The sequence below is a fragment of the Achromobacter pestifer genome, assembly GCF_013267355.1.
Classification (GTDB): domain Bacteria; phylum Pseudomonadota; class Gammaproteobacteria; order Burkholderiales; family Burkholderiaceae_B; genus Achromobacter; species Achromobacter pestifer_A.
In genome coordinates this window covers 4,282,050-4,392,379 of sequence record NZ_CP053985.1, presented here as the reverse complement: position 1 = coordinate 4,392,379, position 110,330 = coordinate 4,282,050, and the positions used below count along the sequence as shown (strand labels likewise).

The following is a 110,330-nucleotide window of genomic DNA, read 5'->3' as shown; positions in this document are numbered from 1 at the left end:
ATCGCCGGCTTCAACCGGCACAGCGCCGGGCAGCTGCTGGTGGACGGCAAGGACATCAGCGGCACGCCGCCCTGGAACCGCAACATCGGCATGGTGTTCCAGAACTACGCCCTGTGGCCGCACATGACGGTGTGGGACAACGTGGCCTTCGGCCTGGTCGAGCGCAAGCTGCCGCGCGCCGAGATCCACGCCAAGGTGGAAGCCGCGCTGGAATTGGTTGGCCTGTCCCAGTACGGCAAGCGCCGCCCCAACCAGCTTTCCGGCGGCCAGCAGCAGCGCGTGGCGCTGGCCCGCACCATCGTGATCGAACCGCAGGTGCTGCTGCTGGACGAACCCCTGTCCAACCTGGACAAGAAGCTGCGCGTGCAGATGCGCCAGGACCTGCTCAGCCTGCAGCGCCGGCTCGGCATCACCACCATCTTCGTCACCCATGACCAGGAAGAGGCCATGACCACCGCCGACCGCATGGCGGTGCTGGACCACGGCGTGGTCCAGCAGATCGGCGCGCCCAGCACCTTGTTCGACTATCCGGTGAACCGTTTCGTCGCCAACTTCGTGGGCACGATGAACGTACTGGAAGGCAATGTGCGCGAACGCACCAGCGGCAGCGTGGTCCTGGCGGTGGAAGGCGTGGGCGACCTGCGGCTGCCTCTGACGGGCGAAGCGCCAGCCGCGTCGCGGCTGGCGGCCAGCTTCCGTCCGCATACGGTGCAGATCGAAATGGCGGACGGGCTGGGCGATGCGCGCTATGTCTGGCTGCCGGGCATCGTCGAAAGCAGCGAGTTCCTGGGCGAATTCACCCGTTATCAGGTGCAGATCGGCGAACAGCGGCTGACGGCGGACCAATCGCATCTGGCCGGGCTGTCCCCCTTCCCCGTCGGCGCTCCCGTTTCCATCGGCCTCGAACCTACCCAAGTGCGGCTCTTGGCAGCCTAAACTCGGGGCCATGGAAATCTATCAGATCCGCGCCTTCGTCACGGTCGCCCGGCTGGGCAACCTGACGAAGGCGGCCGAGGCGCTGTCGTTGACCCAGCCCGCCGTGACCGCGCAGATCAAGGCGCTGGAACAAAGCCTGGGCGTGGCGCTGTTCGACCGCAGCGGCGGCCGCCTGGCCCTGACCAAGGCGGGCGAGGTGCTGCTGCCCACCGCCGAGTCGCTGCTGGTGCTGGGCGCGCAATTCAAATCCGAAGCCCAGCAATTGCAGGGCAGCCTGCACGGCGCGGTCGAACTGGGCGTGCCCAGCGAAAAACCCGATTTCCTGCGCCTGGGCGAACTGGCTTCGGCCGTCACCCAGCGCCTGCCGCTGGTCGAACTGAAGACCCAGACGCTGCCCGCCGCCACCCTGGCTGAGCAGGTCAGCACGGGCCGCCTGCCGGCGGCGCTGATCATCGCCGCCAATCCGCCGCGCGGCGTGCTCTGGCAGCCGTTGCGCAGCGTGCGCTACCGCATCGCCATGCCCAAGGAGCACGCCGCCGTGCTCAAGCGCGGCGGCTGGCGCGAGGTGGCGCAATTGCCCTGGCTGGACGGCCCTTCCGGCAGCCACACCCACCTGCTGCTGCGCGACATGTTCGAACGCCACGGCCTGTCGCCGCGCATCGTGATGCAGAACGACGACCAGGCCAACCTGGATGCGCTGGTGCGCGCCGGCGCCGGCTGCGCCCTGCTGCGCGAGGAAGCCGCGCTGGCGGGCGCGGCCTCGAACGACTTCATCGTCTGGGGCCAGGCGCGCGTGGATGCCATGCTGGGATTCATCCTGCCCTACGAGCGCGCTAGCGAGCCCGCGCTGGTCGCGTTAAGCTCGATCATTCAAACCATCTGGAAACCGCGCGCACCCATCGCGCCCGCCCAGCTCTAAACCCGCATCAAGACCGCAATGACTGAAATCTGGTTCATCCGCCACGGCGAAACCGACTGGAACCGCCAACGGCGCCTGCAAGGCTGGCAAGACATCCCCCTGAACGAATTCGGCGTCAACCAGGCCAGCCTGCTGGCCGCGCGCATGCGCGAGGAAGCTCGCCACACGCCCATCCACGCCATCTACAGCAGCGATCTGCAGCGTGCCCATGCCACGGCCGTGCCGGTGTCCGAACAGCTCGGCCTGCGCGTGCGCGTGGAGCCCGGCATCCGCGAGCGCGGCTTTGGCATCTTGGAAGGCCTGGACCACGAACGCATCGACGTGCTGGCCCCCGAGGCCGCGGCCGCCTGGAAAAGTCGCGACCCACTGCGTCCGCTGGACGGCGGCGAAACGCTGGGGCAGTTCCAATCCCGCGTCATTTCCACCGTGGACGACATCGCCAGCCGCCACGACGACGAACGCATCCTGATGTTCACGCACGGCGGCGTGCTGGACATCATCTGGCGCCATGCCTCGGGCGTGCCGCTGAACGGACCGCGCGATGCCTCGCTGCTGAACGTCAGCATCAACCGCGTCGGCGTGCAGGGCCGCAAATGGCAGGTGCTGGACTGGGGCGACGTGGGCCACGTGAGCGACGAAGTCGGCAACGACGTCGTGCCCTGAGCGTTCAGCGCGCGCGGCGCGGCTTGCGCGGCGCGTTGCGCGCCAGCCTGTCGTAGACGGCGTTGGGCAACAGTCGCATCAGCTTGGCGACGATGCCCATCTGCCACGGAATCACCACATAGGACGTGCCCCGCCCGATCGCGCTGCGCGCGCGGCGGGCGAAGGCGTCCGCCTCCATCAGGAAAGGCATGGAATACGGGTTGTGGGCCGTCATTGCCGTCTTGATGTAGCCGGGCGCGATCGTCACCACATCCACGCCTTCGGCGGCCAGCTCCAGCCGCAGGCTTTCGCAGTAGGTGACCACCGCCGACTTGGACGCGCTGTAGGCGCCCGCGCCGGGCAGCCCCCGCACCCCAGCCACGCTGGCGATGCCCACCAGCCTGCCCGATCCTGCCGCCCGCATGGACGCGATGAAGGGTTCGAAGGTCGCCACGGTGGCCAGCAGATTGGTGTCGACAATAGCTTTGAAGACGTCGTAGTCCTCGCCATGCTCGGTCAAGGTGCCTGCGCTGATGCCGGCGCTGGCGATGACCACGTCCACCCGCCCCTGGCAGAACGCGATGAAATCCTGGGCGGCGGCATGCAGGGCCTGGCGGTCGCGCACGTCCACCGCGTAGCAGCGGTGCTCGCCGGGCAGGCTGTCTGCCAATTCCCGCAAGGCGTCCTCGCGTCGGCCCAGCAGGCCCAGGGTGGCGCCGGCGGCGGCGTACTGCTGCGCCAGGGCGCGTCCCAGGCCGCTGCTGGCGCCGGTGATGAAGACTCTTTCCATGTGTGCCTGATGCCTGTGGTGGCGTTGCGGAATCGCGTTGCAAAAAAATAGGGCACGCTCTCGCGTGCCCTATTGTGTCGCTTGCCGGCTTAGCCTTGCAAGGAAGCGTGCAGCTCCTGCAGCGGATAAACCTGCAGGCCCAGGCCTTGGCGCAGGTATTGCATGCCTTCGACCGCGGCGCGGGCGCCGGCAATGGTCGTGAAGAAGGTCACGCGGGCGGCCAGCGCCTGGGTGCGGATGGTGCGCGAGTCAGCAATGGCGTTGCGGCGCTCTTCGACGGTGTTGATGACCAGCGCGATCTCGCCGTTCTTCACCATGTCGACGATGTGCGGACGGCCTTCGTTGACCTTGTTCACCAACTGCACAGGGATGCCGGCGGCTTCGATCTCGGCCGCCGTGCCGCGCGTGGCGACCAGCTTGAAGCCGAGCGCGTGCAGGCCGCGCGCCACTTCCACCGCCAGGGGCTTGTCTTGGTTCTTGACGCTGATGAACACCGTGCCGGATTCCGGCAGGCGCACGCCCGCGGCCAATTGCGACTTCACGAAGGCTTCGCCGAAGCTGGTGCCCACGCCCATCACTTCGCCGGTCGACTTCATTTCCGGACCCAGGATGGTGTCCACGCCCGGGAACTTCACGAACGGGAACACGGCTTCCTTGACCGAGAAGTAAGGCGGCACGACTTCCTTGGTGATGCCTTGCGCGGCCAGGGTCTGGCCGGCCATGGCGCGCGCGGCGATCTTGGCCAGTTGCAGGCCCGTAGCCTTGGAGACGTAGGGCACCGTGCGCGAGGCGCGCGGGTTCACTTCCAGCACGTAGACGTCGCCGCCCTGGATCGCGAACTGCACGTTCATCAGGCCGCTGACATTCAATGCCTTGGCCATCATCGTGGTCTGGCGCTTGATTTCGGCGATGACTTCCGCCGACAGCGAGTACGGGGGCAGGCTGCAAGCCGAGTCGCCCGAGTGCACGCCGGCCTGCTCGATGTGTTCCATGACGCCGCCGATGAAGACGGTTTCGCCGTCGGCCAGGCAGTCCACGTCCACTTCGGTGGCGTTGTTCAGGAAGCGGTCCAGCAGCACGGGCGAGTCATTGCTGACCTTCACGGCCTCGCGCATGTAGCGCTCGAGGTCCTGCTGCTCGTGCACGATTTCCATGGCGCGGCCGCCCAGCACGTAGCTGGGGCGCACGACCAGGGGATAGCCGATTTCGGCCGCGTGGGCCAGGGCCTCGCCTTCGGTGCGCGCGGTGCGGTTGGGCGGTTGGCGCAGGCCGAGCTTGTTGAGCAGCTTCTGGAAGCGCTCGCGGTCTTCGGCCACGTCGATGGATTCCGGGCTGGTGCCGATGATGGGCACGCCGTTGGCTTCCAGGGCGCGCGCCAGCTTCAGCGGGGTCTGGCCGCCGTACTGGACGATCATGCCGACCGGATTTTCCTTGTGGACGATTTCCAGCACGTCTTCGAGCGTCAGCGGCTCGAAGTACAGGCGGTCCGAGGTGTCGTAGTCGGTGGACACGGTTTCCGGGTTGCAGTTGACCATGATGGTCTCGTACCCGTCGTCGCGCAGCGCCAGCGCAGCGTGCACGCAGCAATAATCGAATTCGATGCCCTGGCCGATGCGGTTCGGACCGCCGCCCAGCACCACGATCTTCTTGCGGTCGGTGGGCGCGGCCTCGCACTCTTCCTCGTAGGTCGAGTACATGTAGGCCGTGCGGGTGGCGAATTCGGCGGCGCAGGTGTCGACGCGCTTGTAGACCGGACGCACGTTCAGCTGGTGGCGCAGCTTGCGCACTTCGGATTCCGAGGAATCCAGCAGGAAGGCCAGGCGGCGGTCAGAGAAGCCGCGGCGCTTGAGTTCCCACAGCGTGGCGTAATCCAGGTCGGCCAGCGTCTTCTGTTCCAGCGCCAGTTCGATGTCGACGATTTCCTTGATCTGCGACAGGAACCACGGGTCGATGTGCGTGATGTTGTGCACTTCGTCCAGCGTGAAGCCCTGCGCGAAGGCGTCGCCCACGTACCAGATGCGTTCCGGACCGGGTTCGCCGAGTTCAACCTGCAGCTTTTCGCGGTCGGTGGTCTTCTGGTTCAGGCCGTCGACGCCGACTTCCAGGCCGCGCAGCGCCTTCTGGAACGATTCCTGGAAGGTGCGGCCAATGGCCATGACTTCACCCACGGACTTCATCTGGGTGGTCAGGCGCGCGTCGGCGGTGGGGAATTTCTCGAAGGCGAAACGCGGCACCTTGGTGACGACGTAGTCGATCGAGGGTTCGAACGAGGCGGGCGTGGCGCCGCCGGTGATTTCGTTCTTCAGTTCGTCCAGCGTGTAGCCCACGGCCAGGCGCGCAGCGACCTTGGCGATGGGGAAGCCGGTGGCCTTGGAGGCCAGCGCCGACGAACGCGACACGCGCGGGTTCATCTCGATGACGATCATGCGGCCGTCGCGCGGGTTGACCGCGAACTGCACGTTCGAGCCGCCCGTATCCACGCCGATCTCGCGCAATACCGCGATCGATGCGTTACGCATGATCTGGTATTCCTTGTCGGTCAGCGTCTGGGCCGGCGCCACGGTGATGGAGTCACCGGTGTGCACGCCCATCGGGTCCAGGTTTTCAATGGAGCAGACGATGATGCAGTTGTCCGCCTTGTCGCGGACCACTTCCATCTCGAATTCCTTCCAGCCCAGCAGCGACTCTTCGATCAGCAGTTCGCTGGTGGGCGAAGCTTCCAGGCCGCGGCGGCAGATGGTTTCGAATTCTTCGGCGTTGTAGGCAATGCCGCCGCCCGAACCGCCCATGGTGAAGCTGGGGCGGATCACGGCCGGGAAGCCGGAGGTGCCGACTTCGGCCGCGATGCGGCGCTGCACTTCCCAGGCTTCGTCCATGCTGTGGGCCACGCCCGACTTGGCCGATTCCAGGCCGATGTCGGTCATGGCCTGCTTGAACTTCTGGCGGTCCTCGGCCTTTTCGATGGCGTGCTCGTTGGCGCCGATCAGTTCCACGCTGTGCTTCTTCAGCACGCCGTGGTGGGCCAGGTCCAGCGCGCAGTTCAGCGCGGTCTGGCCGCCCATCGTGGGCAGCAGCGCATCGGGCTTTTCACGCTCGATGATCTTTTCGACGGCTTGCCAGGTGATGGGCTCGATGTAGGTGACGTCGGCCGTTTCCGGGTCCGTCATGATCGTGGCCGGGTTGCTGTTCACCAGGATGGTGCGGTAGCCCTCGGCCTTGAGCGCCTTGCACGCCTGTGCGCCGGAATAGTCGAATTCGCAGGCCTGCCCGATGATGATGGGGCCGGCGCCGATGATGAGTATGCTTTTTAGGTCTGTACGCTTGGGCATGATGCAATCTTTACTTTTGGCCGGACATCAGGGCGATGAACTTGTCGAACAGTTCAAGGATGTCGTGCGGACCCGGGCTGGCTTCGGGGTGACCCTGGAAGCAGAAGGCCGGGCGGTCGGTGAGCTCGAAGCCCTGCAGCGTGCCGTCGAACAGCGAGACATGCGTCACGCGCGCGGTGGCCGGCAGGCTGGCCGCGTCGACCGCGAAGCCATGGTTCTGGCTGGTAATGAACACGCGCTTGGACTGGAGGTCCTGCACGGGGTGGTTGGCGCCGTGGTGGCCGGTCTTCATCTTGAGCGTCTTGCCGCCCACCGCCAGGCCCATGATCTGGTGGCCCAGGCAGATGCCGAACACCGGCAGCTTCTTGTCCAGGAAGGCGCGGGTAGCCTCGATGGCGTAGTCGCAGGGCTCGGGGTCGCCGGGGCCGTTGGACAGGAACACGCCGTCGGGGTTGAGCTTGAAGACTTCCTCGGCGCTGGTCTGGGCCGGCACCACCGTCAGGCGGCAGCCGCGGTCAGCCAGCAGGCGCAGGATGTTGGTCTTGATGCCGAAGTCGTAGGCCACGACGTGGAACTTGGACTGGTCGGGCTTGGAGAAGCCCTCGCCCAATTGCCAGGTGCCTTCGGTCCATTCGGCGCGATCCTTGATCGACACCACCTTGGCCAGGTCCTGGCCGGCCATGCCGGCAAAGCCGCGGGCCAGCTCGACGGCGCGCTCGGCGTCGGTGCCGACGAAGATGCAGGCGCCCTGGGCGCCCTTTTCACGCAGGATGCGGGTGAGCTTGCGGGTGTCGATGCCGGAAATGGCGACGACGCCTTGCTCGGAGAGGTACTCAGGCAACGATTGCGTGGAACGGAAGTTCGACACGCGGGCGGGACAGTCGCGGACCACCAGGCCGGCGGCAAAGACGCGCTTGGCTTCCACGTCCTCGGCGTTGACGCCGGTATTGCCGATGTGCGGATAGGTCAGCGTGACGATCTGGCCGCTATAGCTGGGATCGGTGAGAATTTCCTGGTACCCGGTCATCGCGGTGTTGAACACCACTTCGGCAACGGTATGCCCAGACGCACCGATCGACACGCCTCGAAAAATGGTACCGTCCGCCAGAGCCAGAATTGCAGGAGGGAAGCGGTTGATCCCCTCGGGAAAGAGTTGCGGCAGCACAGTAAACCCCGGTTTTAGAATCGATAATCAAACCTTCGGATTATACCTTGAGCGGCCGCTTTTCCCGGCGAACCGCGCCAAATAAGGCCGGAAACGGGGTTTTGGCCTGTTTTTCCGCGTCCCGCCGCCCCCCTCCCTCGTCCGGCCGACGGCGGCCTGGCGGCCTCGGTGATACGCTAGGGCACCTTCAACCCTAGCCAGCTGCGAGCCGTACCGTCCATGTCCAGCCAACTTGACGCCCTGCGCAATCACACCACCGTCGTCGCCGACACGGGGGATTTCGAAGCCATGAAGGCGCTGCGTCCCACCGACGCCACCACCAATCCGTCCCTTATTCTCAAGGCCGTCCAGCAGGACGCCTACCGCCCCCTGCTGGAAAAGACCGCGCGCGAACACCGCGGCGCGCCCACCGCCGAGCTCATGGACCGCCTGCTGGTCGCCTTCGGCCGCGCCATCCTGGACATCGTTCCGGGCCGCGTATCGACCGAAGTCGACGCCCGCCTGTCGTTCGACACCCGCGCCACCATCGAGCGCGCCCGCAGCCTGATCGCCCTGTACGAAGCTGCCGGCGTGCCGCGCGAGCGCGTGCTGATCAAGATCGCCTCGACCTGGGAAGGCATCCAGGCCGCCCGCGCGCTGCAATCGGAAGGCGTGCGCTGCAACCTGACCCTGCTGTTCTCGCTGCCGCAGGCCGTGGCCTGCGCCGACGCGCACGTGCAGCTGATTTCCCCCTTCGTCGGCCGCATCTACGACTGGCACAAGAAGTCCGCCGGCGCCAACTGGGTCGAAGCCGACAACGCCGGCGCGCGCGACCCGGGCGTGCTGTCCGTCACGCGGATCTACCAGTACTACAAGCACTTCGGCCTGCCCACCGAGATCATGGGCGCGAGCTTCCGCAACGTGGGCCAGATCCTGGCGCTGTCGGGCTGCGACCTGCTGACCATCAGCCCGGAACTGCTGACCAAGCTGGCCAGCACCGAGGGCGACGCGCCCGCGCAATTGCGCGCCGACGACATTCCCGCCGGCATCGCGCGCATCGGCGCGGACGAAGTCACGTTCCGCACGCTGCTCAACGAAGATGCGATGGCCAGTGAAAAGCTGTCGGAAGGCATCCGCCTGTTCGTGGCGGACGCGGTCAAGCTGGATGCGTTGATCGAGGCGCAACGCGCCTGAGCGGGATTTTCCGCCACGATATCGGCAAACATGCGCGCGGCCCCGACGGGCCGCGCGTACGCATCAGCGGTGATCGTGCGAGTGCACCTGCAGCGCTTCCAGGAAGCGCGACACCATGTTGTAGGCCGCCACCGTCGCGGTCAGTTCCACGATGAGTTTTTCCGAACCCATGGCCGCGCGGGCCGCCCGGAACACGGGTTCCGGCACCTGCACATTGCGCGTCATGGCGTCGGTATACGCCAGCACCGCCCTTTCGCGTTCGTCAAACAGGTCCGAACTTTCCCAAGCGTTCAGCGCATCCAGCTGCGCCTGCGACACGCCTTCCTTCAGCGCGATGGGCGCATGCTGGTCGGCCTCGTAGGGCGCGCCGTTGATGGCCGCCACGCGCATGATCACCAGTTCGCGCAGATCGCCGGGCAAGGTGCTGAGCTGGCGGATCGAGGTCAGGTAATTGAGCCAGCCGCCCGCCACGGCGGGGCTGTGCAGCAGCATCTGGTACAGGTGCAGGACGCTGCCGCGCTCGGCGACGATGCGGTCCACCAAGGGCTTGGCTTCGGGGTGGGTCAGGTCGGCGTAGGGTAGGCGGGCCATGGAAAACTCCGGTCAGATCTTTTCGGTTTCGCCGGACCTGGGCTGCCATTTCATCAGCCGCTTTTCGCCCATGCCGACGACGGCGTCCAGCACCAGCGCAAAAGCCGTGAGCACGATGATGCCCGCGAACACGGTGTTCACATCGAAGGTGCCTTCGGCCTGCAGGATCAGGTAGCCGACGCCGCTGGCCGAGCCCAGGTACTCGCCGACCACCGCGCCCACGAAGGCCAGGCCCACCGAGGTATGCAGGCTGGAGAACACCCAGCTGGTGGCGGAAGGCAGGTACACGTGCCGCAGCAGCTGGCGCCGGCGCGCGCCCAGCATCCTGGCGTTGTCCAGCAAGGTGGGGCTGACTTCGCGCACGCCCTGGTAGACGTTGAAGAACACGATGAAGAACACCAGCGTCACCGCCAGCGCCACCTTGGACCAGATGCCCAGGCCGAACCACATGCCGAAGATGGGCGCGAGAATGACGCGCGGCATCGAGTTGGCGGCCTTGATGTAGGGATCGAGGATCGCGCTGGCGCCGGGCGACAGGCCCAGCCACAGGCCGAAGGCCAGGCCGGCGATGGTGCCGATGAAAAAGGCCAGCACGGTCTCGGTCAACGTCACGCCTAGATGGGTGTAGATATCCGCGTTGGTGACGAACCAGGCCCAGATGCGGCCCCACACTTTCAGCGGTTCGCCGAAGAAGAACGCCACCTTGGGATCGCGCGATGCGAAATGCCACGCCAGAAGAATGATGACGAGCAGCAGCAATTGCCAGAAGCGCAGGCTGGCCGAACCGGGTTTGATCAGCTTGGACATGGCTCAGGCTCGCTTCTGTTGGGCATAGCCCTTCAAGACTTCTTCGCGCAGCACGCCCCAGATGGCGGCGTGCAACTCCACAAAGCGCGGATCCGAGCGCACTTCGGCCACGTCGCGCGGACGCGGCAGGTCGATGACGAATTCGCCGATGGGATGCGTGCCGGGCCCTGCCGACAGCACCACCACGCGGTCGCTCATGGCGATGGCCTCGTCCAGGTCGTGCGTGATGAAGAGCACGGCGCGGCGCTTGGCCATCCAGAGGTCCAGGACCTCGTTCTCCATGAGCTGGCGGGTCTGGATGTCCAGCGCCGAGAACGGCTCGTCCATCAAGATGATGTCGGGATCGCGGATCAGCGTCTGCGCCAGCATCGCGCGCTTGCGCATGCCGCCCGACATCTGGTGCGGATAACGGCTCTCGAAGCCGCCCAGGCCGACGCGGCGCATCCATTCGCGGCCGCGCTCCAGCGCCTGCTGGCGCGGCACGCCGGCGAAGTCCAGCCCCGCCACCACGTTGTCCAGCGCGTTGCGCCAGGGCAGCAGGGCCTCACCCTGGAACATGTAGCCGGCCCGCTCATTGATGCCGGACAGCGGCTTCCCGAAGACCTTTACCTGGCCCGACGACGGCGCCAACAAGCCGGCGCCGACGTTGAGCAAGGTGGACTTGCCGCAGCCGGTCGGGCCCACCACCGACACGAACTCGCCCGGCTCGATGGCCAGGGTGGTGTCGCTGACAGCGGTGTAGCGCTGCGACCGGTCGTCGCGGGAGACAAAGGTGCAACTGATGTTTTCCAGCGACAGCGCGGCTTCAGCCATTGGGGTACTTCTCGTTGGCGCGGCGCGCGTAGTCGTTGGTCCAGACCTTGGACGGGTCGATCTTGGCGCCGTCGAAATCCGCCTGGTAGGCGGCCAGCGCCTTGAGCGCGGTGGCCGCGCCATCCTCGGGAATCATGCCGTCCGGCGACAAGCCTTCCAGGCTCTTGGCGATGGCGGCCTTGTACACGGCCGGATCGCCCAGCAGATAGGTTTCCGGCACGACCTTGGCGATTTCGTCGGCGCCGGCCTTCTGGATCCACTTGTCGGCGCGCACCAGGGCGTTGGCCAGGGCCTGGGTGGTGTTGGGGTTGGCGTCGATGAAGGCTTGCGGCGCATACAGGCAGCCCGCCGGCATGTTGCCGCCGAAGATGTCCTTGGTGTCCTTGAGCGTGCGCGTGTCGACGATGATCTGGATGTCGCCCGGCATTTCCAGCATCGACACCACGGGGTCGGTATTGGAGATGGCGTCGATCTGGCCGCTGCGCAGCGCGGTCACCGCGCCGGCGCCCGCGCCCACGCCGATGATGGAGACATCCGAGGCCTTCAGGCCGTGCTTGGCCAGGAAGAAGCTGACCACCATGTTGGTGGACGAGCCCGGCGCGGTCACGCCGATCTTCTTGCCCTTCAGGTCGGCGGGACCCTTGTAGTTGGGCAGGTTCTTCTTGGACACGCCCACGCCTATCATCGGCGCGCGGCCCTGCAGCACGAAGGCGCGATAGGCCTGGCCCTTGGACTGCATGGACAAGGTGTGTTCGAAGGCGCCCGACACGATGTCGGCGCTGCCGCCCACCACGGCCTGCAAGGCCTTGGAGCCACCCGCGAAGTCGGCGATGCTGACGTCCAGCCCTTCGTCCTTGAAGTAGCCGCGGGCTTCCGCGATGGACAAGGGGAGATAGTAGATCAGCGGCTTGCCGCCGACTGCGATCTGGACCTTGGTCTTCTCCAGCTTCTGCGCGCGCACGATGGCGGGCGCCATGCCCATGACGCCGGCGGCGCCGGCCATCTTGAGCAGATCACGGCGAGTGACTGACATGTGGTTGTCTCCTAGTTGTCGGGCAGACCGATAGCGCCGGTCTTTGCCAGCTCTTCTATAGCCGCTGAATCATACCCCAGCGATTTCAGGACTTCCTCGGTATGTTCCCCTAATACCGGGCCCACCCAGCGCGTCTCGCCGGGCGTCTCCGACAGTTTGGGCACCACGGCCGGCAGCTTGACCGGCGTGCCGTCGGGGAAACGATGCTGCTCTATCATGCGGCGCGCCAGGAACTGCGGATCGCTGAACATGTCGGCCACGCTGTAGATCTTGCCCACGGGCACGTCGGCGCACTTGAGGACGCCCAGCGCCTCTTCGATGCCGCGCGCGCCGCACCACTGCTGGATGGCGCCGTCGATCTCTTCCACGCGCTTGGCGCGGCCATCGTTGCGCACCAGCCCTGGATCCGTGGCCAGGTCGTCGCGGCCGATGGCGCGCATCAGCCGGTGGAAGATCGCGTCGCCGTTGCCGGCGATGACGATGTTCTGGCCATCGCGGGTGGTGTAGGTATTCGAAGGCACGATGCCGGGCAACGCGCCGCCCGTGCGCTCGCGCACCACGCCGGCCACGTCGTATTCGGGCACCAGGCTTTCCATCATGTTGAACACGGCCTCGTACAGCGCCACGTCCACCATCTGGCCCTGCCCCGCCTGGCAATCCGCGCCCTGCTTGCCGTTCCAGCGCCCGCCCGTGGCGTCGCGGTGGCGCAGCGCCATCATGGCGCCGATGACACCATGCAGGGCGGCGATGGAATCGCCGATCGAGATACCGACGCGCAGGGGCGGCCGGTCGGGATGGCCCGACACGTAGCGCAGCCCGCCCATGGATTCGCCGATGGCGCCGAAACCGGGCTGGTCCTTCATGGGACCGGTCTGCCCATAGCCGGACAGGCGCACCATGATGAGCGCGGGGTTGATCGCGCGTAGCTGTTCGTAGCCCAGCCCCCACTTCTCGAGCACGCCCGGCCGGTAGTTCTCGACCACCACGTCGGCGTCCAGCGCCAACTTGCAGGCGATTTCGCGCGCGCGCGGGTCTTTCAGGTTAAGGGCAATGGATTGCTTGTTGCGGGCCTGCACCGTCCACCAGAGGGAATTGCCCTCGTGCAGATGGCGCCAGCTGCGGATGGGATCGCCGCCGCCCGTGCCGTCAGGCCCGTGGGGCGTTTCCACCTTGATGACGTCGGCGCCGAATTCGCCGAAGATGCGCGCGGCAAAAGGACCGGCGATGAGCGTGCCGAGTTCCAGGACCTTCAGTCCGGTCAGCGCTGACATGGTTTGTCTACCTCACTGTTTTTGCCTTTGCCGATACATTGCCGGCAAGGCGTTCTGGTACTGCGGAGTCAGGTGGTCTTGCGCTCCATCAGGGCCCAGGCGATGGTCCCGGCGTCCACGTATTCCAGTTCGCTGCCGGCAGGCACGCCGCGCGCCAGCCGCGTGACCCGCAGGCCGCGCTCGCCCAGCGCTTCGCCCAGGAAGTGGGCGGTGGTTTCGCCTTCGGCGGTGAAGTTGGTGGCCAGGATGACTTCCTGCACCGCGCCGTCGGTCGCGCGCTTGATCACCCGCTCGAAATCCAGCTCGCGCGGACCGATCCCTTCGAGCGGCGCGACGCGGCCCATCAGCACGTAGTACAGGCCGCGGTAGCCGTGGCTGGACTCGATCATGTTCTGGTCGGCCGGCGTCTCGACGATGCACAGCAGCGAGGGATCGCGCTTGGGATTGACGCAGGTGCCGCAGACCTCGTCTTCCGAGAAGCTGTTGCAGCGGGCGCAATGCTTCAAGTCATGCACCGCGCCCGCCAGCGCCCGCCCCAGCATGTCCGCGCCTTGCGGATCATGCTGCAGCAGGTGATAGGCCATGCGCCGAGCGGAGCGCACGCCCACGCCGGGCAGGCGCCGCAGCGCCTCGATCAGCGAGACGAGCGGCTCGGGTTCAGGCAGTAGCGGGTCCATTGCGGCCTTGGGGCTGCGTTCAGAACGGCAGCTTCATGCCCGGGGGCAGCGGCATGCCGGCGGTGACCGAAGCCATCTTTTCCTGGGAGGTGGCTTCGGCCTTGCGCAGCGCGTCGTTGAACGCGGCGGCGACCAGGTCTTCCAGCATGTCCTTGTCGTCGCCCAGCAGCGACGGGTCGATGGCGACGCGTTTGACGTCGTGGCGGCAGGTCATGGTGACCTTGACCAGGCCGCCGCCGGAGGCGCCTTCGACCTGGATATCGGCCAGCGCGTCCTGCGCCTTCTTCATGTTTTCCTGCATTTGCTGCGCCTGGCGCATCAGGCCGGCCAGTTGTCCTTTCATCATGATCGATGCTTCCTTGAACGAGGGGAATAAGAGATAGCCGCCGCTTCAGGCAGCGGCGGCGGGGGAATCGACGTGGCGGATCGAGCCGGGCACGACCTGGCCGCCGAAATCGGCGACGAGCGCCTGTACAAAGGGGTCGACGGCGACCGCGTCTTCGGCGGCCTGCTGGCGGGCGGCACGTTCGGCCTGGGCCACGGCATGCGCCGTCGCCTCGCCCGTCACGCCAACCTCGACGTCCAGCCGGATGCCCTGGCCGAAATGTTCGCACAGCACCGTCTGCAGACGGACGCGGCTTTCGCTCTCGGCCAGTGTCTTGACGGCGACGCGCAGGATGACGGCATCGCCCTGCACGCCGGCCCACGCGCTCTGGCGCGCCAGCTCCGCCGCCAGGCCGGTGACCGGCAGGCGGGCGGCCAGCTCGGGCCAGGTTTCCGAAGTCATGTCCGTCAGGCGGGCGCGCGAAGACTGCCGCTTGCGCGCGGGCGCGGGGCCTTCGCGCCGGGCAGGCGCGGCGGCGGGCGGCGCAGCCGAGGGCGCGCTGGCCAGGGTTTCAAAATCATCGTCGTCGGGGTCCGACGTAAAACCGTTATCCGGCGCGAAACCGCCTTCGGCTTCGAACGGGATTTCTTCGTCGACCCAGGAGGGCGGGCCACCGCCATCGTCGGCCTGCGGCGCGGGCACGGGCGCAATGGCCGCGGCGGTAGCCGGCGTGACCGCCAGCGCCGCCGAACCGGCGGTCTTGCCGGCCTCGGACTCGGACGCCGCCGGCGCATCGGGCGGCAGGTCTTCCCAAGGCGGCACGCCGCCGGCCTGGGCGGCTTGCGGGGCTTGCGCCGCAGCGACAGGTTCGGGCTCTGCTGCAACGGGCGCGGGCTCGGAGACCTGCGCGGCGGTCGCGGGAGCGACAGACTCGGCGGCCACAGGCGTTTGCGGAGCAACAGGCGATGCCTGGACTGCGGGCGCGGACTCGGGAGCGGGCGCGGATGCCGGCGCAGCAACTGCCGCTGCGGCAGTCGTCGGAGCGGGGGCGGCGGCCGCGGCAGGAGCAGGCTGGGCTTGCGCCACGACGGGCGCAGGCGCGGCAACCGGCGCGGCGGCTACAGCCGCGTCGGCCGTCTGGCGGGCCGGCGCGGCGGGCGCTTCAAGCGCAGTCTGAGGACCGGCGTCGCCGTTGAGCGCCAGCATGCGCAAGCAGGCCATGATGAAGCCCGCGTACTCGTCAGGCGCCAGGGTCAGTTCGCTGCGGCTATGCACCGCCACCGAATAGAAAAGCTGCACGGCGTCGGGATGCAGGACCTGCGCCAGCCGGGCGATGTCGCCGGCCAGCGGGTCCTCCGCCGGCGTCACGCCGCGCACGCGCTGCTCGATGGCCACGCGCGACAGCAGCACGGCCAGGTCGGCCAGCGCGCCGGCATACGACAGGCCGCGGATGGCCAGTTCGTCCGCTACCGCCAGCACGCCCTTGGCGTCGCCGGAGGACAAGGCATCCAGCAGGCGCACCAGATGCCGCTGATCGATGGTGCCGAGCATGCCGCGCACGGCGTCCTCGGTCAGATTGCCGGCGCTATAGGCGATGGCCTGGTCGGTCAGCGACAGGGCGTCGCGCATGGAGCCCGAAGCCGCTTGCCCGATCAGCCGCAGGGCCGGCACCTCGAAGCCCACGTCTTCCTGTCCGAGCACGGCCTGCAGATGGCCGACGATGGAGTCGGCCGGCATCTGCTTCAGGTTGAACTGCAGGCAGCGCGACAGCACCGTCACCGGAATCTTCTGCGGGTCGGTGGTCGCGAGGATGAATTTGACGTGCGGTGGCGGCTCTTCCAGCGTCTTGAGCATGGCATTGAACGCATGCCCGGTCAGCATGTGGACTTCGTCGATCATGTAGACCTTGAAGCGCCCCGCTCCCGGCGCGTACACCGCCTGTTCCAGCAGCTGCGTCATTTCCTCGACGCCGCGGTTCGAAGCCGCGTCCAGTTCGAGGTAGTCGACGAAACGTCCGGCATCGATCTCCGTGCAGGCGCGACAGACGCCGCAAGGCTTGGAAGTGATGCCTGTTTCGCAGTTGAGCGACTTGGCCAGGATGCGCGAGAGCGTGGTCTTGCCCACGCCGCGGGTTCCTGTGAACAGCCAGGCGTGATGCAGGCGTTGGGTATCGAGCGCATGCGTCAGCGCGCGCACCACGTGATCCTGTCCCACGAGGGTATCGAACGATCTCGGCCGCCACTTGCGGGCCAGTACCAGATAAGTCATGGGTGGATTGTAGAGCCTGTTTCGCAAGCTGGCCCGAAATGGCCGGTCCAGCTCGTGGGGTTCGGCGCAGGAGCATGACATCCATGCTCCGCGCGGCCTGAAACGCAAAGGGGACGGGTTTATTCCCGTGGAACGTATCCTTGGAAAATAACCCCGTCCCCCTTGAAAGCGACGACATCATGGATAGTCATGACGCGTTGCTTTGAAGAATCCGGTTGGCGAGCCTTACTCCGGCACTGACCCTAAACGACTATGGCTGCTTCGTTCCCGACCTGACCAGGTTCACCGCCGAACCATGCGGAGGGGCCCGCCAGCCGAGATTCTAGCAGAGCTGCGCTTCGCTTGCTTGCTAGCCTCTCGGCCGGCGGGCCCCAGGGGGCAGTATGTGAGCCCCCTCCCCAGCCCTCCCCCCGGGGGGGAGGGGGTTAGGACGTCGCTTCGCTGGTCCTGTCGGCTCGCTACGCTTTGCCTTGCTAGGCTGGCTCGCTGTGCCTTGCTTGCTGGATTTTCGTACTGAGTTGAAGGCCTTGGGGTTTGCGTTACCTCGGTGCTATTCCTTCAGGTCGATCCAGGCGCGAGCTCTTGGGAAGTAGAGGGCGGCGCGGGCGCTGCGGCCGTCTAGGGCGGTGACTTGGGCGCAGTAGCGCAGCAGTTGGTCGCCGTGGCGCTGGCGCATGCGGGTGGCGAAGGCGGTGGGGGTTTCGCCGGGGTGCGGGCGGCCGGTTTTGTAGTCGACGATGAGCCAGCCGTCTTCGGTGCTGAGGGCCAGGTCAATCACGGAGACTTTGCCGGCGGCGTCGATCAGGGGCCATTCGCGGCGGGCGCCGGATTGCGATAGCAGCCACAGGCCGCGTTCGTCGGCCAGGGTGGCTTGCAGGGTTTGCAGCACGGCTTCGGAGGCCTCGTCCGCCTGGCTGGCGGGGATGCCCGCGCGCGTCAGCTGGCGGCGCATGGCGGGCTGGCGTTGGGCCAGCGCGTCGGCGGACCAGGCGTGCACGCCGTCCTGGCCGATGCGTGCCAGCCAGGCGTGCGACAAGGTGCCGATGGCGGCGTCGTAGCCGGCTTCCAGCTGCCAGGCGGGATGCTCGCCGCCATCGCCCCAGGCGCCGCGCGCCGTGGCGCCAAAGCCGGGGCTGACCGCCACGTCGGCCATGCGCGCCAATTGCGCGAGGCCGGCGCGATCGACGCGCCGCAAGGGCTCGCCCTGCCACTCGGGGCCGTCGGCTTCCTGCCCCATGGTTTCGCCGTCGAGCGAGGGCGGGACCGGCACGGCAAGGCATGGCCACAAGCGTCCCAGCAGGCTGGCGGACGACGGCGTCTTGACCTGGCCGCTGGCCTCGTCCACCGACACGTGGCCCACGAGATGCAGGCGCTTGCGCGCCCGCGTCGCCGCCACGTACAACAGGCGGTCGATTTCGTAGGAGGCGCGGCGCGCCTCGCGCGCGCCCAGGTAGCGCGACAAGGGGTCGGCCTCGGTTTCTGCGCGCGGCTTGACCGGGCCGAACAGCACGCGGCCGCCGCTCTGCTCGAAGCGCACCAGCGGCGCCTGATCGCCGCGCGGCGCGCGGTGCAGGCCGTAGAGGATGACGGTCTCGAATTGCAGGCCCTTGGACTTGTGCATGGTCATGATCTCGACCGCGCCCGCGTCTTCGTCCGCGGCATCCGGCGCGGCGAACAACCGCGCGATTCCCGAATCCAGCGCCGCGGCGTCGATGGCGCCATGCGGCGCCAGGCGCTCGACCAGCTGGAACAGGCTTTCCGCGTCGTTGGCCACGGACAGGCCGGCGTACAGCGCCGGGCCGCCCAGGCGGCGCCACAGCGACTCCACCCAGGCCGCGAACGGCATGGCGCCGGAGGCGTTTCGCTTGTCGAGCAAGACACCCGCGACCTGCCGCAAGCGTTCGAACTCGTCTGGGCCGAGCACGCTCTGCGCCGATGGCGTTTCCGGCGCAGCGGGCGCCGCGTCGAACAATGAACCTTGAGGCGCGCTGGCAGCGGCCGCAGGCGCGGTCTGCGGCGTGATGCGCAGCGCGCGCTCCAGCAGCACCGGCACTGGCGTGATCTGATCGTCGCCGAACAAGCGCTGCAGGGACGTCAGCGTCAGGCCGCAATACGGTGCGCGCAGCACCGACAGCCAGGCCAGGCGGTCGCCTGGATGCGACAAGGCCCGCACCAGTTGCACCAGGTCCGCCACCACCGGCCGCAGGGCCAGCGGCACCAGGTCCACCGCGCGGCAGCGTATGCCTTCCTGCGCCAGGCGGCGGGTCAGGTTGCCCAGATGGCTGCGCGCCCGCACCAGCACGGCGACGGGATGCTTGGCGCCCTTATGGTCGATCAGCGCCTGGCGCACCAAGGCCACCGCAATGTCCTCGGCCTGCGTTTCGGCCGGGGCCGCGCCTTCGCGCGACCACGCCGGATGGAAGCGCACCGCGGGTTCCGCCAACGCCTCGTGGAAAGCGGTGGACGGGCTGTAGGCGATGGCTCCCGCCGCCGCATCGCTGCGCCGGGGCAGCAATTGTGCAAACGACTGGTTGACCCATTCGACGATGCCGGCCTGCGAGCGGAAGTTGTCGGTGAGGTTGAGAAAATCCGGCTGCAGCTCGCCCACGCCTTTGTCGGCGACTTCCAGGAAAAGGCCCACTTCCGCCTTGCGGAAACGGTAGATGGACTGCATCGGGTCGCCCACCAGGAACAGGCTGCGGCCGTCGCCCTGCTGCCAGCCCGAGGTGAGCGTACGCAGCAGGTCGAGCTGGGTCTGGCTGGTGTCCTGAAACTCATCGATGAGCAAATGGCGGATCGAGGCGTCCAGCTTCAGCAGCAGTTCGCCGGGATCGTCGGCGCTGCCCAGCGCGGCCGCGGCGCGCTGCGAGATCTCGATGAAATCGACCTCGCCCGTATCGGCGAAGCGCAGCCGCAGCTGCGCCACCGCCAACGCCAGGGTCATCAGCTGCGCGCCCAGCACTTCCCATTGTGCGTCGGTGAAATGCGGCGCGGGCACGTCGCGCACCGCATGCAGGCGGCGCACCCAGGCGGCGTCCGCGTCGGCGGCTTCCAGCCACGCCACGAACGGTTCCTTGTGCGCGCACTTGGCCGGAAAGCCCAGGTTCTTGTTGACGGTCTTGCGCAAGGTCCCGGTGCCGGTCAGCAGCAGGTGCGCGACGGCTTGCCACTGGTCCAGCGCTTCGGCGTCAGGCGGCAGTTCTTCCGTCCAGTCCAGCAGGGCCAGCAGCTTGTTTTCCCCTTCACCGTCCTGCAGGCTGGCGGCGGCCAGCCGCGCCGCGCCGCACAGCGCCTCGGCCCAGCCATAGGGCATGGCTTCGCACAGCGCGTCCAGATCTTCGCCTATGGCCTCGGCCAGCATGGCTTCCATGCCCTCGCGGTCGGAACCGTGGCGCAGCAGCGGCAGCCATTGGTCGCGCTGCCCCAGCATATCGGCGATGGCTTCCTTGGCCGCCTGCACGTCCACGTCCAGGTGCTTGAGCAGGATGCGTACGGCCTCGTAATCGTCGGCAAGGTCCAGGGTGGCGCGCGCGGCGGCCTCGTAGTGGGCGCGCGCGTCGTCGGTGATCTCGGGCATGCCGCCCAGCTCCGACAGCCACGGCATGCTGCGCACCAGGCCCGCGCAGAATGAGTCGATGGTGCGGATGGCCAGCCGCGCCGGATGGTCCAGCAGATGCCAGCCTTGCTCGTCATTGCGCGCCAGCGCGGCGCGGGCCAGCTCCCAGCTGCGGCGCTCGTGCATGGCATCGGGCGGCGCGTCCAATCCGCGGCGCAGCTTGCTGAGCACGCGCGCGTGCATTTCGGACGCGGCCTTGCGCGTGAAGGTGATGGCGACGATTTCTTCCGGACGGTTCACGGTCGCCAGCAGCGCCAGAATCCGGTCCGTCAGCAGTTCGGTCTTGCCGGAGCCGGCCGGCGCCTGCACCAGGAATGAGCGTGTCGGGTCCAGCGCGTCGGCGCGCGCAACGTGGTCGTGCGGCAAGCGTTCTTGTTCAGCCATGGCTCATGCGTCCTCATCGTCCAGATGCAAACGCAGGAACGGCAATGCATCGCAGTATTTCAAATCGTCGCGGCGATAGGCCACGTTGGCCGCGTAGCCCGCGACATACTCGTCGGCCAGCGCTTCGATGGCCGTGCGCCAGCGTTGCCGGATCTCCAGCCAGGACAGCCCCTCGAAGTATTTGCTGTCGCTGGCGAGGGTCACGCCGGGCACGCCCAGATCCTCGTCGGCCAGCCCTTGCGCGGCGACCTGCCGCGCATGGATCTGCGCCAGCACCAGGCCTGCCACTTCGCCGCCGGCGGCGTCCGCCAGCACCGATGCGTAAAACGGTAGTTGCACGTTCACGGGGCGGTTGCGCGACCAGTCCGGCTCGGGCTTGGCCGCCGCCACGCCGGTCTTGTAGTCCACGATGACGTTGCGACCGTCGCCCAGCGTGTCGATGCGGTCCAGGCGCAATTTCAGGTTGAGCGCGCCGCGCTGCCATTGATGGTTCTTTTCCACCTGCGCCACCGCGAAGGGCAGGCGCTGCGCCTCCATGTCCAGCCAGGACGCCAACACGGTTTGGGCGCGCTGACATTCCAGCGTGCGCAAGGCAGGCGCGTAGTCCTTCAGTTCCTCGTCCGCGGCCTGCGCCACTGCCTGCTCCAGCAAGGCTGGCAGGCGCCCCGAGGCCATGACCTCGTGCAGCGCATCCTGGTCGGGCATCATGCCCCACACCAGTTCCAGCGCCTTGTGCAGGAACTGGCCGCGCACGTTGACAGTCGCCGCGTCGGCATAAGGCGCCATTTCGCGTCCGCCCAGACGATGCCGCACAAAGGCCCAGAGCGGATTGCGCGCCTGCGTATCGAGCACGTCCAGGCCGCCGCCGCCCCGGTTGCCGGCCGCCAGCGCCGGCCCCTGCGCATCGTCCAGTGATTCCTGCGGCAAGGCCGGCAGTGCTTCAGCCGCGGCGGGCGTCCAATCCGTCAGCATTGCCGCCGCGATCAGCGGCGACGGCCGCAGTTCGCGCTCGCCATCCATGTGCGCGTGGCTGACGATGATCTCGGGCGCGCAGCGGCACAGCGCGGCATACATGCCCTCGGCCCATTCGCGTTCGCGCTCGGGCGTGGCGCGTGGCGCCTTGGCCTGGCGCAGCACGGCCAGCGGCAACAGCGGGTTGGGTTTGGGCGATGCGGGCAACACGTCGTCCGTCAGGCCCAGCATCCAAACGCCGTCCCAGTAGCCGCCCTCGGCCTCCAGCAAGCCCAGCACGTCCAGGCGCGCCAACGGGTCGCGCTGCGGTTGGAACGAAGCGGAACGCGCCACGCTTTGCAGCAGATTGACGGCAGCCACGCCGCCCAGGCGACCGGCAGCCGGCGCCAGCGCCGAAAAGCTGCCCAGCGCATCGCCCAATGCACCCATCACCTGATAGCCGACGCTGTCCAGCACGCCTTCGCCGGGAAAACCCAGCGCCATGAGGGCGGCCTTCATGCGCAGCATCCACACATCGCATGTGGCCTGGCGGCCGCCTTGCGTCCAGATCTCCATGGCCTGGTTCCAGGCCTGCGCCAGCGACGGCAGATCCGCCAGCAGCTTGCGCCAATCCTGCGGGCCGACATGCAATTGCGCCTGGCGCCGCCAGCGCGCATCGATCGAGGCCAGCCGCGCGCGGTCGCGCACGTCGCCCGCGCAATGCCCGCCCAACAGGGCCGCGCCCAGCACGTCGACGCCGCAGCCCTTGCCCGGCGCGCATTCGGCCAGAGCGCGCAGCCATGCCAGCGCGGCGCGCGCCATGGGCCATTCGTTCAAGGGGCGGCCCACCGCCACGTTGAAGGCGAGCGCGGCTTCGCCGCCGCGTCCAGCCAGGGCCTGGCTCAGCACCCGCCGCGCGAACGGCGACTCCGCTTCCAGCTGGGGCGAGACGATGGCGTAGCGGCCCTGCGGATGCGCCTTCAGGTGCTCGGCCGCCCAAGCCGCAGCGGCACGCCATTCCGCGCCTTGATCCGCGGCCTCGAACCTGCGCGCCCCTGTTTCGACGCGCTGCGCATCGCGCCACTGCGCGACGGCCGCGCCCTGATCTTCGAAGGCGCGCAGCAACCGGCGAAAGCGCGGCGATATGTCCGTGAACCCCGCCAGCACCAGTTGGCGCGGGATGGCCAGGCGCCCATTCTCCAGCGCCCGCAGCACGCGCGCGTAGCCCTGATTGGCGTCCTCGGCATCGATGCCGGCCAGCGCCTGGCGATAGCGCGTGCGCCATCTCGCAAAGCCGTTGTACTCGTCGGTGTCGGCGCCCGAAGGCACTTGCAGTTCCCACTCGTCCATCAGCAGGTCCGCGTCCATGGACAAGCGCGCCGCCTGGCTGGCGTCCAGCAGCACGCGCTCGGCCTCTTCGGCGCGGATCGCCTCGGTCCACACCAGCTGCGTGGCGAAGCTGTCCAGCCGGTAGGCGGGCACCTCGTCATCGGTCTCGAACGCAAGTTCGTTGGCGGCATCGGCCAGCCAGGCGGACAGCGGCAGGATGCGCGGCAATTCGCTGACCTGGCGCTCCTGGCGCAGCAGGCCTGCGAGTTCCAGCGTGAGGCGCCGCGACAAGCGGTTGTTCACCGTCAGCACCAGCGTATCGGCGGCGGGCATGCCGCCGATGTCCGGCAGCGATAGATCGGGATAGGAGGGCGATGAGTCCTGCATGGGCATCCGGAGCGCCCGCCCGGAAGCGGCGCGCGATGAGGGAAGAATGACCGCCGTAGGATACCGCGAGGCCGAGCGGAAAACGCGCCTAGAAGCCGCAGAGCGCGGCCAGGTTTTCCCAGTGGATCTGCATTTCCGGCGTGGTGTAGCCCCAGAACGCCAGGCCCATGACGGCGGCCAGGGCCAGCGCGCCCACGGCGCGCCAGCCGCGATGGCGGCGGGCGGCGGGTGCGGGAAGAGTCGAGGGCTTCATGGGCGGTCCGGTCTCAGGCCGGCGCCGGCTGGGCCACGGGCTGTTCGCGCACGGGCAGGCACAGCAGCGCGGCGACGATGGCCAGCGCCACGCCCAGCCACCAGACCGCGTCGTAGCTGCCGGTCTTGGCATAGGCATATCCGCCCAGCCACACGCCTATGAAACTGCCCAGCTGGTGACCCAGGAAGACAATGCCGGACAGCGTGGCCGCGTAGCGCAGGCCGTATATCTGGCCGATCAAACCCTGCGTGAGCGGCACGGTTCCCAGCCAGAACAGTCCCATCCACGCGGCGAAGGCATACAGCACCCACGGCGACAAGGGCATCCACAGCAACAGCAGGATGCCGAAAGCGCGCATGCCGTACACCACGGCCAGGAGGCGCTTCTTGCTGTACTTGCCGCCCAGCTTGCCTGCATAGAACGATCCCAGCACGTTGAACAGGCCGATCAGCGCGATGGCGGTCGCGCCCTGCCCCGCGGTCAAGCCGCCGTCGGTGACATAGGCCGGCAGGTGCAGCGTGATGAAGGCGGTATGGAAGCCGCAGACGAAGTAGCTCCAGAACAGGAAGTGGAACGAGGGGTGGCGCACCGCCTGCTTGACTGCCGAGGCCAACGATTGCTGCGGCCCGGTGTGGGCTTGCGGACGTCCGCGCAGGAAATAGGCCAGCGGCGCGGCGCAAGCGACGAACAGCGACAGCACCCACAATGCGCCTGGCCAGTCCAGGCCGCTGATCAACACCTGGCCCGTGGGCACCACGGCAAACTGGCCCAGCGAGCCGCCAGCGCTGGCGATGCCCATGGCCGTGCTGCGATAGGCCGGCGGCACCGCGCGGGCCACCACCGGCAGGATCACCGGGAAGGTGGTCCCCGCCTGGCCCAGCCCGACCAGCACACCGGCGGTCAGGTAGAGCGTGGCTTCGTCGGTGGCGAAGCGCGTGCCTATCATGCCCAGCATATACAGCACCGCGCCCAACGCGATGGTGCGGCCCGAGCCGTAGCGGTCGGCCATGATACCCATGAAGATACAGGCCACGCCCCACACCAGGTTCTGCAGCGCGAAGGCCATGGAGAACACCTCGCGGCCCCAGCCCTGCGCCAGCCCCATCGGCTGCATGAAGAGGCCGAAGGTGGCGCGCACCCCCATGGCGAGCAGCACAACCAGCGTGCCCACGATCAGGGTGCGGGTGAAATTCGTATCGGTTTGGCTAGACATGAAACCCGTTTTTCGTTGTTTTGGTTCGCCGCCCCCTCCTCGGGACGGTCCGGCGCTCGGCGCAGGACCCGGACATCATATACAAATAGCCTCCAGGCTCCGGGAATAGCCACGTCGGGGACTGGGTCCGCGGCATCGGGCTGCCGGCACCGGATTTGGGGCTTGCGCCGCCTGCTGATAGACTTGCGTCCTGCGCCGAAGCCCGTGCCCCCAGTGATAAACTCAGGACCGGAAGATTCGTAGCGATATCAAGACCTTAGTGAGCGGGCGCGGTCTCTTCGACCAGTCCTGCCGCCTGATCAGAAATAGTCTCGCCGTAGTTAAATGGATATAACCGGCCCCTCCTAAGGGTCAATTGGTGGTTCGATTCCACCCGGCGAGGCCACCTTTGGCGTCGGCTCCGACGCTTTCCTTTCCCTGCCCGTTGCCCTGTCCGCCCGAAGCCACTGCGCTTTTCCGAGCGCGTTTTGCCCTGCGCGGCCCAGGGGCAAAAACCTCGCGTTCAGCCGGATGAGGGTTAATCCGGGCTACGCTCACGCGCGGCATGCCGTTAGTTTCTCGGACTTGTCTTGTGACGAATTGAATCCACGTCAATACGTCACTAATATTTTTTTGAACGATGATAGCGAATCGCCTTGCGCGCAACTTGAAATTGCTGTTTAAATTCGACGCGTAAGCCTCTAATTCATCTGGATTTTTCCTGACCCGACGAAACGCCGGCTTAAGAAACATTTACTGACAGACTGACAAGCCAGCTCAAACCATGGCATTTTCCTGGAAACGTGCGATTGCGAACGCGATAGCGCCTGTGGCGCTGGCGGTGTGCGCGCTCCTGCCCCCCGCCGCGCAAGCCGCGAAGAATACGGACCCTTGCAAGACCAACGCCAAGTCGTCGGCCTGCAAGGCGCAACAAGCGAAGAAGGCTCCGGCCCCGAAGGCCAGCTCCGGCAAGAGCGCCTCGGGCAAACAAGCCGCCTCCTCCGCCAAGAAGGCCCCCCCCAAATCCTCCTCCGGCAAGAAAGCCGCCGCCCCCAAGGGTGGCAAGCCGCAGGTCGCCGCCAAGGGCACGCCGCCCAAGAAGGGCGCGGCCGCCGGCAAGAACGGCAAGCCGAACCAGCCCTCGCGCGCGCAACGCGCCGCCGCTGCCGCCGCGCTGGGTTCGGCCGCCATGCCGCCGCCCGCCTCGTCGGTGCGCGCCGAAGCCGCCGCCCTGCGTTCCACCACCGCCTACGTGCAGGACCTGGAAACTTCCACCGTCATCTTCGCCAAGAACGAAAACGTGGTGCGCCCCATCGCTTCGATCTCGAAGCTGATGACCGCCGTGGTCGTGGTCGACGCCAACCTACCCATGGACGAAATGCTGGAGATCACCGACGACGACGTCGACGGCCTCAAGCACACCACTTCGCGCTTGCGCGTGGGCACCAAGCTGTCGCGCGGCGACATGCTGCACCTGGCGCTGATGTCGTCCGAGAACCGCGCGGCCAACGCGCTGGGCCGCCACTATCCGGGCGGCCTGCCCGCTTTCGTGGCCGCCATGAATGCCAAGGCGCAGTCGCTGGGCATGACCAGCACGCGCTTCATCGAACCCACCGGCCTGTCCAGCGACAACGTCTCGTCGCCGCATGACCTGGCCCGCCTGCTGCGCGCGGCCTCCCAACGACCCCTGATCCATCGCTACTCGACCGACACCGAGTACGACGTCGAGGTCAACAACCGCACGCAGACGTTCCGCAACACCAACCTGCTAGTGCGCAAGCCCGACTGGGACATCAAGGTGTCCAAGACCGGCTACATCAACGAAGCCGGCGAATGCCTGGTCATGCTGGCCCGCATCAACGGCCGCGATCTGGCCATCGTGCTGCTGGATTCTCAGGGCAAGCTGTCGCGCATCGGCGACGCCGTGCGCATCCGCCGCATCGTGCAGAACGAAGTGGCATTGGCATCGATTCAGCCCGGCGGTTGAGCCGCTGCCGCGTTCTGATTGCGCATGAAATTGGGCCCGAAAATTCGGGCCCAATTTTTTTGACACTGACGGATTACGCGGCCTTGCGTTTGGGGCGCAGGGGCTGGGCGTCGTACAGCGCGGGCGGCAGGCCTTCCAGGACGGCCTGGGGATTGAGCGAGCGGATCGGCACGGCGGCGTCCCGCGGGATACGGCCCTCGGCTTGCAGCAGTTGATAGCGCAGGCAGCACACGCGCAGGAAAGAGGTGAAATTGGCGGCCTCGCCGCGGTACTCGATCAGTTCGTCGTACAGACGTTCGATCAGCTGTGTCACGCGCATGCCGTCGCGGCCCGCGATTTCTTCCAGCACCTGCCAGAATAGCTGCTCCAGCCGCAGGCTGGTGGCCACGCCGTGCAGCCGCAGGGAACGGGTTTCAGGCGCGTAGGACTGCTCACTGGCGCGGATGAAGATTTCACACATGGGAGCTCCTGGAACTCGGGACTGGGCGGTTTCGCCTGGGCCGGGACGCCTACGGCTCACTGTACGCCGTTTGGCGCGGCCCCGGCAAGGCGCTGCCGGGGGTAGCCCATCGGCGCTTGCCGCTCCAGTTCTGAAACCACACGTTTCCGGCATCGATGCGCGGGCCAGCCGGTTGATATAAATCATGGCTGGGAAAGCACGCAAGTTCGAGCATAAGGAATCTTGATCAGACTTCGGAGGCAGTGATGGATAAAACCATGAAAGCAGCGGTTGCACGAGCATTCGGCAAGCCCCTGGCAATCGAAGAAGTCGCGGTACCGCGCCCGGGTCCGGGCGAATTGCTGGTAAAGATCGAAGCCTGCGGCGTATGCCATACCGATCTGCACGCGGTCGAAGGCGACTGGCCCGTCAAACCCAACCCGCCCTTCATTCCCGGCCACGAAGGCGTCGGCCACGTGGTGGCGGTGGGCGCCGGCGTCACCCACGTGAAGGAAGGCGACCGCGTCGGCATTCCCTGGCTGTATTCCGCCTGCGGACACTGCGAGCACTGCCTGGGCGGTTGGGAAACGCTATGCGAACAGCAGCAGAATGCCGGCTACTCGGTGAACGGCGGCTTCGCCGAATATGCGCTGGCCGCGGCCGACTACGTGGGCCTGCTGCCCAAGAATGTCAGTTTCGTCGATATCGCGCCCGTGCTGTGCGCCGGCGTCACCGTCTACAAGGGCCTGAAGATGACGGACACCCGTCCGGGCAACTGGGTGGTCATTTCCGGCATCGGCGGGCTGGGCCACATGGCGGTGCAGTACGCCCGGGCCATGGGGCTTAACGTAGCCGCGGTGGACATCGACGATGCCAAGCTGGACTTCGCCCGCCGCCTGGGCGCCGAGGTCACGGTCAACGCCAAGACCACCGATCCGGCCGCCTACCTGAAGCGCGAGATCGGCGGGGCGCATGGCGCGCTGATCACGGCGGTATCGCCCAAGGCCTTCGAGCAGGCGCTGGGCATGGTGCGGCGCGGCGGCACCGTGGCGCTCAACGGGCTGCCCCCGGGCGACTTCCCGCTATCGATCTTCGACATGGTGCTCAACGGCGTCACCGTGCGCGGCTCCATCGTGGGCTCGCGCCTGGACCTGCAGGAATCGTTGCAGTTCGCCGAAGAGGGCAAGGTGCACGCCACCGTCGCCACCGAAAGCCTGGAGAACATCAACGACGTGTTCGACCGCATGCGCCGCGGCCAGATCGAAGGCCGCATCGTGCTCGATTTCGCCTGATCGCCTAGCCGTAAAGGAAAAGCGCCAGGGCTGCACGCTTGCAGCCCTGGCGCTTTGTGGCTTTGGAGATCAGGGCGTGATCTTCGTGCCCAGCACCGCCAGGAATTGCGACATCCAGGCCGGATGCGCGGGCCAGGCCGGCGCCGTCACCAGGTTGCCGTCGGTGTAGGCCTGGTCGATGCCGATCTCGGCATAGGTGCCGCCCGCCAGACGCACTTCCGGCGCGCACGCGGGATAGGCGGAACAAGTGCGGCCCTTCAGGATGCCCGCCGCGGCCAGCAGTTGCGCGCCGTGGCACACCGCCGCGATGGGTTTGCCGGCCTGGTCGAAGGCGCGCACGATGTCCAACACCTTTTCGTTCAGGCGCAGGTATTCCGGTGCGCGGCCGCCCGGAATCACCAGGCCGTCGTAGGAAGATGGTTCGACGCGGTCGAAGTCGTAGTTCAGCGCGAAATTGTGGCCGCGCTTTTCGGTGTAGGTCTGTGCGCCCTCGAAATCATGGATGGCGGTGGCGATGGTATCGCCGGCCTTCTTGTCCGGGCACACCGCGTGCACCGTATGCCCCACCGTCAGCAGGGTCTGGTACGGCACCATGGTCTCGTAGTCCTCGGCATAGTCGCCGACCAGCATCAACAGTCGCTTGCTCATGTTTGTCTCCTAGGGATGGCGGAAAGCCGGTTCAGCGCCCGTGGCCGGGCTCCGGTTCTTGATCTACGCCCCTATTGTGGCGCGGCCATCGGCCTGGGAGGTGGTATGGGGATACCACGCGCGGGAACGCGCGGGCGCTACTCCAGCGCGACGGACACGCCCTTGGCTCCCAGCAGGCTGACCAGCACCTTGGGATCGATGCCGATCAGGTAGCCGCGCCGCCCGCCATTGATGTAGACCACGGGATAGTCCAGCACTTCGGCCTCGACCCACACCGGCATCTTCTTGCGCGTGCCAAAGGGCGAGGTACCTCCCACCTGGTAGCCCGAATGGCGCTGCGCGACCTCGGGCTTGCAGGGCTCGACGCGCTTGCAGCCCGCCTGGCGCGCCAGGTTCTTGGTGGAGACTTCGCGGTCGCCGTGCATGACCACGATCAGGGGTTTGGCGGATTCATCCTCCATCACCAGGGTCTTCACCACCGCATGCGGATCCAGGCCCAGCTGGCGCGCGGCTTCGCCCGCGCCGCCATGGTCGACGTATTCATAGGTGTGTTCCGTGTACGCCACCTTGTTCTGCTTGAGGAACTGGGTGGCGGGCGTTTCGGAAACGTGGCGGGCTTTGCTCATGGTTATGCGTGAAAAAGAATTTTGAAACGGCGCGTGGCGGCTAGCCGCGGGGATGGTGGGCCGCATGCAACGCCTTCAGGCGTTCGCGCGCAACGTGGGTGTAGATCTGCGTGGTGGAGATATCGGCGTGCCCCAGCAGCATCTGCACCACGCGCAGGTCAGCGCCATGGTTCAGCAGGTGCGTGGCGAAGGCGTGCCGCAGCACGTGCGGCGATAGCGGCGCGCGCACGTCCGCCAGCAAGGCGTACTTCTTCACCAGTTGCCAGAAGGCCTGGCGCGACATGGCTTCGGCCCGGCCGGTAATGAAGAGCGCATCGCTTACGCGCCCCGCCGCCAATTCCGGCCGCCCGGACTTCAGATAAAGGTCGATCCAATGCGCGGCTTCCGCGCCCAGCGGCACCAGCCGGTCCTTGCCGCCCTTGCCCAGCACCACCCGCACCACGCCTTCGTTCAGGCTCACGTCCAGCGTGCGCACACCCACCAGCTCGGAGACGCGCAGGCCAGTGGCATACAGCGTTTCCAGCATGGCGCGATCACGCAGGCCGCGCGCCTGTTCCTGGTCGGGCGCGCGCAGCAAGGCGTCCACCTGTTGCTCGGACAGGGTCTTGGGCATGCGCGGTGGCTGCTTGGCGGCGATCAGCGTCAGGCAGGGATCCCGCTCGGCGCGGTGTTCGCGCAAGGCCCAGGCGTAGAAGCGGCGCAGCGCGGCCAGCCTGCGGTTGGCGGTGGTGGCGCGGGTTTCCTCATGGCGGAAGGCGAACCAGGCTTCGATGTCGGCCTTGGCGGCGTCGCGCAGGGGTTTGGCCGGCCCGGCGGGCAGCGCGTGGGCCTGCGCCGCATCGCCATGGCGGTCGGCCATCTCGCGCGCGTAGGCCTCGGGGTCTTCGAGCCAGCGGGCAAAGCCGGTCAGGTCGCGCCGGTAGGCGGCCAGGGTGTTGGCCGACAGGCCATCCTCCAGCCAGACGGCGTCGATGAAGGCGTCGATATCGGCCTGGGATTCAAGCGGGGGGCGGGTCGCGGGCATGCCTGGATTCTACGGCTCAGCGTCCGCCCACGCCCGCGGCGGCGGACTTCAGCCAGCTCTCGAAGAGCTTCAGGGCCTCGGAGCGCTCGCTGCCCTGTGGATATCCGAAGTAATAGCCCTGGCTGACTGCCAGCGCCTGCGGCACCGGCATCACAAGCGCCCCTTGGTCCAGCGCGGGCTGGGCGAGAAAGCGCGGCATCAGTCCTACCCCCAGGCCGGCCTGCACCGCCGCCATCACCATGGTGAAGAGTTCATAGCGCGGCCCGCCGGCGGCGTGGGGACCGTAAAGATGGCTATTGGCTCCGTACCACTGCCGCCAGGCGTCCGGCCGCGAGGCCAGGTGCAGATGAGTCATGCCGGACAAGACGCTTGTGCCGGGGTCCGGCGGGCGCGCCGCCAGTTCCGGCGCGCACACCGGCACCAGTTCGCGTTCGGGGAACAAGAGCACGCCCTGGGTGCCCGGCCACAATCCGTCCCCGTGGTACAGCGCGCCGTCGAAGGGCTGGTCCTTGAATTGGAACGGCAGCGTGCGCACGGACAGGCTGACCGTGATGTCGCCATGCTCGCGCTGGAAGTCGGCCAGGCGCGGGATCAGCCAGGTCGTCGCCAGCGTGGGCACCACGGCGATATGGATGCTGCGGCCCATGCCGGTACGGCTGACCAGGCCGAAGGTGTCTTTTTCGATCTGGTCCAGGTGGTGACGAATGCGGCCGGCGTACTCGGCCCCGTGATCGGTCAGCACGATGCGCCGCCGCACCCGGGTGAACAGCTGCACGCCCAGGCGCGCCTCCAGGCTGGCCACCTGCCGGTAGACCGCGCTATGCGTCAGGGACAGTTCCTCGGCCGCGCGGGAAAAGCTGCCCAGGCGGGCCGACGCTTCGAACGCCTGCAGGGCGCTCAGATTGGGAATGCCGTTTCTCATGGAGCGGGAACCGTCAGATGCCAGCGGGAGCCGCCGCGCTCCGCGGCATGGATCTTGCCGCGACGCAGCATGGCAGCTCGTGCCGGTGGGTCAATAGATTGTGCAATTTTATCAATTGCGTTGTGCGATCAAGGAACATTATGCTCGGATGTCCTAACCTCGGCTCATCATGACTACCACCCCCATGTCCCAGCACGAATCCCGCCTTGGCGGTCACATCCTGGTCGACCAGCTGGTTGCGCAGGGCGTCAAACATGTCTTCTGTGTTCCCGGCGAAAGCTATCTGGCGGTGCTGGACGGCCTGCACGATGCGGACATCAAGGTCACGGTGTGCCGCCAGGAAGGCGGCGCGGCCATGATGGCCGACGCCCACGGCAAGCTGACCGGCGAACCCGGCATCTGCATGGTGACCCGCGGCCCGGGCGCGTCCAACGCGCTGGCCGGCGTGCACATCGCCAAGCAGGACTCCACTCCCCTGATCCTTTTCGTCGGCCAGATCGAGCGCGGCATGCGCGAACGCGAGGCCTTCCAGGAAATGGATTACCGCGCCGTGTTCGGCACGCAGGCCAAGTGGGTCACCGAGATCGACCAGGTCGAACGCATCCCCGAGCTGATCTCGCGCGCCTTCCACATTGCCACCTCGGGCCGCCCTGGCCCGGTCGTGATCGCGCTGCCGGAAGACATGCTGGTCGAAGCGGCCAAGGTGGCTGACGCGCCGCGCTACGAAGTCATCGATTCGGCGCCCTCGGCCGGCCAACTGGCCGACCTGGAAAAGCTGCTGGCCGAGGCCAAGAATCCGGTCGCCATCCTGGGCGGCACGCGCTGGGACGCCCGCGCGGTGCAGCAGTTCGCCGATTTCGCGCAGCGCCACGCGCTGCCCACGGCCGTGTCCTTCCGCCGCCAGATGCTGTTCCCGGCCGACCATCCCTGCTTCATCGGCGACGTGGGCCTGGGCATCAATCCGGCGCTGCTCAAGCGCGTCGCCGACGCGGACCTGATCCTGCTGGTGGGCGGCCGCATGTCGGAAAACCCCAGCCAGGCCTACACCCTGCTGGACATCCCGGTGCCCAAGCAGAAGCTGGTGCACGTGCATCCCGATACCGCCGAACTGGGCCGCGTCTACCGCCCCACCCTGGCCATCAATACCTCGCCCGCCGCCTTCGCGCAGGCGCTGGCCGGCCTAAAGGCGCCGGCCCAGCCCGCCTGGGCTGCCGGCACGCAGGCCATGCGCGAGTCGTACCTGAAATGGAGCGACCCCAGCGCCATCACCACCCCGGGCGCGCTGCAGATGGGCCAGGTCATGGCCTATCTGGAAAAGACCCTGCCGGCCGACGCCATCATGACCAACGGCGCCGGCAACTACGCCACCTGGCTGCACCGCTTCCACCGCTTCACGCGCTACGGCACGCAGCTGGCGCCCACCTCGGGCTCCATGGGCTACGGCCTGCCGGCGGCCGTCGGCGCCAAGCGCGTCGCGCCCGACAAGACCGTGGTCTGCTTCGCGGGCGACGGCTGCTTCCTGATGCACGGCCAGGAATTCGCGACCGCGGTGCAATACGACCTGCCCATCGTCGTGGTGCTGGTGGACAACGGCATGTACGGCACGATCCGCATGCACCAGGAAAAGCACTACCCCGGCCGCATTTCCGCGACCGAGCTGAAGAATCCGGACTTCGCCGACTACGCGCGCGCCTTCGGCGGGCACGGCGAACGCGTCGAGACCACCGAACAGTTCGGTCCGGCCTTCGAACGCGCCCTGGCCAGCGGCAAGCCGGCCATCCTGCACTGCTTCATCGATCCGGAAACCATCACCCCGGGCACGACCCTGGAAAAAATCCGCGACGCAGCGCTCAAGGCGCAGCACTAAAGGCGGGACGGAACGGCGGCGCCGCGCGCCGGCCGTTCCATTCGCCGCTTGCCGCCCGAATTATTTTAGGTTTAAACTTTCTAGCATTCCGAAATCCATAGCGGAGACCCAGCATGTCCTCGAATCCTTCCTTTCACTGGCAAGACCCCCTGTTGCTGGACCAGCAACTGACCGACGAAGAACGCATGGTGCGCGACGCCGCCCTGGCCTATTCGCAGGACAAGCTCGCCCCGCGCGTGCTGAACGCCTTCCGCAATGAACAGACCGACCCGGCCATCTTCTCCGAGATGGGCGAACTGGGCCTGCTGGGCGCGACCATCCCCGTCGAATACGGCGGCGCCGGTCTGAACTACGTCAGCTACGGCCTGATCGCCCGCGAAGTCGAACGCATCGACTCCGGCTACCGTTCCATGATGAGCGTGCAATCGTCGCTGGTGATGGTGCCCATCAATGAATTCGGCAGCGAAGCCCAAAAGCAAAAGTACCTGCCCAAGCTGGCCCGCGGCGAATGGATCGGCTGCTTCGGCCTGACCGAACCCAACCACGGCTCCGACCCCGGCGGCATGGAAACCCGCGCCGTCAAGACGTCCGACGGCTACAAGGTTTCCGGCAACAAGATGTGGATCACCAACTCCCCCATCGCCGATGTCTTCGTGGTGTGGGCCAAGTGCGTCGGCGGCGACTTCGACGGCAAGATCCGCGGCTTCATCCTGGAAAAGGGCATGAAGGGTCTGTCGGCCCCGGCCATCCACGGCAAGGTCGGCCTGCGCGCCTCGATCACCGGCGAAATCGTCATGGACGAAGTGGAAATTTCCGCTGACCAGATGATGCCCGGCGTGTCCGGCCTGAAGGGTCCGTTCACCTGCTTGAACTCGGCCCGCTACGGTATCGCCTGGGGCGCCCTCGGCGCCGCCGAAGCCTGCTGGCATACCGCCCGCCAGTACACGCTGGACCGCAAGCAATTCGGCCGCCCGCTGGCTGCCAACCAGCTGATCCAGAAGAAGCTGGCCGACATGCAGACCGAGATCACCCTCGCGCTGGCCGGCTGCTTGCGCCTGGGCCGCATGAAGGACGAAGGCACCGCCGCCGTCGAAATCACCTCGATCATGAAGCGCAACTCTTGCGGCAAGGCGCTGGACATCGCCCGCCTGGCGCGCGACATGCTCGGCGGCAACGGCATTTCCGACGAGTTCGGCGTGGCCCGCCACCTGGTGAACCTGGAAGTGGTCAACACCTACGAAGGCACCCATGACGTGCACGCCCTGATCCTGGGCCGCGCACAGACCGGCATCCAGGCGTTCTATTGATCGCTTGACCGCCGCATGGCGCGCAACGGCCCGGCCCGGCCCATGCCGGGCCGTTTTGCATTCAGCCGCCGCAAGCCGGGCGCTAGCGCTCAAGCCGGATCCTGGCCCGCGCCGGCAACTGCCGCAAGCGTCCCCGGCGCTTGCGCCACCAGATCATCACACCGGTCACCGACAGGGCCGCCACGACCAGCCCAAGCGCCAGGGCCAGCAGGCGATACGGCAGGCCGAACACGTGCGCCATGTGCAGCGCGCCGATCCAGTTGCTGAAGGTGTCGCCCGCTGCGCCGCGCGTGGGCAGATAGATGCCGCGGCGTTCGCCGCTGGCCGCGTCGATGAGTATCCCCGTATTGCCCACGCGGCTGCGCAGGTCGGCGTCGCTGTGCGCAAGATAGCCGTACAAGCCGCGACGGCGGTCCAGCATCAGCAACTCCTCGCCATCGACGCTGAAGCCGCGCTCGCGCGCCAACTCCGCCATCGCGGCGCGCGCGGCCTCATGCGCCTGGCGCCAGTCCAGGGCCGGCTCCAGCACGGGGCTCGGCAACGCCGGCGCCTGGCGCCATGAAGTATCGAAGGGCAGCATCTGCGACATCAGCGGCTGGTACACCTGCGCGCGCAGATTGAACATGACGCTGGACCAGGCATAGACCAGCAGCAGCGCCCATAGCCACAGGCTGAAGGCCCGGTGCACGTCCAGCGTCACCCGGGTGGCGCTGGCGCCGCGCTTGATCAGCCAGGCCGGCCGCCAGCCGCGCCAGAATCCGCCGCGGCGCGCCCCGCGGCTGGGCAGGGTCAAGTAGAAGCCCACGAAGCAGTCCAGCGTCCAGATCAGCGCAATGACGCCGAACAGCAGGCGCCCCCAGATGCCCGGCAGCGCCAGTTCGCAATGGATGCGGTAGATCAGCGGAATCAGGTCCTGGCGCGCCAGCGACAGTCTGCCCTCTTCACGCACGCCCAGAACCCTGCCGGTATAGGGATCGGCATAGGCGTGCGTGGCGTCCAGCGGCAGCGGCCGTCCGCTGCCGGCCTCCAACTTGGGCGCAAGCCGCAACGCGACGGAATGCCCCGGCTCGCGCCGCAGCGGCAACTGGTCGACGGCCGCCCACGGCAACTGGCGCTGCACGGCTGCGCGCAAGGCGTAGGGATCCATCATCGGGGCGCCCGCGGACGGCGGCGCCACCCGCATCAGTCCGGGATTGAGCCAGGCGTCCAGCTCCTCCTCGAACACCAGGATGGAGCCGGTCAGCCCCGCGATGAAAAGGAACAGCGCCGTGGCCAGGCCCGCCCAGCGGTGCACGCGGACCCAGAATTGACGCGCGTCGGCGGCCATGGGCAATGCGGCCGCGTCAGTACTTGGCGCGCAAGGTCAACATGAACGCCCTGGGTTCGCCGAAAACGTTCTGCGAACGCGGCGAGCTGATGGTCTGATAGAACTTGCGGTCGAACAGATTGGTCACATTGAGCGCCATGTCCAGATGGCGGTTGAATTCATAGCCCAGCTTCAGGTCCACGGTGGCGTAGCCGCCCTGCTCCAGCCGCGCGCCGTTGTACTGCGGAAATGCCACGTAGGTGCTGCTCTGGACATTGACGCCGCCGCCCACCGTGTAGCGGTTCCATTGCCCCGGCAGGCGGTAGTCGGTCCACAGGCGCAGCAGATGGCGGGGCGCCACGGCGGTGACATTGGAGTCGTACGTGGCGCTCTGGTCCACGCGCGTCTGCAGCCAGGTGTAGCCGGCATACACGTTCCAACCCGGACTCACCTGTCCGTTGACCTGCAATTCGAAGCCGCGGTTGCGGGTCTTGCCGTTAGCCACATACACCGTCGTCGAATCCGGCGACAAGGTGGCGCGGTTTTCATCGCGGACCTCGAACGCCGCCAGCGATGCATTGAGCGCGCCGCCGAAGAATTCGCCCTTCACGCCGGCTTCCACCTGCTTGCCCTTCAAGGGCTCCAGCATGTCGCCGCTGGCGGTGCTAAATCCGTTCTGCGGCGCGAACACCTCGGAGTAGCTCGCGTACAAGGTGTAGGTGTCGTTCAGGTCGTACAGCAGGCCGATATTGGGCGTGAACTTGCCGTTGTAGCTTGCCTGCTGCGACTTCTCGCCAGCCAGATTGCGCTGGGTGGAATCCAGGTCCCACCAGCTCAGCCGGCCGCCGGCCACCAGCGTCAGCGGATCCGCCAGGCTGATGCGCAGGTTGCTATAGATGCCCCATTGGCGGGTACGCGCGTCGTTACCGTTGTTGAAGGCGTAGTTCAGCCTGTCGAAATCCGAACGCGGGCGGGTGATATCGATGATGGGCGCCCAGTTCGGCGTGGGATAGTTCCACTGGTTGTGGAAACGCGAATCGGTGAAGTTGGCGCCCAGCGTGACATGGTGCTCGCGGCCGAACAGCTGCACCGGACCATCGGCATAGGCATCGTAGGACGACTGGCGCTGACGGGTCGGCCCCTTGGCCGACATCAGCCGGATCAGGTCGTTGCTCGTGTCCGCCGGGCCCCAGGCATAGGCCTGCTCACGGTCCAGTTCGTTTTCCGCGTAGCGGCCTGCCAGCTTCGCGGTCCAGCCGTTGTCCAGCCTGTGCTCCAGGTCCGCGTAGGCTTCGGTCGAGGTGAACTGGTCGCGGTTCCAATCCGCGCCCAGGAAGGTCGAACGCTTGATGTCGGCCAGCGAGAACGTCGGCTGGCCGCCGGGGCCGTAGGTCACATAGGCGGGAATCGACCACATGGAGGCATGGATGTCGCGCTCCTGGCGCCCGCCGCCGATGGTCAGCGTGGTGCGCGGCGTGAAATCGTAGGCCAGCGCCCCGTACAGCACCGAGTGCTGTTCATTGGTCTTGTCGTAGAAGAACCGGCGGTCCTGGTACACGCCCACGAGCCGGCCGCGCAACGAGCCGTCCTCGTTCAGACCGCCGGTCAGATCGACCTGGCTGCGGTAGTTGTCCCAGGATCCGGCCGACACGCTGCCCTCGAAGCCGAACTCGCGCTGCGGCCGCTTGTGCACCAGATTGATGGCGCCGCCCAGGCCGCTTGCGCCGTTGTACAGGCCGGCGGGCCCCTTCAGCACCTCGACCCGGTCGTACACCGCCAGGTCGCTGGACGAGAGCATGCGCCAGTCGTACTGCGTAGGGATGCCATCGATCTGGTACGACGTGATGTCGAAGCCGCGCGAATGGAAGATGGAACGGCTGTTGTCGCGCCGTTCCACGGTGATGCCGGGCGTGTTCTGCATCGCGTCGTCCAGCGTCTGCATGGCCTGCTGCGCCATGCGCTCCTGCGTCACCACGCTGACCGACTGGGGAATCTGGCGCTGCGTGAGCGGCGACTTGGAGCCGACCGTGGTGGGCGGGTTGTAGCGCTCGGCCAGCGCCGATTCGCCGGTCACGGTCACCGGCGCCAGCGTGCTGACCGAACCTGCCGCGCGCAGCACGTAGTGGCGCGCGCCGGTCTGCTCGGCAACCAGGCCGGATCCGGCCAGCAGCGCGTTGAAGCCTTCGCGCACCGAATAATCGCCGTCCAGCGCGGGGGCCTGGCGACCCGCCACCAGGGCCGGATCGAACGACAGCGTGACACGCTTGGCACTGGCGTACTGGTTGAGCGCGGCTTCCAGCGGCGCCGCGGATTGGCGATGGGCGACGCGGTCATCGGCCTGGGCGTGGGCTGCGGCGGGCAACACGGCCCCCAGCGCGGCGCACAGGGCGAGGCGCGCGGGCATATGGCGGTAAGACGGCTTGGCGGAGATAGGCATGGAGCGGGACTTTCCTGGTTCGAACATATGGGTGCTTATTCCTATGTCGAACGAACCCCGCAAAACCCGTAAAGCGGCGGCAAAAAAAACTTTCCTTGCAGGTAAAAGGCGACGCTCAGGCGGGAACCACCCGCGTCACGAAACGCGAATAGCGCGTCACCCTTACCGGCAGCGCATGCGCCAGCGTGTCCAGGGCGGCCGCCACGTCGTCCAGCTGGAACACGCCGGACACCCGCAACTGCGCGACAGCCGGATCGCAATGGGTCCAACCGCGCTGATAGCGCGCCAGCTCGGCGACGAACTCGCCCAGCCGCATGCCGCGCACCGCGAGCACGCCTTCCGCCCATCCCCCCGCCTCGAAGGAGGCGGAATCCGGACGCATGGCGCTATCGCTGACCAGGTAGCGGCCGCCAGCCAGCGCCTCGCTCTCCGCGCCCAGCCGAGGCTCGACCCGCAGGCTGCCGCGCTGCACGGCCAAGGCCGTGGCCCCATCGAGCTGACGCAAGGCAAATCGCGCCGCATGCGCGGTAAAGCGCGCCTGGCGGCTGCGCACCGTCCAGGCCAGGCCGCCCGCCGGCCCCGTGTCCAGCAAAAGTTCGCCCGCCAGCAGCGTCAGGTCATGCCCGGCGTCCTGGCGCACCGCCGTGCCGGTATCCAGCCAAAGCTGCGCGCCGCCGGCCAGCGCATACTTGCGCCGCTCGCCCACGGCCGTGCGGAAGTCGGCGCCCCAGCCGCGCCAGGCGTCGTCGCCCAGCGCGCCCGCCAGCCCCACGCCGGCCGCTCCCGCGCCCAGCATGGCCAACACCGTGCGCCGGCTCATCCGCGGCGCGGCGCGCAAGGCCTGCGCCGCCCCCGGCGCCGCCACCGCACCCAGATCGTCCTCGATGGACTGCAGCTGCCGCCAGACCCGCTCATGCTCCGCGCTGGCCTGGCGCCAGCGGCGACAGGCTTCGCGCATGGCCTCGTCGGCACGGCCGGAGCTCAGCCGCACGCTCCAGGTGATCGCCTCGTGCAGGACGTTCTGCGCGGCGCGCTCATCCATAGCGCACCTCGTAGCAATGGCGGATCGCGGCGGCCATGTACTTCTCCACCGAACTCAGCGACACGTCCAGCGCGCGGGCGATATCGGGATAGCTCATGCCATCCAGCCGCGACATCAGGAAAGCCGTGCGCGCCTTGCGGTTCAAGCCGTCGAGCATGCGGTCCACGCGGCACAGCGTTTCGATCAGGATGGCGCGCGTTTCGGGTGAAGGCGCCTGCGGTTCCGGCAACAGCGCAAGCTCGTCGAGATAGGCGCGCTCCAGCCTGCGCCGACGGATCTGGTCCACCGCCAGGCCGTGCGCCAGCGTACTGAGGTAGGCGCGCGGCTCGCGCAACGGCTCGGCATTGCCGGGCGCCGCCAGCAGGCGATGGAAAGTGTCCTGGGCAATGTCGGCCGCATCATGGCCGCAACCCAGCTTCCGGCGCAGCCAGCCCACCAGCCAGCGGTGATGGTCTACATAGAGTAGGCGCACATTTTCGTGGCCCTGCGCGCGGGTCAGGCTGTGGGTCATGACGGAACCGAGGGGGATTACGGCAAATGTTATTGAGAACGTTTCTTATTCTAGCAACATTCCAAACCGGCCCTGCTGGGGTTTACCCGCCGTCGCCTGCCACGTCATCACTGCCGATCATCCCTATAGGCTGCGGGCATGCCTTGTCCTACGATGGGCCGCAGCGATCCGGCGCCGGTCCCAGACGGCCGCGCGCATCGGCGATCCGCAACCAGACCAGGAGCCGCGCATGCAAGGCTGTCCCACCCTCCGCCTGATGACAGGCATCGCCATGGCGTTCCTCGCCCATGGCGCCTACGCCGCCACCACCCTCACGATGACCACCGAATACCCGGCCACCTCCATGCCCGGACAAGGCGTATCCACCTTTGCCGAGCTGGTGCGCGCCAAGACCGCGGGCAATGTGGTCATCGACGCCAGCTATGACGCGTCCAAGGGGATCAAGTCGGCCGACATGATCGATGCGGTGCAAGCGCGCAAGGTGGATGCGGGCGATGCCTTTGCCGGCGCGCTGGCCACCAAGTACCCCTTGTTCGGCGTGTCGTCCCTGCCGTTTCTGGCGGACTCGCTGTCCAAGGCCCGCAACCTCAACAAGGCCGCCCGCCCCGCCTATGAAAAGCTGCTGGCGGCGCATGGGCAGAAGCTGCTCTACACCACGCCGTGGCCGGCGTCCGGCATCTGGTCCAAGCAGAAGATCGACAGCGCCGCGGCCTTGAAGAAGCTGAGCATCCGCACCTACGATGCCACGTCGCAGGACGTCATGCAGAAGGCCGGGGCCCGCGCGCAGAACATCTCCTTCGCGGACGCGATGCCGCTGATCGCGTCGGGCGAGGTGAACGCGGTGCTGTCGTCGGGCGACGGCGGCGCGGGCCGCAAGCTCTGGGAGCACCTGCCCAACTTCGCGGAAATCAACTACGCCATGCCGATCTCGGTGGCGACGATGAACCTGCAGGCTTATCAGGCGCTGGACGCGCGCACGCGCCGCGCCATCGACCAGGCGGCAGCGCAGACCGAAACCGAACAATGGAAGCGCATCGACGGCCGCCTGCAGCAGAATTACGCCAACATGCGCAAGAACGGCGTGGCGATCAATACGTCGGTGCCCCTGCCCGTACGCCGCGCCCTGAAGGATGCAGCGGCGGACTCGGTCAAGAACTGGAAGGCAGCGGCCGGCCCTGAAGCCGCCGCCATCCTGAAGCAGGCGGGCAAGCGCTAGACGGCCGGCCTCAGTTTTCGCCGGACAGATCGAACAGGCTGGTCGCGTCCAGTTCCAGCACGCCTTCGTCGTGCTGGTTCAGGACCGTCCAGGCCCAGGTGATGATGCCCAGGTCCGGGCGCGACGACGACGTGCGCGCGCCCTGCACACGCGCTTCGAGGCGCAGGGTATCGCCAGGGCGCACCGGCGTGCGCCAGCGCACCTCGCCCAGGCCGGGCGAGCCAAAGGATTCGGAATCGTGCAGCGCCGCGTCCACCGCCATGCGCATGGCCAGCGCGCAGGTGTGCCAGCCGCTGGCGATCAGCCCGCCCCAGCGGCCTTCCGAGGCGCGCTTGGGATCGGTGTGGAACCACTGGGGATCGAACTTGCGTGCGAACTCCAGGATCTCGGGTTCCGTCACGGTGACCGGACCGCCCTTGATGACCATGCCGTCCTTGAACTCGGCGAACTTCATTTTTGGATTCCCCCCGCAAATGCAATCGGCGCGCCACGGCGCGCCGATTGCCACGCATGTTTATGGATTCAGTACGTTTCGAAATGCAGGCGCCCTTCACGGCGCAACGCATCATGCAGGATAGACCAATCCTGGCCCGCTTGCACCGCCACGTCGTGCAGCGCATCCAGCACGCCCACTTCCATGCCCTTCAGGCCGCACACGTAAATGCAGGTGTTGCGATCCGCCAGCAGTTCGCGCACCGCGCCCGCGCGGTCGCGGATCAAGTCCTGCACGTAGCGCTTGGGTTGCCCGGCTTCGCGCGACAGCGCCAGATTGATGTCGATGAAGTCGCGCGGCAGCTTCATCAGCGGCCCGAAGTACGGCAGTTCGCGCTCCGTGCGCGCGCCGAAGAACAGCAGCAGCCTGCCGTTTTCGCCGGTCTCGATGCGGCGGCGGTAGCGCTCCGTCATGGCGCGCATGGGCGCCGAACCCGTGCCGGTGCAGATCATGATGAGATTGGCGCGCGGATGGTTGGGCATCAGGAAGGTATGGCCGAACGGGCCGATCACCTGCACCTTGTCGTTCTTGGCCAGGTCGCACAGGTAGTTCGAGCACACGCCGTGGGCGGCCGCGCCCGCATGGTCCTCGGTGACGCGTTTCACCGTCAGGGAAAGATTGTTGTAGCCGGCGCGCTCGCCGTCGCGCGGACTGGCCAGCGAATACTGGCGCGCGTGATGCGGCCGGCCTTGCGCATCCGCGCCCGGCGGCAGGATGCCGATGGACTGCCCTTCCAGCACCGGAAACGGCAGCTCGCCGAAGTCGAGCACGATATGGTGGATGTCGCTTTCCGTGTCGGCGCCGGTCACGCGGTAGTTGCCGACCACGGTCGCCGTCATCGGCGTCTTGTGCGTATACAGATTGACGTAGGGATGGGCGGCGGACCAGGGCGGGACCGTCGCGCCCGGCGCGGCGGACGGCGCGGGTGCGGCAGGCTGCGGCGCATCAAGCTCATCGCCAGCTGGCGCGGCGGCAGCCATTTCCGGCAGCGCCTTCTCGCCCGGCAGCTCTTCCCAGCCCAGCTGTTCCTGCACGCCATAAGCCTCGGCGCGCACCATCAGGCGCCAGTTGTCGATCGCCCCCGTGGGGCAAGGCGGCACGCAGGCCATGCAGCCGTTGCAGATCTCGGGATCCACCACGTAGTTGTTCGAATCGTGGCTGATCGCCTTGATCGGACAGGTTTCTTCGCAGGTGTTGCAGCGGATGCAGATCTCGGGATCGATCAGGTGCTGCTTCAGGACTTCTGCTGGTAAGGGAGCGTTCATCTTGGTCTTCCCCATGCTCCGGTAGGCGGCCGCAAGCGCGGCCGCCGCCCCGCTTTAGTTGAAACGGACGTAATCGAAATTCACTGGCTGGCGGTTGATGCCCATGACCGGCGGCGCGATCCAGTTGGCGAACTTGCCGGGCTCGGTGACGCGGCCCATCAGCGATGCGACGAAGGCGCGGTCCTCGGGCGTGGGCAGCCACTTGTGGCTGTTGGCCTGCCATTGCGATTCAGAGAGGATCTCGCCTTCGGGCGACATGCGGATGCCGGCCAGCGTGCCGATCTGGCGGTTGAAGGCCTTGTGCGGCACTTGCAGCCGGAACGGCACGCCGCTCTTTTCGATGACCTTGTTCCAGCGCCCGATGCCGGCGACCGAATCGCGGATGAAGTCGTCGCGCAGCACTTCGTTCAGCGCGTTCAACATCGGCACCTCGGTCTCGCGCAACTGTCCGTTTTCCACGGTCAGCACGCGGTAGGTGTCGTTCTTCAGTTGATGGTCGTCAGTGCGCTTGCTCTCTTCATAGCGGCCCTTCAGGCCCGAGCCGTAGAAGATCGCGGCGTTGGACGACTGGTCCGCGCCGAACAGGTCGATGGTGACGCTGTAGTGGAAGTTCAGGTAACGCTGGATGGTGGGCAGGTCGATCACGCCGGCCGCGCGCACGCTGGCGGGATCATCGGTCTTCAACTGGTTCATGACTTCGCAGGTGCGCTGGATGACGCGCGAAATGCCGGACTCGCCCACGAACATGTGGTGCGCTTCCTCGGTCAGCATGAACTTGGTGGTGCGTGCCAGCGGATCGAAGCTGGATTCCGCCAACGCGCACAGCTGGAACTTGCCGTCGCGGTCGGTGAAGTAGGTGAACATGTAGAAGGCCAGCCAGTCCGGCGTCTTCTCGTTGAACGCGCCCAGGATGCGCGGATTGTCGGAATCCCCCGAACTGCGCTGCAACAGCGCATCGGCCTCTTCGCGGCCGTCGCGGCCGAAGTAGCGGTGCAACAGGTAGACCATGGCCCACAGGTGGCGGCCTTCCTCGACGTTGATCTGGAACAGGTTGCGCAGGTCGTACTGCGACGGCGCGGTCAGTCCCAGATGGCGCTGCTGCTCGATCGAGGCCGGTTCGGTGTCGCCCTGCGTGACGATGATGCGGCGCAGATTGGCGCGGTGCTCGCCGGGCACGTCCTGCCAGACGTCGCGGCCCATGTTCTCGCCGAAATGGATCTTGCGCTGGCCATCCTGCGGCGCCAGGAAAATGCCCCAGCGGTAGTCCGGCATCTTGACGTGATTGAAGTGCGCCCAGCCGTCGGGCTGCACGCTGACGGCCGTGCGCAGGTAGACGTCGAAGCCGTGGGAACCATCAGGCCCCATGTCCTGCCACCACTGCAGGTAGTTGGGCTGCCAATGCTCCAGCGCGCGCTGCAAGGTGCGGTCGCCCGACAGATTGACGTTGTTGGGGATCTTATCGGTGTAGTTGATTCCAGACATGTCTCGCTCCTGTTCCTGTGGGGCCGTCAGACCCGGTTCCAGTCGAATGCGGCCTGCTCGCCCTTGCCGTAAAGCTTGAGCGCGCCCTTGTCGCCGGCGGCGTTGGGGCGGTTGAAGATCCAGTTCTGCCAGGCGGTGAGGCGGCCGAAGATGCGGGTCTCCATTGTTTCCTGGCCGCCAAAGCGCAGGTTGGCTTCCAGGCCGGTCAGGGCGTCGGGCGAGAGCGCGCGGCGCTCCTCCAGCATCATGCGCACCTCGTCGTCCCAATCGATGTTGTCGGGCGCATAGGTGACCAGGCCCAGCTCCAGCGCTTCGGTGGCCGACAACGGCTGGCCGGCGCGCGCGCGCACCGCTTCCAGGGGGCTGTCCTCTTCGTAGAAACGGCGCTGCAAACGGCTCTGGCCGTTGACCATGGGATAGGCGCCAAAATTGCGCCCGCCCACCACGATCTGTGCGGGTGCGGACTCGTCTTCGTTGTCCAGCATGTAGCTGCGGTCGGCGGCCAGCGCCAATTCGAGCAGGGTGCCGGCAAAGCAGGAGCCCGGCTCGATCAGCGCGAACAGGCTGCGCGAGGTCACGTCCAGGCGCGCCAGCGTGCGGCGCAGCATGCCGGCCGTTTCGCGCACGAACCAGTGGTCCGCGTGCTGCTCCAGCGCGGCGTCGGCGGCCAGGACCAGTGCGGCGTCGCCCTCGGTCTTGATGATCCAGGTGCCGATGTCCAGTTCGTTGGTGCGCATGGTCAGGATGGCGTCGTCCAGTTCGCGCGCCATCTGCAAAGGCCACCAGGCCGCGCCCGCGGCGACAATGTCCTGCAGTCCGGTTTCCACCGCCCCTTCGGGCGCGCGCACCGTCCAGGTGGCCTGGCGCTTCTCGCGGTCCAACTGAATATCGACGTAGCGGTAGGAAAGGCCATCGGCGCTTTCCGTGCGCTGCACCGGCGTCAGTGCAACGCCCTGCCCGCCCGACGGACGGTCGCTGCCCTGTGCCAGCGCCTGCGCGCGTTCGCGCACGGCCTCCTCGAACCGGGCCGGCTTGACCACGTCGTCCACCAGGCGCCAGTCCTTGGCGCGCTGCCCGCGCACTCCCTCGACCAGGGTGCAGAAGATGTCGGCGTGGTCGTGGCGCACGCGGCGCTTGTCGGTCACGCGGGTCAGGCCGCCGGTGCCCGGCAGCACGCCCAGCAGCGGCACCTCGGGCAGCGCCACGGCGGAAGAGCGGTCGTCGATCAGCATGATCTCGTCGCAGGCCAGCGCCAGCTCGTAGCCGCCCCCGGCGCAGGCGCCGTTGAGCGCGGCGATGAACTTCAGGCCGCTGTGGCGGCTGGAGTCCTCAATGCCGTTGCGGGTTTCGTTGGTGAACTTGCAGAAGTTCACCTTCCAGGCGTGCGAGGACAGGCCCAGCATGAAGATATTGGCGCCGGAACAGAAGATGCGGTCCTTCATGCTGGTCACGACCACGGTGCGCACTTCCGGATGCTCGAAGCGGATGCGCTGCAAGGCGTCGTGCAGTTCGATGTCCACGCCCAGGTCGTAGGAATTCAGCTTGAGCTTGTAGCCCGGACGCAGCCCGCCGTCCTCGGCGACATCCATGGCCAGCGTGGCGACCGTGCCGTCGAAGCTCAGGCGCCAGTGGCGGTATTGCTCGGGGTCGGTCCGGAAATCAACCCGGTTGAGGGTGCTGCTCATAGTGTGTCTCCTCGGACGCCTGCCAAAACAGGAAAAATACTGCACGACATGAATTATTGTGCAGATTAGAGGACAAAAAAAGCCCCGTCAAGCGGGGCATGCACAAAAATGCATATTGCTGGCCGAGCCGGCATCGAGCCAAGCTATAGCGGCAAGCCGCAGGCTTTGCGCACCTGGGTGCGCAAACCAGCGAAGCTTTCCTGCACCTCCAGGTTGCTGGTGACCCAGGTGAGGTCCGCCTTGGCGTAGAAGGCCTCGCGTCCGGCCAGGATGCGCTTCAGATCGGCCATGGCCTCGTTGTTGCCCGACATGGGGCGGAAGTCGCCCTGCGCCATGACCCGGCCCATGTGCTCTTCTGGCGTGGCGCGCAGCCACACCGTATAGCAGTGCGCCAGCAACAGGTTCAGGGTGGCCGGCTCGGACACCAGCCCGCCCGGCGTGGCCAGCACCATTTCCGGATAGATCTGCACGGCCTCTTCCAGCGCCCGCCGTTCGTAGCGGCGGTAGGCGTTGGGACCGTACAGATTGTGGATCTCCAGGATGCTGCACCCGGCCACGCGCTCGATCTCGCGGTTCAACTCCACGAACGGGTAGCCCAGGTCGTCGGCCAGCATCTGGCCCAGCGTGGACTTGCCCGCGCCGCGCAGGCCGATCAGCGCCACGCGCTGGGTACGGTTGGGTCGCTGCGCCCCCGCCCCCACCCCGAACAGCTGGGTCAGGGCCTCGCGCGCGCGCTGCAGGTCCGATTCCGTGCGGCCGCTGAGCAGTTCGCGGATCAGCAGCCAGTCGGGCGATTCCGTGGTCACGTCGCCCACCAGTTCGGCCAGCGCGCAATTGAAGGCCCGGGCAATCTGCAGCAGCACCAGGATGGAGGCGTTGCCCACCCCGTGTTCCAGGTTGGCCAAATGGCGTTCCGATACGCCGGTGACCTGCGACAGGCTCTTGCGGGTCATGCCGCGTATGGCCCGCAAGCGGCGCACCCGCTCGCCCAATGCCACCAGGAACGCTTCCCGCCTGGGTTCGGATGGCGCCGCGTCTAGCGCTTGATTCATGTTTACGTGACTCCGCAAAAACCCTGATTACCACGTTTTAGGCACTATAGTGCTTGACCCTGATCAATGGAAGCACTATTTTTCCATTCAGTGAGTCCGAAGCGGCTCATGCGCAAAAAAACAGCAGTCGATTTCATCTCGATTCTGAAGCGCCGACAGTGTAAAGGAGGAGCCCGGTGAGTACGCCTGATCAATTCCACGCTCTGATGCGCGAGGTCACGCGCCTGACGGAAGGCCAGCCGCTGGACGCCACGCTGCAAGAAAGCCTGAACCGCGAGGCCGGCCCGCAAAGCGACCTGTTCCAGCAGATATACGCCACCTGTAGACAAGGCGTGGCCGAGGGCTGGATGTGCAACCGGGAAGGCGGCGGCATCCGCTACGGCCGTGTCATCAAACCGGCGCCGGACCTGGCGGACTGCTCGGTGGACGTGGTCGACATGAACGACCTGGCCGGCCCGCACCATGCGCATCCCAATGGCGAGATCGACATGATCATGCCGCTGACCGAGGGCGCCCGCTTCGACGGCCACGGCGCCGGCTGGCTGGTCTACGGCCCCGGCAGCGCGCACAGCCCGACCGTGAGCGGCGGCCGCGCGCTGGTGCTGTATCTGCTGCCGGGCGGCGCCATCGATTTCACGCGGTCCTAGCGCCCGCTCCGCCGCCAGAAAAAAAACACAGCGCGGCTTCCACCCCACAGGACATCAGGAGACAACCGTGAACACCTGTCCCGCCGAACTCAACTTCGCCAGCCACCTGGCGGCGCTCAATGCGCCGCGCGCCGCCAAGCCGGCCTATATCGACGACACCCGCCAGCTCAGCTACGGCGAACTGGCGGAACGGGTGGCGCGCATGGCCGGCGCGCTGCGCCAGCTGGGCCTGCGGCGCGAGGAGCGCATCCTGCTGCTGATGCAGGACACCGTCGACTGGCCGGTGATCTTCCTGGGCGCGCTGCATGCGGGCGTGGTGCCGGTGGCAGTGAACACTCTGCTGACCGCTGACGACTACGCCTACATCATCGGCCACAGCCGCGTACGCGCCGTGTTCGTGTCGGGCGCCTTGTTGCCCATGGTGCAGACCGCGCTGGGACAGGCCGCCGCCGACGTCGAACACCTGGTGGTTTCGCAGCCCGCCGGCCCCTTGCCCGAAGGCGCGCGCGAATTCGAATCGCTGCTGGCCACCGCCCCGCTCGCGCCGGCGGCGCGCACCCTGTCCGACGAAATCGCCTTCTGGCTGTATTCGTCCGGCTCCACCGGCAAGCCCAAGGGCGTGGTCCATACCCACGGCAACCTGTGGCACACGGCCGAACTCTATGCCAAGCCCGTGCTCGGCATCCGCGAGGAAGACGTGGTGTTCTCGGCCGCCAAGCTGTTCTTCGCCTACGGCCTGGGCAATGGCCTGACCTTCCCCCTATCCGTCGGCGCGACCGTCATCCTGATGGGCGAACGTCCCACGCCGCAAGCGGTCTTCAAGCGGCTGACCCAGCACCGGCCCACGGTGTTCTATGGCGTGCCCACGCTGTACGCCAGCATGCTGGCCTCGCCCGACCTGCCCGCGCGCGAACAGGTCGCCATGCGCATCTGCACGTCCGCCGGCGAAGCCTTGCCGCGCGACATCGGCGAACGCTACACGCGCCACTTCGGCTGCGAAATCCTGGACGGCATCGGCTCCACCGAGATGCTGCACATCTTCATCTCCAACCAGACCGGGCAGCTGCGCTACGGCACCACGGGCAAGCCCGTGCCCGGCTATGAAGTGCAGCTGCGCGACGAAAGCGGCGCCCCGGTGCCGCCCGGCGCCATCGGCGATCTCTACATCAAGGGTCCGAGCGCGGCCCTGATGTACTGGAACAACCGCGACAAGACACGCCAGTGCTTCCTGGGCGACTGGCTCAAGAGCGGCGACAAGTACACCTGCGACGCAGACGGCTACTACACCTATGCCGGCCGCAGCGACGACATGATCAAGGTCAGCGGCCAGTATGTGTCGCCGGTGGAGGTCGAAAACATCCTGGTGCAGCACGAGGCCGTGCTCGAAGCGGCCGTGATCGGCGTGCCGGACCATGACGGGCTGGTCAAGACCAAGGCCTATGTGGTGCTGCGCCCCGGCTTCGAGCCCGACGCGCAGACCGGGGCCGCGCTGCAGAACTACGTGAAGCAGCATCTGGCGCCGTTCAAGTATCCGCGCCAGATCAATTTCACGGAAGAACTGCCCAAGACGGCCACCGGGAAGATACAGCGCTTCCGCCTGCGCCAGCTGGAAGAGGCCACGTTATGAGCGCTTGCGACGTCGCCGACACCGTCTTCGCCGAGTTCCATGCCGGCGGACGCGACCTGCGCCTGGAATGCCAGTGGGTCGGGTCCGATCTTCCCGACGCCCCGCTGCTGGTGTTCCTGCACGAAGGACTGGGCTCGGTGTCCATGTGGAAAGACTGGCCCCGCCAAGTCTGCGAGGCGGCAGGCTGCCGCGGCCTGGTGTATTCGCGCCTGGGATATGGACAGTCCACCCCGCTGCGCTCCGAAGAAAAGCGGCCAGTGGATTACATGCACCGCGAAGCGCGCGACGTGCTGCCCGCGTTGTTGCGCGCCCTGGACCTGGACGCCCGGCAGGACCAGCCGGTGCTGTTCGGCCACAGCGACGGCGGCTCCATCGCCCTGCTGTACGCCGCCATGCATCCGGACGCCGTCGCCGGCGTGGTGGCCGCCGCCCCCCATATCCTGGTCGAAGACGTGTCGGTCGCCAGCATCGCGCAGGCGCGCCAGGCGTATCTGGACACGGACCTGCGCGCCCGGCTGGGACGCCATCACGCAGACCCGGATTCGGCGTTCCGGGGCTGGAACGACATCTGGCTGGACCCGGCCTTCCGCCGCTGGAACCTGGACGACTACCTGCCCCGCATCGCCTGTCCCGTGCTTGCCATCCAGGGCGTGGACGACGAATACGGCAGCTTGGCGCAGATACGCGGCATACGCCGGCTCGCGCCCCAGACCGAATTGCTGGAACTGCCCGACTGCGGCCACTCGGCGCACAAGGACCAGCCAGCCCGCGTTATCCAGGCAATCGCCAGCTTTATCGGCGGCCTGGAAAAACCCCGCTGACCTCTGCGTCGGCCCATAACAAGCACGGAGACTAACCATGAACCACGCCCTGAACCGGGCTGCGCTCGCCGCGGCTCTGACGCTCGCCGCCACCGGCGCCCAGGCCGCCGACAAGATCAAGGTCGGCTTCATGCTGCCCTACAGCGGCACCTACGCCGCGCTGGGCAACGCCATCGAGAACGGCTTCAAGCTGTACGTCGCCGAACAAGGCGGCAAGCTGGGTGGACGCGAGATCGAGTACTTCAAGGTGGACGACGAATCCAACCCCGCCAAGGCCGCCGAAAATGCCAACCGCCTGATCAAGCGCGACCAGGTGGACGTGCTGATCGGCACCGTGCACTCGGGCGTGGCGATGGCGCTGGCCAAGGCCGCCAAGGACGCCGACACCACGCTGATCGTGACCAACGCGGGCGCCAACGCCATCACCGGCCCGCTGTGCAGCCCGGGCATCTTCCGCACCTCGTTCACCAATTGGCAGCCTGCCTACGCCATGGGTCCGGTGGCCTTTGCCAAGGGCCACAAGACGGCCGTCACCATCACTTGGAAGTATGCGGCCGGCGACGAGGCCATCGGCGGCTTCAAGGAGGGCTTCGAGAAGGCCGGCGGCAAGGTCGTGAAGGAACTGAGCCTGCCGTTTCCCAACGTGGAGTTCCAGCCGCTGCTGACGGAAATCGCGGCGCTCAAGCCCGACATGGTGTTCACGTTCTTCGCCGGCGGCGGCGCCGTGAAATTCGTGCAGGACTACCATGCCGCCGGCCTGAGCAAGACCATTCCCCTGTACGGATCGGGCTTCCTCACCGATGGCACGCTGGAAGCCCAAGGCGCGTCGGCGCAAGGCCTGCTGACCACGCTGCATTATGCCGACGGCCTGAACACGCCGCGCGACAACGCCTTCCGCGCCGACTACAGCAAAGCCTACAAGGCGCAGCCCGACGTGTACGCGGTGCAAGGCTATGACGCGGCGCAACTGATGCAGTCGGGCCTGGCCGCGGTCAAGGGCGACTTCGCCAAGAAGGAGGACTTCCGCAAGGCCATGCGCGGCGCCACGGTGGACAGCCCGCGCGGCCCCTTCACGTTGTCCAGCGCGGGCAACCCGGTGCAGGACATCTACCTGCGCCGCGTCGACGGGCTGGAGAACAAGGTCGTGGATGTCGCCGTGAAGAAGCTGGCCGATCCGGCCCGCGGCTGCAAGCTCTGACGCCAAGCGCAATCCGCCACAGGGAGGCCCCATGGACATCAGCATCCTGCTCATCCAGAGCCTGAACGCTTTCCAGTACGGCTTGCTGCTGTTCCTGGTGGCCAGCGGACTCACGCTGATCTTCGGCATCATGGGCATCATCAATCTTGCCCACGGCAGTTTCTACATGATAGGCGCCTACATGGCGTTCGCGCTGGGACCGGCCGTCGACCGCTGGCTGGGCGGCGGCTTCCTGGCCACGTTGGCGATCTGCGTGCTGGCCGCCGGCGCGCTGGGCTATCTGCTGGAAGCCGCGTTCTTCAGCTACCTGTACAAGCGCAACCACTTGCAGCAGGTGCTGATGACCTACGGCCTGATCCTGGTCTTCGAAGAACTGCGCAGCATCCTGGTGGGCAATGACGTGCATGGCGTGCCCCTGCCCGCCTGGCTGCAAGGCAGCATCGCGCTGGGCGACGTGATGACCTACCCGGTCTACCGGCTGTTCATCTCGGCCGTGGGCATCGCGGTGGCGCTGCTGCTGTACTGGGTCATCACGCGCACGCGGTTGGGCATGATGCTGCGGGCCGGCGCCAGCAACCGCGAAATGATCGGCTCGCTGGGCATAGACATCAACAAGCTCTACCGCCTGGTGTTCGCGGCGGGCGTGGCGCTGGCGGCCCTGGCCGGCAGCATCGCCGCGCCGGTGTCCTCGGTCTACCCCGGTATGGGCAATGGCGTGCTGATCATCTGCTTCGTGGTGGTCGTGATCGGCGGCATAGGCTCGATCCGCGGCGCTTTCCTGGCCGCGATGCTGGTAGGCGTGGTGGAAACCTTCGGCCAGGTGCTGTTCCCGTCCGCGGCAGGCGTGCTGGTGTACCTGCTGATGGCCTTCATACTTCTTTGCAAGCCCGAAGGGCTGTTCAAGCAGGGCTGACCATGTTGAACCGACTATTGCCCATTGCGGCGCTGCTGGCGCTGGCCGTTTTTTCCTGGAGCGGCAGCGACTACTACACCGGCCTGGCGATCAAGATCATGATCTACGCGATCTTCGCGCTCAGCCTGCAACTGCTGGTGGGCGGCGCGGGACTGGTCAGCCTGGGCCACGCCGCTTTCTTCGGCATCGGCGCCTACGTCGCGGCGCTGCTGTCGCCGGAGTCCGAGGCCGCCGGCCTGTGGTGGCTGCTGCCGGCCGCCCTGCTGGCCGCCGCGGCCTACGCGCTGGCAACCGGCGCGCTGGCGCTGCGCACCCGCGGCGTGTACTTCATCATGGTCACGCTGGCTTTCTCGCAGATGGCGTACTACGTGTTCCACGACACCAAGATCGGCGGCGGCAGCGATGGCATCTATCTGTACTTCCGGCCCGAGCTGTCCCTGGGCGGCTGGCTGCCGTTCGACCTGGGCGATGCCCGGACCTTCTACTTCTTCGTGCTGGCCTGCCTGGCGCTGACCTGGGGCTTTCTGGCGCTGCTGCGGCGCTCACCCTTCGGCGCCGCGCTGGCCGGCATCCGCATCAACGAACAGCGCATGCGCGCGGCCGGCTACTCGACCTATCCGTACAAGCTCGCCGCCTATGTGGTGGGCGCCACGCTGGCCAGCCTGGCGGGCTTTCTGTTCGCCCTGAAGGACGGCTTCGTCACGCCCGAGCTGCTGGCCTGGGAACAATCGGGCCTGGTGCTGCTGATGGTGATCCTGGGCGGCATGGGCAGCCTGGGCGGCGCGGTGCTGGGCACCGTGACGCTGGTGCTGTTGCAGGAACTGTTCCAGTCGCAGGAGATTTTCGGCGAGTACGCGCGCTACTGGCACCTGCCCCTGGGTCTGGCGATCATCGCGCTGGTGGCCCTGCTGCCCAATGGCCTGGCAGGACTGCCGGCGCAGCTGCGCCAGCGACGCGCGGCCCGGATTGCCGCCCCCGGCGCGGACGTCGACGCCGCCCGCGCCACGCCCAAGCCGGATACCGCCCATGCCGGCCGCCAGCCTGCCCCCGCCCGCCTGCCCATCCAGGGAGAGCCCCATGTCTGACGTCCTGCTTGCCGCAAGCGCCGTCACGCGCCGCTTCGGCGGCCTCACGGCCGTAAACGGCGTGTCGCTGCAATTGCAGCGCGGCCAGGTCCACGCCGTCATCGGCACCAACGGCGCGGGCAAGTCCACGCTGATCAACATCCTGTCGGGCGAACTGGCGCCCAGCAGCGGCCAGGTCATGCTGGGCAACCGTGACATCACGGCCTGGCGCCAGCCCGACCGGGCGCGCGCCGGCCTGGGCCGCAGCTACCAGCGGTCCACCATCTTTCCCGAGCTGAGCGTGTTCGAAAACTGCAGGCTGGCCGCCCAGGCACGCCGCCAGCGCTTCTGGCACTGGTGGCGGTCCGCCTCCGAATGCCGCCACAGCGCGGAGCTTGCGCGCCACGCGCTGGAACGCACCGGCCTGGCGGACGACGCCGCGCGCGAGGCCGGGCTGCTGCCGCACGGCCGCAAGCGCCAGCTCGAGATCGCCATGTGCCTTGCCGGCGAACCGCAGGTGCTGCTGCTGGACGAGCCCCTGGCCGGCATGGGCCCCGAGGAAACCGACCGCATCCTGGATCTGCTGGAAACGCTCAAGCCCGGCCACGCCATCCTGCTGGTGGAGCACGACATGGACGCGGTCTTCCGCGTCGCCGAGACCATTACCGTCATGGTCAATGGCGCCGCCATCGCCAGCGGCACGCCGGACGAGATCCGCGCCAACCCCGACGTGCGCACCGCCTACCTGGGCGAAGACAGCCATGGAGCCAGCGTATGACCGCATTGATCGAAGCAGGCGGCCTGCACGTCTACTACGGCGCCAGCCATGTGCTGCGCGGCATCGACATGCACATCGCGCCGGGAGAATCCGTGGGCCTGGTGGGCCGCAACGGCATGGGCAAGACCACCCTGATCCGCAGCCTGATGGGCCACGTCAGAAGCGCCCAGGGCAGCGTGCGCGTCGACGGCCGCGACTGCACCCGCGCGCAGCCGCACGCCATCGCCCGCATGGGCGTGGCCTATGTGCCCGAAGGGCGCGGCATCTTTCCCAATCTGAACGTGCGCGAAAACCTGCAAGTAGCGGCGCGCGCCGGCCGCGACGGCCGCCAGGACTGGACCTACGCCCGCGTGCTGGAGGTGTTTCCGCGCCTGCGGGAACGCCTGGGCCATGGCGGCCAGCAGCTATCGGGCGGCGAGCAGCAGATGCTGGCCATCGGCCGGGCGCTGATGACCAATCCCGAACTGCTGATCCTGGACGAGGCCACCGAGGGGCTGGCGCCGCTGATCGTGGCCGAGATCTGGAAGATCATCCGGCAGATCCGCGCCAGCGGCATGTCCACGCTGATCGTGGACCGCAATTACCGCGCGGTGCTGGAACACACCGACCGCTGCCTGGTGATGGAAAAAGGCCAGATCGTGCAGGACGGCGACAGCGCGTCGCTGGCCCGGCAGCCCGAGCAGCTGACGCGCTATCTTGGAGTGTAGGTCAGACCGGCTCCTCAGCGTCCAGAACGCTGACGGCCGCGGCGTCCAGCGCCACCCTTACGTCGGCCCCCTGGCGCAAGTCCGGAAGACCCTGCGCGCCGGCCACCAGCTCCAGATACAGCGGCGTACCGCGGGGGGTGCGCAACAAGTAGTTGAGCAGGTTGCCCGCATAGCTGAGCGCTTCGACCCGGGCCTGCAGGCCCGGATGACCCTCAGGCGCCAGGCGCAACTTGTGCGGCCGTACCACCAGGCGCACGCTGTCGCCGGCGGCAAAGGCGCGGCTGGAGACGCACGCGGGTATCGTTCCGCCTTCGTAATCCACCGCCACGCCGTTCTGATCCACCGAGCGCACCGTGCCCTCCAGCACGTTGCTGCGGCCCAGAAACTCCGCCACGAACAGGTTCGCCGGCCGCTCGTATAGTTCGGAAGGCGAGCCGATCTGCGCGATCCGGCCCTGGTTGAAGATCACAATCCGGTCCGACATCGACAAGGCCTCCTCCTGGTCGTGCGTCACGTACAGAAACGAAGCGCCGGACTCCTTGTTCAGTTTGCGCAGTTCCCATTGCAGATCCGCGCGCAGCTTCTTGTCCAAGGCGGAAAGCGGTTCGTCCAGCAACAGCGCGTCGGGCCGATACACCAGTGCGCGCGCCAGGGCCACGCGCTGTTGCTGCCCGCCCGAAAGCTGCCTGGGATATCTTCCCGCATAGGCTCCGAGCTGAACCTGTTCCAACGCCGCGCGGGCGCGGCTGCGCGCCTCGGCGCCGGATACTCCGCGTATCGACAAGGGGAACTTCACATTCTGTTCCACCGTCATATGGGGAAACAGCGCATAGCCCTGGAACACCATGCCGAAGCCCCGCTCCTCAGGCTGGCGCCGCGTGATCGGCTTGCCCCTGTGGAAGATCTCGCCCGCGCTAGGCGCGACAAAGCCCGCGATCGACATCAGGGTCGTTGTCTTGCCGGATCCCGACGGCCCCAGCAGCGTGAGGAACTCCCCCGGAGCCAGCGAGAAATCGATGCCATCCAGCGCCACCGTGGCGCCGAACAACTTGCGCAACCCCTGCACGCGCAGCAAGGGCTCAGATGAAGAAAGAGACGAATTCATGTGGACTCCCGCTTTCCTTTCCGGTGCGCGAGCAAGCGCTCGACGCACAGGCAGATGAAGGTGATCAAGATCATCAAAGTCGCCACGGCCGCTATCGTGGGATCGACGTTCTCATTGATTCCGTCCCACATCGCGCGCGGCAGCAGATAGACATTGCGCGTGGTGATGAAAAGCAGCACGACCAGTTCGTCCCAGGACACGATGAACGCGAAGATCGCGCCCGAGACTATGCCGGGCCGGATGCCTGGCAAGGTCACGCGCCGCAGCACTTGCAGGGGACTCGCCCCCATGGAACGGGCAGCCTGTTCCAGGCGCGGATCGAAATTGGCCAGCGCCGACCCCACCGACACGAACACGAAGGGCGTGGCGGCCACGACATGCGCCAGCACCACGCCGGTATAGGTATCGAGCAAGCCCAGATCGATGTACAGGCGGTAGTACGCCAGCGCCCCCACGATGGTGGGCACGATCAGCGGCAGCAGGGCAAGCATGCGAACCAGGCCGCCCAGACGCGCACCCAGCTTCCACGCGCCGATGGCGGCGGCGCAACCCAGCGCGGTGGCGGCGAGCGTGGAAACCGCCGATACGGCGACGCTCTGCAGCAGGCTGTCGCGCCAGACCGGGCTTTCCACCAGTTGCCTGTAATGCTGCAGCGACCAGGATTCCGCGGGAAACGACAGATAGCTTCGGTCGGTGAAGGAAACGGGAACCACCACCAGCGCCGGCAAAAACAGGTACGCCAGCACCAGCCCCGCGATCAACGCCGCCGCCGCGAACCACCATGAAGGACGTATGCTCATGGCGCACCGAACAGTGAAGGAACGCGCACACAGCGCGACATCAGGATCAAGCTCAGCACCACGGTGACCAGCAAGGCGCTGGCGAACGCCGTCGAGATCCCCCAGTTCATGGTTTCGCTGATGCCGAACTCGATGTACTGCGCCACCATCACGGTCTTTCCCCCGCCCAACAGGGCCGGCGTGATGAAGAATCCCAGGCAGAAAATGAACACCAGCACCGCCGCCGCCAACACGCCCGGCAGGGAAAGCGGCAGGTACACGCGCAGGAAGGTCTGGACCGGCCCGGCGCCCAGCGCGCGCGACGCTGCCATCAGCGACCGGTCCATGCCCAGCATGTTGGTCAGCATCGGCAGCACCGCATAGGGAATCATGTAGTGCACCATGCCGATCAGTACTCCAGTCTCGTTGCGCAACAACGCCAGCGGCCGGTCGACCAGTCCCAGCGCCATCAGCGTCGCGTTGACCGCGCCCTCCTTGGACAGCAACAGGACCCAGGCGAACGCGCGCACCAGCACCGACAGCCAGAACGGCACCAACAGGCATATCGTCATCCAGCTGCGCACGTGCTCCGGCACGTTCGCCATGACATAGGCCACCGCGTAGCCCAGCGTCAGGGCGATGACCGTGGTCCAGATGCATATCCTGGCCGTGGTCGCCATGATCTTCAGATAGAGCGGCTGCGTGAACAGCGCCACGTAATTGCCGATGCCCGCGACGGGCTCGGTGAAGCTGATCGCCAGGATGCGCAGGACCGGCAGCAGGAACAAGCCACCGACCAGCAACACCACGGGCAGAACCAGCACTGTGGGAAGCGAGCGCTGCATGGGTTCAGTCCTCCTCGGGTAGTTGATCCGCCCATGACGCGAGCGGCGAACGGAACACGGCGCGCCCGCCAACCAGCGTGGCGCGCACCGCGGCATCGCGGATCTGCTCCGCCGGAATGCGGTACAGGTCGCGATCCAGCACGATCAGGTCGGCCAGCTTGCCCGGCGCCAGCGTGCCCTTGCTTGCCCCCTGGCCTTCGGCCAGCGCGGGATTGACGGTGTAGCAACGCATGGCCTCATCCACCGAGATCGCTTGAGCGGCGCCTATCTCGGCCCCCGAGGCCGTCTTGCGCATCACCATGGACCACATGCCCAGGAAGGGATTGCGGTCGCACACGGGAGCATCGGAATGCCCGCAAACCAGCACGCCCCGGTCCAGCATGTCGCGATGCGGCCACAGCCATGGCCAGTCGGACGCAGGCCGGTTGCGCAGGTAGGCGTCGCCCAGGTTGTAGGCGAAGCCCGCGGCGGACGAGTCGATCACGCCCAGTCTCGCCATGCGTTCCTGGATGGGCGGCGGCGCGCAGCAGCAATGCTCTATGCGCGGCGGCACTGCTTCGGGATGCAGGGCAAGCGCTTCTTCGAACGCGTCCAGTGCGAAGTCGATGCCGCGATCGCCGTTGCCGGTAGCGGCCGCTTGCAGCCCCGCGGCCATGACCCGCCCCACCTTGAACGCGAGTTCCTCCGCGGAAAAATTCACATCGCCGAATTCCGGCGGCCCCTCCGCGCCGCCCTGGGCGGCATAGGGCTGGTAGTAGGCGGCCGTGCGGCCGCTGGTGCTGCCGTCGGAGCCATACTCGACACCGAGCAGGTGCAGGCGATCGTCGCCAAAGCCGAAGCGCATGCCAGATCCCAGCACGTCCTCCACCAGCGCTTCGTCACGCCCGTTGAGCATCATGCCCACGCGCACGGGCAAACTTCCCGCCGCGTGCAGGCGCCGATAGGCCTGCATCGCCAAAGCGCTGGTCAGGGCATTGTGCACGCTGGTGATGCCCAGCCTCGCCATCTCGCTGAAGATCGCGGGATAGCCCCCGAGGTAGTCCTCCATCCGATCACCCGCCGCAATATGCGTCGTGAACGCAAACACGCCGCGGCCGCGCGCCATGCCCTCGGCGGCATTCAGGCAATGGTCCGGAACCTGGCGCGACAGGCCGCTGGCCGCCAATCCGTCGAACGCGGTCTTGCTGGCCACGCCTACCTGCGCATCGCGGCGCAACAGGAACACCGGCCGCCCCGGCGCCGCCGCGTCCAGCGCCGCACGCGAGGGGTAGCCGCCGATATCATGCTCGTCCAGACGAAAGCCCAGATACCACGCGCCTGGGGACGTCCGGCGGTGGAATGCCGCGATGCGCTGGAGCAGCGCGGGCAGCGTACTGATACCGGAAAGATCGTCCCATCGTCCCGCCTTGACCGCTTGCCCATCCGGGTGGCAATGGCTGTCGTTGATTCCCGGCATGGCGAAAGCGCCGTCCAGGTCTATCCTCGATGTGCCCGGTCCTGCCAGCGCCAGGCAATCAACATCCGTGCCCGCGCCGACCACGCAGCCATCCCGTATCGCCAACGCTTGCACCACGCCCAGGGCGCCATCCAGCGTGGCGATGCGGCCGCCATGCAACACCATATCCGCGTATGCGTTCATGCTGGCGGCTCAGCCCGTGATCACTTTGACGTATTCGTTGTAGATGCGGTCCTGGTTCTCGCCATGCCAGGTCGCATCCGCCACGAGCTGCAGACGGAAATTGTCGTCGTCAGTGGGATTGTCCTTGCGCAGTTCCGGCGGCACCAACGCGTTGGCGGCGGGGTTCGCCGGACCATTGCCCATCAGCCGCAACAGTTCTATCTGGCTCTCCGGCGATTGCGTCGCGGCGATGAAGTCGAACACCTTGCGCCCGGCCGGATTGCCTTTGGGCACCAGCCAGCCTGCCGGAATCAGGATGCCCTGGTTCCAGGTGAAATCGATGGTCGAGCCGGGCTCCCGCCGCATCACGGTCGCGCGGGTATGCCACACCAACCCCATGCTGGCTTCGCCTTGCCGGAGCAACTGCTGGCTCTCGGCCCCCGTCTTCCAGAAGATCGCGTGCTCCTTGATCGCGGCGATCTTGTCCAGCGCGCGCTTCTCGTCGATCGGATAGATCCTGGCCGCATCCGCGGGCACGCCATCCGCCATCAGCGCGGCCTCGAGCGAGGCCAGTACGCGATCCGGCAGGATGCGCGTTCCAGGGAAATCCCTCGTGTTCCAGAAATCGGCCCAGGTTCGGGGCACGCGATCGCCAAAGGCCTTCTTGTCATACGCCAGCACAAAGCTGTAGATGAAATGCGAGACCCCGTATTCGCTGCTAAAGCCGGGCCGCACCTTGCCGCGATCCACGATCGAGTAGTCGATGGGCTCAAGATAGCCGCGCTTGCCTAGCGAATGCGCCGCGGCCAGATTGGCATCGCACACGTCCCACACCACGTTCTTCGATTCCACCATGGTGCGGATCTTGCCGAACGACGGTCCGGTCCCATCGAATTCGACCTTGGTCCCGGTCGCCTTTTCAAAGGGCTTGCCCCACACGGTGGGCTGGTGCTTGATAGCGTCCCCGCCCCAATTGCAGACGACGATCTTGCCCGCATCGGCGTGCGCGCGGCCCAGCGGCAACATGGCCGATACGCCAGCGGCGCCCAGCAGCGCCAGCAATTGGCGGCGGCGCGCGGAGTCCAGCGAGGGATCGCTTAGCGCGAGGCGCGCGGCATCGGTCAGGCAAGGGTCTTGCGAAGGCGTCTTCATCGGCTTGCTCCTGATTCAGCTTGGGGGAGCGGGCATGATGACGGCGCCATTTCTTTCATGCAATATATGAGCTTTGCACCTATCCGTACTTCCCCTAGGCCCTCTTGCTCATGAGCCCTCGCTCGCATCTTGGACTGGCCCGATCCCACGAACCGCGCGAACCCAGCTTCGCGCAGTTGGGGGTATTCAACGCCATCATGATTTCGGGCTCCGTGTCGCGCGCGGCCAAGCTGCTGGGCATGACACAGTCCGCTGCGAGCAAGATGCTGCGCCAGCTCGAGGACGACACCGGCCTGCTGCTCTTCGAACGCGCGCACCAGCGTCTGGTGCCGACGCCGCAAGCGCTGCGGCTGCAGGAAAGCGTGGAACATCTCTACGGGTCCTACGGCGTGGTACAGCGTCTGATCGGCAGCCTCGCCAATCCGGACCACGGCAACGTCACCGTGGCCGCCATACCCACGCAGGCAGCGACCTTCATTCCCCAAGCCGTCAAACGCTTACGCGAACGCCAGCCCGGCATCACCGTCACGTTGGAAATTCTGGCCAACCAGCCTGTCGTCGACCGCGTGCTGAACGGACAGGCGGATTTCGGGCTGGTGCACGACATTACCGCCTCGCCCGACACGCGCAACGAGGATCTCGGTCCGCAGCACCTGGTCTGCGTCGCCGCCCGCGGCCACCGCTACGCCAGCCTGGATCACGTCACGGCGCAGGATTTGAAATCCGAGACCTTCCTGTCGTATGGTCCCCAAACGAATTTTGGCAGCTTCCTGGAGATCGCGTTCTCCGAGGCGGGCTTGCACATGCCCGTGGCGGTCGAGGTTACCTCCTCGGCGGCGCTACTGGCGCTGATACGCGCCGGCGTGGGCGTGGGCCTGGTTGAGCCCGCAGCCATCGTGCCTTTTCCCGAAGAACAGTTCGTCGTCCGACCGTTCCGTCCCAGCCTGCTGATCCACTCGCGCATCGTGCGCTCGCGCATACGGCCGCTGACACGGCACGCCGAGCTGCTGCTCGACGAGTACCGCGCCGTCGTCACCGCGCCCCAGCCCGGCTTTTTCCTGGGCTGAGGCGCAAGAACGGCTCAGATCACCGCTTCGATCAGGAACGGGCCGCGGCGCTTCAGACCTTCCTGCAGCGCGCGCGCGAAGCCTTCCACCGTGTCCACGCTGACCGCTTCCACACCCATGCCGCGTGCCAGATGCGTCCATTCCAAATGCGGCTCCTGCAGGTCCAGCATGCGGCGGGCGTTGCGGCCCGGCTCCTGTACGCCCACGTTCTTCATTTCGCCGTGCAGCGTGGCGTAGGAACGATTGGCCAGGATCACCGTCAGGCAATCCAGGTTCTCGCGCGCCTGCGTCCACAGCGCCTGCAAGGTGTACATGCCGCTGCCGTCGGCCTGCAAGGTAACGACCTTGCGGTCCGGGCAGGCGACCGCGGCGCCAGTCGCCATGGGCAGGCCGATGCCGATGGCACCTCCGGTCAGCATCAGCCAATCGTGCGGCGCGCTGCTGACGCTATAGATGGGAAATTCGCGGCCCTGGGTGATGGACTCATCGCAGACGATGGCCTGCTCCGGCAGATGATGCGCAACCAGGATATTGACGGCGGCGCCGGTCAGCTTGCCGGACTGCGGCACCTCGTAGCTGGCGGGGGCCGCGGTCAATCGCGGCGCGTCCTTTGCAATGCCCAGCTCGTCGGCCAGCCACTCCAGCGCATGCGCCAGGTCCTGTTCGGGCGTGCCCAGCACCACCTGCTTGCAGTCGGGCGGCGCCAGCAGGCTGGGCTTGCCGGGATAGGCGAAGAAGCCGACCGGCGCTTTCGCGCCCACCAGCACCAGATGGCGCACGTCCTTCAGCTTGGCCACCGCCAGGTCGATCGGATACGGCAGGCGGTCCACCGGCGTGCGCGAGCCGCCGCGCTCGATGCGGCGGTTGGAGGTTTCCGATACCAGGCGCACGCCGGTGGCGCGCGCGATGCGGCCAGCGGCGCTCAGCGCGCGCTCGCGCAGCGCGGAACCGCCCAGCATCAGCGTCGTGACTTCGCCCGAGCGGATCGCGGCGGCCGCCGCGCGCACCGCCTCGGCCGAGGTCTGGGCCAGGGCCTCGCTCTTGGCCAGCACCGGCGCGCCGGCGTTGTCCGGCAGGTCCGTCCAGGCCGCGTCGGCCGGCAGGATCAGCGTGGCGATGTTGCCCGGCGAGCGGCGCGCCACGCCCACGGCCTCGGCCGCGTCGGCGGACAGGTCGGCGGCCTTCGTGGTGCGCTTGACCCAGTGCGACATCGGGCGCGCGACGCCCTCGACGTCGCTGGTCAGCGGCGCGTCGTACTGGACGTGATAGGTGGCGTGGTCGCCCACCACGTTGACCATGGGCGTGCGGGCGCGCTTGGCGTTGTGCAAATTGGCCAGGCCGTTGCCCAACCCTGGACCCAGGTGCAGCAAGGTGGCGGCAGGCTTGTCGGCCATGCGCGCATAACCGTCGGCAGCGCCCGTCACCACGCCTTCGAACAGGCCCAGCACGCAACGCATCTTCGGCTTGCGATCCAGTGCCGCGACAAAGTGCATTTCGGATGTGCCGGGGTTTGCAAAGCAAACATCCACGTCGTTGGCCAGCAAGGTATCGCAAAGACTATCAGCGCCGTTCATCGTTTTTCCCTGATCGTTTTCCATGGGCGGTGCATGGGCGCATGCGCGCCCGCGTGACATGCATGATAGGTAGCGTAGCCGAAACCGGCTAGAGCCATTTCAGGCCGTCGTCATGGAACCATTCCGCTGGTTCCGCCAAACGGAATTTGAAAGGCCCGGTCAACCCAATATCTGCCCCAGGAAGGCCTGCGCGCGTTCGGTGCGCGGCGCGCGGAAGAAATTGTCCGGCGTATCGGCCTCGACGATGGCGCCCTGGTCCATGAAGACCACGCGGTCGCCGACCTCGCGCGCGAAACCCATTTCGTGGGTCACGCAGACCATGGTCATGCCGTCGCGCGCCAGCGCCACCATGGTGTCCAGCACTTCCTTGACCATTTCGGGGTCCAGCGCGGACGTGGGCTCGTCAAACAGCATGATCTTGGGCCGCATGCACAGGGCGCGCGCGATCGCCACGCGCTGCTTCTGGCCGCCGGACAGCTGGCCCGGATACTTGGACGCGTGCTGCGGGATCTTGACGCGTTCCAGGTATTCCATGGCGCGGGCTTCGGCTTCCTCGCGCGGAACGCCCTTCACCAGCATCGGCGCCAACGTGCAGTTGTCCAGCACCGTCAGGTGCGGGAACAGGTTGAAATGCTGGAACACCATGCCGACCTCGGCGCGGATGCGCTCGATGTTCTTCAGGTCGTCGTTCAGTTCGATGCCGTCGACCACGATGCGGCCTTTCTGGTGTTCCTCAAGCCGGTTCAAAAGCCGGATGGTGGTGGACTTGCCGGAGCCGGACGGCCCGCACAGGATCAGTTTCTCGCCCGGCAGCACCTCCAGCGCCAGGTCGTCGAGCACCTGGAAGTCACCATACCATTTGCATACGCCCTGCATCGTGATGATAGGGGCGGCGTAGTTCAATCCATCCATCGCATCAGGCCTTCGAAATGTCATGGTTTTCGCCCGCCCCGCTCCAGTAACCCGGCACGGTCAGGCGTTTTTCGGAACGGCGGAACACGTAGGCCAGCACGCTGCACATGGCGAAGTAGATGACGCCCACCATGGTGTAGACGGTCAGCGCCTGGAAGGTGGCGCCCGCCAGCATTTCGCCCGCGCGCATCAGCTCGTAGACGCTGATGACGGCCACCAGCGAGGTTTCCTTGATCAGCACCAGCGCGTAGTTGCCCAGCGCCGGAAACACGGTGCGCAGCGCCTGTGGCAAGACGATGCGGCGCAGCCGCTGCACCTTGCCCAGACCCAGCGCGCGCGCCGCCTCGTACTGTCCGCTGTCCACCGACTGGATGCCGCTGCGGAACAGCTCCGCCAGATAGGCGCCGAAATTCAGCGTCAGGCCCAGCACGCCGGCGACGAAGCCGTTGATGACCACGCCCATTTCAGGCAGGCCGTAATAGATGTAGAACAGCTGCAACAGCAGCGGCGTGCCGCGTATCACGTCGATATAAAGACGCGCGCCGCGGCTGAGCAGCCGCGACGGCGACAGGCGGCACAGACAGACGACCAGGCCCAGGGCCACCGCCAGGAATGCCGAAGAAAAAAACAGCGCCAGGGTCCAGACCGTGCCCTCGGCCAAGGGGGTCAGGTACATGCGCAGGGTCGCGAGATCCAAGTCGTGCTCCTTATCCGTGCCGGTGCGGCGTTACTTGCTCATCAGGTCGGCCACGCCCCACTTCTGCCCGATGGCGGCGAGTTCGCCGCTCTGCTTCATCTGCGCCAGCGCGCCGTTGACCGCATCCAGCAATGCGGCGTTGCCCTTCTGCACCGCCATGCCCACCTGCCACTTGCGCTGCGGCTGGTAGCCGGTATCGAGCTTCACGCCCGGGATGTTCTTGGTCTTGATCTGGTAGATGATGCTGGGCGGATCCACGATGCCCAGGTCGATGCGGCCCGCGCGCACGTCGGCCAGCAGCGTGGAATAGTCCTGGTACGTCGACACCTTGGTGCCAGGCATGTCCTTGATCATGTTGAACTGCACCGAGTCCACCAGCACGCCGACGCGCTGGCCCTTCATGTCTTCGAACTTGGCGTACTTCTTGTCAGCCTTGTCGCTGACCACGATGCCCTCGCCCCATTCGTAGACAGGCGCCGAAAAATCGATGGCGCGGGCGCGTTCCTCGGTGATGAAGAGCGGCGCCGACATGACGTCGGCGCGGCCCGAGGTCAGGGTGGGAATCAGGCCGGAGAACGGCACATCGGACAGCTTGTCCGACACCTTCAAGTGCTTGGCCACGGCCGCGGCCACGTCCACCATAATGCCCTCCAGCTGGTTCGACTTCGGGTTCTTGAAGCCGTGCGGCGGCGCGGACGCCGTGGTAACCACGTTCAGGCTCTGGTCCGCGCGGATCTCGTCCAGCGTGCGCGCCTGCGCGCCGGCGTGGACCAGCAGGCTGGCGGCAGCCAGGCCCAACAGGATGGATTTGAGTTTCATCGTTTTCCCCTTGAATGAAGTTATCGCGTGGCGCAGCCGGCTCAGGCCGGGCGCCCCTGCGGATACTGCTGCACCGCTACCGCCGCCAGCGCGCAGAATTCCTGCATGACGGTGGCGGCCAGGAAGGCCGTGGCCCCCTGCACGTCTTGCGGCGGCGACACAGTGTTCACGTCGAACGCCACGAAGTTCAGGCCCGCGAGTTGGCGCAGCAGCGCCAGCCCTTCCTTGGCCGAGAGCCCGCCCCACTCCGGCGTGCACACGCCCGGCGCGCAGGAGGGGTCGAAGATGTCCATGTCGAAGCACAGATACACCGGACGCTGGCCGATGCGCTGCTTGATCTGTTCCAGCGCGCCCTTCTGGTCCTGGTCGAAATCGTCGTAAGGCAGGATCGTGTAGCCGACCTCGCGCCCGAACTCCAGCACCCCCGGCATGAAAGAGCTGCCGCGCGTGCCGACGTGGAAACTGGAGGCCACGTCCAGCAGCCCCTCTTCGGCGGCGCGCGTAAACGTGGTGGCCGTGTTGTAGCCAGGGATGGGATAGGTGTCGGTATGCGAATCGAAATGCAGCACCACGAAATCCGGATGGCGGCGCGCCACGGCGCGCAGCTGCGGCAGCGTGACCGCGCCGTCGCCCCCCATGGAAATCGGAATGGCGCCCGAATCCAGGATGGCGCCGATGCCGGCCTCGATCAGCGGATAGGAGGCGTCCGGATCGCCCGGATGGCAGGCCACGTTGCCCACGTCGACGGCGCGCAGGAATTCACGCGGGTTGTCGATGCCATTGCGCCGGAAGATGTCGACCGGCCGCAGCAGCCTGGACTGCTCGCGGATCGCGTCCGGCCCCTGGCGCGAACCCACCCGGAACGGATGCGTGCCGCAATCGAAGGGGATGCCGACCACGCAGGCGCGCGCCGCCCCCGTGCCGGCGGCGCGTACGGAAGGCAGGCCCATGAACCCGGCGACGGGATGAAAACAGACTTCGGCTGGCTGCTGCACAACTCGGCTCCTGTGTGACGACCCGCTGCCATGGACAAGATCGGGATCACTATTTAGATTCAATCAAATCGCTGTACGATATGATCGTGTCGAAATAAGAGTAGCGCGCGTACAAGCATCCAGCCAATTAGGGAGTTTCCCCTAATCGGTAGTTTTATATCCGACTAAATTAATAGGAATAAAAGGCGCGAGGGCGCTCGCGCCCGGCCCGCCGCGGAATCAGGCCTCGTCGCCCGCGAACGGCATCGCGTCGCGCAGGGCGCCACCGGGCGGCTCCATTTCATAGAAGGGGCGCGACCGCCCCAGCGTGCGCGACGCGCTGATGGCGTGCGCCGTTTCCACCACTTGCGGCCCGAACACCGCCTGCGCCTGCTCGAACGACCAACGGCTGGACGGCACCGACACGTTGACCGCCCCCGCCGGCGTGCCGCCGGCATCCAGCACCGCGGCGCTGACTGTGATGTCACCCGGATAGAACTCGCCGTTGGAGCGCGCATAGCCTTGGCGGCGGGCGAACTCCAGTTCGGCGAGCAGCGCATCCATGTCGGTGATCGTGGCGGCGGTGTAGGACTTGCGGTCGCAGCGTTCCAACAGGCCACGCGCCACCGCCGGATCCAACCTGGCCAGCACCGCCCGGCCCGCCGCCGTGCAGTACAGCGGCAAGCGCATGCCCACCGGCATGTTCACGAACATTTCCTTGTGAGTGGCAAAGCGCGCCACATAGACCATGTCCAAGCCGTCGGGCTCGGCCAGGCTGCAGGTTTCCTGACTGTTGCGGTTGAGCGTGTGCAGGAAGGGATTGCCGCCCAGCACCAGCGGGCTGGTCTGCACGTACTTCATGCCCAGCTCCAGCGACCAGGGGCCCAGCGAAAACTTCTTGCTCACGGGATCCTTGCGCAGATAGCCCAGGGTCCACAGCGTGTGGGTGAAGCGCTGCACCGCACTCTTGCTCAGTCCTGTCGCTTCCGCCAGTTCCGGCAAGGTCATGGCGGGCTGGCCCTCGCTGAAGGCCCGCAGGACGGAGACGCCGCGTGCCAGCGCGGCAATGAACAATGGGGAATCCTCGGCGTTTCGGGTCTGCGTCATGGCGCGTGGTGGGGCGTCCGGTGGAAAGCGCATAGCGTACCGCATTACGGTTCATGCGTATCGCGTGGCGATGTCGCAAAAAAAACGGCCCGGATTACCGGGCCGTCTTGACGGGCACGAACCTCAGCGGATCGGCCAGGGATACATGGCGCCGCCGTTGTTCCACAGCGCGTTGGTGCCGCGTTGCAGGCCGAGCTTGCTGTCCTTGCCGACGTTGCGCTCGAACACTTCGCTGTAGTTGCCCACCGCCTTGATGGCGTTGTAGGCCCATTTTTCATCCAGCCCCATGTTCTTGCCCGCCCCCGGCGTCACGCCCAGGATGCGCAAGACGTTGGGGTTCTTGCTCTTCAACATTTCGTCCACGTTCTTCTGCGTGATGCCGTATTCCTCGGCTTCCAGCAGCGCGAACAGCGTCCAGCGCACGATGCCCAGCCAGTTCTCGTCGCCCTGGCGCACCATGGGGCCCAGCGGCTCCTTGGAGAAGCGCTCCGGCAGGATCTCGTAGTCGTCCGGCTTGGCGACCTGGGTGGCGCGCACCGCGGCCAGTTGCGAGGAGTCGTCGGTAAAGGCATCGCAGCGGCCCGACTCGAAGGCGCGCACGACTTCGGTCACCTTGTCAATCACCACCGGCTTGAACTCGATGTTGTTGGTGCGGAACCAGTCGGCCAGGTTGAGTTCGGTGGTGGTGCCCGGCTGCACGCAGACCGTGGCGCCGTTGAGTTCCTTGGCGCTTTTGACGCCCAGCTTCTTGTTCACCAGGATGCCCTGGCCATCATAGAAACTGGCGGCCACGGCGGCCAACCCCAGCGAGGTGTCGCGGGTCTGCGTCAGCGTGACGGTGCGCAGCAGCACGTCCACTTCGCCCGATTGCAGCGCGGTGAAGCGTTGCTGCGTGGACAGCGGCGTACCCTTGAATTTGGTCGGATCACCGAACACCGCCGCGGCGACCGCGCGGCAGATGTCCACGTCCATGCCTTCCCATTCGCCCTTGCTGTCAGTCGCCGAAAAACCGGATACGCCGTCGGTCAGACCGCACTGCACAAATCCTTTTTTCTTCACGGCGTCGAGGGTGGGCCCCGCCACCGCCGCCTGGGACGCGCAAGCCAGGGCAATGGCGCTGGCTGCAAACAAGATGGACCGCTTCATGATCACTTCTCCTGAGAGGGATGCCCGCGCCAGCTTGTAAGCCGGCCGCGGTTGAAACCAAGCCCTGCTTTACTGGGCCGGCCGCCAGATTAAGCCATGTCCACGGCGTGAACAACGCGGCGCTTCCTAGAGGAAACCCGAAGGGAAAGGCGGCTTCCCAGGCGATTGCCGCGCTGTCCGGTGAACGAACTTTATCCGCCCACCGGCCGGCGATGACGGCTTGCCTTGCGTGCCATACTTTTTTCGCATTCCGGGCCTGCCGCTGCCGGAGTCGCAATCTCTCAAAAAAAACGGCTGCGCTTCCGTACCGGCCAATTCATGGAGGAGACCAACCCATGACGCATGCAAGCCCCTTGCAGTCCCGCCGCAGCACCCTCAAAACCCTGCTCTGCGCAACCTTGGCGGCAACCGGCCTGGCCGCCGGCGCCGCCCACGCGGCAGATGCCTGGCCCAGCAAGCCCATCAAGATCATCGTGCCGTACACCCCGGGGGGGTCGACCGACATCGTCACCCGCATCGTGATGGACAAGCTCGGAACGCGCCTGAAGCAAAGCATCATCATCGAGAACCGTCCCGGCGCCAACAGCAGCGTCGGCTCGGCCATCGCGGCCAAGGCGGAGCCGGACGGCTACACTTTTCTATCGATACTTCCGGCCTACATCATCAATTTCCATCTGTACAAGCTGGGCTACAAACCCGCCGACCTGACCCCCGTGGTGCAGATGGCCGACCTGCCGCTGTTCCTGTTCGTGGCCGAGGAAATCCCGGTGAAAACGGTGGCCGAACTGGTCGCCTACGCGCGCAAGAATCCGGACAAGCTCACCTATGCCTCCAGCGGCAACGGCTCCAGCGCGCACCTGACCGGCGCCGACTTCGCGCTGCAAAGCAAGATCACGATGACGCACGTGGCCTACAAGGGCAGCGCCCCCATTCTGGCCGACCTGCTGGGCGGCCGGGTCTCCATGGTGTTCGACCCCATCCTGGTGCCCATGCAGTACGTGAAGCAGAACCGGCTGAAGGCGCTGGCGTTCACCGGCAAGGAACGCTGGCCGACCGAGCCCTCGATCCCCACCATGGAAGAAGCCGGCCTGCCCGGCTTCGTCACCGGCTCCTGGGCCGGACTGATGGCGCCAGCCGGCACGCCCGCGCCGGTCATAGACCGCATGGCGCGCGAGATCAGCGAAATCGTCAAGGAACCCGACGTCAGGCAGAAATTCCTGGACGCGGGCTTCCTGCCGGCCAGCGGCACCACCGCGCAATTCGCGACGCTGATGAAGACGGACTCGGCGCGCTACGCCGAGATCATCAAGCAGGCCCGCATCAGCGTGGACTGAACGCGGAGCCCCGCCATGATCGACAAGTTCTATGACACGCCCGAAACCGCCGTTGCGGACATACACGACGGCGCCACCGTGCTGATCAGCGGCTTCGGCGGCGCCGGCATGCCCACGGAACTGATCCACGCGCTGATCGCACAGGGCGCGCGCGAACTTACCGTGGTCAGCAACAACGCCGGCAACCACGAAACCGGCCTGGCCGCGTTGATCAAGGCCGGGCGCGTGCGCAAGGTGATCTGCTCGTTTCCGAAGGCCTCGCACTCCTGGGTCTTCGACGAGTTCTACCGCCAGGGCCGCATCGAACTGGAATGCGTGCCGCAAGGCACCATCGCCGAGCGCCTGCGGGCGGCGGGGGCCGGCCTGGGCGGGTTCTATACGCCCACGGCCTACGGCACCGAACTGGCGCGCGGAAAGGAAACGCGCATGATCGACGGCCGCGGCCACGTCTTCGAACATCCCTTGCACGGCGACTTCGCGCTGGTGAAAGCCGACCTGGCCGATCGCTGGGGCAACCTCACCTACAACAAGAGCGCGCGCAACTTCGGACCCGTCATGTGCATGGCGGCCAAGACCGCCATCGTGCAGGTGCGCGCCAAGGTCGCGCTGGGCGAACTGTCGCCCGAGGCCGTGGTGACGCCGGGCATCTTCGTCAAGCGCGTCACCCAGGTCGCCAACGCCGCCTTTTCCAGCTAGGGCTGGCCGAACCCCAAAGGAATCCGCATGTTCCAACCCCTGACCCGCGAGGCCATGGCGCGCCGCCTCGCCCGGGACATCCCCGACGGCAGCTATGTCAACCTGGGCATCGGCATGCCGGTACTGGTGGCCGCGCACCTGCCTGCCGACCGCGAGATCGTGCTGCACAGTGAAAACGGCATCCTCGGCATGGGCCCGCCGCCCGCCGAGGCCGACATCAACCTGGACCTGATCAACGCCGGCAAGCAGCCCGTGACCCTGCTCGAAGGCGGCGCGTACTTCCATCACGCGGATTCATTCGCGATGATGCGCGGCGGCCATCTGGACATCTGCGTCATGGGCGGCATGCAGGTCGCCGCCAACGGCGACCTGGCCAACTGGTCGCTGGCCAAGCCGGGAGAAGCGCCGGCCGTGGGCGGCGCGATGGACCTGGCGGTGGGCGCGCGCAGCGTCTATATCATGATGGAGCACAACAGCAAGAATGGCGACCCCAAGATCGTCGAGCGCTGCACCTATCCGCTGACGGGCGCCGGCGTGGTGGACCGCATCTATACCGACCTGGCCGTCATCGAGGTCACGCCAGACGGGCTGCTGGTTCGGGATATGATCGACGGCATGACTCTCTCAGCCCTACAGGCGCGCACTGGCGCGCCACTGCGCGCAGCCTGATGCGGCCCAATCTTCCCCCGCCCGGCTATGCCGCGCCGCTCGCGGCGGAAGATCATCCCGACCAGCTGCGCGGCGATCCGGACTACATGCTGACGCTGGCGCGCGGCCTGCATGTGATCCGCGCCTTCGGCACGCGCCGCCATCCGCAAACCGCGGCCGAACTGAGCCGCCGCGCCGGCCTGCCGCGCGCCGTGGTGCAACGCTGCCTGCACACGCTGATCCTGCTGGGCATCGCCGAGCAGCAAGGCAGGCTCTATGTGCTGACGCCGCGCATCCTGGGCCTGGGCTATGCCTATTTTTCGTCCACGCCCTTCGTCTCGCTGGCGCAGCCGGTGCTGGAAGAACTGAGCGCCACGATCAACGAGACCTGCGCGCTGGCCATCATGGAAGGCCACGAAATGCTATACCTGGCGCGCTCCGAGGTCACCCGCCTGCTGGCGACCTCGATGGGGCTGGGCAGCCGGCTGCCGGCCTATTGCACCTCCATCGGCCGGGTGCTGCTGGCGCAGTTGCCGGAACCGGCGCTGGCCCGCTACTTCGCCGCGACGGAGCTGCAGCCGTACACGGAATTCACGGTCATCTCCGAAGACGGACTGCGCGCGGAACTCGCGCGCATCCGCGAGCAGGACTATGCGGTCGTCGACCAGGAGCTGGAACTGAACGTGCGCGCCATCTCGGTGGCGGTGCGCTCGGCCAGCGGCAAGGCCTGCGGCGCCGTCAACGTCAGCGTCAAGGCGGCGCGGGTGCCGCTGAACCGGCTGACGGAGGACTTCCTGCCGCCGTTGCGGCAGGCGGTGGAGAGAATCGGAGAGTTCCTGGCGGCCTGAGCCGCGAGCCCTACAGGTCCGTCGTGTCCAGCGTGAAAGCGGCGGCGGCGCGGCCGATACGGTCGTTGACCGCGTGCCAGTCATCGGTGGCGGGCGGCGCCTGCACGATGATGCGGGCGTAGCCCTGCTGGTCCAGGTCGCGCAGCAGGCCATAGAGCGCCTGCGCATAGCGCGCCGGATCGGCGGGCACGGCCTGCCACTGCACCCGGACGTCGAGCGCATCGGGACGATCGCCGTAGGCGACCACCACGACCTTGCCTTCGGGCAGTCCCTGCCCCCGCACCACGTCCCGCAGACGCGCGTCCGAGGCCAGCTCCAGCGCCGTGCGCGGCGCGTAGTGCGCCTTCAGCGTGCCCGAAGCGCGCGGCGCGGCGGCGTCGGGCGCGAAGACCTGCACGCCCAGCACGGCTTCGATCTGCGCGGCGCTGATGTGGCCGGGACGCAGCAGCACGGGGCCGGCGCCACGGTCCAGGCGCGACAGGTCGAGGATGGTGGACTCGATGCCCACTTCCGAAGCGCCGCCTTCCAGCACCGGCATGCCGGCCGCGACTTCCTCGGGGAACTCGCTGCGCACGTGCTCGGCGCGCGTCGGCGACACCTGGCCGAACTTGTTGGCCGACGGCGCCGCGACGCCGCCCTGCCCGTTGGGCTTGCCCGCGGCAAAAGCCGCCAGCAGCGCCTGCGCCACCGGATGCGAGGGGCAGCGGATGCCGATGCTGTCCTGGCCGCCGCTGACCGTGTCGACGATGTGCGGCGCGCGCTTGAGGATCAGCGTGAGCGGACCGGGCCAGAAGGCATCGATCAGCAGGCGCGCCTCTTGCGGCACTTCCGCCGCCCAGTACGACAGGTCGCCTTGCGGCGCGATGTGCACGATGACGGGATGGTTGGAAGGCCGGCCCTTGGCGGCGTAGATCTTGGCGACCGCTTGTGGGTTCTCCGCGTCCGCACCCAGGCCGTAGACGGTCTCGGTGGGGAATGCGGCCAGCTCGCCGTCCAGCATGCGCTGCGCGGCCTGGGCGATCTCCGCGGCGTTGGCGGAAGCTGACGGGGGCAAGGAAGTCATGGCGTCCGCGCTTTACTCGGGAGCCTGCATGCCCAGCGCCGCCGCCACGCGGGCGGCGTCGTCGCGGGCCTGCTGCAAGGTGGGCGCCACGATCGTGATGTGGCCCATCTTGCGGCCGCGGCGCGCTTCGCGCTTGCCGTACAGGTGCAGCTTGGCGGTGGGCACGGCCAGCGCGGCGGCCCAATCGGGTTCGCGCTGCGTCGTGGCGCTGGCCGACGGATACCAGATGTCGCCCAGAATGTTCAGCATGACGGCGGGCGCCAGCAGATCGGATCCGCCCAGCGGCAGGCCGGCCATGGCGCGCGCCTGCTGCTCGAACTGGCTGGTCAGGCAGGCGTCCATGGTGTAGTGGCCGCTATTGTGCGGACGCGGCGCGATCTCGTTGACGATCAGGCTGCCATCCTTGAGCACGAAGAATTCCACGCACAGCACGCCATGGTAGCCCAGGCCCTGGGCGATGGCTTGCGCGGCCTGCGTGGCGCGCGCCTGGCGTTCGGCGTGGGCCGCGTCCTGCTGCACGGGCGCGGCGGTCGACACCGCCAGGATGCCGTCGCGGTGCACGTTGCGCGCCACCGGGAATACCACGCTCGCGCCGTCAAAACCGCGCGCCAGCACCACGGAGATTTCGTAATCCAACGGCATCAGCGCTTCCAGCACGCAGGCCACGCCGCCGAATTCGGCGAAGGCGGCCAGCGCTTCCTCGCGCGTGTCGATGCGGGCCTGGCCCTTGCCGTCGTAGCCCAGGCGGGCGACTTTCAGGATGCCGGGGAACAAGCCCTGAGGAGCCGCGCGCAGGTCGGCTTCGCTGCGGATGGCGGCGTGCGGCGCAACGGTAATGCCCTGCGCAGCGATGAAGGTCTTTTCGGCGATGCGGTCCTGCACGATGGCCACGGCGTCGGCCGCCGGGCTGACGCGGCAGCGCGTGGCCAGCGTGCGCAGGCTGGCCGCGGGCACGTTCTCGAATTCGGTGGTGACGGCCTGACAGGCATGGGCCAGGCGCTCGAGGCCGGCCTCGTCGTCATAGGCCGCCTGGATGTGCAGGTCAGCCACCATGCCCGCCGGGCATTCGGCGGCCGGATCCAGCACCGCGACCTTGTAGCCCAGGCTTTGGGCCGCGTGGCAGAACATGCGGCCCAGTTGGCCGCCGCCCAACAAGCCCAGCCAGCCGCCGGGGGCAATCATGAAAGCAGTCGATTGAGTCATTCTGATCAGGCCTCGGGCGGAACCTTCATGTCGCGCGCGGCTTGCGTCTGGCGGGCGCGGAACGCCACCAGCTTCTGGTGCAAGCCGGCATCCGTGCCCGCCAGGGTGGCGATCAGGTGCAGCGCCGCATTGGCGGCGCCGGCTTCGCCGATCGCGAACGTGGCCACCGGCACGCCCTTGGGCATCTGCACGATGGACAGCAGCGAATCCTCGCCGCGCAGGTACTTGGACGGCACCGGCACGCCGAACACCGGCACTTCGGTCAGCGCCGCCATCATGCCCGGCAGGTGCGCCGCGCCGCCGGCGCCGGCGATGATGCCGCGCAGGCCGCGCGCATGTGCAGCAGCGCCGTATTCAGCCATGTCCTGCGGCATGCGGTGCGCGGAAATCACGCGCGTCTCGTGGGGAACGCCGAAGTCCTCCAGCATGGTGACCGCGTGCTTCATGACCTCCCAATCGCTGGAAGAACCCATAATCACGCCCACCACGGGGGTGGCCTCTGCCGCTGCGGAAGTCTTGGCTGTCATAACCGGTGTCGTAGAGTTGAGACCGCGGCGCAAGGCCGCGGAAAGTCAAAGGACCGCGGACGGATGCCGCGAAACCCGGTATTTTACCCGGCGCCGGCGCACGGCTATGTGGCAGCGGCGGAATCCAGCCATTGATAGCTGGTCGGGTTGTCCGGGCAGGGCCCGAAACCGCACTCCAGCGTGGTGCTGCCCACATTGGCCAGCGCCACCAGAAAAAACAGGGCCATGACCAGCACGCCCAGCACCGACACGGGCTTGCGCAGCATGTTGTCGCCCCACTTGCGGTCGACCGTCAGCATCAGCGCGCTGAACATGATGATGGCGGTAAAGGCGATGAACGCCCAGGTGTAGAAGTGCAGGCCCAGCAGCGGCGAGCCGTAGCCCGGATCACCCGGCGCAATATGCAGCAGCACCTGCCGGCCCGCGGCCAGCATGCCGCCCAATGCAGCCGCGATGCTCATCGCATAGTGCATGGGCGACGGCCCCAGGCGCATGTTCAACAGAAAGCCCACCCCTGCGAGCAGCAGCGCCACGCGCTGCAACAGGCACAGCGGGCAAGGCAGTTCGTCATAGGCGATCTGCCAGAAGAAGGCCATGCCCAGGGCGCCGGTGATGCCCAGCAGCGCCAGGCCGTTCAGGATGCGCGAGCCGCGCGCGGGATTGCGGGAGAAGATCATCGCCCCGCCCTCAGAACGACAAGGCCAGCGGACTGGTCATGTGGTACTGGCACCAGGCGGCGAACAGCGCCAGCGTCAGCAGCCAGAAGGTCACGCAAGGGCGGCGCCTGCCTAGCATGCCGAACCACACTGCGATCAGGCCAGTCAGGAAGGGCAACATCATTACCATGCTGGGAGCTCCTTTCTGGGGAACGTCCCCATGCAAGCAGCCGAGAATTATAGCGTCACAATTCGCAATAAATCCTATCGAAAGCCCTGATAACCCTTGCAGGGCAAACGCTTTCGGGGGGCGGAGCGGCAGGGCTTCTAGCTTGCGGATGTCAGGGTTCTTTAGCCGCCGAGGCTGCCCTGCGCCATTCCGATGCTCGCCCCGGTGGGGCTGCGCTTCGGATGGCTCCGGGGTCCTCGGCTGGCAGTCGCCTAATGCGTTGGTTTTGGACCCCGTTCCTGGGCAGATGCCGTGAGCCGGTGGCCGGACGGAGGGATCCGAAGCGCAGCCCCACTGGGGCGAGCATCGGAATCCCGCAGTCCGGACGCCGGCGACTCAAGAACGCTGCCTCACAAAACCGAAGTGCGGGGCAGCAGGGCTTCGAGCTTGCGGATGTCAGGGTTCTTTAGCCGCCGAGGCTGCCCTGCGCCATTCCGATGCTCGCCCCGGTGGGGCTGCGCTTCGGATGGCTCCGGGGTCCTCGGCTGGCAGTCGCCCAATGCACTGGTTTTGGACCCCGTTCATGGGCAGATGCCGTGAGCCGGTGGCCGGGCGGAGGGATCCGAAGCGCAGCCCCACTGGGGCGAGCATCGGAATCCCGCAGTCCGGACGCCGGCGGCTCAAGAACGCTGCCTCACAAGACCGAAGTACGGGGCAGCAGGGCTTCCAGCTTGCGGGTGTCAGGGTTCTTTAGCCGCCGAGGCTGCCCTGCGCCATTCCGATGCTCGCCCCGGTGGGGCTGTGCTTCGGATGGCTCCGGGGTCCTCGGCTGCCAGTCGCCTAATGCGGGTGGTTTCGGACCCCGTTCATGGGCAGATGCCGTGAGCCGGTGGCCGGACGGAGGGATCCGAAGCGCAGCCCTGCCGGGGCGAACATCGGAATCCCGCAGTCCGGACGCTGGCGACTCAAGAACCCTGCCTCCCAAAACCGAAGTGCGGGGCGGTAGGGCTTCGAGCTTGCGGATGTCAGGGTTCTTTAGCCGCCGAGGCTGCCCTGCGCCATTCCGATGCTCGCCCCGGTGGGGCTGCGCTTCGGATGGCTCCGGGGTCCTCGGCTGGCAGTCGCCTAATGCATTGGTTTCGGACCCCGTTCAGGGGCAGATGCCGTGAGCCGGTGGCCGGGCGGAGGGATCCGAAGCGCAGCCCCACCGGGGCGAGCATCGGAATCCCGCAGTCCGGACGCCGGCGGCTCAAGAACGCTGCCTCACAAAACCGAAGTGCGGTCCGGATTTTCCTCATCCGGACGCCCCAGGAGCGGGTTTCCCTTGGCCGGCAGCGTTCAGGCGACCAGGCGGTCCAGGGCTTCGCGGTACTTGGCGGCAGTCTTTTCCAGCACGTCCTGGGGCAGACGCGGCGCGGGCGGGGTTTTGTCCCAGGTCTGGGTTTCCAGCCAGTCGCGCACGAACTGCTTGTCGAACGACGGGGGGCTGATGCCCACACGGTAGCCGTCGGCCGGCCAGAAGCGCGAGGAATCCGGCGTCAGCACTTCGTCCATCAGGTACAGCGTGCCATCGTCGTCCAGCCCGAATTCGAACTTGGTGTCGGCGATGATGATGCCCTTGGTGGCCGCGAACTTGGCGGCTTCGGCGTAGAGCTTGAGCGTCACGTCGCGGATGCGCTCGGCCATTTCCTGGCCGACTTCCTTGACCACGTGGGCAAAGTCCACGTTCTCGTCGTGCATGCCGAATTCGGCCTTGGCAGCGGGCGTGAAGATGGGTTCGGGCAGCTGGCTGGCCTGTTGCAGGCCGGCGGGCAGCTTGATGCCGCACACGGCGCCGGTGGCCTGGTAGTCCTTCCAACCGGAGCCGATCAGGTAGCCGCGGGCCACCGCTTCCACCAGGATGGGCTTCAAGCGCTTGACCACCACGGCGCGGCCGCGCACTTGGTCGACTTCGTCCGGCGCGACCACGTCTTCGGCCTTGATGCCCGTGGAGTGGTTCGGCAGGATGTGGGCCAGCTTCTGCAGCCAGAACTCGGTCAGTTCGGTCAGCACCTGTCCCTTGCCGGGGATGGGGTCGTCAAGAATCACGTCGAACGCGGAGATGCGATCCGACGCGACGATCAGCAACTTGTCGTCGCCCACCGCGTACATGTCGCGCACCTTACCGCGGCCCAGCAGCGGCAAGGACTTGATGCTGGATTGATGCAAAGCAGAAGTCACGGGAATGGCCTATGGCAATAATGAAGATTCCCGCCTCGGGCAGGCGCCAGGGCGGGAAGTAGAACGGAATCCGGGAACTGCGGGCAAGGCGGGCGCGGCGCGCACGGGTCTTGCGAAGCGCATAGGTTACTGCAAATAGACAGGTTTTGCCGGGCCTCCCCTCGACGCCGCCCGGTCGCCGGGTTAGGCTCTGGCTTCCTATATGATGCGCGCCGGCCGCCTCTGGCGTCACGGCGCTGACCCCAAGCCCGGAGACAGAGTCGTATGCAGGATGCTTCCCCAAAACGTAGCGCCCAAGCCGACGCGCAGGTGCACCTGACCGGCGGCTGCCAGTGCGGCGCAGTCCGCTACGCCATCACCGATGAACCGCTCACGGCCGCTAGCTGTCATTGCCGGGACTGCCAGTATTCCAGTGGCGGCGCCCCGGCCCATGCATTGATTTTCCCGGCCGGCTCCATCACGCTGTTGCGCGGCAGCCCCAAGGAGCACCGCTACCGGGGCGAATCCGGCCATACCGTGATGCGCAGCTTCTGTGCGGACTGCGGCACCCCGCTGTTCGGCAATTCGGCGGGCATGGGCTATGACATCGTGCGGGCCGGCTCGCTGGACGATCCGGAGGCGTTCCGCGCCCGCGCCAGCCTCTGGACCGACTCGGCCCCGTCCTGGCATCACGTCGACCGGAGCGTGCCGCACTTCCCCCGCAACTCGCCGGCGCCGTAACCGGCGGCGCAAAAAAAAGCGGTCCGCGCATGCGGACCGCTCTTTCATTGCACTCGGGCGCCAGACGCCCATGGCGCCCCGCACCCGCGGCAGAGACTTACTGCACCACCTGGGACAGCTTGCCCGACGCGTATTGCGCGGCGATCTCGGTCAGCGGCAGCGCCTTGATCTTGCTGGCGTTGCCGGCGGTGCCGAACTCGGTGTAGCGAGCCACACAGATGGCCTTGGCGGCGGCGCGGGCCGGCTTCAGGTATTCGCGCGGGTCGAACTTTTCCGGGTTTTCGGCGAAGAAGCGGCGGATCGCGCCGGTCATGGCCAGACGGATATCGGTGTCGATATTGATCTTGCGCACGCCGTACTTGATGGCTTCCTGGATTTCCTCGACGGGCACGCCGTAGGTTTCCTTCATGTTGCCGCCGAATTCGCGGATCTCGGCCAGCAGTTCCTGCGGCACGCTCGAGCTGCCGTGCATCACCAGGTGGGTGTTGGGCAGGCGGGCGTGGATTTCCTTGATGCGGGAGATCGACAGGATGTCGCCGGTGGGCTTGCGCGTGAACTTGTAGGCGCCATGGCTGGTGCCGATGGCGATGGCCAGGGCGTCCAGCTGCGTGCGGCGCACGAAGTCGGCGGCTTGTTCCGGGTCGGTCAGCAGCTGGTCCATGGTCAGCTTGCCGTCGGCGCCGTGGCCGTCTTCCTTGTCGCCTTCCATGGTTTCCAGGGAACCCAGGCAGCCCAGTTCGCCTTCGACCGTCACGCCCAGCTTGTGGGCGGTGTCCACGACCTTCTTGGTCACTTCCACGTTGTAGTCGTAGTCGGCAATGGTCTTGCCGTCTTCCTTGAGCGAACCGTCCATCATGACGCTGGAGAAGCCCAGGTCGATGGCGCCTTGGCAGATCTTGGGCGATTGGCCGTGATCCTGGTGCATGACCACCGGGATGTGCGGATAGGATTCCACGGCGGCCTGGATCAGGTACTTCAGGAAGCCTTCGCCGGCGTATTTGCGCGCGCCGGCCGAGGCCTGCATGATCACCGGGCTGTCGGTCTCCGCAGCGGCTTCCATGATGGCCTGGACCTGTTCCAGGTTGTTGACGTTGAAAGCGGGAATGCCGTAACCGTGCTCGGCGGCGTGGTCGAGCAACTGGCGCATGGAGACTAGGGCCATGAGTGGTCCTCCTTAGGTACTGTCTATTGAAAGATGGTTGAAGCCTTGCTGAATGGGGGGATTTTACGGGGGATTCGACGAAAGGTCTTGCAACCGCCCGTATCCGGTCCATTCAGATGAGCACGAAAGGCTCAGGCCAGTCTTCGACTCCCCCGAAGGACCGATGGCGCGGCGGCTTGCGCCGCGCCAGAAACCGCAGCGTCTACGGCCGGCCGGCGTGCGGCACGTCCACCCGGGTCATCAGGATGCAGCCTTCGTGTTTGGCCCGGCGGTTGGCCTCGATGAAGTCGGGCGCGGCCGCCATGAACAGGGTGTGGCCGTCCGGCCCGCCCAGGGCGGCGGCGAAGATGCCGAACTCGCCGGTGTCGATCTGCTCCAGGATCTTGCCGCCGCGCGCCACGCGCACGATGCGCTTGCCGATGGCGTCCGCCACCCACAAGGCCTCTTCCGCGTCCAGCGCCCCGCCGTCCGGCCCGATGGCGGAGGCGGCGATCAGCACGCCCAGGTCGCCGCTGTCCGGCAAGGGGCCGAAATCGGCCCAGTCGCGGCGCGGTCCCAGCCCGCCATCGGCCAGGATATCGAATTCGGAAATGCGGTTGCCGAAGGTTTCGTTGACGATCATGGTCTTGCCGTCCGGCGTGATGAACGAGCCGTTGGGAAAGCACAGCCCGTCGGCCACCTGCCGTGCGGAGCCATCGGGATCCACGCGCACGATGCCGGTGTTGCGCACCGGCTCGCCCGCCATCAGATCGAAACCGAAATTACCCACGTAGGCCCGGCCCTGCGCATCCACCACCATGTCGTTGACCGGGCCGCCCGCGTACGCCGACAAGTCGGCGTGAACCGCAAGCGTCCCGTCCGCCTCGCGCCGCAGGAGCTTGCGGTCCTTCATGGACGCGATCAGCAAGCGGCCATCCGGCAGCCAGCCCAGCCCGGACGGCTGCTGCGGCACCTGGCAGATCTGCTCGACCTTGCCGTCCAGGTCCACGGCGATGACCTGCTCGGTATAGAAGTCCGACGCCCACAAGCGGTTCTCGTGCCAGCGCAGCCCCTCCAGATAGGTGTATCCGGACGCCAGCACGGACAATTCGCGTTTCGGCATTGCCTAGTCTCCTTGTGCAGCCCCGCGCAGGGGCCTGTTGTTGGTGTTGCCCCGCGCCGCTGCCGCGCACGCCGGGATCGGTCCATTCTGGCATGGCGGTGGGCGATAGCGCAGCAGTTCCAAATTGATACAACTCCGGTATCGCCGGCCCCGAAGCGACTCCCTCGGTAAGCCGCCTTATCCGTCCCCGTCCTGACAACTGCGTGTCAGGTGTGCGGCGTTAAGATCGCGCCCCAAGGGTAAACCCGCAACCTCGCGAACCACCCTGGCATCCCGTCTTCGGATCCTCTTGCCCGCCCCCATGCCGGCGCGCCCGCCTTCCCGGGCCAGGCAAACGATCCCTGTTTTCCGTTTTGATCATGAACACTAAGAAGCTGACGCGTTACATCGGCATCGCCATGGTGCTGGGCATCGTGGTGGGCTATTTCTGCCACAACTACGCGCAGAACCAGAAGGAGGCGGTGCAGATCGCCTCGTACTTCAGTCTCATCACCGACATCTTCCTGCGCATGATCAAGATGATCATCGCCCCGCTGGTCTTCGCCACCCTGGTGACCGGCCTGGCCAGCATGAGCGACGCCAGCGCCGTGGGCCGCATCGGCATGCGCGCCATGGTCTGGTTCATTGCCGCCTCGGCCCTGTCGCTGCTGCTGGGGCTGGCCCTGGTCAACATCTTCCAGCCCGGCGCGCACATGAACCTGGCGCTGCCGGACGCGGGCCTGACGTCGGGCCTGAAGACGGGCGACTTCACGCTCAAGGCCTTCATCACGCACGTGTTCCCGCGCAGCATCGCCGAGGCCATGGCCAACAACGAGATCCTGCAGATCCTGGTGTTCTCGCTGTTCTTCGGCGCGGCCCTGTCCTTCATCCGCGGCAAGGGCCACAACACTATCTACAACCTGATCGACGAGCTGGCCAAGATCATGTTCCGGGTGACGGACTATGTGATGCGCTTCGCCCCCATCGGCGTGTTCGCCGCCATGGCCGCCGCCATCACCACCGAGGGTCTGGGCGTGCTGGTGAGCTACGGCAAGCTGATAGGCGAGTTTTACCTGGGCCTGGCGCTGCTGTGGGTCATCCTGTTCGCCGTGGGCTACCTGTTCCTGGGCAAGTCCACCTTCCGCCTCGGCGGCCTGATCAAGGAGCCCACACTGCTGGCGTTCTCCACGGCCAGCAGCGAATCGGCCTACCCCAAGACCATCGAGGCGCTGACCCGCTTTGGCGTGCCCAAGCGCATCTCGGGCTTCGTCCTGCCGCTGGGCTACTCCTTCAACCTGGACGGCTCGATGATGTACCAGTCCTTCGCGGTGCTGTTCATCGCCCAGGCCTACAACATCCAGATGAGCTTTACGCAGCAGCTGACGCTGTTGCTGGTCCTGATGGTGACCAGCAAAGGCATGGCCGGCGTGGCGCGCGCCTCGCTCGTGGTGGTGGCCGCGACCCTGCCGATGTTCCATCTGCCCGAAGCCGGCCTGCTGCTGATCATGGGCATCGACCAGTTCTTCGACATGGGCCGCACGGCCACCAACGTGGTCGGCAACAGCCTGGCCACCGCCGTGATCTCCAAGCTGGAAGGCAAGCGCGAGGACGCGGCTGATACCGCGTCCGCAGCGGCCGAGGATGCCCCCGCGGGCCAGGCCGCGAGCCAGAACGCCTGAAGCAAGGGGCAATAAAAACGGGCCGCATGGCCCGTTTTTTTCATGGATTGCGCCAGCTTGACCGGCGCCATGGCCGGGAGCAACATATAAGCCCTTCGCTCCCTATCCCGGCGCGGCGCGCATGGGCGCCACGCTCAGTCCTCATGCCATGAAACGCCCTAGCCTGCGCTGCGCCCTGGCAGCCGCGGCCCTGATGTCCGCCGCGCCCGCCTCCCACGCCTGGACCCGCATTTCCTGCGAGCTGGGCGGCACCGTGGCCAACCTGCCCGTGGTGATGCGCCAGTACCGCACCGACGGCACGGAACTGACGCAATTGATGTTCAGGCTCAAGGTCAGGGACGCGGACATCCCGGATGGCGCCCGCGCCGATACCGACTGCACCGAATTCGTCGGCCGCGAGATCGACGTGGTGCTTGAGAACGCCGCCGCCAACACGGTCCGCAAGGGCAAGTCCCTGAAGATGCTGTACCGCTACGACGATTCGCTGGGGCAGAGCCAGGCGACGAAATTCGAGCTGGAACGCCCCTAGGCTCTATACGCCCTAGTCGTTGACCGAACACGAGACGGGCGCGCCGTCCTCGAATTCCACGTCGTAGGTATGCACCGGGTCCCAGGGCAGCGTGAACCACAGTTCATAGCCGTCGCCGTCTTCGTCGAACAGCCACAGCGCGCGCAGCACGGCATGTTGCGCCATGGCTTCGGGGGTTTCTTCCTGCAGCAGCTGGTTGTCGTCCAGGCCGAGCTTCTTGTAGTGCTCGTAGGAGTAGTTTTCCAGCAGGAACTCGGCCGCGGCCAGGATCTGGTCGTCGAGGTCGTCGATGATGGCCTTGACCACCTTGGACGCGCTGCCGTCGGGCTCTTCGCCGTCAGTCTGGACCATCACGTGGATGGGCGGACGGCCCTTGCCGGCGGCGACGTTCTCCGCGGCCCACAGATCGGGCTCCTCGGGATCCTGGGTGAAATTGAATCGTGCCATCGCGAACTCCGGAAAAAGGGCCGGCGCGCCGCGGAAATCGCGGCCGCGCCTTTCCCGCCATTTAACCAGATGCGCGGCCTCCCGGCTGCGCCTGTCGGCGATGTTTTTGCGACGGATCGCCCCTGCGCAGACTGAATTCAGACACGCTCCAGCGGCAGGTGCGGCAGATCCGGCAGGGCCACCCGTATCGGATCGCCCGCGCTCACCGCTCCGCCTTCGATGACGATGGCCATGATGCCGGCGCGGCGTATCAGGCTGCCGTCAGGATGGCGGCCCAACACGGCGGCGGTCAGGCCCAGCTGGTAGCTGTCGAGCTGGGAGCAGGGATTGCGCAGGCCGGTGATTTCGACCACCGCGTCCGCGCCGAGGTGCAGGCGCGCCCCGCGCGGCAATCCCAGCAGATCGATGCCACGGGTGGTGATGTTCTCGCCCATGGTGCCTTCCGCCACGTTGAAGCCGGCGAGTTGCAGCTCGTCGTGCAGTTCGCCGTGGATCAGATGGACCTGCCGCAGATTGGGCTGGGTGGGATCCGCCTTGACGCGGGAGCGGTGCTTGACCGTGACGCCCATGTGGGCGTCCCCTTCAACCCCCAGCCCCTGCAACAGCAGGATCGCCGGCACCACCGGCTTGCTGAAGCCGTGCGTCGGGCCGCAGGCCACGGCGGTCACGATGGGATGCATGGCATCTCTCCAGGATCGGGTTCAGGCTGTCAGCGCCTGCGCCTCTGGCGCGCGCTGCTCGCTCGCCCGCACAGGCGGATAGTATGCCGAGAATACCAGCCTGCCGGCCGACCAGGTATGGCTGATCAGCGGCTGCGCGCCCACTTGCGCCACCGCCACCAGGTCCGCGCGCAGGCCCGGCGCGATGCGTCCGCGGTCGGACAGGCCGCAAGCCTGCGCCGGATTCAGCGTGACCAGCGCGACCGCCTGCGGCAGCGTCAGGTCCGTCTGCGCGGCCACCGTGTAGGCCGCGGCGATCAGCGCCGACGGCTGGTAGTCCGAGCACAGGCAGCTGGCCACGCCGGCGCGGATGGCGTCGATGGCGCGCATGGAGCCGCTCTGGCTCTGGCCGCGCAGCACATTGGGCGCGCCCAGAATGGTCGGCAGGCCGCAGGACACCGCGGCGCGCGCGGTATCCAGGGTGATCGGGAACTCGCTCATCGCGACGCCCAGGTTGCGCATGGTGGCGATGCGCTGGATCGAATCGTCGTCGTGGCTGGCGGTGGGTATGCCCAACCCCTGCGCATGCGACAGCAGCGCCGCCACCCGCGCCACCGCGCCATCCTTGGCGCGCGTCTTGGCCTGCGCGGCCTCCTCGGCCTGCTCGCGGCTCATGGCGTGGTTGCCCATCATGTACTGCAGATAGGACTCCAGCGTCTTGAACTGCCCCTGGCCCGGCGAATGGTCCATGACCGACAGCAGGTCCACCGCGCCCTCGTCCATCAACGCGCGCAGCACGTCCACCGAGGTGGCGTCGGTGACTTCGTAGCGGCAATGGACGCGGTTGTCGACCAGGCTGTGCTGGCCGAAGGCGCGTACGGTGCGCACCACTTCCGCCGCCGTCTGGTTGTTGCGCACGCCCCACTCGCTGTTGGCGAAGGACAGCGCGTGATAAGGCGTGGTGATGCCGGCCGCGGCATTGCGCCGGTCCACCTGGGCCACCGCGAAGTCAAGCGGGAACAGCACCCGCGAACGCGGCTCGGCTTCCTTTTCGATGGCGTCGCAATGCAAGTCGATCAACCCCGGCAGCAAGGTCTGGCCGCGCAGGTCGATCTCGCGGTCCGCTCGCGTCCCGGCTGGCTCGATGGCGACGATGCGGCCATCGTCGATCAGCACGGCGCTGTCCTCCAGGACGCGGTCCTGCAGCACCACGCGGGCGTGGGTGAGATAAGTGCTCTGCATCATGGCTCCAGGTCGGCCAGGGCGGGTTGGGCGGGACGCAGCGCCAGAGTCTGCGTGGCGACGGCGTCGCGCACTTCGGCATCGTGGAAGATGCCCAGCAGGCAGCGGCCTTCGGCCTTGGCCTCGCGGATCAGCTCGATCACGACCTGGCGGTTGTCGGCGTCCAGCGACGCGGTGGGTTCGTCCAGCAACAGGATGGGATGGCGGGCGATGAAGCCGCGCGCGATGTTCACGCGCTGCTGCTCGCCGCCCGAGAAGGTGGCGGGCGCCAGCCCCCACAGGCGCGGCGGCACGTTCAGGCGCTGCAGCAGGGATGCCGCGCGCGAGCGGGCTTCGTCGGCGTCCACGCCCGCCGCGCGCAGGGGCTCGGCCACCACGTCCAGCGCCGACACGCGCGGAATCACGCGCAGGAACTGGCTGACGTAGCCGATCACCTCGCGCCGCAGCGCCAGGATGCGCTGCTCGGGAGCGCCCGCCAGCTCGACCCATTCGTCGTTCCAGCGCACCCGGATACTGCCCTCGGTCGCCAGATAGTTGCCGTAAAGGCAGCGCAACAAGGTGCTCTTGCCGGTACCGGACGGCCCCGCCAGCACCAGGCAGTCGCCGGCGGCCGCGTCGAAGTCGACCGATTCCAGCACGGGCAGGCGCATGCCGCCCTGGTTGTGCAGGGTGAACATCTTTCCGAGGCCCCGCACCTCGATCATGGGAGTCTTTTCAGGCATGGTCAGCTCTGCAAAATGGAAGACACCAGCAACTGGGTGTAGGGATGCTGAGGATCGTCGAGGATCTGGTCGGTCAGGCCGCTTTCCACCACCTCGCCGCCGCGCATGACCAGGGTCCGGTGCGCCAGCAGGCGCGCCACGGCCAGGTCGTGGGTCACGACGATGGCCGCCAGGCCCAGGTCGGCCACCAGCTGGCGCAACAGATCCAGCAGGCGCGCCTGCACCGACACGTCGAGCGAGGCGGTGGGCTCGTCCATGAACACCAGGCGCGGATGCGTCACCAGGTTGCGGGCGATCTGCAAGCGCTGCTGCATGCCGCCCGAGAACGAAGTGGGCCTGTCATCCAGCCGGCCCACGTCGATCTCCATCTTCTGCAGCCAGTTGCCTGCGGCCTGGCGCAGGTCGCCGTAGTGCCTGTCGCCCACGGCCATCAGCCGCTCCGCGATGTTGGCGCCGGCGCTGACCTGCATGCGCAGGCCGTCCCTGGCGTTCTGCCGCACGAAGCCCCAGTCGGTGCGGGACAGCAGGCGCAGGCGCGCGCCCGGCAGCGCGGCCAGGTCGGTGAAGCCCTGATCGCGTGTGTCGTACCAGACGCTGCCGGCGTCAGGCCGGGTCTGGTACGACACGGCCGACAGCAGCGTGCTCTTGCCGGAGCCGGACTCGCCGACCACGCACAGCACTTCGCCGGGATACAGGTCGAAGTTGACGTTGCGGCAGCCGTGCACGCCGTCCCAGGTGCGCGTCATGTTGCGCACGGAAAGCAAAGGTTGGGCGTTCATGCCGCGGCCTCCTGGTTGGCTTGTTGCGCATCCTGCCGCGACTGGCGGTCGTTGCAGTATTCGGTGTCCGAGCAGACGAAGCGGCGCGTGCCGGCGTCGTCCAGGATGATTTCATCCAGGTAGCTCTGGCGCGAGCCGCACAGGTCGCAGCACTCGCTCCAGGTCTCCACCTGGAACGGATGGTCCTCGAAGTCCAGGCTCTTCACCTGGGTGTAGGGCGGCACCGCGTAGACCCGCTTTTCGCGGCCCGCGCCGAACAGCATCAGCGCGGGGCTGCGGTCCAGCTTGGGATTGTCGAACTTGGGGATGGGCGAAGGCCGCATCATGTAGCGCCCGTTGACGATGACGGGATAGTCGTAGGTGGTGGCGATGTGGCCGTGCTGCGCGATGTCTTCGTACAGCTTGACGTGCATGCCGCCGTATTCGGCCAGCGCGTGCATGGTGCGCGTCTCGGTTTCGCTGGGTTCGAGCCAGCGCAGCGGTTCGGGGATGGGCACCTGGAACACCATGATCTGCCCTTCCGCCAGCGGCGTCTCGGGGATGCGGTGGCGCGTCTGGACGATGGTGGCCGCAGCCGTGGCTTCCGTCGTCGCCACGCCCGTGACCCGGCCGAAGAAGCGGCGGATGTTGATGGCGTTGGTGGTGTCGTCCGAACCCTGGTCTATCACCTTGAGCACGTCGTTTGCGCCGATGATGGACGCCGTGACCTGGATGCCGCCGGTGCCCCAGCCATAGGGCAGCGGCATTTCGCGGCTGCCGAAAGGCACCTGGTAGCCGGGGATGGCGACGGCCTTGAGCAAGGCGCGACGCAGCATGCGCTTGGTGGATTCGTCCAGGTAGGCGAAGTTGTAGTGGTCGTCGCGTTCGACCGTTGCGTGTTGGGTAGTCATGGGGAAACCGCCTCGTCCATCAGATCGGTGCGCGCGGCCTCGGGCGCGGCGCGGTCGGCGCGCATGCGCCGCAACAGTTCAAGATTGGCCTGGAAATCCACGTAGTGCGGCAGCTTCAAGTGCTGCACGAAACCGGAGGCTTCGACGTTGTCGCTGTGGTAAAGCACGAATTCGTGATCGTTGGCCGGGGAATCGGCGCGTTCACCCAGGTCGCGCGCCTTCAACGCGCGGTCCACCAGCGCCATCGACATGGACTTGCGCTCGCCATAGCCAAAGGTCAGCCCGTAGCCCCGGGTGAACTTCGGGCCTTCCTCGGCGCTGCCCGCGAATTGGCTGACCATCTGGCATTCGGTGATCTCGATCTCGCCCACGGTGACGGCGAATCCCAGTTCTTCGATATGCATTTCCACCTCGAGCGCGCCGTAGCGGATCTCGGCGGCGAAGGGGTGGGTGTTGCCATAGCCGCGCTGGGTCGAATAACCCATGGACAACAGAAAGCCTTCATCGGCGCGCGCCAGGTTCTGCAGGCGGGCCGCGCGCGAGGCCGGAAAATCCAGCGGCTGCCGGGTCAGGTCGAAGGGCTCGGGATCGCCCTCGGGCACCGGTTCCGCGTCGATCAGGTCGTCATGCGCCAGCAGGTCGGTGACACGCGGCATGGCGCTGTCCAGGGCCTCGCCGCCCGGCGGCAAGGCGTCGGCCTCGCGCTGCGCTTCGAGCGAGAAGTCCAGCAGACGCTGGGTGTAGTCATAGGTCGGCCCCAGGATCTGGCCGCCGGGCACATCCTTGAAGGTCGACGAGATGCGGCGCTGCAAGCGCATGCGGCCCGTGTCGATGGGCTGGGTATAGCCAAAGCGCGACAAGGTGGTGCGGTAGGCGCGCAGCAGGAACACCGCTTCGATCAGGTCGCCGGCCGCCTGCTTGATGGCCAGCGCCGCCAGCCGCGGATCGTAGAGCGAGCCCTCCGCCATGACCCGCGACACCGCCAGCGGCATCTGTTCGCGGATCTGGTCCAGGCTCAGCTCGGGCACTTCGCGGTCGCCGCGCCGGTAGTCGTCCAGCATGCGGTAGGAATTGAGGATGGCGCGTTCGCCCCCTTTTACGGCTACGTACATGTCAGTTCTCCTTGCGCGTGCTGCGCGGCAGCGCGCAAATCCGCCGCCCCTGCGTCAGGAACACGTCGACGCCCAGCGGAAAACGCTGATGATTGAGGCGCCATTCGCGCCAGAAGCCCTCGGGCAGGCCTGCCGCGCACAGCGTCTGCCGGTCCTTGATGCCCGGGCCACCGAGGATGGCGGCCTCGCCCGCCGACAGTGACTCGACCTCGATCAGCAGGGTGGTAGACAAGTCGGGATAGGCCGGATCGCCCTGGTGGCAGGCCGACAGCGCCGGCGCCTTGCCGCCGGCGGGTACCGCGGCAAAGCGCGCCAGCGACGGCGAGGGCACTATCGGGCAGGCGCAATGAAAGCGCAGGAAGGCGATGACGCTCTCGCTGACGCCCTCCGGCAGCCACAGCGGCGTGTCCACGTCCACCAGCGTCAGCAGCAGCGCGGTCATCGCGGGGGACAGTCCCGCGGGCACGCCGGTTTCGGCCAGGATCTCATTGATGCGCCCCGGATGGGCCATGGCGTCGAGCGCGGCGCGGAACGTGGCCTGCGCGTCGCCGACGGGATCCGCGAAACCCGGTAGCAGAGCCCGGCCCGAGGCCGCGGCGGCTTGTATCTGTTGCTGCATGTCAGTCCTCGCCTCTCACCATCGTGAAGAACTCCACCTTGGTCTGCGCCGCCACGCGGGCCTGGCGCTCGATCCGTTCGGCATGCTGGCGCGCCAGCGGCTGGATCAGCTGCGCCTGCACCGTGTCATGCCATTCCGGCAGTTGCAGCAGGGCGTCGGCCACGGCGGCCTGCTCGGCATGACGTTGCGAGCGGCCTTGCACGTAAGCCACGCCGACCACGCCCTCGGCCATCGTCACCGCGCAACGTGTCACGCTCATTTCGCCCAGGTTGAAGCGGGCGCCGGTGCCGCCGCTGCGGGCGCGCACCATGGCCATGCCGGTCTGCGCGGGGCGCAGCGTCTGGTGTTCAGGCTTGCCGGCCAACGCGCAAAAAGCGCCATCCAGCGCGGCCGGGTCGGCCAACGCCAGCACGCGCATCCAGGCGGCGCGTTGCGCGCCCGCCGCGTCCTGCCCTGTCTTGGAGTGATCCATCTTTTTCCTCTAAACGTCTAGACGACCGGATGGAGTATGATCGCTCTGAAAACGAAGTTCAACAGCCTGGCGTGAATTTTTGATGACAGTTGCGGCGCGCCCGCAGCGCCTTTGCGGCCGCCGCCGCATGGTGCACAATCACTGCCATTCTTCATGAAGCTGATGTGACAGCAAGAGCACACCCTATGGTCGAAAGAGGTTCCGGCATCGCCGTCTGGCGGCAAATCGGCGAAGCGCTGGCGGACGATATCCGCAACAAGCTCTATGCGGCAGGCGAACAGCTGCCGTCCGAGCCCGAGCTGGCCGCCAAGTTTTCCGTCAACCGCCACACCATCCGCCGCGCGATGGGCGAACTCGAACAAGGCGGCCTGGTCCGCATCGAGCAAGGCCGCGGCACCTTCGTCCAGGAACACGCGATCGATTACGCCATCGGCAAGCGCACGCGCTTTTCCGAGAACCTGCGCAGCCAGGGTATGCTGGGCCACCAGGAAGTCCTGGGCAGCCAGAGCCTGCGCGCGGGCGACATCGCCAAGCACCTGGGCCTGAGCCGTGCCGCGCCGTTGCTGCGGGTGCAGATCGTGGGCAAGGCGGAAAACCGCCCGATCAGCGTCTCGGAGCACTTCTTCGACGAAAAGCGCTTTCCCGACTTTGCGGAGCGGCTGGCGGCCCTGCGCTCGATCTCCAAGGTCTACTCCCACTACGGCATCGGCGACTACACGCGCAAGTGGTCGCGCATCACCGCCGCCCTGCCCACGCCCGAAATCGCCCGCCTGTTGGGACAGCCCAAGACCCGCCCCATTCTTCAGGTGGAAGCCCTGAACGTGGACCAGCATGGCTCGCCGCTGCAATACAGCGTCGCGCGCTTCGTCGGCGACCTGGTGCAGCTGATGGTGGCGGACGACACCTGACTCAAGGCCGCCGCCTGCGCGCAGGCGGCGCGGAAAGCTCCGCCTAACGGCTTAACTCATCTAGACATCTGGTTGTAATGCTATCCCGCTAACGTCACGCCATGAACACACACACGCACGCCCCCTCGCCCCTGGCCGGTGTCACAGGCCAACGCATCCTGACGCCGCGCGGCGTCGAACAGGCCAGCCTGCGGTTCCACGGTGGACTGATCGAAGGCTCCGCCGCCGCGGCGCCGCGGAGCGCGCCCTGGTTCGACGCCGGCAACCTGCTGGTGCTGCCCGGCATCGTCGACCTGCATGGCGACGCCTTCGAGCGCGCCGTCATGCCGCGGCCCAGCGTGACGTTTCCCTATGACGGCGCCCTGTTCGACGTGGACCGCCAACTGCTGGCCAACGGCATCACCACCGAGTTCCACGGCGTGACCCTGTCCTGGGAAGGCGGGCTGCGCGGCGAGGCCTACGCCGAGCGCATGTTCGACGCGCTGGAACGGATGCGCCACCTCATGGGCGCGCGGCACTATGTGCATCTGCGCTTCGAAACCCATCACGTGGGCGGCCTGGAGATTGCCCAGCAATGGATACGCGACGGCCGCGTCCGCTTCCTGGCCCTGAACGACCACCTACCCAGCATGGCGCGCCGCCTGGGCGACGAGCGCAAGCTGATGCAGTACGCCAACCGCGCGGAGTGCGACCTCGACGTCTTCCAGGACCGCATCCGCAGCGCCATGGCTGCCGCCGATGCGGTGGCCGACGCGATGCGCGAGCTGACCGGCTGCGCTCGGGAAGCCGGCTTGAAGGTGGCCTCGCACGACGATCCGGACGCCGCCACCCGCCGCTACTACCACCAGTTGGGCTGCGGCGTGGCGGAGTTTCCGCTGACCCGCGAGGCCGCCGGCGTCGCCCGCGACCTGGGCGATTCCGTGGTCTTCGGCGCGCCCAATGTCGTGCGCGGCGGCAGCCACACGGGCGCGCCCAGCGCCACCGAGATGATCCGCGCGGGCCTGTGCGACATCCTCACGTCCGACTATTACTACCCTTCCCCGCTGGCCGCCGTGATGAAGCTGGCCAGCGACGGCGTGCTGCCGCTGGCGCAGGCCTGGGATCTGGTGTCCTTGAATCCGGCCCGCGCCGCAGGCCTGAAGGACCGCGGCGCGCTGGCGCCCGGGCTGATCGCCGACGCCATCGTGGTGGATGACCAGGTTCCGGGCCTGCCCCGCGTCTGCGCCGCGATCGTGGGCGGCGAGCTGCGCTACGCCACGCGCGCGTTCGGCGACAGCCACAGCCAGCGCATGGCGGCCTGACCATGCCGCTCGCCCACCGCTACGCCCTGTATCTGGCGCCCACCGGCCCCTGGCGCGAACACGGCAGCCGCTGGCTGGGCCGCTGCGCCGACACCGGCCTGGCGCTGCCGCCGCTGCCGGGCCAAAACGCCGAATCGCGCGACTGGACCGAAGCGCCGCGCCACTATGGCTTGCACGCCACGCTGAAGCCGCCGTTCCGCCTGAACGCAGACGCCAGCCCCGAACACGTCGACGCGGCCGCCCGCCAATTGGCCGCAGGCGGCACGCCGTTCTCGCTGGCGCTGGAATGCGAGCCGCTGCGCGGCTTCCTGGCCTGGCGCATCGCCCCGTCCGACACGCAGGGCCGCGCGCGGATCCAGGCCCTCTCCGAAGCCGCCGTGCGCGACCTGGATCCCTTGCGCGCGCCTCCCACGCCCGAGGAAACCGCGCGCCGCCAGCCGCAATCGCTCAGTCCGGCGCAGCAAGCCATGCTGGCGCGCTGGGGCTATCCGTATGTGTTCGACACCTACGTTTTCCACATCACGTTGACGGGCAAGCTGCAAGGCGAGGCGCTGTCGCAGGCGCAGGCCGGGATCGCCGCCTTCGCCGATCCCTTGCGCAGCCAGCGCATGGCCGTGCCCGGAGTCAGCGTCTACGTGCAGACTACGCCGGGCGCGGATTTCGTCGCGGCGCGCCACTACGGCTTTGACGGTTCCTGCACCGATGCGGCCGGGGCCGGCTATCTGCAAGGGCCGGCGGCGGCATGAGTCCCTCGATTCCCGCCGACGGCGCACGGCTGATCTACCTGATGGGCGCATCGGGCAGCGGCAAGGACACCTTGCTGCGCCTGCTGCGCGCGGAGCTACGCGGCGACGAGCCCGTGCTGGTCGCGCATCGCTACATCACCCGCGACAGCGGCGCCACCGAAGACGCGCTGCGCCTGACGGAAGACGAGTTCGGACGCCGCGCCGCGCTGGGCTGCTTCGCGCTGCGCTGGGCCAGCCATGGCCTGCAATACGGCATCGGCATCGAGATAGACGCCTGGCTGTCCTGCGGCGCCGCAGTCATCATCAACGGCTCGCGCGCGCACCTGGAACAGGCGCACTCGCGCTACCCGGCGTTGACCGCCGTGGAGGTCACGGTCGATCCCGGCCAGCTCGTCCTCCGCCTGGCGGGACGCGGCCGGGAAAGCGCGGAACAGATCGCACAGCGCCTGGCGCGCGCGACGCAGGCATTCTCAGTGCCGCAACAATGCCGGCTGCTGCGCGTCAGCAACGACGCAGCGCCGGAAACCGCGGCCGCCGCACTATTGGGCATCGCCCGCGGCAAGCTAGGCGCCTAGCGCCGCCATTCATCGCGGGTCGCCCTGGCCCCAGGGCGCGGCGGCCTCGCCGCACAGATCCAGCAGGATCTCCGAAAAGTACTCCTCGGCCGCCAGCGGCTGTTCGCGCTTGCGCCGTATCAGGTTGATCGGCGGCAATTCCCAGCCGAAGTCCCAGGGCACCATGCCCAGCTTGCCGCGCTGGCAGAGTTCGCGCGCGATGTCTTCAGGCACCACCGAAACAAAGGCCTCGTTCATCGTCAGCATGCCTTCGATCACGTCGGTGGAGTACGCCTCCAGCACCGGCGATGGCGGCTGCAGTTCAGCACGGATGAAGTGTTCCACGATCAGTTGCCGCGTCGGCGTATTGGCCGCCGGCAGCACCCAGTCCATCGCCGCCACCGCGGCCCAGTCCGGCTTGCGCCGCGCCAGCCGCTGCGCAAGCTGGCCATGCGCAATCAGGCGCGGCCGCTGGCGGTACAACACGCGGTGGATCAGATCCTCCGGCGCCACCGTCGAGGTGGCGCGGCTGATGATGCAGTCCAGTTCATGCCGGCGCAGCATGGGCACCAGATGATCGGTGGTGGCGCGGTGCAGGCTGAGCGTCACGCCGTGGCGCTGGTGCAGGCGGCTGATGGCCGCCGTCAGCAAGGCGCTGGACACGTAGGGCACCACGCCCACCTGCAGATGCGCGGAACGGCCGGCGTGCAGGGCCTCGACCTCGCGCGCCCACAGGTCCAGGTCGCTGAGCATGTGGCGCGCGCGCACCAGGGCCAGATTGCCCAGCGGCGTGGCTTGCAGGCCGCGCCCGGTGCGCGTGAATAGGGGCGCGCCGAAGATGTCCTCGATCTCCGTAAGCGCCTTGGTGACGGCGGGCTGGCTGATGCCGGCCGCGGCTGCCACGCGCGTGAGCGAGCCGTGCCTGGCGATATCGATCAGCAGCGTCAGGTGGCGATGCTTGAGACGGTTGGCGAGACGGGCGGCATCCCAGGTCACGATCTTTCCTATAACCAATTGGTTATTCAATTATGCCAACAAAGGCAAAACTAGTTATTTCATATCCCTATACTGCAAACACTCCCCTGCTGCCCGGACCCGCCCCATGAGCGCATCCTTCACCACCCGCCCCGAAATACGCGGCACCTTCGGCGTGGTTTCCTCCACCCACTGGCTGGCCTCGCAAGTGGCCATGGGCGTGCTGGAACGCGGCGGCAACGCCTACGACGCGGCGGTCGCCGGCGGCTTCACGCTGCAGATCGTGGAGCCGCACCTGAACGGGCCCGGCGGCGAAGTGCCCATCCTGTTCTGGAGCGAACGGGAGCAACGCATGCGCGCGCTATGCGGCCAGGGTCCAGCGCCCGCGCTGGCGACGCCGGCGTACTTCCGCGGCCTGGGCGTGGACCTGGTGCCCGGCATCGGCCTCTTGCCCGCCACCGTGCCCGGCGCCTTCGGCGCCTGGCTGACCCTGCTGCGCGACTACGGCAGCTGGGAGCTGGCCGACGTGCTGCGCCCGGCCATCGACTATGCGCGCAACGGCTTTCCCCTGGTGCCGCGCATCTCGCAGGCCATCCTGGCGGTGCAGGCGCTGTTCCGCGACGAATGGACCAGCTCACGCGAGGTCTGGTTGCCGGACGGCCGCGTGCCCGCGCCTGATGCGCTGTTCCGCACGCCCGCCATCGCCGCCACCTACACCCGCATCCTGGACGAAGCGCACGCCCAGAGCACCGACCGGCGCGGCCGCATCGATGCCGCGCTGGAGGTCTGGTATCGCGGCTTCGTGGCCGACGCCATCGACGACTACTACAGCCAGGCCGAGGTACGCGACACCACCGGCCAGCGCAACCGCGGCCTGCTGCGCAAATCCGATCTGGCCGATTGGCGCGCCACCTACGACGAGCCTCTGACTGTCCAGTACGGCCGCTACACCGTGGCCAAGTGCGGGGTCTGGTCGCAAGGCCCGGTCCACCTGCAGCAGCTGGCAATACTGCGGCACTTGGAACTGGACGGGCTGGATCCGACCTCGCCGCAATTCGTACACTACGTGGCCGAGGCGGCCAAGCTGGCCTTCGCTGATCGCACCGCCTGGTACGGCGACCCCGACTACACGCAGGTGCCGCTGGCCGCCCTGCTCGGCGACGACTACGCCCGCGCCCGCGCGGCGGGCATCGGCGCTCGCGCTTCGTCCGAGTTCCTGCCCGGCAGCCCGGACGGCTTAGCGCCGCGCCTGCCCGACCTGGATGCCGCGGCCCGCACCCTGGCCGCGTCCGACACGCGCTTCGGCGTGGGCGAACCCACCTTCGCGGCGCTGCCGCCGGTAGCCGAATGGGCCGCGCGCGAGATCTTCGTGGGCGACACCTGCCAGATCGACGTCATCGACCGCGACGGCAACATGGTGGCCGCCACGCCGTCAGGCGGCTGGCTGTCGTCCAGTCCCGTCGTGCCCGGCCTGGGTTTCCCGCTGACCACCCGCCTGCAGATGACCTGGCTGGACGAGGGTGTGCCAGGCCAGTTGCAGCCAGGCAAGCGTCCCTGCACCACGCTGTCGCCCGGCCTGGCGCTGCGCGACGGCCAACCCTATATGGCGTTCGGCACGCCGGGCGGCGACCAGCAGGACCAATGGACGGTGGCGTTCTTCCTGCGCCACGCCATGGGCATGAATCTGCAGGAGGCGATCGAAGCGCCCTCCTGGCATATCGATCACTTCCCGGGCTCGTTCTGGCCGCGCAGCCTGACCTTGAACCGGCTGACCGTGGAATCGCGCATGCCGGCCGCCACGCTGGAGGCGCTGCGCGCGGCGGGCCACGAGGTCAAGGTGGGGCCGGACTGGTCCGAAGGCCGCATCAGCGCCTGCACCCGCGAGCCTGCCGCGGACGGCGGCCTGCTGCTGCGCGCCGGCGCCAACCCGCGCGGCATGCAGGGCTATGCCGCCGGCCGCTGAACCTGTTTCATTCAACCGGCATGCAGACCGGACATCAAGCAAAGGGGTAAACACCATGAAACTGCAATTCAAACGACTGCTGCGCACGTTCGCGCTGGGACTGGCGCTGGCCGCGCCCGCGCTCACGCATGCCGCGTGGCCCGAAAAACCCATCACGCTGATTGTGCCGTGGGCCGCGGGCGGCTCCACCGACATCCTGGCGCGCGTGCTATCCGAGGGTCTGACCCAGTCGCTGGGCCAGCCCGTGATCGTGGAAAACCGTTCGGGCGCGTCCGGCAACATCGGCACCACCTTCGTGGCGCGCGCCAAGCCCGACGGCTACACCTTGCTGGTGGGCTCGATGAGCACGCACACGATGAACCAGGCGCTGTACTCCAGCATGCCGTTCGACGGCGTGAAGGACTTCACGCCCATCGCCGAGCTCGCGCTGGTCACCAACACCCTGGTGGTGAACCCGTCGGTGCCCGCGTCCAACGTGAAGGAATTCATCGCCTACCTGAAGGCCAACCCCGGCACCGTGGCCTACGCCTCCGCCGGCCAGGGCTCCACCAACCATCTGAGCGCCGCGCTGTTCGAGAAAGCCGCCGGCGTGAAGATGATGCACATCCCCTACCGCGGCGGCGCCCCCGCCGTGCTGGATACCGTGGCCGGCCGCACGCAGGTGCTGTTCAGCGCCGGCACGCAGACCCTGCCACACGTGCAGAACAACAAGCTGAAGCTGCTGGCCGTGACCGAGGAGACGCGTTCGCCCTTGCTGCCCGAGGTGCCCACGGTGGCCGAAACCTTGCCGGGCTATGAGCTGTCGGTCTGGTATGGCGCCTTCGGTCCCGCGGGCATGCCACCCGAGCTGACCGCGCGCCTGAACCGCGAGATCAACCTGATCCTCAAGCGTCCCGAGGTCATCAAGAAGATGGGCGACATGGGCGTGCTGCTGACCGAGACCACGCCGGAACAGTTCGGCCAGATCCTGGCGCGCGACGCCGACAAGTACGGCAAGCTGATCAAAGAACTGGGAATCACCGCCGAATGACCGTGAGCATCAATTCCGCCCCGCCGGCGCAGGCCGGCGTGGCCGCCATCGCCCGGGCCTACGCCGCTGCCGATCCGGCCGCGGCCTTCCAAGCCATCGACGCCCATGCCCATGCCGCGTTGGCGCACACGCTGTGCACGGTCAACCGCTATGACGCACAGGCCATGCGGGTGCTGCGGCTTTACAGCTCCAACCCCGAGGCCTATCCGCCGGGCGGCAGCAAGGACAAGAGCGGCACCGCCTGGGGCCGCCACGTCCTGCTGGAACAGAAGCTGTTCGTGGGGGAAGGCGAGGACGCGATCCGCGAGTTCTTCAACGACCACGACGCGATCCGGCGCCTGGGCCTGCGGTCCGTCATCAATGTCCCGGTGGTGTATGGCGCGGTCTGCCTGGGCACCGTCAATTTCCTGATGCCGCGCGCGGCGGTCTCGGATGCCGATGTGCAGGCCGCGCAGCTGGCGGGCCTGCTGGCGCTGCCTGCGTTCCAGGCCCTGCGTCAGCAGGCCTGAGGCGACGGGACCCGTCCGGGTCCCGCTCCCCCTCAGATCAGCGCGCGCCGGATGCGCGCCGAGGCCATGTCGATGATGATCACGAAGGCGACGATGATGATCATCACGGCGCAGGTTTCGGCGTAGCGGAAGCTGCGGATGATCTCCCACAGCACGGTGCCGATGCCGCCCGCGCCCACGATGCCGACCACCGAGGCCGAGCGCACATTGGATTCGAAGCGGTACAGCGAATACGAGATCCACAGCGGCAGCACCTGCGGAATCACGCCGTAGACGATTTCCTCCAGCGCATTCGCGCCGGTGGCGCGCACGCCTTCGACCGGGCGCGGATCGATCGCCTCCACCGCTTCCGAGAACAGCTTGGCGAGCACGCCGGTGGTGTGCACCCACAACGCCAGCACCCCGGCGAACGGGCCCAGGCCCACCGCCACGATGAACAGCATCGCAAACACCATTTCATTGATGGCGCGGCACGCGTCCATCAGGCGGCGCATGGGCTGGTACACCCAGGCCGGCACCATGTTCGACGAACACAGCAGCCCCAGCGGCACGGCCACCACGATGGCCAGGAAGGTGCCCCACACCGCGATCTGCACGGTGACGATCATCTCGTCCAGGTACATGCGCCAGTCGCGGAAATTCGGCGGAAAGAAGTCGGCCGCGAACTGCGCCATGTTGCCCGAATCGCGCAGCAGGTCCAGGGGCCGCATGTCCGCGCCCTGCCACGACATGACCAGCAACGCCAGCACGACGGCCCATACGAGCAGGACCGGCAGCGACGAGCGCGGCGCGGCGGAAAGGCGGGAAGTCTGCATGGCTACGTTCATATGAAAAGGCAATCCGCTCGGTGGTTTTCATTGGCGGGCAAGCCTGCGCGCCCCGCGGCGCGCAGGCTTGCCCTGACGGGGCTTACTGCTTGGCGGCGGGCTGGCCCAGGCCGGCCAGCTTGCTGTCTAGTTCGGCCAGCTGCTTCTGCTTTTCGGCCTGGCCCAAGGTGGTGTCGGCTTCGACCTTGACCTTCTCGCGCGCCAGCTCGATCTGGCGGATCGGCACCAGTTGCTGGTTATCGGAGGGACGGAAGCCCTGGTAGGTCAGCGCCTTCAGATTGGCCATTTCGCGCTCGGCGTCCTTGCCCTTGCCGTAGTTGATGAAGAAGTCGCGGATGCGGGCCTTCAGGTCGGCCGGCAGATCGCTGCGCATGACCAGCGGATCCGCCGGGATCAACGGCGACTTCCACAGCACGCGCACGCTATCGTTGGCGTCCTTGCCCGTGTTCAGGCGATAGCGCTCCAGCGCCTCGGTATTGTTGACGGCCACGTCCACCTGCTTGTTGATGACCGACAGCAGATTGGTTTCGTGATTGCTGGCGCGCACCGTCTTGAAGAAGGTCTTGGGTTCGATCTTGTTGGCGGCCCACAGGTAATAGCCCGGCACGGCCGTGCCCGAGGTCGAGTTGGGATCGCCCGCGCCATAGCTCAGCGTGCCGCCGCGCTTGAGCACGTCGTCCAGCGTCTTCAGGTCGCTGTCCTTGTTGACGATCAGCAGCGACCAGTAGCCGGGGTTGCCGTCCTTGTCGATGACGGAGGCGAACACTTCGCCCTTGGCGCGGTCCACCGCCTCGATCGCGGACTTGTTGCCGAACCAGCCCATCTGCACCTTGTTGAAGCGCATGCCTTCGATGATGCCGGCGTAGTCGGAAGCGAAGAAGGGCTTGACCGGCACGCCGATCGAGCGGCTCAGGTCGTCGATGACGGGCTGCCACACCGACTTCAGGTTGGTGGACGATTCCGTCGAGATGATGCCGAAGTTCAGGGTCTTGGCGTCTTGCGCGTGGGCCTGGGCGGACAGGGCCGCGGCGGCGATCAGGGTGACAAAGGTTCTACGTAGCATGGAAGGGCTCCGGGGGAAATGGGTCAGGCATCAGGCGGCTTGCGCCAGTCGGGACAGCGGCGCCATGCCCGGCATGGCCGGCGCTTGCGGCGCGTATTCGGGAAGCAGTTCGCTCAATTCGGAGCCGTACAGCTCGCTCAGCATGGCCGGCGTCAGCGCGGCGGAGGGACCGTCATAGACCACCTTGCCGTGGCGCAGCGCCACCACCCGCGGGCAGTAGCGCAGGGCCACGTCCACCTGGTGCAGCGACACCACCACCGCCACTTTGCGGCTGCGGTTGATCTGGGCCAGCGTGTCCATCACGCGGCGCGACGATTCCGGGTCCAGCGAGGCTATCGGCTCGTCGGCCAGGATGACGCGGGCGTTCTGCACCAGGGTGCGGGCGATGGCCGCGCGCTGCTGCTGCCCGCCGGACAGCGTCGAGGCGCGCTGAAATGCGTAGTCGTCTATACCAACCTGAGCAAGCGCTTCGAGGCCCTGCTGCACTTCGCCGCGCAGAAACCAGCGCGTCAGGCTGCGCCACAGCGGCACGCGCGGCAACAGGCCGGTCAACACGTTGGTGATGACCGGCAGGCGGCCCACCAGATTGAATTGCTGGAACACGAAGCCAATGCCGGCGCGCGCGGAGCGCACATCGCGGCTCAGGCGGCCGTCGCGCTGGATCATGCGGCCGTTGACGGCCACGCTGCCCGCGTCACCCGCCACGAAGCCCGACAGATGGCGCAGCAGCGTCGACTTGCCCGAACCCGAGGCGCCCAGCAAGGCGACCATCTCGCCGTCGGCCACTTGCAGGTTCACGCCGTCCAGCGCCTTGGCGCCGGCGTGGAAGCTCTTGCAGAGCCCGTGTACTTCGATGGCGTAAGTCATCGTCGAATCCCCATGGATATGTTCATGGCGGCATTCTGTTTTCGCGGCATGACAGCACGATGACCTGCGGATCGATTGATTTGGCTGAAAATAGGGACGCCGCAACGATCTGAAAGACGTTCGTCATAAAAGCCGGTTCCGGCACGCTGCGCCGCAGGTATATTGGGGATGTTCCCCCACCAGCCTGGCGTTCATCATGATCAACGGTTCCTGCCTGTGCGGCCGCGTCGCCTACGAGATCACCGGCCCGCTCACCGACGCCCTCAACTGCCATTGCACGATCTGCCGCAAGGCGCATGGCGCTGCTTTCCGCAGCCGCGCGACGGTCCAGGCCAAGGACTTTGCCTGGAGCCGAGGCGAAAACCACGTCACGTGGTACTGCTCGTCTCCGGGCAGCTACCGCGGCTTCTGCGAAGCCTGCGGCACGCCCTTGCTGACCCGCTTCGACCAGACCCCGGACGTCTATGGCCTGCCGCTGGGTCCGCTGGACGACGACCCGGGGATCAAGCCGGCCGCCCATTGCCATGTCGCCAGCAAGGCCCCCTGGTTCGACATCAGCGACGACCTGCCGCAGTACCCCGACGCATATGGCGCGATGGAAGAAGACCACCCGCAGGTGGTTACATAAAAATTCAACCATTTAGTTGAATTTCATTGGGAGGCCGGACTATATTCAACCCCATGGTTGAATCAATCCCCTCCCCCGTCCTCGATGCCGTCTTTCGCGCGCTGGCCGACCCCACGCGCCGCGACATGCTGCGCAGCCTGGCCCAGGGCGAGCAGACCATAGGCGAGCTGGCGGCGCCCCACAGCATGAGTTTCGCGGGCGCCTCCAAGCACGTGCAGGCCCTGGAACGCGCCGGCCTGGTCCAGCGCGCCATCCGTGGCCGCACGCATGTGTGCAGCCTCAATCCGGAACCCATGGCCGAGGCCATGCAGTGGCTGCGCTTCTATGAACAATTCTGGTCGGGCAAGCTGGGCGCGCTGGAAGCCGCGCTCGTCGCCAGCCGGTCCCCGGCCGCGTCTCCTGGAGAACAACATGAGTGAACACGGCGTGGTCCTGGACCCCACCTCCATCCGCTTCACGCGGATCCTGCCCGCCAGCGTCGACGAGGTCTGGGCATTCCTCACGGAATCGGAAAAGCGCGGCCGCTGGCTGGCGTCCGGCGACATGGAGCTGCGCGAAGGCGGGGGCGTCACGCTGCGCTTCATGCACGCCGACCTGTCCTCGGTGGCCGAGCCGGTGCCCGAAGCCTACAAGCCGTATGAAGGCGGCGTGACGACGCAAGGCATCGTCACGCGCTGCGAACCGCCGCACTTGCTGGCGTTCACCTGGGGAGGCTCCCCCGGCCATCCTTCCGAAGTCACGTTCGAACTGTCGCCGCAGGGCCAGGAAACGCGCCTGGTACTGACGCACCGCAAGCTGGCCTCGCGCGATGGCATGGTGGACGTGGCCGGCGGTTGGCATGTGCACCTGGGCGTGCTGGAAGCCCGCCTGGCCGGCCGCGCCCCTGGCCCGTTCTGGTCCGTGCTCGGCCAGGTGGAAAGCGAATACCGGGATCGGATCCCCTCGGGCCAGAGTCGTTGAGCAACAACTATCACGGCGTAGTGACAGATAAATACTGGCTAATCATTGCGCTTTGCAGTAACATAAGTCCGTGATTTTTCCGCAAAAACCGGGCTTCGGTCACTCTGAGTGCCAACCTGTACGGCCTGCGGGCAATGCTCCGGGACAACCCAGGACGTGCCTGATTTACCCGGAACAAACCCGCCTTCGCCAGGCACGCCCCCATCTCCATCGTTGTGCGGCCTGGCAGCAACCGCTACACCCCGCTTCTTCCGGCGATTTGCGCAAAACGCGCCGCCGCGACCAAGCCGTGCGCCGCGCGCACATTGCCCACGCGGCGCGAGTATCCGTCATTTCAGCCATCCGCTTCGGATGCCGTGGCCCTTACCCGCGCTTGCCCGGACGTTTTACGTTCAACCCGCTGGACCCGCTGTCCGGGTCCGACGCGCTTGCCGCCCTGCGCGGCGAGCCATGCCGCCGGCATGGCTGCGCGTATTGATAGGAGAAAAGAATGGCTAAAGAAGAACTCATCGAACTGGATGGCATCGTTGACGAAGTGCTGCCCGATAGCCGCTACCGCGTGAAGCTGGACAACGGCATCGAAGTCGGCGCCTACGCCTCCGGCCGTATCCGCAAGCACCGCATCCGCATCCTGGCTGGCGACCGCGTCACCCTGGAAATGTCGCCGTATGACCTGACCAAGGGCCGCATCAACTTCCGCCACAAGGACGAACGCGGTCCCGCGCCGCAGCGTCCCCAGCAGTTCCGCCGCTAAGCCAGGGCGACAGGGCCGGCCCCGCGCCGGCTCCCCTTTCGCGCCAGCCTTAAACCTGGACCGCGCAATGCCGTAATGCGTGGAGCGCCCGTTCATGGAAGAATGGCGCCCACTGCCTGGCGCGACGCCGGCAGGATGAGCATGAAAGCAAGATGGACCTGACACAAGATCTGCAAGCCGCCGCCGACCACCTTGCCCTTGCGCGAAGAAAATTCGTCAAGGGCGAGGAAGGCCTGCGCCTGCTGTACCAATCGCGCGAGGCCTTCATCAACAGCCTGCGCAATACCGGCCTGACCTACGCCGACGCCAAGACCAAGTACGACAACTGCCTGGACGAACAGGAAGCCGAGCAGCTGGACGTGCGGCAGCAGATGGACTATGCCGAGCGCGTGCACCAGCACGTGCTGCAACTGATTGCGCAGCAGGCCGCCACGGCCTGAGGGCGCGCAGATCCGCGTCCCCAAGCCCTGGATGAATCAGGGCTTGAATGCCCCGATGAAGATGGCCGGATCGACGCGCGCGTCGTTGAGGCTGACGTTCCAGTGCAGATGCGGGCCGGTGGCGCGACCGGTCGCGCCGACCTTGCCCACCGATCCGCCGCGCGGCACTTCGTCGCCGACTTTCACGTCGATGGCCGACATGTGGCAGAACATGCTGACAAAGCCCTGGCCATGGTCCAGGAACACCGTCTTGCCGTTGAAGAAGTAATCCCCCACCAGCACGACCACGCCGGCGGCCGGCGCCTTGATCGGCGTGCCCGACGGCACGGCGAAATCCAGGCCTGAATGCGGATTGCGCTCCTCGCCGTTGAAGAAGCGCCGCAGGCCGAAGGGACTGGACAGGCGGCCGCCGTTCACCGGACGGTCCAGCAGCAGGTTGCTGGGCGTGACGCCGGCGCGATAGGCGCGGTTGGCCGCGGCCTGCTCGGCCTGTTCGCGTTCGATGCGCTTCATGTCATCCGGATCCGGATTGACCTGGCGCGGATTCTTCAGCGTGATGTGCTGGGCCTTGTATTCCTTGGCGCCGACCTTGAAGGGCAGCGCGCGCTTGCCTTGCGCGTCCTTGATGTCCACCTGCTGCTCGCCCGGCTTCACGCTGAGCGGGATGCCGACCACGGCGATCCATTGCTTGCCGTCTTCGCGCACGACCAGCACGCGCCGGCCCAGGAAGCTGACCTCCGGCGCGCGCTCGGCATTGCCCAGGCCCAGGACGGCCACGCCGCCGGGCACGGGTACGTTGAGCTTGCGGCTGATGAAGCCGCCCTGCTGCTGTGCGCGGACCGGCAGGCCCAGGCAGAGGGCGGCCGCGGCCAGGCCCAGCCGCAGGACGTCGCGACGATGATGCATGGCGTTCACAGGCACAGGTTGGCGGGCTCGATGATGGTCTGGTCGCGGCGCGCGATGCGCGTGGACAGGCGCGCTTCGGTCTTGCCCTTCCAATGCGTGGTCGTCAGCACGGCTTCGACGCCCAGGCTGTCTTCCTGGATCAGTTCAAAGCCGTTGCGCACCGCCTTCTGCTGGAAATTGAGGCCCAGGTTCTTCCAGGATTCCGCCACGCAGGCCGTGTAGTCCTCGGGCGTGCGCTGGGTGGAGCCGTAGAAGACCGGATCGCGGTCGCGCACGTCTTTGACGTTGGCGCAAGCCGACAAGGCTGCCAGGACAGTAAGGGACAAAACGGTGCGGACCTTCATGGCGATGGGACTCTCGAGCGGTTGGGGGTGGCTGGGGCGGCCAATATAACGCAGCGCCGGGTCAGGCCTGCGGCGCGCGGCGGGCCGATTTGGGACGGAAGGCCGCGATGACTTCGGGCCGGGTTTCGGCGTACGGGCCGCCGATAAGATCGATGCAATAGGGAATGGCGGCGAAGATGCCCGGCACCAGCACGGCGCCGTCCTCGCCCTTGAGCCCTTCCAGCGTTTCGCGGATGGATTTCGGCTGGCCGGGCAGGTTCACGATCAGGGCGGCGTGCGCGGGCGTTTCCCGGATGACCGCCACCTGGCGCGACAGAATGGCCGTGGGCACGAAGCGCAGGCTGATCTGGCGCATCTGCTCGCCAAAACCAGGCATTTCCTTGGTGCCGACGGCAAGCGTGGCCTCGGGCGTGACGTCGCGGCGCGCCGGACCGGTGCCGCCGGTGGTCAGGACCAGGTCGCAGCCGCAGCCGTCCACCAGCTCGATCAGCGTCTCGGAGATGCGTGCCGGTTCGTCCGGAATCAGGCGGTCCACCGCCTGCCAGGGCGAGGCCAGCGCGCCGCCCAGCCATTCGCGCAGCGCGGGCAGCCCCAGGTCCTGATAGGTGCCGCTGGAAGCGCGGTCGGAAACGGACACCAGGCCCACGATCAGTTCGTCGGGGTGCTTGCGGGCGATACGGGTAGTGGCGGTCATGGGCTGCGCAATCTTGGTGAGGAACATTCGGGCGCCGCGGATGCGGCCGCGGGCGAGGTCAATCATGGAAATCCAGAAGAACCCCGCCAAAGGGATGCTATCGCATTCTTTCCCTGCGGGAATCGCGGCGCCGGACAGCGCGCCGGCGATGGCCCCTGTCGCAAAAAGGCGAATCGGCTTTGGCCCCGCTTTCCCGCGCTTGTTCCAGCCATGTCCGCTCGATAACATCCGCTAACAAAGCTATCCCCAATAGAGAGGGCCGCGCGCGGCATTGGTTCCCCATGTTCAAACGCACACTACGGCAGCATGCGCTGGCGGCGGCGCTGGCCCTGGCCGCGGCGGCTGCCGCCGGGTGGGGCGCCCTGCACGCCCTGGCGCTAAAGACGGAACCGGTCCCGGCCGCCGCCCCGGGCATCTATATCCCCAACCTGGGCAACACGCTGCAGGAGCAGACGCGCAACCTGTCCCGCATGAGCCAGGCCTTGCGCACGGGCGACCGGCTGGTGATCCTGGGTTCGTCGGAGCTGACCAGCAACGACCTGCGCTTCGTGCCCTACCGCTATCTGGCCGACGAATTGCAGATGCCGGTGCTGGCCTACGGCCACTCGGGCTTCCAGTCGCTGGGCATGCAACTGGTGCTGGCCGCGATGGCCGAAGACCTGTCGCCGGCCTCGCGCGTGGTGGTGATGCTGTCGCCGGGCTGGTTCGACGGCGAAGGCGGGCTGGGGCCCGATGAGTTCAAGGAGCACGCCAACCCGCTGCTGCCGCGCCTGCTGCGGCAGCCCGAGGGCCGGGCGGAGGTGGTCCGCTGGCTGCAGGCCAAGGGCGACGCGGGCGTCGCCTGGTCGATGGCGGCCGAACAGGCCTATGTCTTCCGCCAGCGCCTGATCGACCTGTGGGCCCCCGCCTACGCCGCGCCCGTCCCCGAACGTGAACGCGAAGGGCCGCCCGCGGCCGCCCGCGTGGTGGATTGGGACGCGCTGGCCGCCCAGGCCCAGGGCGCCGAACAGGCCCTGATGGGCGGCAACCGCTACGCCGTGCGCGACGAGTTCTTCAATAAATACCTGCGCAGCATTCCCGAGGGCGGCAAGACCGCCTATCTGCCCCAGCCGCTGACCGGCCGCGACGAGCTGCGCGAACTGGACGCGCTGATGGCGCTGCTGCGCCAGCGCGGGGTCAACGCCCTGTTCGTCATGCAGCCGCTGCATCCGCTGGTATTCAAGGACCTGGACCGTTTCGGGCCAGTGCAGCGGGACGTCGCAGCGCTGTGCCAACGTTATGCCATGCGCTGCATGGACATGTACAGCGCCCCCTTCGAAGTGGGGACGCTGCGGGACGTGCAGCACCTGGGCGAACTGGGCTGGCTGCGCGTGAACCAGAAGATCGCGGAAGTTTTCTACCCATGAAGGACGGCCAACCGTGAAAAGAACCCTGTGGCTATGCCTCCTGTATCTGGGCGTCCTGGCGGTGATGGTGATCCAGGCGGATACGTCCGCAAATCTGGGCAAACCGATGGAAATCGAGTTCCAGTATTCGAAATTCTGACTTCGGGCGGGGTTCGCCGCCTGCACTTGGTAGCCGCAAGCAACCAGTGACAGGTCACAAATCTGCAATAATCGGCTCCTCTCGCCGGAACCTCCCCCGCCTCCATGTTCGACCTATTCCACGGCCTAGACCTCTGGGTTGGCCTCAGCCTTGCGCTGGCCCTGACTTTCGTCCTGGCCTTTGAATTCATCAACGGATTCCACGACACGGCGAACGCCGTGGCCACGGTCATCTACACCAAGGCCATGCCGCCGCATCTGGCGGTGGTGCTTTCCGGCATTTTCAACTTCCTGGGCGTGCTGCTGGGCGGCGTGGGCGTGGCCTATGCCATCGTGCACCTGCTGCCGGTGGAACTGCTGATCAACGTGGATACCGGCCGCGGGCTGGCCATGGTGTTCGCCATGCTGGCCGCGGCCATCGCCTGGAACCTGGGCACCTGGTACTTCGGCATCCCGGCGTCCAGCTCGCACACCCTGATCGGCTCGATCCTGGGCGTGGGCCTGGCCAACGCCCTGATCACCGACCTGCCGCTGGCGGACGGCGTCAATTGGGGCAAGGCCATCGACATCGGCCTGTCGCTGGTGGTGTCGCCGGTGGCTGGCTTCCTGGTGGCGGGCGGCCTGCTGCTGGCGCTCAAGCGCTGGCTGCCGCTGTCGAAGATGCACAAGACGCCGGAACAGCGCCGCGCCATCGACAACAAAAAGCATCCGCCCTTCTGGAACCGCCTGGTGCTGGTGCTGTCGGCCATGGGCGTGAGCTTCGTGCACGGCTCCAACGATGGCCAGAAAGGAATTGGCCTGATCATGCTGGTGCTGATCGGCATCGTGCCCGCCAATTTCGTGCTGGACACCAACAGCACCACCTACCAGATCGAACGCACCCGCGACGCCGCCAACCACCTGAACGTGTTCTACCAGCGCAATGAAGCCATGCTGGGCGAATACCTGGCGCTCAAGCGCGTGGACGCGACCACCGAACTGCCGCGCAACTTCCGCTGCGATCCCGAACTGACCATGCCGACCATCGCCGCGCTGCAGACCGATCTGCACGGCGTGTCCAACTACGCCGACCTGCCGGCCGAGAAGCGCATCTCCGTGCGCCGCTACCTGCTCTGCCTGGACGACACGGCCAAGAAGGTCGCGCGCATCGAAGGGCTGCCGGCCCGCGAGCGAGCCGACCTGCAGCGCCTGCGCGCCGACCTGACGGCCACGACCGAATACGCCCCCTTCTGGGTGATCGTGGCGGTGGCCCTGGCGCTGGGCGCGGGCACCATGGTCGGCTGGCGCCGCGTGGTGCTGACGGTGGGCGAGAAGATCGGCAAGCAAGGCATGACCTATGCGCAGGGCATGTCCGCGCAGGTGACCGCCATGGGCGCCATCGGCATCGCCAACGTCTTCAGCCTGCCAGTGTCCACCACCCACGTGCTGTCCTCCGGCGTGGCCGGGACCATGATCGCCAACAAGACCGGCCTGCAAGGCAGCACAGTGCGCAACATCCTGATGGCCTGGATACTGACCCTGCCCGCCTCGATGCTGCTGGCCGCCGGCCTGTTCTGGATCGGCGTGCAGATCGCCGGTTGATATCGAGCGGCCGTGCAGGCAATCTGCACGGCCGATGCAACACTCTGGCTACCCCGCCAGGCTTCCAGCTGGCCCGGCCCGCGTCTACCATGGCGCCATGGCTACCTCAAATCCCACCCTGCATTACATTTTCGACCCGCTCTGCGGCTGGTGCTACGGCGCCGCCCCGCTGGTGGAGGCGGCTCGCGCCGTTCCCGGCCTGGACATCGCGCTGCACGGCGGCGGCATGATGACGGGCGGCAACCGCCAGCCGGTCACCGACAGGCTGCGCCGCTACGTCATGCCGCATGACGAGCGCATCGCCGGCCTGACCGGCCAGCCCTTCGGCGACGATTATTACAACGGCCTGTTGCGCGATGAGGGCGCGGTGTTCGATTCCGAGCCGCCCACCACCGCCATCCTGGCCGCGCAGACGGTGGCCGGCCGCGGGCTGGACCTGCTCAAGCGCGTCCAGCGCGCGCACTACGTGCAGGGCCTGCGCATTGCCGATCCGGCCGTGCTGCAGTCCCTGGCCACCGACATCGGCCTGGACCCGGAAGCCTTCCGCGCCGCCTACGCGGCAGCGCAGGGCGCCGAAACCGCCGCGCACATAGCTGCCAGCCGCAAGCTGCTGGCGCAAGTCGGCGGCAGCGGCTTTCCCACCCTGGCGCTGGAACGCAATGGCGTCTGCGAGATGCTGGAGCCCAGCCGCTACCTGGGCCGCCCCAAGGAATGGCAGGCGGACCTGAGCGCACGCATCGGACGCGGTTAACGCCTGGCGCGCCGCCTCAGGCTTCCTCGATGTCTCCGTCGCGCTGCAGGGCGCGGTGCATGGCCGGGCGGTCGCCCAGCCGCTCCGCATAGGCGGTGAACACGGGCGTCTCGGGCATGACCTTCACCTGCATCATGTATTGCAGGGTTCCGCCCAGCACGATGTCCACCGCCGAGAACTTCTCGCCCAGGAAAAACGGCCGCGCCTGCAGGACCCGGGTCAACACCTGCTCGACCTCCTCGGCCGAGCCCCAGCCCAGCGCGCCCCCTCGATGCGGCGTCTTGAAGGCGCGCTCGGCCATGGCGGGCTCGAACACGCCGGTGGAATACGCCAGCCAGGTCAGGTAGGGACCGCGCAGCGGGTCGCCCACCACCGGTCCCAGCCCCGCCTGGGGGAACAGATCGGTCAGATAGAGGGCGATTGCCGGCGTCTCGAAGACGGGCACGCCGTCGTGCACCAGGGCCGGTACCTTGCGGTGCGGGTGGATGTCGATGTAGTCCGAGGGC

General features: G+C 67.1%; 107 protein-coding genes, 1 tRNA gene and 1 other RNA gene (2 of these 109 cut by a window edge). 42 read left to right on the top strand and 67 right to left on the bottom strand.

The window, feature by feature from the left end; all coding sequences use genetic code 11:
• The 3 genes in view from FOC84_RS21015 to FOC84_RS21005 are tightly spaced (at most 18 nt apart) and all read left to right on the top strand, a layout consistent with a single transcriptional unit that may run on beyond the window.
• A protein-coding gene (locus FOC84_RS21015) for an ABC transporter ATP-binding protein (protein ID WP_173146133.1) crosses the window boundary here: on the top strand, window positions 1-936 show its 3' portion. 150 nt of this gene lie to the left of the window's left edge; the window shows 936 of its 1,086 coding nt (coding positions 151-1,086); its start codon lies off the left edge, out of view; its stop codon occupies window positions 934-936.
• Between the two features lie 10 nt (window positions 937-946).
• Complete coding sequence (locus FOC84_RS21010) at window positions 947-1,855, top strand: LysR family transcriptional regulator (RefSeq protein ID WP_173146132.1); 909 nt, start codon at window positions 947-949, stop codon at window positions 1,853-1,855.
• An 18-nt stretch (window positions 1,856-1,873) separates the two neighbouring features.
• Window positions 1,874-2,518: a histidine phosphatase family protein gene (locus tag FOC84_RS21005; RefSeq protein ID WP_173146131.1), complete on the top strand. Its 645-nt coding sequence runs from the start codon at window positions 1,874-1,876 to the stop codon at window positions 2,516-2,518.
• A gap of 4 nt (window positions 2,519-2,522) precedes the next feature.
• Here the strand turns inward: FOC84_RS21005 and FOC84_RS21000 are convergent, their stop codons facing one another.
• The 3 genes from FOC84_RS21000 to carA form a co-directional block, all read right to left on the bottom strand.
• Entirely contained in the window at window positions 2,523-3,287 is a 765-nt protein-coding gene (locus FOC84_RS21000) for an SDR family oxidoreductase (RefSeq protein WP_173146130.1), read from the bottom strand.
• Window positions 3,288-3,376: 89 nt separating this feature from the next.
• A complete protein-coding gene (carB, locus tag FOC84_RS20995) occupies window positions 3,377-6,616 on the bottom strand; it encodes a carbamoyl-phosphate synthase large subunit (RefSeq protein ID WP_173146129.1) in 3,240 nt (1,079 codons plus the stop codon).
• Between the two features lie 10 nt (window positions 6,617-6,626).
• Window positions 6,627-7,781 (bottom strand): glutamine-hydrolyzing carbamoyl-phosphate synthase small subunit, encoded by a 1,155-nt coding sequence (carA, locus tag FOC84_RS20990; RefSeq protein ID WP_173146128.1) that lies wholly within the window; start codon window positions 7,779-7,781, stop codon window positions 6,627-6,629.
• Window positions 7,782-8,000: 219 nt separating this feature from the next.
• Here carA and tal point away from each other — a divergent pair, with 219 nt between their 5' ends.
• A complete protein-coding gene (gene tal, locus FOC84_RS20985; RefSeq protein ID WP_173146127.1) occupies window positions 8,001-8,954 on the top strand; it encodes a transaldolase in 954 nt (317 codons plus the stop codon).
• A 63-nt stretch (window positions 8,955-9,017) separates the two neighbouring features.
• Here tal and FOC84_RS20980 read toward each other — a convergent pair whose 3' ends face one another.
• The 13 genes from FOC84_RS20980 to FOC84_RS20920 all read right to left on the bottom strand — a co-directional run bounded on the left by FOC84_RS20980 (window position 9,018) and on the right by FOC84_RS20920 (window position 24,872).
• Window positions 9,018-9,545 (bottom strand): carboxymuconolactone decarboxylase family protein, encoded by a 528-nt coding sequence (locus FOC84_RS20980; protein ID WP_173146126.1) that lies wholly within the window; start codon window positions 9,543-9,545, stop codon window positions 9,018-9,020.
• 12 nt (window positions 9,546-9,557) lie between these two features.
• Complete coding sequence (locus tag FOC84_RS20975; RefSeq protein ID WP_173146125.1) at window positions 9,558-10,352, bottom strand: ABC transporter permease; 795 nt, start codon at window positions 10,350-10,352, stop codon at window positions 9,558-9,560.
• Window positions 10,353-10,355: 3 nt separating this feature from the next.
• Window positions 10,356-11,165: an ABC transporter ATP-binding protein gene (locus FOC84_RS20970; RefSeq protein WP_173146124.1), complete on the bottom strand. Its 810-nt coding sequence runs from the start codon at window positions 11,163-11,165 to the stop codon at window positions 10,356-10,358.
• The gene (locus FOC84_RS20965) at window positions 11,158-12,198 is read right to left on the bottom strand and encodes an ABC transporter substrate-binding protein (protein ID WP_173146123.1); all 1,041 of its coding nucleotides are present in this window, start codon (window positions 12,196-12,198) and stop codon (window positions 11,158-11,160) included. Before FOC84_RS20965 ends, FOC84_RS20970 begins: the two co-directional genes overlap by 8 nt.
• A gap of 11 nt (window positions 12,199-12,209) precedes the next feature.
• Window positions 12,210-13,469 carry a CaiB/BaiF CoA transferase family protein gene (locus FOC84_RS20960; RefSeq protein WP_173146122.1) on the bottom strand — a complete coding sequence of 420 codons (1,260 nt, stop codon included), beginning with the start codon at window positions 13,467-13,469 and terminating at the stop codon, window positions 12,210-12,212.
• Window positions 13,470-13,537: 68 nt separating this feature from the next.
• On the bottom strand, window positions 13,538-14,146 hold the full coding sequence (gene recR / locus FOC84_RS20955; RefSeq protein WP_173146121.1) for a recombination mediator RecR: 609 nt from the start codon (window positions 14,144-14,146) through the stop codon (window positions 13,538-13,540).
• Window positions 14,147-14,165: 19 nt separating this feature from the next.
• On the bottom strand, window positions 14,166-14,492 hold the full coding sequence (locus tag FOC84_RS20950) for a YbaB/EbfC family nucleoid-associated protein (protein ID WP_013395612.1): 327 nt from the start codon (window positions 14,490-14,492) through the stop codon (window positions 14,166-14,168).
• 45 nt (window positions 14,493-14,537) lie between these two features.
• Window positions 14,538-16,739 (bottom strand): DNA polymerase III subunit gamma/tau, encoded by a 2,202-nt coding sequence (locus FOC84_RS20945; RefSeq protein ID WP_173146120.1) that lies wholly within the window; start codon window positions 16,737-16,739, stop codon window positions 14,538-14,540.
• 214 nt (window positions 16,740-16,953) lie between these two features.
• Window positions 16,954-17,051, bottom strand: an RNA gene (gene ffs / locus FOC84_RS20940) — signal recognition particle sRNA small type.
• Window positions 17,052-17,289: 238 nt separating this feature from the next.
• Window positions 17,290-20,739, bottom strand: coding sequence for a UvrD-helicase domain-containing protein (locus tag FOC84_RS20935; protein WP_173146119.1), 3,450 nt, complete (start codon window positions 20,737-20,739; stop codon window positions 17,290-17,292).
• Between the two features lie 3 nt (window positions 20,740-20,742).
• Complete coding sequence (locus FOC84_RS20930) at window positions 20,743-23,406, bottom strand: PD-(D/E)XK nuclease family protein (RefSeq protein ID WP_173146118.1); 2,664 nt, start codon at window positions 23,404-23,406, stop codon at window positions 20,743-20,745.
• An 88-nt stretch (window positions 23,407-23,494) separates the two neighbouring features.
• Window positions 23,495-23,659 (bottom strand): hypothetical protein, encoded by a 165-nt coding sequence (locus FOC84_RS20925; protein ID WP_173146117.1) that lies wholly within the window; start codon window positions 23,657-23,659, stop codon window positions 23,495-23,497.
• 13 nt (window positions 23,660-23,672) lie between these two features.
• Window positions 23,673-24,872, bottom strand: a complete 1,200-nt coding sequence (locus tag FOC84_RS20920) for an MFS transporter (RefSeq protein WP_173146116.1) — start codon at window positions 24,870-24,872, stop codon at window positions 23,673-23,675.
• Window positions 24,873-25,182: 310 nt separating this feature from the next.
• Here FOC84_RS20920 and FOC84_RS20915 point away from each other — a divergent pair.
• Both FOC84_RS20915 and pbpG read left to right on the top strand, forming a co-directional pair.
• A tRNA-Arg gene (locus tag FOC84_RS20915) sits at window positions 25,183-25,257 on the top strand.
• A gap of 378 nt (window positions 25,258-25,635) precedes the next feature.
• Window positions 25,636-26,838, top strand: coding sequence for a D-alanyl-D-alanine endopeptidase (gene pbpG, locus FOC84_RS20910; RefSeq protein ID WP_254241720.1), 1,203 nt, complete (start codon window positions 25,636-25,638; stop codon window positions 26,836-26,838).
• A gap of 73 nt (window positions 26,839-26,911) precedes the next feature.
• Here the strand turns inward: pbpG and FOC84_RS20905 are convergent, their stop codons facing one another.
• Window positions 26,912-27,298 (bottom strand): ribbon-helix-helix domain-containing protein, encoded by a 387-nt coding sequence (locus tag FOC84_RS20905; RefSeq protein ID WP_173146115.1) that lies wholly within the window; start codon window positions 27,296-27,298, stop codon window positions 26,912-26,914.
• A gap of 245 nt (window positions 27,299-27,543) precedes the next feature.
• Here FOC84_RS20905 and adhP point away from each other — a divergent pair, with 245 nt between their 5' ends.
• Window positions 27,544-28,569 carry an alcohol dehydrogenase AdhP gene (adhP, locus tag FOC84_RS20900; protein ID WP_173146114.1) on the top strand — a complete coding sequence of 342 codons (1,026 nt, stop codon included), beginning with the start codon at window positions 27,544-27,546 and terminating at the stop codon, window positions 28,567-28,569.
• Between the two features lie 69 nt (window positions 28,570-28,638).
• On the opposite strand, the gene FOC84_RS20895 is transcribed toward adhP, so the two are convergent.
• From FOC84_RS20895 to FOC84_RS20880, 4 genes are all read right to left on the bottom strand, one after another.
• The gene (locus tag FOC84_RS20895; protein WP_042794727.1) at window positions 28,639-29,217 is read right to left on the bottom strand and encodes a DJ-1/PfpI family protein; all 579 of its coding nucleotides are present in this window, start codon (window positions 29,215-29,217) and stop codon (window positions 28,639-28,641) included.
• A gap of 137 nt (window positions 29,218-29,354) precedes the next feature.
• Window positions 29,355-29,843 carry a Cys-tRNA(Pro) deacylase gene (gene ybaK, locus FOC84_RS20890; RefSeq protein ID WP_173146113.1) on the bottom strand — a complete coding sequence of 163 codons (489 nt, stop codon included), beginning with the start codon at window positions 29,841-29,843 and terminating at the stop codon, window positions 29,355-29,357.
• A gap of 40 nt (window positions 29,844-29,883) precedes the next feature.
• Window positions 29,884-30,867, bottom strand: coding sequence for a site-specific tyrosine recombinase XerD (gene xerD, locus FOC84_RS20885; protein WP_173146112.1), 984 nt, complete (start codon window positions 30,865-30,867; stop codon window positions 29,884-29,886).
• 16 nt (window positions 30,868-30,883) lie between these two features.
• Window positions 30,884-31,789, bottom strand: a complete 906-nt coding sequence (locus FOC84_RS20880; RefSeq protein WP_173146111.1) for a LysR substrate-binding domain-containing protein — start codon at window positions 31,787-31,789, stop codon at window positions 30,884-30,886.
• A 184-nt stretch (window positions 31,790-31,973) separates the two neighbouring features.
• Between FOC84_RS20880 and FOC84_RS20875 the strand changes: the two genes are divergently transcribed.
• Window positions 31,974-33,656, top strand: coding sequence for a thiamine pyrophosphate-binding protein (locus FOC84_RS20875; RefSeq protein WP_173150309.1), 1,683 nt, complete (start codon window positions 31,974-31,976; stop codon window positions 33,654-33,656).
• A 113-nt stretch (window positions 33,657-33,769) separates the two neighbouring features.
• On the top strand, window positions 33,770-34,963 hold the full coding sequence (locus FOC84_RS20870; RefSeq protein ID WP_173146110.1) for an acyl-CoA dehydrogenase: 1,194 nt from the start codon (window positions 33,770-33,772) through the stop codon (window positions 34,961-34,963).
• An 82-nt stretch (window positions 34,964-35,045) separates the two neighbouring features.
• On the opposite strand, the gene FOC84_RS20865 is transcribed toward FOC84_RS20870, so the two are convergent.
• From FOC84_RS20865 to FOC84_RS20850, 4 genes are all read right to left on the bottom strand, one after another.
• Window positions 35,046-36,290 carry a PepSY-associated TM helix domain-containing protein gene (locus FOC84_RS20865; protein WP_173146109.1) on the bottom strand — a complete coding sequence of 415 codons (1,245 nt, stop codon included), beginning with the start codon at window positions 36,288-36,290 and terminating at the stop codon, window positions 35,046-35,048.
• 16 nt (window positions 36,291-36,306) lie between these two features.
• Complete coding sequence (locus FOC84_RS20860; protein ID WP_173146108.1) at window positions 36,307-38,706, bottom strand: TonB-dependent siderophore receptor; 2,400 nt, start codon at window positions 38,704-38,706, stop codon at window positions 36,307-36,309.
• A 115-nt stretch (window positions 38,707-38,821) separates the two neighbouring features.
• Window positions 38,822-39,748, bottom strand: coding sequence for a DUF4880 domain-containing protein (locus tag FOC84_RS20855; protein WP_173146107.1), 927 nt, complete (start codon window positions 39,746-39,748; stop codon window positions 38,822-38,824).
• Window positions 39,741-40,259 (bottom strand): sigma-70 family RNA polymerase sigma factor, encoded by a 519-nt coding sequence (locus FOC84_RS20850; RefSeq protein WP_173146106.1) that lies wholly within the window; start codon window positions 40,257-40,259, stop codon window positions 39,741-39,743. The genes FOC84_RS20855 and FOC84_RS20850 overlap by 8 nt, the downstream gene beginning before the upstream one ends.
• A 229-nt stretch (window positions 40,260-40,488) precedes the next feature.
• Between FOC84_RS20850 and FOC84_RS20845 the strand changes: the two genes are divergently transcribed.
• Window positions 40,489-41,475 (top strand): TRAP transporter substrate-binding protein, encoded by a 987-nt coding sequence (locus FOC84_RS20845; protein ID WP_173146105.1) that lies wholly within the window; start codon window positions 40,489-40,491, stop codon window positions 41,473-41,475.
• 10 nt (window positions 41,476-41,485) lie between these two features.
• On the opposite strand, the gene FOC84_RS20840 is transcribed toward FOC84_RS20845, so the two are convergent.
• From FOC84_RS20840 to FOC84_RS20820, 5 genes are all read right to left on the bottom strand, one after another.
• Window positions 41,486-41,929 (bottom strand): MaoC family dehydratase, encoded by a 444-nt coding sequence (locus tag FOC84_RS20840; RefSeq protein WP_173146104.1) that lies wholly within the window; start codon window positions 41,927-41,929, stop codon window positions 41,486-41,488.
• Between the two features lie 68 nt (window positions 41,930-41,997).
• On the bottom strand, window positions 41,998-43,233 hold the full coding sequence (gene boxA / locus FOC84_RS20835) for a benzoyl-CoA 2,3-epoxidase subunit BoxA (RefSeq protein WP_173146103.1): 1,236 nt from the start codon (window positions 43,231-43,233) through the stop codon (window positions 41,998-42,000).
• A gap of 54 nt (window positions 43,234-43,287) precedes the next feature.
• Window positions 43,288-44,715 carry a benzoyl-CoA 2,3-epoxidase subunit BoxB gene (boxB, locus tag FOC84_RS20830; RefSeq protein ID WP_173146102.1) on the bottom strand — a complete coding sequence of 476 codons (1,428 nt, stop codon included), beginning with the start codon at window positions 44,713-44,715 and terminating at the stop codon, window positions 43,288-43,290.
• Window positions 44,716-44,741: 26 nt separating this feature from the next.
• Window positions 44,742-46,400, bottom strand: coding sequence for a 2,3-epoxybenzoyl-CoA dihydrolase (boxC, locus tag FOC84_RS20825; protein WP_173146101.1), 1,659 nt, complete (start codon window positions 46,398-46,400; stop codon window positions 44,742-44,744).
• 143 nt (window positions 46,401-46,543) lie between these two features.
• Entirely contained in the window at window positions 46,544-47,452 is a 909-nt protein-coding gene (locus tag FOC84_RS20820) for a helix-turn-helix transcriptional regulator (protein WP_006221123.1), read from the bottom strand.
• A gap of 176 nt (window positions 47,453-47,628) precedes the next feature.
• Between FOC84_RS20820 and FOC84_RS20815 the strand changes: the two genes are divergently transcribed.
• The 8 genes from FOC84_RS20815 to FOC84_RS20780 all read left to right on the top strand — a co-directional run bounded on the left by FOC84_RS20815 (window position 47,629) and on the right by FOC84_RS20780 (window position 55,207).
• Window positions 47,629-48,099, top strand: coding sequence for a DUF4863 family protein (locus FOC84_RS20815; protein WP_173146100.1), 471 nt, complete (start codon window positions 47,629-47,631; stop codon window positions 48,097-48,099).
• A gap of 67 nt (window positions 48,100-48,166) precedes the next feature.
• The gene (locus FOC84_RS20810; protein WP_173146099.1) at window positions 48,167-49,726 is read left to right on the top strand and encodes a benzoate-CoA ligase family protein; all 1,560 of its coding nucleotides are present in this window, start codon (window positions 48,167-48,169) and stop codon (window positions 49,724-49,726) included.
• Window positions 49,723-50,547 (top strand): alpha/beta fold hydrolase, encoded by an 825-nt coding sequence (locus FOC84_RS20805; RefSeq protein ID WP_173146098.1) that lies wholly within the window; start codon window positions 49,723-49,725, stop codon window positions 50,545-50,547. Before FOC84_RS20810 ends, FOC84_RS20805 begins: the two co-directional genes overlap by 4 nt.
• 37 nt (window positions 50,548-50,584) lie before the next feature.
• Window positions 50,585-51,745, top strand: coding sequence for an ABC transporter substrate-binding protein (locus FOC84_RS20800; protein WP_173146097.1), 1,161 nt, complete (start codon window positions 50,585-50,587; stop codon window positions 51,743-51,745).
• 31 nt (window positions 51,746-51,776) lie between these two features.
• On the top strand, window positions 51,777-52,658 hold the full coding sequence (locus tag FOC84_RS20795; protein ID WP_013395648.1) for a branched-chain amino acid ABC transporter permease: 882 nt from the start codon (window positions 51,777-51,779) through the stop codon (window positions 52,656-52,658).
• A gap of 2 nt (window positions 52,659-52,660) precedes the next feature.
• On the top strand, window positions 52,661-53,743 hold the full coding sequence (locus FOC84_RS20790; protein WP_173146096.1) for a branched-chain amino acid ABC transporter permease: 1,083 nt from the start codon (window positions 52,661-52,663) through the stop codon (window positions 53,741-53,743).
• A complete protein-coding gene (locus FOC84_RS20785) occupies window positions 53,736-54,500 on the top strand; it encodes an ABC transporter ATP-binding protein (RefSeq protein ID WP_173146095.1) in 765 nt (254 codons plus the stop codon). Before FOC84_RS20790 ends, FOC84_RS20785 begins: the two co-directional genes overlap by 8 nt.
• A complete protein-coding gene (locus tag FOC84_RS20780) occupies window positions 54,497-55,207 on the top strand; it encodes an ABC transporter ATP-binding protein (protein ID WP_173146094.1) in 711 nt (236 codons plus the stop codon). Before FOC84_RS20785 ends, FOC84_RS20780 begins: the two co-directional genes overlap by 4 nt.
• A gap of 1 nt (window position 55,208) precedes the next feature.
• Here FOC84_RS20780 and FOC84_RS20775 read toward each other — a convergent pair whose 3' ends face one another.
• From FOC84_RS20775 to FOC84_RS20755, 5 genes are read right to left on the bottom strand one after another with little or no spacing between them, the layout of a single operon-like run.
• The gene (locus FOC84_RS20775) at window positions 55,209-56,312 is read right to left on the bottom strand and encodes an ABC transporter ATP-binding protein (RefSeq protein WP_173146093.1); all 1,104 of its coding nucleotides are present in this window, start codon (window positions 56,310-56,312) and stop codon (window positions 55,209-55,211) included.
• Entirely contained in the window at window positions 56,309-57,112 is an 804-nt protein-coding gene (locus tag FOC84_RS20770; RefSeq protein WP_173146092.1) for an ABC transporter permease, read from the bottom strand. Before FOC84_RS20770 ends, FOC84_RS20775 begins: the two co-directional genes overlap by 4 nt.
• A complete protein-coding gene (locus FOC84_RS20765; RefSeq protein WP_173146091.1) occupies window positions 57,109-57,936 on the bottom strand; it encodes an ABC transporter permease in 828 nt (275 codons plus the stop codon). Before FOC84_RS20765 ends, FOC84_RS20770 begins: the two co-directional genes overlap by 4 nt.
• 4 nt (window positions 57,937-57,940) lie before the next feature.
• Window positions 57,941-59,575, bottom strand: coding sequence for an amidohydrolase (locus FOC84_RS20760; protein WP_173146090.1), 1,635 nt, complete (start codon window positions 59,573-59,575; stop codon window positions 57,941-57,943).
• A gap of 9 nt (window positions 59,576-59,584) precedes the next feature.
• Window positions 59,585-60,706 carry an ABC transporter substrate-binding protein gene (locus FOC84_RS20755; RefSeq protein ID WP_173146089.1) on the bottom strand — a complete coding sequence of 374 codons (1,122 nt, stop codon included), beginning with the start codon at window positions 60,704-60,706 and terminating at the stop codon, window positions 59,585-59,587.
• Window positions 60,707-60,816: 110 nt separating this feature from the next.
• Here FOC84_RS20755 and FOC84_RS20750 point away from each other — a divergent pair, with 110 nt between their 5' ends.
• Entirely contained in the window at window positions 60,817-61,773 is a 957-nt protein-coding gene (locus tag FOC84_RS20750; protein ID WP_173146088.1) for a LysR family transcriptional regulator, read from the top strand.
• 14 nt (window positions 61,774-61,787) lie between these two features.
• Here FOC84_RS20750 and FOC84_RS20745 read toward each other — a convergent pair whose 3' ends face one another.
• From FOC84_RS20745 to FOC84_RS20715, 7 genes are all read right to left on the bottom strand, one after another.
• Window positions 61,788-63,347, bottom strand: a complete 1,560-nt coding sequence (locus FOC84_RS20745; protein ID WP_173146087.1) for an acetolactate synthase large subunit — start codon at window positions 63,345-63,347, stop codon at window positions 61,788-61,790.
• 159 nt (window positions 63,348-63,506) lie between these two features.
• Window positions 63,507-64,259, bottom strand: coding sequence for an amino acid ABC transporter ATP-binding protein (locus FOC84_RS20740; protein WP_173150308.1), 753 nt, complete (start codon window positions 64,257-64,259; stop codon window positions 63,507-63,509).
• Window positions 64,260-64,263: 4 nt separating this feature from the next.
• Window positions 64,264-64,956 carry an amino acid ABC transporter permease gene (locus tag FOC84_RS20735; RefSeq protein ID WP_173146086.1) on the bottom strand — a complete coding sequence of 231 codons (693 nt, stop codon included), beginning with the start codon at window positions 64,954-64,956 and terminating at the stop codon, window positions 64,264-64,266.
• A gap of 30 nt (window positions 64,957-64,986) precedes the next feature.
• Window positions 64,987-65,775, bottom strand: coding sequence for an ABC transporter substrate-binding protein (locus FOC84_RS20730; protein WP_173146085.1), 789 nt, complete (start codon window positions 65,773-65,775; stop codon window positions 64,987-64,989).
• Window positions 65,776-65,816: 41 nt separating this feature from the next.
• A complete protein-coding gene (locus FOC84_RS20725) occupies window positions 65,817-66,725 on the bottom strand; it encodes an arginase family protein (protein WP_173150306.1) in 909 nt (302 codons plus the stop codon).
• Between the two features lie 264 nt (window positions 66,726-66,989).
• Window positions 66,990-67,856 carry an IclR family transcriptional regulator gene (locus tag FOC84_RS20720; protein WP_173146084.1) on the bottom strand — a complete coding sequence of 289 codons (867 nt, stop codon included), beginning with the start codon at window positions 67,854-67,856 and terminating at the stop codon, window positions 66,990-66,992.
• 123 nt (window positions 67,857-67,979) lie between these two features.
• Entirely contained in the window at window positions 67,980-69,002 is a 1,023-nt protein-coding gene (locus tag FOC84_RS20715) for an amino acid ABC transporter substrate-binding protein (protein ID WP_173146083.1), read from the bottom strand.
• A gap of 335 nt (window positions 69,003-69,337) precedes the next feature.
• Between FOC84_RS20715 and FOC84_RS20710 the strand changes: the two genes are divergently transcribed.
• From FOC84_RS20710 to FOC84_RS20695, 4 genes are read left to right on the top strand one after another with little or no spacing between them, the layout of a single operon-like run.
• Entirely contained in the window at window positions 69,338-70,336 is a 999-nt protein-coding gene (locus FOC84_RS20710) for a Bug family tripartite tricarboxylate transporter substrate binding protein (RefSeq protein ID WP_173146082.1), read from the top strand.
• Window positions 70,337-70,351: 15 nt separating this feature from the next.
• Entirely contained in the window at window positions 70,352-71,032 is a 681-nt protein-coding gene (locus FOC84_RS20705) for a 3-oxoacid CoA-transferase subunit A (protein ID WP_173146081.1), read from the top strand.
• Between the two features lie 27 nt (window positions 71,033-71,059).
• Window positions 71,060-71,701: a 3-oxoacid CoA-transferase subunit B gene (locus FOC84_RS20700; protein ID WP_173146080.1), complete on the top strand. Its 642-nt coding sequence runs from the start codon at window positions 71,060-71,062 to the stop codon at window positions 71,699-71,701.
• Entirely contained in the window at window positions 71,701-72,528 is an 828-nt protein-coding gene (locus tag FOC84_RS20695; protein WP_173146079.1) for an IclR family transcriptional regulator domain-containing protein, read from the top strand. Before FOC84_RS20700 ends, FOC84_RS20695 begins: the two co-directional genes overlap by 1 nt.
• Window positions 72,529-72,538: 10 nt before the next feature.
• Here the strand turns inward: FOC84_RS20695 and FOC84_RS20690 are convergent, their stop codons facing one another.
• From FOC84_RS20690 to FOC84_RS20665, 6 genes are all read right to left on the bottom strand, one after another.
• Window positions 72,539-73,591, bottom strand: a complete 1,053-nt coding sequence (locus FOC84_RS20690) for an L-threonylcarbamoyladenylate synthase (protein ID WP_173146078.1) — start codon at window positions 73,589-73,591, stop codon at window positions 72,539-72,541.
• Window positions 73,592-73,603: 12 nt separating this feature from the next.
• Window positions 73,604-74,794, bottom strand: a complete 1,191-nt coding sequence (locus FOC84_RS20685; protein WP_173146077.1) for a 5-(carboxyamino)imidazole ribonucleotide synthase — start codon at window positions 74,792-74,794, stop codon at window positions 73,604-73,606.
• Between the two features lie 5 nt (window positions 74,795-74,799).
• Window positions 74,800-75,321, bottom strand: coding sequence for a 5-(carboxyamino)imidazole ribonucleotide mutase (purE, locus tag FOC84_RS20680; RefSeq protein WP_173146076.1), 522 nt, complete (start codon window positions 75,319-75,321; stop codon window positions 74,800-74,802).
• A gap of 104 nt (window positions 75,322-75,425) precedes the next feature.
• The gene (locus tag FOC84_RS20675) at window positions 75,426-75,998 is read right to left on the bottom strand and encodes a disulfide bond formation protein B (protein ID WP_173146075.1); all 573 of its coding nucleotides are present in this window, start codon (window positions 75,996-75,998) and stop codon (window positions 75,426-75,428) included.
• A gap of 10 nt (window positions 75,999-76,008) precedes the next feature.
• Complete coding sequence (locus FOC84_RS20670; RefSeq protein ID WP_013395673.1) at window positions 76,009-76,167, bottom strand: DUF5993 family protein; 159 nt, start codon at window positions 76,165-76,167, stop codon at window positions 76,009-76,011.
• A 1,317-nt stretch (window positions 76,168-77,484) separates the two neighbouring features.
• Window positions 77,485-78,366, bottom strand: coding sequence for a phosphoribosylaminoimidazolesuccinocarboxamide synthase (locus FOC84_RS20665; protein ID WP_013395674.1), 882 nt, complete (start codon window positions 78,364-78,366; stop codon window positions 77,485-77,487).
• A 264-nt stretch (window positions 78,367-78,630) separates the two neighbouring features.
• On the opposite strand from FOC84_RS20665, the gene FOC84_RS20660 reads away from it, so the two are divergent.
• A complete protein-coding gene (locus FOC84_RS20660; protein ID WP_173146074.1) occupies window positions 78,631-79,086 on the top strand; it encodes a GFA family protein in 456 nt (151 codons plus the stop codon).
• Between the two features lie 97 nt (window positions 79,087-79,183).
• Here the strand turns inward: FOC84_RS20660 and fba are convergent, their stop codons facing one another.
• Both fba and FOC84_RS20650 read right to left on the bottom strand, forming a co-directional pair.
• Window positions 79,184-80,248, bottom strand: a complete 1,065-nt coding sequence (gene fba / locus FOC84_RS20655) for a class II fructose-bisphosphate aldolase (protein ID WP_173146073.1) — start codon at window positions 80,246-80,248, stop codon at window positions 79,184-79,186.
• Window positions 80,249-80,450: 202 nt separating this feature from the next.
• A complete protein-coding gene (locus FOC84_RS20650) occupies window positions 80,451-81,350 on the bottom strand; it encodes an SMP-30/gluconolactonase/LRE family protein (protein ID WP_173146072.1) in 900 nt (299 codons plus the stop codon).
• 359 nt (window positions 81,351-81,709) lie between these two features.
• Between FOC84_RS20650 and FOC84_RS20645 the strand changes: the two genes are divergently transcribed.
• Together FOC84_RS20645 and FOC84_RS20640 are read left to right on the top strand one after the other, a co-directional pair.
• The gene (locus FOC84_RS20645) at window positions 81,710-83,008 is read left to right on the top strand and encodes a dicarboxylate/amino acid:cation symporter (protein WP_173146071.1); all 1,299 of its coding nucleotides are present in this window, start codon (window positions 81,710-81,712) and stop codon (window positions 83,006-83,008) included.
• A gap of 148 nt (window positions 83,009-83,156) precedes the next feature.
• Window positions 83,157-83,537, top strand: a complete 381-nt coding sequence (locus FOC84_RS20640; protein WP_254241719.1) for a hypothetical protein — start codon at window positions 83,157-83,159, stop codon at window positions 83,535-83,537.
• A 12-nt stretch (window positions 83,538-83,549) separates the two neighbouring features.
• Here the strand turns inward: FOC84_RS20640 and FOC84_RS20635 are convergent, their stop codons facing one another.
• The 9 genes from FOC84_RS20635 to phnG form a co-directional block, all read right to left on the bottom strand.
• Window positions 83,550-83,984 (bottom strand): hypothetical protein, encoded by a 435-nt coding sequence (locus FOC84_RS20635; protein WP_173146069.1) that lies wholly within the window; start codon window positions 83,982-83,984, stop codon window positions 83,550-83,552.
• 137 nt (window positions 83,985-84,121) lie between these two features.
• Window positions 84,122-84,664: an MOSC domain-containing protein gene (locus FOC84_RS20630; protein WP_173146068.1), complete on the bottom strand. Its 543-nt coding sequence runs from the start codon at window positions 84,662-84,664 to the stop codon at window positions 84,122-84,124.
• Window positions 84,665-84,685: 21 nt separating this feature from the next.
• Window positions 84,686-85,885, bottom strand: coding sequence for an alpha-D-ribose 1-methylphosphonate 5-triphosphate diphosphatase (locus FOC84_RS20625; protein ID WP_173150304.1), 1,200 nt, complete (start codon window positions 85,883-85,885; stop codon window positions 84,686-84,688).
• The gene (phnL, locus tag FOC84_RS20620; protein ID WP_173146067.1) at window positions 85,885-86,607 is read right to left on the bottom strand and encodes a phosphonate C-P lyase system protein PhnL; all 723 of its coding nucleotides are present in this window, start codon (window positions 86,605-86,607) and stop codon (window positions 85,885-85,887) included. The genes FOC84_RS20625 and phnL overlap by 1 nt, the downstream gene beginning before the upstream one ends.
• 2 nt (window positions 86,608-86,609) lie before the next feature.
• Window positions 86,610-87,386: a phosphonate C-P lyase system protein PhnK gene (gene phnK, locus FOC84_RS20615; protein WP_173146066.1), complete on the bottom strand. Its 777-nt coding sequence runs from the start codon at window positions 87,384-87,386 to the stop codon at window positions 86,610-86,612.
• A complete protein-coding gene (locus FOC84_RS20610; RefSeq protein WP_173146065.1) occupies window positions 87,383-88,276 on the bottom strand; it encodes an alpha-D-ribose 1-methylphosphonate 5-phosphate C-P-lyase PhnJ in 894 nt (297 codons plus the stop codon). Before FOC84_RS20610 ends, phnK begins: the two co-directional genes overlap by 4 nt.
• Entirely contained in the window at window positions 88,273-89,388 is a 1,116-nt protein-coding gene (locus tag FOC84_RS20605; protein ID WP_173146064.1) for a carbon-phosphorus lyase complex subunit PhnI, read from the bottom strand. The genes FOC84_RS20610 and FOC84_RS20605 overlap by 4 nt, the downstream gene beginning before the upstream one ends.
• A 1-nt stretch (window position 89,389) precedes the next feature.
• Complete coding sequence (gene phnH, locus FOC84_RS20600; RefSeq protein ID WP_173146063.1) at window positions 89,390-90,007, bottom strand: phosphonate C-P lyase system protein PhnH; 618 nt, start codon at window positions 90,005-90,007, stop codon at window positions 89,390-89,392.
• A 1-nt stretch (window position 90,008) separates the two neighbouring features.
• Window positions 90,009-90,479: a phosphonate C-P lyase system protein PhnG gene (gene phnG, locus FOC84_RS20595; RefSeq protein WP_173146062.1), complete on the bottom strand. Its 471-nt coding sequence runs from the start codon at window positions 90,477-90,479 to the stop codon at window positions 90,009-90,011.
• A 185-nt stretch (window positions 90,480-90,664) separates the two neighbouring features.
• On the opposite strand from phnG, the gene phnF reads away from it, so the two are divergent.
• The 4 genes from phnF (at window position 90,665) to phnN (ending at window position 94,009) form a co-directional block, all read left to right on the top strand.
• Window positions 90,665-91,387 (top strand): phosphonate metabolism transcriptional regulator PhnF, encoded by a 723-nt coding sequence (phnF, locus tag FOC84_RS20590; RefSeq protein ID WP_173146061.1) that lies wholly within the window; start codon window positions 90,665-90,667, stop codon window positions 91,385-91,387.
• 101 nt (window positions 91,388-91,488) lie between these two features.
• Window positions 91,489-92,688: an alpha-D-ribose 1-methylphosphonate 5-triphosphate diphosphatase gene (locus FOC84_RS20585; protein WP_173146060.1), complete on the top strand. Its 1,200-nt coding sequence runs from the start codon at window positions 91,489-91,491 to the stop codon at window positions 92,686-92,688.
• 2 nt (window positions 92,689-92,690) lie between these two features.
• A complete protein-coding gene (locus FOC84_RS20580; protein WP_173146059.1) occupies window positions 92,691-93,434 on the top strand; it encodes a DUF1045 domain-containing protein in 744 nt (247 codons plus the stop codon).
• Window positions 93,431-94,009, top strand: a complete 579-nt coding sequence (gene phnN, locus FOC84_RS20575) for a phosphonate metabolism protein/1,5-bisphosphokinase (PRPP-forming) PhnN (RefSeq protein WP_173146058.1) — start codon at window positions 93,431-93,433, stop codon at window positions 94,007-94,009. The genes FOC84_RS20580 and phnN overlap by 4 nt, the downstream gene beginning before the upstream one ends.
• Before the next feature lie 9 nt (window positions 94,010-94,018).
• Here phnN and FOC84_RS20570 read toward each other — a convergent pair whose 3' ends face one another.
• Window positions 94,019-94,984, bottom strand: coding sequence for a LysR family transcriptional regulator (locus FOC84_RS20570; RefSeq protein WP_173146057.1), 966 nt, complete (start codon window positions 94,982-94,984; stop codon window positions 94,019-94,021).
• Window positions 94,985-95,090: 106 nt separating this feature from the next.
• Here FOC84_RS20570 and FOC84_RS20565 point away from each other — a divergent pair, with 106 nt between their 5' ends.
• Genes FOC84_RS20565 through FOC84_RS20555 form a run of 3 tightly spaced genes read left to right on the top strand, consistent with a single transcriptional unit; the run spans window position 95,091 to window position 98,465 of the window.
• A complete protein-coding gene (locus FOC84_RS20565) occupies window positions 95,091-96,926 on the top strand; it encodes a gamma-glutamyltransferase family protein (protein WP_173146056.1) in 1,836 nt (611 codons plus the stop codon).
• A 55-nt stretch (window positions 96,927-96,981) separates the two neighbouring features.
• Window positions 96,982-97,956 (top strand): Bug family tripartite tricarboxylate transporter substrate binding protein, encoded by a 975-nt coding sequence (locus tag FOC84_RS20560; RefSeq protein ID WP_173146055.1) that lies wholly within the window; start codon window positions 96,982-96,984, stop codon window positions 97,954-97,956.
• Window positions 97,953-98,465, top strand: coding sequence for a GAF domain-containing protein (locus tag FOC84_RS20555; RefSeq protein WP_173146054.1), 513 nt, complete (start codon window positions 97,953-97,955; stop codon window positions 98,463-98,465). The genes FOC84_RS20560 and FOC84_RS20555 overlap by 4 nt, the downstream gene beginning before the upstream one ends.
• A gap of 32 nt (window positions 98,466-98,497) precedes the next feature.
• Here FOC84_RS20555 and phnE read toward each other — a convergent pair whose 3' ends face one another.
• The 3 genes from phnE to phnC all read right to left on the bottom strand — a co-directional run bounded on the left by phnE (window position 98,498) and on the right by phnC (window position 101,222).
• Window positions 98,498-99,292, bottom strand: a complete 795-nt coding sequence (gene phnE, locus FOC84_RS20550; protein ID WP_173146053.1) for a phosphonate ABC transporter, permease protein PhnE — start codon at window positions 99,290-99,292, stop codon at window positions 98,498-98,500.
• A gap of 82 nt (window positions 99,293-99,374) precedes the next feature.
• Window positions 99,375-100,355 carry a phosphonate ABC transporter substrate-binding protein gene (gene phnD / locus FOC84_RS20545; protein ID WP_173146052.1) on the bottom strand — a complete coding sequence of 327 codons (981 nt, stop codon included), beginning with the start codon at window positions 100,353-100,355 and terminating at the stop codon, window positions 99,375-99,377.
• A 30-nt stretch (window positions 100,356-100,385) separates the two neighbouring features.
• Window positions 100,386-101,222, bottom strand: coding sequence for a phosphonate ABC transporter ATP-binding protein (gene phnC / locus FOC84_RS20540; protein WP_173146051.1), 837 nt, complete (start codon window positions 101,220-101,222; stop codon window positions 100,386-100,388).
• Between the two features lie 196 nt (window positions 101,223-101,418).
• Between phnC and FOC84_RS20535 the strand changes: the two genes are divergently transcribed.
• The 5 genes from FOC84_RS20535 to FOC84_RS20515 all read left to right on the top strand — a co-directional run bounded on the left by FOC84_RS20535 (window position 101,419) and on the right by FOC84_RS20515 (window position 104,004).
• A complete protein-coding gene (locus tag FOC84_RS20535; RefSeq protein WP_173146050.1) occupies window positions 101,419-101,850 on the top strand; it encodes a GFA family protein in 432 nt (143 codons plus the stop codon).
• A 53-nt stretch (window positions 101,851-101,903) separates the two neighbouring features.
• Entirely contained in the window at window positions 101,904-102,269 is a 366-nt protein-coding gene (locus FOC84_RS20530; RefSeq protein ID WP_173146049.1) for an ArsR/SmtB family transcription factor, read from the top strand.
• Window positions 102,262-102,810, top strand: a complete 549-nt coding sequence (locus FOC84_RS20525; protein ID WP_173146048.1) for an SRPBCC family protein — start codon at window positions 102,262-102,264, stop codon at window positions 102,808-102,810. The genes FOC84_RS20530 and FOC84_RS20525 overlap by 8 nt, the downstream gene beginning before the upstream one ends.
• Before the next feature lie 490 nt (window positions 102,811-103,300).
• Window positions 103,301-103,564: a translation initiation factor IF-1 gene (infA, locus tag FOC84_RS20520; protein WP_013395703.1), complete on the top strand. Its 264-nt coding sequence runs from the start codon at window positions 103,301-103,303 to the stop codon at window positions 103,562-103,564.
• A 152-nt stretch (window positions 103,565-103,716) separates the two neighbouring features.
• Window positions 103,717-104,004, top strand: coding sequence for a hypothetical protein (locus tag FOC84_RS20515; protein WP_173146047.1), 288 nt, complete (start codon window positions 103,717-103,719; stop codon window positions 104,002-104,004).
• Between the two features lie 36 nt (window positions 104,005-104,040).
• On the opposite strand, the gene FOC84_RS20510 is transcribed toward FOC84_RS20515, so the two are convergent.
• The 3 genes from FOC84_RS20510 to mog all read right to left on the bottom strand — a co-directional run bounded on the left by FOC84_RS20510 (window position 104,041) and on the right by mog (window position 105,948).
• The gene (locus FOC84_RS20510) at window positions 104,041-104,910 is read right to left on the bottom strand and encodes a peptidoglycan DD-metalloendopeptidase family protein (RefSeq protein WP_173146046.1); all 870 of its coding nucleotides are present in this window, start codon (window positions 104,908-104,910) and stop codon (window positions 104,041-104,043) included.
• Between the two features lie 5 nt (window positions 104,911-104,915).
• The gene (locus tag FOC84_RS20505) at window positions 104,916-105,254 is read right to left on the bottom strand and encodes a hypothetical protein (protein ID WP_173146045.1); all 339 of its coding nucleotides are present in this window, start codon (window positions 105,252-105,254) and stop codon (window positions 104,916-104,918) included.
• Window positions 105,255-105,315: 61 nt separating this feature from the next.
• A complete protein-coding gene (gene mog / locus FOC84_RS20500) occupies window positions 105,316-105,948 on the bottom strand; it encodes a molybdopterin adenylyltransferase (RefSeq protein WP_173150302.1) in 633 nt (210 codons plus the stop codon).
• A 281-nt stretch (window positions 105,949-106,229) separates the two neighbouring features.
• Here mog and FOC84_RS20495 point away from each other — a divergent pair, with 281 nt between their 5' ends.
• From FOC84_RS20495 to FOC84_RS20485, 4 genes are all read left to right on the top strand, one after another.
• A complete protein-coding gene (locus tag FOC84_RS20495; protein WP_173146044.1) occupies window positions 106,230-107,354 on the top strand; it encodes a D-alanyl-lipoteichoic acid biosynthesis protein DltD in 1,125 nt (374 codons plus the stop codon).
• Window positions 107,355-107,367: 13 nt separating this feature from the next.
• The gene (locus FOC84_RS33490; RefSeq protein WP_008162923.1) at window positions 107,368-107,493 is read left to right on the top strand and encodes a hypothetical protein; all 126 of its coding nucleotides are present in this window, start codon (window positions 107,368-107,370) and stop codon (window positions 107,491-107,493) included.
• 104 nt (window positions 107,494-107,597) lie between these two features.
• Window positions 107,598-109,073 carry an inorganic phosphate transporter gene (locus tag FOC84_RS20490; protein WP_173146043.1) on the top strand — a complete coding sequence of 492 codons (1,476 nt, stop codon included), beginning with the start codon at window positions 107,598-107,600 and terminating at the stop codon, window positions 109,071-109,073.
• A 97-nt stretch (window positions 109,074-109,170) separates the two neighbouring features.
• Window positions 109,171-109,824, top strand: coding sequence for a DsbA family protein (locus tag FOC84_RS20485; protein ID WP_173146042.1), 654 nt, complete (start codon window positions 109,171-109,173; stop codon window positions 109,822-109,824).
• A 16-nt stretch (window positions 109,825-109,840) separates the two neighbouring features.
• Here FOC84_RS20485 and FOC84_RS20480 read toward each other — a convergent pair whose 3' ends face one another.
• On the bottom strand, window positions 109,841-110,330 hold the 3' portion of the coding sequence (locus FOC84_RS20480; protein WP_173146041.1) for a glutathione S-transferase family protein. The gene runs 125 nt beyond the window's last position; the window shows 490 of its 615 coding nt (coding positions 126-615); its start codon lies beyond the right edge, outside the window; it ends in the stop codon at window positions 109,841-109,843.

What these genes read in the sequence shown, in the direction of transcription:
- FOC84_RS21010 (WP_173146132.1), top strand. Translation starts at nt 947, where the DNA reads ATGGAAATCTATCAGATCCGCGCCTTCGTCACGGTCGCCCGGCTGGGC.
- FOC84_RS21005 (WP_173146131.1), top strand. Translation starts at nt 1,874, where the DNA reads ATGACTGAAATCTGGTTCATCCGCCACGGCGAAACCGACTGGAACCGC.
- FOC84_RS21000 (WP_173146130.1), bottom strand. Translation starts at nt 3,287, where the DNA reads ATGGAAAGAGTCTTCATCACCGGCGCCAGCAGCGGCCTGGGACGCGCC.
- carB (WP_173146129.1), bottom strand. Translation starts at nt 6,616, where the DNA reads ATGCCCAAGCGTACAGACCTAAAAAGCATACTCATCATCGGCGCCGGC.
- tal (WP_173146127.1), top strand. Translation starts at nt 8,001, where the DNA reads ATGTCCAGCCAACTTGACGCCCTGCGCAATCACACCACCGTCGTCGCC.
- FOC84_RS20980 (WP_173146126.1), bottom strand. Translation starts at nt 9,545, where the DNA reads ATGGCCCGCCTACCCTACGCCGACCTGACCCACCCCGAAGCCAAGCCC.
- FOC84_RS20975 (WP_173146125.1), bottom strand. Translation starts at nt 10,352, where the DNA reads ATGTCCAAGCTGATCAAACCCGGTTCGGCCAGCCTGCGCTTCTGGCAA.
- FOC84_RS20970 (WP_173146124.1), bottom strand. Translation starts at nt 11,165, where the DNA reads ATGGCTGAAGCCGCGCTGTCGCTGGAAAACATCAGTTGCACCTTTGTC.
- FOC84_RS20965 (WP_173146123.1), bottom strand. Translation starts at nt 12,198, where the DNA reads ATGTCAGTCACTCGCCGTGATCTGCTCAAGATGGCCGGCGCCGCCGGC.
- FOC84_RS20960 (WP_173146122.1), bottom strand. Translation starts at nt 13,469, where the DNA reads ATGTCAGCGCTGACCGGACTGAAGGTCCTGGAACTCGGCACGCTCATC.
- recR (WP_173146121.1), bottom strand. Translation starts at nt 14,146, where the DNA reads ATGGACCCGCTACTGCCTGAACCCGAGCCGCTCGTCTCGCTGATCGAG.
- FOC84_RS20950 (WP_013395612.1), bottom strand. Translation starts at nt 14,492, where the DNA reads ATGATGAAAGGACAACTGGCCGGCCTGATGCGCCAGGCGCAGCAAATG.
- FOC84_RS20945 (WP_173146120.1), bottom strand. Translation starts at nt 16,739, where the DNA reads ATGACTTATCTGGTACTGGCCCGCAAGTGGCGGCCGAGATCGTTCGAT.
- FOC84_RS20935 (WP_173146119.1), bottom strand. Translation starts at nt 20,739, where the DNA reads ATGGCTGAACAAGAACGCTTGCCGCACGACCACGTTGCGCGCGCCGAC.
- FOC84_RS20930 (WP_173146118.1), bottom strand. Translation starts at nt 23,406, where the DNA reads ATGCAGGACTCATCGCCCTCCTATCCCGATCTATCGCTGCCGGACATC.
- FOC84_RS20925 (WP_173146117.1), bottom strand. Translation starts at nt 23,659, where the DNA reads ATGAAGCCCTCGACTCTTCCCGCACCCGCCGCCCGCCGCCATCGCGGC.
- FOC84_RS20920 (WP_173146116.1), bottom strand. Translation starts at nt 24,872, where the DNA reads ATGTCTAGCCAAACCGATACGAATTTCACCCGCACCCTGATCGTGGGC.
- pbpG (WP_254241720.1), top strand. Translation starts at nt 25,636, where the DNA reads ATGGCATTTTCCTGGAAACGTGCGATTGCGAACGCGATAGCGCCTGTG.
- FOC84_RS20905 (WP_173146115.1), bottom strand. Translation starts at nt 27,298, where the DNA reads ATGTGTGAAATCTTCATCCGCGCCAGTGAGCAGTCCTACGCGCCTGAA.
- adhP (WP_173146114.1), top strand. Translation starts at nt 27,544, where the DNA reads ATGGATAAAACCATGAAAGCAGCGGTTGCACGAGCATTCGGCAAGCCC.
- FOC84_RS20895 (WP_042794727.1), bottom strand. Translation starts at nt 29,217, where the DNA reads ATGAGCAAGCGACTGTTGATGCTGGTCGGCGACTATGCCGAGGACTAC.
- ybaK (WP_173146113.1), bottom strand. Translation starts at nt 29,843, where the DNA reads ATGAGCAAAGCCCGCCACGTTTCCGAAACGCCCGCCACCCAGTTCCTC.
- xerD (WP_173146112.1), bottom strand. Translation starts at nt 30,867, where the DNA reads ATGCCCGCGACCCGCCCCCCGCTTGAATCCCAGGCCGATATCGACGCC.
- FOC84_RS20880 (WP_173146111.1), bottom strand. Translation starts at nt 31,789, where the DNA reads ATGAGAAACGGCATTCCCAATCTGAGCGCCCTGCAGGCGTTCGAAGCG.
- FOC84_RS20875 (WP_173150309.1), top strand. Translation starts at nt 31,974, where the DNA reads ATGTCCCAGCACGAATCCCGCCTTGGCGGTCACATCCTGGTCGACCAG.
- FOC84_RS20870 (WP_173146110.1), top strand. Translation starts at nt 33,770, where the DNA reads ATGTCCTCGAATCCTTCCTTTCACTGGCAAGACCCCCTGTTGCTGGAC.
- FOC84_RS20865 (WP_173146109.1), bottom strand. Translation starts at nt 36,290, where the DNA reads ATGGCCGCCGACGCGCGTCAATTCTGGGTCCGCGTGCACCGCTGGGCG.
- FOC84_RS20860 (WP_173146108.1), bottom strand. Translation starts at nt 38,706, where the DNA reads ATGCCTATCTCCGCCAAGCCGTCTTACCGCCATATGCCCGCGCGCCTC.
- FOC84_RS20855 (WP_173146107.1), bottom strand. Translation starts at nt 39,748, where the DNA reads ATGGATGAGCGCGCCGCGCAGAACGTCCTGCACGAGGCGATCACCTGG.
- FOC84_RS20850 (WP_173146106.1), bottom strand. Translation starts at nt 40,259, where the DNA reads ATGACCCACAGCCTGACCCGCGCGCAGGGCCACGAAAATGTGCGCCTA.
- FOC84_RS20845 (WP_173146105.1), top strand. Translation starts at nt 40,489, where the DNA reads ATGCAAGGCTGTCCCACCCTCCGCCTGATGACAGGCATCGCCATGGCG.
- FOC84_RS20840 (WP_173146104.1), bottom strand. Translation starts at nt 41,929, where the DNA reads ATGAAGTTCGCCGAGTTCAAGGACGGCATGGTCATCAAGGGCGGTCCG.
- boxA (WP_173146103.1), bottom strand. Translation starts at nt 43,233, where the DNA reads ATGAACGCTCCCTTACCAGCAGAAGTCCTGAAGCAGCACCTGATCGAT.
- boxB (WP_173146102.1), bottom strand. Translation starts at nt 44,715, where the DNA reads ATGTCTGGAATCAACTACACCGATAAGATCCCCAACAACGTCAATCTG.
- boxC (WP_173146101.1), bottom strand. Translation starts at nt 46,400, where the DNA reads ATGAGCAGCACCCTCAACCGGGTTGATTTCCGGACCGACCCCGAGCAA.
- FOC84_RS20820 (WP_006221123.1), bottom strand. Translation starts at nt 47,452, where the DNA reads ATGAATCAAGCGCTAGACGCGGCGCCATCCGAACCCAGGCGGGAAGCG.
- FOC84_RS20805 (WP_173146098.1), top strand. Translation starts at nt 49,723, where the DNA reads ATGAGCGCTTGCGACGTCGCCGACACCGTCTTCGCCGAGTTCCATGCC.
- FOC84_RS20800 (WP_173146097.1), top strand. Translation starts at nt 50,585, where the DNA reads ATGAACCACGCCCTGAACCGGGCTGCGCTCGCCGCGGCTCTGACGCTC.
- FOC84_RS20795 (WP_013395648.1), top strand. Translation starts at nt 51,777, where the DNA reads ATGGACATCAGCATCCTGCTCATCCAGAGCCTGAACGCTTTCCAGTAC.
- FOC84_RS20790 (WP_173146096.1), top strand. Translation starts at nt 52,661, where the DNA reads ATGTTGAACCGACTATTGCCCATTGCGGCGCTGCTGGCGCTGGCCGTT.
- FOC84_RS20785 (WP_173146095.1), top strand. Translation starts at nt 53,736, where the DNA reads ATGTCTGACGTCCTGCTTGCCGCAAGCGCCGTCACGCGCCGCTTCGGC.
- FOC84_RS20780 (WP_173146094.1), top strand. Translation starts at nt 54,497, where the DNA reads ATGACCGCATTGATCGAAGCAGGCGGCCTGCACGTCTACTACGGCGCC.
- FOC84_RS20775 (WP_173146093.1), bottom strand. Translation starts at nt 56,312, where the DNA reads ATGAATTCGTCTCTTTCTTCATCTGAGCCCTTGCTGCGCGTGCAGGGG.
- FOC84_RS20770 (WP_173146092.1), bottom strand. Translation starts at nt 57,112, where the DNA reads ATGAGCATACGTCCTTCATGGTGGTTCGCGGCGGCGGCGTTGATCGCG.
- FOC84_RS20765 (WP_173146091.1), bottom strand. Translation starts at nt 57,936, where the DNA reads ATGCAGCGCTCGCTTCCCACAGTGCTGGTTCTGCCCGTGGTGTTGCTG.
- FOC84_RS20760 (WP_173146090.1), bottom strand. Translation starts at nt 59,575, where the DNA reads ATGAACGCATACGCGGATATGGTGTTGCATGGCGGCCGCATCGCCACG.
- FOC84_RS20755 (WP_173146089.1), bottom strand. Translation starts at nt 60,706, where the DNA reads ATGAAGACGCCTTCGCAAGACCCTTGCCTGACCGATGCCGCGCGCCTC.
- FOC84_RS20750 (WP_173146088.1), top strand. Translation starts at nt 60,817, where the DNA reads ATGAGCCCTCGCTCGCATCTTGGACTGGCCCGATCCCACGAACCGCGC.
- FOC84_RS20745 (WP_173146087.1), bottom strand. Translation starts at nt 63,347, where the DNA reads ATGAACGGCGCTGATAGTCTTTGCGATACCTTGCTGGCCAACGACGTG.
- FOC84_RS20740 (WP_173150308.1), bottom strand. Translation starts at nt 64,259, where the DNA reads ATGGATGGATTGAACTACGCCGCCCCTATCATCACGATGCAGGGCGTA.
- FOC84_RS20730 (WP_173146085.1), bottom strand. Translation starts at nt 65,775, where the DNA reads ATGAAACTCAAATCCATCCTGTTGGGCCTGGCTGCCGCCAGCCTGCTG.
- FOC84_RS20725 (WP_173150306.1), bottom strand. Translation starts at nt 66,725, where the DNA reads ATGGGCCTGCCTTCCGTACGCGCCGCCGGCACGGGGGCGGCGCGCGCC.
- FOC84_RS20720 (WP_173146084.1), bottom strand. Translation starts at nt 67,856, where the DNA reads ATGACGCAGACCCGAAACGCCGAGGATTCCCCATTGTTCATTGCCGCG.
- FOC84_RS20715 (WP_173146083.1), bottom strand. Translation starts at nt 69,002, where the DNA reads ATGAAGCGGTCCATCTTGTTTGCAGCCAGCGCCATTGCCCTGGCTTGC.
- FOC84_RS20710 (WP_173146082.1), top strand. Translation starts at nt 69,338, where the DNA reads ATGACGCATGCAAGCCCCTTGCAGTCCCGCCGCAGCACCCTCAAAACC.
- FOC84_RS20705 (WP_173146081.1), top strand. Translation starts at nt 70,352, where the DNA reads ATGATCGACAAGTTCTATGACACGCCCGAAACCGCCGTTGCGGACATA.
- FOC84_RS20700 (WP_173146080.1), top strand. Translation starts at nt 71,060, where the DNA reads ATGTTCCAACCCCTGACCCGCGAGGCCATGGCGCGCCGCCTCGCCCGG.
- FOC84_RS20695 (WP_173146079.1), top strand. Translation starts at nt 71,701, where the DNA reads ATGCGGCCCAATCTTCCCCCGCCCGGCTATGCCGCGCCGCTCGCGGCG.
- FOC84_RS20690 (WP_173146078.1), bottom strand. Translation starts at nt 73,591, where the DNA reads ATGACTTCCTTGCCCCCGTCAGCTTCCGCCAACGCCGCGGAGATCGCC.
- FOC84_RS20685 (WP_173146077.1), bottom strand. Translation starts at nt 74,794, where the DNA reads ATGACTCAATCGACTGCTTTCATGATTGCCCCCGGCGGCTGGCTGGGC.
- purE (WP_173146076.1), bottom strand. Translation starts at nt 75,321, where the DNA reads ATGACAGCCAAGACTTCCGCAGCGGCAGAGGCCACCCCCGTGGTGGGC.
- FOC84_RS20675 (WP_173146075.1), bottom strand. Translation starts at nt 75,998, where the DNA reads ATGATCTTCTCCCGCAATCCCGCGCGCGGCTCGCGCATCCTGAACGGC.
- FOC84_RS20670 (WP_013395673.1), bottom strand. Translation starts at nt 76,167, where the DNA reads ATGGTAATGATGTTGCCCTTCCTGACTGGCCTGATCGCAGTGTGGTTC.
- FOC84_RS20660 (WP_173146074.1), top strand. Translation starts at nt 78,631, where the DNA reads ATGCAGGATGCTTCCCCAAAACGTAGCGCCCAAGCCGACGCGCAGGTG.
- fba (WP_173146073.1), bottom strand. Translation starts at nt 80,248, where the DNA reads ATGGCCCTAGTCTCCATGCGCCAGTTGCTCGACCACGCCGCCGAGCAC.
- FOC84_RS20650 (WP_173146072.1), bottom strand. Translation starts at nt 81,350, where the DNA reads ATGCCGAAACGCGAATTGTCCGTGCTGGCGTCCGGATACACCTATCTG.
- FOC84_RS20645 (WP_173146071.1), top strand. Translation starts at nt 81,710, where the DNA reads ATGAACACTAAGAAGCTGACGCGTTACATCGGCATCGCCATGGTGCTG.
- FOC84_RS20640 (WP_254241719.1), top strand. Translation starts at nt 83,157, where the DNA reads ATGAAACGCCCTAGCCTGCGCTGCGCCCTGGCAGCCGCGGCCCTGATG.
- FOC84_RS20635 (WP_173146069.1), bottom strand. Translation starts at nt 83,984, where the DNA reads ATGGCACGATTCAATTTCACCCAGGATCCCGAGGAGCCCGATCTGTGG.
- FOC84_RS20630 (WP_173146068.1), bottom strand. Translation starts at nt 84,664, where the DNA reads ATGCATCCCATCGTGACCGCCGTGGCCTGCGGCCCGACGCACGGCTTC.
- FOC84_RS20625 (WP_173150304.1), bottom strand. Translation starts at nt 85,885, where the DNA reads ATGCAGAGCACTTATCTCACCCACGCCCGCGTGGTGCTGCAGGACCGC.
- phnL (WP_173146067.1), bottom strand. Translation starts at nt 86,607, where the DNA reads ATGCCTGAAAAGACTCCCATGATCGAGGTGCGGGGCCTCGGAAAGATG.
- phnK (WP_173146066.1), bottom strand. Translation starts at nt 87,386, where the DNA reads ATGAACGCCCAACCTTTGCTTTCCGTGCGCAACATGACGCGCACCTGG.
- FOC84_RS20610 (WP_173146065.1), bottom strand. Translation starts at nt 88,276, where the DNA reads ATGACTACCCAACACGCAACGGTCGAACGCGACGACCACTACAACTTC.
- FOC84_RS20605 (WP_173146064.1), bottom strand. Translation starts at nt 89,388, where the DNA reads ATGTACGTAGCCGTAAAAGGGGGCGAACGCGCCATCCTCAATTCCTAC.
- phnH (WP_173146063.1), bottom strand. Translation starts at nt 90,007, where the DNA reads ATGCAGCAACAGATACAAGCCGCCGCGGCCTCGGGCCGGGCTCTGCTA.
- phnG (WP_173146062.1), bottom strand. Translation starts at nt 90,479, where the DNA reads ATGGATCACTCCAAGACAGGGCAGGACGCGGCGGGCGCGCAACGCGCC.
- phnF (WP_173146061.1), top strand. Translation starts at nt 90,665, where the DNA reads ATGGTCGAAAGAGGTTCCGGCATCGCCGTCTGGCGGCAAATCGGCGAA.
- FOC84_RS20585 (WP_173146060.1), top strand. Translation starts at nt 91,489, where the DNA reads ATGAACACACACACGCACGCCCCCTCGCCCCTGGCCGGTGTCACAGGC.
- FOC84_RS20580 (WP_173146059.1), top strand. Translation starts at nt 92,691, where the DNA reads ATGCCGCTCGCCCACCGCTACGCCCTGTATCTGGCGCCCACCGGCCCC.
- phnN (WP_173146058.1), top strand. Translation starts at nt 93,431, where the DNA reads ATGAGTCCCTCGATTCCCGCCGACGGCGCACGGCTGATCTACCTGATG.
- FOC84_RS20565 (WP_173146056.1), top strand. Translation starts at nt 95,091, where the DNA reads ATGAGCGCATCCTTCACCACCCGCCCCGAAATACGCGGCACCTTCGGC.
- FOC84_RS20560 (WP_173146055.1), top strand. Translation starts at nt 96,982, where the DNA reads ATGAAACTGCAATTCAAACGACTGCTGCGCACGTTCGCGCTGGGACTG.
- FOC84_RS20555 (WP_173146054.1), top strand. Translation starts at nt 97,953, where the DNA reads ATGACCGTGAGCATCAATTCCGCCCCGCCGGCGCAGGCCGGCGTGGCC.
- phnE (WP_173146053.1), bottom strand. Translation starts at nt 99,292, where the DNA reads ATGAACGTAGCCATGCAGACTTCCCGCCTTTCCGCCGCGCCGCGCTCG.
- phnD (WP_173146052.1), bottom strand. Translation starts at nt 100,355, where the DNA reads ATGCTACGTAGAACCTTTGTCACCCTGATCGCCGCCGCGGCCCTGTCC.
- phnC (WP_173146051.1), bottom strand. Translation starts at nt 101,222, where the DNA reads ATGACTTACGCCATCGAAGTACACGGGCTCTGCAAGAGCTTCCACGCC.
- FOC84_RS20535 (WP_173146050.1), top strand. Translation starts at nt 101,419, where the DNA reads ATGATCAACGGTTCCTGCCTGTGCGGCCGCGTCGCCTACGAGATCACC.
- FOC84_RS20530 (WP_173146049.1), top strand. Translation starts at nt 101,904, where the DNA reads ATGGTTGAATCAATCCCCTCCCCCGTCCTCGATGCCGTCTTTCGCGCG.
- FOC84_RS20525 (WP_173146048.1), top strand. Translation starts at nt 102,262, where the DNA reads ATGAGTGAACACGGCGTGGTCCTGGACCCCACCTCCATCCGCTTCACG.
- infA (WP_013395703.1), top strand. Translation starts at nt 103,301, where the DNA reads ATGGCTAAAGAAGAACTCATCGAACTGGATGGCATCGTTGACGAAGTG.
- FOC84_RS20515 (WP_173146047.1), top strand. Translation starts at nt 103,717, where the DNA reads ATGGACCTGACACAAGATCTGCAAGCCGCCGCCGACCACCTTGCCCTT.
- FOC84_RS20510 (WP_173146046.1), bottom strand. Translation starts at nt 104,910, where the DNA reads ATGCATCATCGTCGCGACGTCCTGCGGCTGGGCCTGGCCGCGGCCGCC.
- FOC84_RS20505 (WP_173146045.1), bottom strand. Translation starts at nt 105,254, where the DNA reads ATGAAGGTCCGCACCGTTTTGTCCCTTACTGTCCTGGCAGCCTTGTCG.
- mog (WP_173150302.1), bottom strand. Translation starts at nt 105,948, where the DNA reads ATGACCGCCACTACCCGTATCGCCCGCAAGCACCCCGACGAACTGATC.
- FOC84_RS20495 (WP_173146044.1), top strand. Translation starts at nt 106,230, where the DNA reads ATGTTCAAACGCACACTACGGCAGCATGCGCTGGCGGCGGCGCTGGCC.
- FOC84_RS20490 (WP_173146043.1), top strand. Translation starts at nt 107,598, where the DNA reads ATGTTCGACCTATTCCACGGCCTAGACCTCTGGGTTGGCCTCAGCCTT.
- FOC84_RS20485 (WP_173146042.1), top strand. Translation starts at nt 109,171, where the DNA reads ATGGCTACCTCAAATCCCACCCTGCATTACATTTTCGACCCGCTCTGC.